This window comes from Pseudoalteromonas ostreae (assembly GCF_018069805.1).
GTDB classification, from domain to species: Bacteria; Pseudomonadota; Gammaproteobacteria; order Enterobacterales; family Alteromonadaceae; genus Pseudoalteromonas; species Pseudoalteromonas ostreae.
The window spans coordinates 115,343-230,685 of record NZ_JAGPYN010000004.1; the positions used below are offsets into that span (position 1 = coordinate 115,343).

The window sequence follows — 115,343 nt, forward strand, 5'->3', positions numbered from 1 at the left end:
GAAGCAGGCCAAAGCTATCTATTTTCAAGCTGGATTTATCACACCGAAGGCGGTGTTAAAGCCCGTCTAATTGCCGACGGCTACCAAGGCTACTCAAACCCTGCGCTATTAAATCAATGGCAACAGATCAGTCATGATTATACTGCAACCAGCAATACTACGATTAGCGTTGGCCTGCGCTTTTATGATGTTAGTGGCTTTGATGGCAGTGAAACTGTGTATGTGGATAGTTTCATGCCAAGCTCTGGTAGCAGCACACCGCCGCCATCAGGTTGTGCCAATAATACGGTTAGTTTAGCGCTAACAACTGATAATTATGGCGAAGAAACTAGTTGGCAAATAATTAATGCTCAAGGTACAACCGTTGCATCTGGTGGCGGTTATAGTGGTAACAACAGCTACACAGAGCAAGCTTGCTTAGTTGATGGCGATTACACGTTTAGTATTTTTGATAGTTACGGCGACGGTATCTGCTGTTCATTTGGTAATGGCAGCTACGCGCTAACATCCGCCCAAACAACATTGGCTAGCGGCAGTAGCTTTCAAAGCAGTGAAGCAACTCTCTTTATACTTGGTGATAATACCAATCCAGAAACGCCGCCCAGCGAGCCAACTGACTACTATGTTACAGCACAAGGTTTAACAGACTACGCTCTAAAAACAGCGCTATATAACATTGTTAAAGGCCACAACTCACAAGGTTATTCAGCTATTTGGCGTTTTTACGATATTGCTTCACGGGATAAGTACTTTGAAAATGACAATTCAATACTCGATCGCTATTCAGAAAATCCCACCGACCAAGACAGCTATAACTATGCCGCTGTAAGTGATCAATGCGGCAGTTACAATAGTGAAGCAGATTGTTATAACCGCGAACATTCATTTCCGAAAAGTTGGTTTGGCGGCAAGAATGAACCGATGAACTCAGACGTTCACCATATTTTTGCAAGCGATGGTTATGTTAATTCAAAACGTAGCAACTACCCGTTTGGTGAAGTGGGCAGCGCCAGTTTCACCTCAAGCAATGGCAGTAAACTTGGCAGTGCAGCAAGCTCGATTAATTACTCAGGCACGGTATTTGAGCCAATCGATGAATTTAAAGGTGACTTTGCTCGCGCCTACTTCTATATGGCAACCCGCTACGAAAACGTCATTGGTACTTGGCAAAACAACACCACCGCAAGTAACGCAGTACTTAATGGCACATCAAACCAAGTATTTGAGAATTGGGCAGTAACTATGCTAGTTAATTGGCATAACGACGATCCCGTCAGTCAACTTGAACTAGATAGAAACCAAGCCGCTTATGAGCATCAAGGTAATCGTAACCCATTTGTCGATCACCCTGAGTTTGTAGAGATGATTTGGTAAAAAGGTCAGCGGTCAGCGGTCAGCGGTCAGCGGTCAGCGGTCAGCGGTCAGCGGTCAGCGGTCAGCGGTCAGCGGTCAGCGGTCAGCGCAGAAAAACATCAGCCTTTGCATTTGCAAAGGCTTTTTATTATCTCAATCGGCACATTCTTTTTATTATAATAGATTAGAGACTTATGATTTAACAAAACCTTCCTACCTATTAAATAGGTGGATAGTTGATAATTGATAGATTCTCTACAGAAAATTGGCTTATAAGAAAACTAACTATATGAGGATATACATTTGAGCCGAACCATGAGCTAAACAATTGCTCAATAAAAAAACAACATAGTAAGACTAAGCCCCCCACCAATCTCCTAAGGAAATAATTTGGATGAGAGTCTTCTTCTTTTATCTGTGGCTTTTCTTTGTGGATATTAAATGTGATGATATTGCAGTTATTATAAATATGAACATTGTTATTTTCTTCCATTCTTTTTCCTTGTTTTATGCAGGCACAACTAAACCCACATCAAGGTTATCTTGATGTGTATTGTTAATTTTTGTTTGAAAGAAAGTTGTGCTTATGATTATCGTTGAGTGGTATTTGATCTGTACAGAGTTCTATGTTAGTTCGCACCTCCTTTGTTGATTAGTTTGATATCTATCACTTAACTGGTTACTTATTTTTCCTAATTAACCACCGATAGAGCTATTATAAACCTAAAAGAAGAACATGTCAAATAACACAAAACTCCACCCAAAGTCAAATTTAAATTACAATTAAAATCAAATACTTACAAATAAACTACAATCTACATATCAATAATATTGCTTTGTGGTGATAAAAGTATAATGCCAACGTATTCGTGACGCTCTTTTCTTCTCGGCCCTCAATAGACTCTGGCGTTCAACTTCACTCCGAGCTGCTGACGGCTGACGGCTGACGGCTGACGGCTTAAAACTTACCGCTTATAGCTCTTTATAAACAAAAAGCCCCAGCTAATGCCGGGGCTTTTTATAAAACAGACTTAATTAAAAATTAAGCTTGTTTTGGACTAGAAATAACATCTACTAATGTCCAAGACTTAGTCTTAGAGATTGGAGCGCATTCACGGATAGTAACAACGTCACCCGCTTTTGCTGTGTTATTTTCGTCATGTACGTGTAACTTAGTCGTACGTTTGATGAATTTCCCATAGATTGGGTGCTTCACGTAACGTGCGATAGCGATAGTGAAAGATTTTTCCATCTTGTCGCTAGTTACAGTGCCTTGAAGAGTACGAATTTTATCACTCATTATTGACCTGCCTTCTGGTTAATAACTGTTTTTACACGTGCGATATCGCGACGTACTGTTCTTAGCGTGTGAGTTTGAGCTAACTGACCAGTGCTTGCTTGCATGCGCAGGTTAAACTGCTCACGAAGAAGACCTAGAAGTTCAGCATTAAGCTCTTCTACGCTTTTATCTTTTAGTTCGCTTGCTTTCATCACATTACCGTCCGAGTTACGAAAGTTGTTTTGAATGGCAGTTTACGAGCAGCAAGGTCGAATGCTTCACGAGCAAGCTCTTCAGAAACACCTTCCATTTCGTAAAGTACTTTACCAGGCTGAATTTCAGCAACCCAATATTCAACAGAACCTTTACCTTTACCCATACGAACTTCAAGAGGCTTTTCTGTGATCGGTTTGTCAGGGAAGACACGGATCCAGATTTTACCTTGACGTTTCACGTGACGTGTCATGGCACGACGAGCTGCTTCGATTTGACGAGCAGTCATGCGGCCACGGCCAGTAGCTTTCAAACCGAAAGTACCGAAGCTTACTTTGTTACCGTTTTGCGCTAAGCCACGGTTGCGGCCTTTGTGCATTTTACGGAATTTTGTACGTTTTGGCTGTAACATTACTCGCTACCTCTACTTAGCACTTTTTTTGGCTTTCTTTGGTGCGCGTTTAGCTGGCTTCTCTTGCTCTTGTACTAGTGGTAAACCACCAATAACTTCGCCTTTGAAGATCCAAACTTTAACACCAATGATACCATAAGTGGTTAAGGCTTCAGAAGTTGCGTAGTCGATATCAGCACGAAGAGTATGTAGAGGTACACGACCTTCACGATACCATTCTGAACGTGCGATTTCTGCGCCGCCAAGACGACCGCTAACTTCAACTTTGATCCCTTTAGAACCGATGCGCATTGCATTTTGTACCGAACGCTTCATAGCGCGACGGAACATAACACGACGCTCTAGCTGAGAGGCAATGCCGTCTGCTACTAGTTGTGCATCTAGTTCTGGTTTACGTACTTCAGAAATATTGATCTGAGCAGGTACACCAGCAATCTTAGTTACCGCTTGACGTAATTTTTCTACGTCTTCGCCTTTTTTACCGATAACAACACCCGGACGAGCCGTGTGAATTGTTACGCGGATTGATTTTGCTGGACGCTCAATAACGATTTTAGACACAGAAGCCGCTTTCAATTCCTTAGTAAGGAATGTACGTACTTTGTGATCGCCAAAAAGCTGTGCAGAGAAATCTTTTGAACTCGCGTACCAGGTAGAAACCCAAGGTTTAGATATACCTAGGCGAATACCAGTAGGATGAACTTTTTGTCCCATTACTTATACTCCTAGCTATCTGAAACCACAACAGTGATGTGGCTTGTACGCTTAAGGATGCGGTCTGCGCGTCCTTTAGCACGTGGCATAATACGTTTCATTGTTGGACCATCGTCCACAAAGATCGTTGTTACACGTAGCTCATCAATGTCAGCACCTTCGTTATGCTCTGCGTTAGCAATAGCAGACTCAAGTACTTTCTTAACTAATACAGCCGCTTTCTTAGGGCTGTACGCCAGGATTTCTAGTGCGCGATCGACAGGTAACCCGCGGATCTGATCTGCAACTAGACGTGCTTTTTGCGCCGAACCAGAGGCGAATTTATGTTTAGCTAATGCTTGCATTTATCATTCCCCTCTTAACGTTTCTTCGCTTTCTTATCCGCAGCGTGGCCACGGTAAGTGCGAGTTGGTGCAAATTCACCTAGTTTGTGACCGATCATTTCGTCAGAAACGAAAACTGGTACATGCTGGCGACCATTATGGACAGCAATGGTCAATCCGATCATGTTAGGTATGATCATTGAACGACGGCTCCAAGTTTTAATTGGCTTCTTGTCACCGCTTTCCAAAGCTTTCTCTACCTTCTTCAGCAAGTGTAGGTCTATAAAAGGACCCTTCTTGAGAGAGCGTGGCATGGCTATTCCTCAATATTACTTAGTACGACGACGTACTATAAATTTATCCGTACGCTTGTTCTTACGCGTCTTAGCACCTTTAGTCGGCTTACCCCATGGAGACACAGGATGACGACCACCAGATGTACGACCTTCACCACCACCGTGTGGGTGATCAACCGGGTTCATGGCAACACCACGAACTGTCGGACGAATACCACGCCAGCGGTTTGCACCTGCTTTACCAAGTGAACGAAGCATATGCTCAGCATTGCCTACTTCACCTAGCGTTGCACGACAATCAGATTCAACTTTACGAACTTCGCCTGAACGAAGACGTAATGTTACATACTGACCATCACGCGCAAGGATTTGAACGTATGCACCAGCAGAACGTGCGATTTGAGCACCTTTACCTGGTTTTAATTCTACGTTGTGAACAGTCGAACCTACAGGCATATTGCGCATAGGTAATGCATTACCAGGCTTGATTGGTGCATCAACACCAGACTGGATTGCATCACCAGCTTTTAAGCCTTTTGGTGCGATAATGTAACGACGCTCACCGTCTGCATATAATACAAGTGCGATGTTTGCGCTACGATTTGGATCATATTCTAAACGCTCAACAGTGGCTGGAATGCCATCTTTAGTACGTTTAAAATCGATTAAACGGTAATGCTGCTTATGACCACCACCGATATGACGAACCGTAATACGACCATTGTTATTACGACCACCTGATTTAGAGTTTTTCTCTAATAGTGGTGCGTATGGCTTGCCCTTATGTAGATCTGGGTTTACCACTTTAACTAGGTGACGACGACCCGCAGAAGTTGGCTTACACTTTTGAAGTGCCATAATTCTAACTCCCCTTATTACTCGGCGCCGCCGACAAAGTCTAGTTCGCTGCCTTCTTTAAGAGTAACGTAAGCTTTTTTCCAGTCGCTACGACGACCGAAACGTGCGCCAGTACGTTTTGTTTTACCCTTAACATTAAGTGTGCGAACACCAGTTACTTCCACTTCAAAAAGCTTCTCTACAGCTGCTTTAACTTCAGCTTTAGTTGCGTCATTTACTACTTTGAAAACGATTGTGTTGTTTTCTTCAGCAGCAATAGTGCTTTTTTCAGAGATATGTGGAGCAAGGATCACTTTTAAAAGACGTTCTTCACGAATCATGCTAGCGTCTCCTCAAGTTGCTTAACAGCAGCTGCTGTAATAAGTACCTTATCGAAAGCGATTAAGCTTACAGGGTCGATACCAGCTACATCACGCGTGTCAACCTTGTACAGGTTACGTGCCGATAAAAATAGATTCTCATCTACTTCTTCAGTTACGATTAGAACATCTTTAAGCTCAAGTTCTTTAAGCTTAGCAACTAGTTCTTTAGTTTTTGGTGCTGCTAGAGCAAAACTTTCAACAACGATTAAACGCTCTTGACGAACTAATTCAGATAAAATGCTTTTGATCGCACCGCGGTACATTTTACGGTTTACTTTTTGGCTGTGGTCTTGTGGTTTAGCTGCGAAGCTAACGCCACCTGAACGCCAAATTGGACTACGGATTGTACCAGCACGTGCACGGCCAGTACCTTTTTGAGCCCATGGTTTTTTACCACCACCGCTTACTTCAGAACGTGTCTTCTGAGCACGAGTACCTTGACGAGCACCTGCTGCGTATGCAACAACTACTTGATGTACTAATGCTTCGTTAAACTCACGTCCAAAAGTAGCTTCAGAAACTTCAAGACCGCCAGAAGCGTCTTTAATTGCTAATTCCATCACTAAATCTCCAGGACTTATGCTTTAACAGCAGGTTTAACGATAACGTCACCGCCGATAGCGCCAGGTACTGCACCTTTAACTAAAAGCAAGTTACGCTCAGCGTCAACGCGTACTAGTTCTAAGTTTTGAGTCGTTACACGCTCAGCACCCATATGACCGGCCATTTTCTTACCTTTAAACACCTTACCAGGTGATTGGTTTTGACCGATTGAACCAGGAGCACGGTGAGATAGAGAGTTACCATGTGTAGCGTCTTGCATGCTGAAATTCCAGCGCTTAACACCACCTTGGAAACCTTTACCTTTAGAAGTACCGGTTACGTCAACTTTGTTGATTTCGTTGAATAATTCAACAGTAAGCTCAGCGCCTACTTCAAAATCGCCTTCACCACCATTTAGGCGGAATTCCCACAGACCGCGACCCGCTTCAACACCAGCTTTAGCGAAGTGACCCGCTGTTGCTTTGTTTACACGGCTTGCTTTTTTAGTGCCTGCGGTTACTTGAAGCGCGTTATAACCGTCTGTTGCGTCAGATTTGATCTGAGCAATGCGGTTAGGAGTCGCTTCAATAACTGTCACAGGGATAGATACACCATCTTCAGTGAAGATACGTGTCATACCCACTTTACGACCGACTAGACCTAATGCCATTTTCCTAAAACCTCTCTAATCTTCCGATTAACCCAGGCTGATTTGAACATCAACACCAGCAGCAAGGTCTAAACGCATAAGTGCGTCTACAGTCTTGTCAGTTGGTTCTACGATGTCGATCAGACGTTTATGGGTGCGGATCTCGTACTGATCACGCGCGTCTTTATTAACGTGCGGTGATGTAAGTACAGTAAAACGTTCAAAGCGTGTAGGTAGTGGAATTGGACCACGTACTTGTGCGCCAGTGCGTTTCGCAGTTTCCACGATTTCCGCCGTTGATTGGTCAATCAAACGGTGGTCAAAAGCTTTTAGGCGAATACGAATGCGTTGATTTGACATTCTTAAACCTCAATATAAAGAGCATTTAAAAGAGCATAAAAAAACGACCGAAACAATCTTAAAAACATAAGATGCCGGTTGTTGATTTATATCTACGTTGAGTTCCAAATCGGAACTCCTGTTTTATTAGCTTGAAATCCAAGCTTAATGTTCCTTCCAAGTTCCCAGGGGAATTTTGAAAGCCTGCGTATTATAGTGACATTGGTGATAAATGCAACAACTATTTCAAACTGCCGATATGACTGTTATTTATACCGCAGAAAAGGGCGGTCGTTACAGAAGGTCATCTACAGCGATAGGTGAGATGGGAGTGCTTGCTATTAATGATAATGGTCAGTCCAGTTATTACTTGGTATTATCTGCGCTTATTTTGCTTTTTACCCTCTAACGTTGGTGAGTTGATGCGTATTTTTAATTATTGTTTGAATGTTTTCTCTAAGGTAATAAATAGCCTGTTCGTTAAAAGCAAGGTGCTGCCTGAAAACCCAATCGAACAATACGGCCTTAATCCGGCATATCCAACCTTTTATATTGTTAAACTTAATGCACGCTCAGATTTAGCGGCGCTAGATAAAGTCTGCAAAACGTTTGGCTTACCTTCCCCTATGCAGTCACAACTGCTCGGCGGCCAAGAACTAGAGCGCTTTATTGGTTTACAAAATCCGCCACCATTGTTTGGTAACACAGCTAAACCAACCGATGCTCTAAATCAAGGTAAACAAATTATTGAGCAATTACTGGCCAACGGTGAGCAAAATGTGCAAGTGCTGCCAGTAACTATTCTATGGGGCCGTAATCCAGGTAAAGAGAAGCCAGGATTAGGCACGCTAGTGTCACATTCACTGACCCCAAGCTGGTTTCGTAAGTTTTTTGTTTTACTATTCTCTGGTCGAGACAACTTTATTCGCTTTAGTCAGCCGCTGGACTTATCACTACTGATTAACGAAAAGGCCGATGTTGATGAGTTACCACATAAACTACTGCGCGTGGCACGGGTGCATTTTCGTCGTCAAAAACTAGCAGCGACGGGGCCTAAAATGCCCTCACGAGAACAGCTGTTTAATTCGTTATTAGCCTCACCCACCATTAAAAAAGCGGTACAAACTGAAGCCAAAGAAAAAAACATCAGTCAACAACAGGCACAGCAAAATGCGTTAAAGCTGCTTGATGAAATAGCGGCCAATTACAGTGACGCGACCATTCGAGTTGCCGATCGCGCGCTCACTTGGCTATGGAATAAACTGTATAACGGCATTGAAGTTAAATATACCGAACAGTTACATGACTTAACCAATAAAGGTCATGAGATCATCTATATGCCATGCCATCGCTCGCACATGGATTACTTACTACTTACCTACTCTATTTATCATTTAGGTTTAGTGCCACCACATATTGCAGCGGGTATTAACTTAAACTTTTTCCCTGCCGGTGGTATCTTCCGCCGCTCAGGGGCATTTTTTATTCGCCGTTCATTCGCGGGCAACAAGCTCTATTCAGCCGTGTTTAAAGAGTATTTAAGCCAACTGTTTATTAAAGGTTATTCTGTCAAGTTTTACACAGAAGGTGGTCGCAGTCGCACTGGCCGTTTACTACCACCAAAAACCGGCATGTTAGCAATGACTCTACAAGCTATGCTGCGCGGCATTGATCGGCCAATTTCGATTGTGCCTGTATATATTGGTTACGAGCACGTGATGGAAATTAATACTTACCTGAAGGAACTTGCGGGCAACGATAAAAAAGGCGAGTCTATTTTTGGTATTTTTAAAGCGATTAAAAATTTAAAGAACTATGGTCGTGGTTATTTAAACTTTGGCGATCCAATCTCAATCAATCAATATTTAAATGAGCAGCAACCTGATTGGCGTGAATCTATTCACCCTACTGATGTGCAAAAACCGCAGTGGCTTGGGCCTCAAGTCGCAACACTTACCGCTAAAGTCATGGTTAATATCAACAGTGCCGCAGCCCTTAACTCCGTTAACTTACTGGCAATGATATTGCTAGTAAATGATAAACAAGCGCTGAGTAAACCTAAGTTGTTAGCACAGCTAGATTTTTACTTACACCTGCAACGCTGTGCTAGTTACAGTGAAAAAATCACCATCCCAGATGAAAGCCCAGAGCAACTATTAGCGCATGCGTTAAAACTGAATAAATTTGATGTGATCAGTGATGAATTTGGCGAAATTATTGCTATTAGCGATAAAGAAAAAACCCTGTTTAACTATTATCGCAATAATATTCTGCATGTTTTTGCAGTGCCAAGCTTACTAGCACTGCATATATTTAAAAGCCATAAAACCACCATTGTACAATGCCAAGCATTGATTAACTGTTTTTACCCATTATTTGCTAAGGAATGGTTTTTACACGAACTCGATGAAAATTATATTACCCGTATTTTAGCCAGCTTTGTTGATCAAGATTTAATTGAAATTGATGGTGATAATATCAAAATTACCAATAGTAATGATTGCTTAGCCAAACTTGAAATTCTCGGTCGGGCATTAAGTTTAACCTTACAACGCTATGCGATTGTGACGGGTTTTATTCAAACAAGCCTAAGTATTGAGCGCGAAGAATTAGAACGTGAAAGCCAAGTACTGGCTGAGCGCTTAGGCACTTTGCACGGCATTAAAACCCCTGAGTTTTTTGACAAAAAAGTATTGGTAGGTTTTATTAGCAACTTACGCGAGCAAGGTTTAATTAGCGAAACCGATAATAGCTTGCGAGGCAGTACAGAGCTGTGCGAAGTGTATATGCATCTTAAAGCATTATTGCCAGCACGGGTCTGGCAGTCGATTAGTGATATTGTGCAAGGGCAATGTAACAAAAAGTAGCTGAAAGCCGTCTATCAGCGCTGACGCATTACACCTTCTTGGATCGTTGAGGCCACTAAATTGCCTTGACGATCAAAGAACTGGCCGCGCACTAAGCCGCGCCCTGAACTCGCACTTGGGCTGTCAATGGTATATAAAATCCAATCATCTAGACGAAACGGACGATGAAACCACATCGCATGGTCAATGGTTGCGACCTGCATATTGGGCTGCATAAATGACACACCGTGCGGCTGTAATGCGGTTGGTAAAAACTCAAAGTCCGACGCATACGCTAATAAGTAATTATGAATACGTTGATCATCAGGCATCTCGCCATTGGCTTTGAACCAAATATGCTTAACCGGCTCCATTACCTCAGGCTTAAACGGGTTATGAAAAGTGACCGGACGCATATCAATCGGCACTTCACGAATAAACTTATTACGGATCACCTCAGGAATATGCTCAGCATTTGCTTGGTAAAACTCAAGCGATGAGCGCAGCTCTTCAGGTGCAGGTACATCTGGCATTGTGGCTTGATGCGACAAGCCTTCTTCAGCACCTTGGAATGATGCCGTCATATAAAAAATAGGTTTGCCATATTGAATCGCACTAACACGACGCGTACTAAAGCTCTTACCATCACGGATTGTTTCAACATCATATACTATTGGTTTGGCAGCATCGCCTGGGCGTAAAAAGTAAGAATGCAGTGAATGAACAATACGGCCTTCCGGTAAGGTTTCTTTAGCAGCAGATAGTGCTTGACCCATTACTTGACCGCCAAATACCGCACGAAATCCCAGATCTTGGCTTTGCCCGCGATACAAGCCTTGCTCTATTTCTTCTAATGTTAATAACGATAGTAAATCATCTAAAACTTGGCTCATTTTCTTACTCTTCAATCCCAGATAAGTTAATAATACTATACACTAGAGGGAAGTAAATCTTTGTTAGGAAACCTAGTATGGCATATTGGCTATTTAAGACTGAACCCGATGCTTTTTCAATAGATGATTTAAAACATGCGCCAAATCAAACTACAGTTTGGGAAGGTGTGCGTAATTATCAAGCCCGCAACTTTATGCGTGATGGCGTAAGACACGGTGATTTAGTGATGATTTATCATTCAAGCTGTAAACACGTAGGTGTTGCAGGTATCGCAATAGTGACTGCTGAGGCCTACCCAGATCCTTGTCAATTTGATTTAAGCAGTGATTATTATGACCCTAAATCAACCAGTAATAAACCGAGATGGGTTGTCGTTGATGTGACTTATCAGCAGCATTTAAATAAATTAGTCAGCCTAAAGGCGATTAAAGAAAATTGTGCCATCACCGAAATAGCGCTTAAAAAAGGTGGCCGCTTATCAGTAATGCCAGTGACTAAAGCAGATTGGCAAGCAATTATTAAAATGGCAGAGTAACAACAATGGGTTGCTGCTAATACATCACGTTTTCCTTCTTTATTCAAATTTGTTAAAATAGGCGGCTTGTTTTAGTTAGGGGGTTAGATGAAATTACTGTATTGGTTAGATGAGTGGTTAACTCTACCTCAAGATGAACAGCAAACCAGATTACCTATCTCTGGGGGGGATTTACTTGGCGATGTTTTTGTTAAGTATCACTTTACTGATATAAATAGGCCTTTATTGTTCACCTTTTCTCCTGCAGGTACTAATTACCAAGAGCATGATCTCAATGATGATTTTAGCCCTTGGGGATTTCAACTAGCGCAAAAACAACATGTTAATGTTATTTCTTTTCAGCACTTAGGAATAAGTAATTGGTTTAGACACCGTAATTTACTGTTTTTCCTCGAACAACTCGCTCCCTTGCTAACACCCTTTACCCAGCGATTAGGTTACGGCTTAAGCCGAGGTGGCTTTGCTGTGGGTGCATTTGCTAATTTACTAAAGCTAGATAAGGTACTGTTATTTCACCCTGTTAGCACCAAAAATAAAGCACTTGCTCCTTGGGATGACCGCTCAAGCACCGATATAGCACAACAATTCGATTGGGAGCAAGATTACCACGATCTCGATTTAGGCAATGCTAAAGGCTATATAATTTACGACCCAACCAATCGTATTGACCGTGCCCATGCTAAGCGCTATTCGCAACTAACCCACTTACGCGTATTCGGTATGGGTCACAGTACTCATGCCACATACCTAAATAAATTTGGCTTTTATAAACAAGTGGCCGTCGACTTTATTAGCCATCAACAAGTCGATATTGCGCAGTTTCGTCTGCAAACCAAAACCCTGCGCTTTAAAGAAGACTATTATAGAAGGCTCAACAAGGCGAATGCTAAATCAGCACACCGCCAAGCATTATTAAGCAAAGCACACAACATCCTTATTGATGAAAAAGCAGCGCATGTGCAAGAACATCAAGCAACAATTAATATTCAACCCTTAATTGATATTGCTCTAAAACATCAAGATGAGCACCCTAAGGATGCCATTCAACTGCTCAAGGTTGCTCAGCAACTCGCCCCTGATGATCTTTTAGTAGAGCACAAACTAAAACAGTTAAAATAAAAAACCGTGTTTGTTAAATCAAGCACGGTTGGCAAATTTATATAAACAGGCCCTAGCGAGCTTTAACCTTGCTTTTTCTTAATGCTTTTCTTTTTGTGTCCGTGCTTAGGCACTATCGTAAAATACATGAACAGTGCAAGCCATGAGAAGAGGATAATGCTGATTAGCCAGCCATTTTTTTCATGTCCTTGGGTGCGCTTACTGTTGAGCACAATTACCACAGGTAAGATATAAGCACTCAAGAGCAGAATTAAAAACGCCACTTCATTCATTACTTAGCAAGCCTCAGCCAATCGACTTCACTGCTTAAAACACGTTCAATTGCGATGTAATGTAAAATATCACCACTGTTAACCGGATAATCTAATGGTGGATTTAAATCCATATTTTGTGCACTTAAATTATGCGCCACACCAAGTAAAATGGCATCATGATCGTGTTTAAAATGATGAAATAATTTACCAAACTCCATAACCGCTAAATCAGCTGGAATAGCTAGACTAAACTGAGTATCACCGTGTAAAGTCGATAGCAGCTCTTCTTGCACCCGACTAGAGCCTGGGTCTTGCATTGAACGAACTAAAATTTCAGCTGATTTAGCACTTGAACATTCCACATTGTGGCAATGCTCTAGCAGCATTTCGACTTTGCTCTCATCATTAAAGTGCGCACTAATATGGCAGTCATCTTTAACTAATTTACTAATGCGCAACGCAGTGGTAAAAGTTTGATCGTCATCTTGACCATCAATAATAATTTTATCGGCCTGCTTAATCGCCACACGTTCAAGCTCCTCACAGTCGGTAAAGCTCGATAAGCGAACAAAATCAACATGCGCGTTCGTTAAAAATGGATGATCCATTGGCTCTGTCACCGCAAGCAAAATTCGTCGATCCAAACGCTTTTGGTCAGCGAGAATATAATCAATCATTTTTTTTGTACGAATTTGATGCCAGCCAAAAATAATAATGTGATTGTGAAAATGTGCAAAACTCTTATCACCCGTCATAGCGCGCCTAATTAAATAAGTAACTGTTTGCCCTGTTTTACCCAACAAGACACCAAATAAAGCTAAACCAAATGGAATTTGCAGTATCGCTACAACCCATCTACCCAGATCCGTACTTGCACTAAAATCACCATAGCCTACCGTTGAGGTAGTTACGATATAGTAATAAACAAAGGTGCTAACGGGCCTTAGCGCGGCTTCTTCCGCGAAGATTAACAACAACCAGATCAAGACCATATGTAATAAAGTGGCAATAGCGACAGCTTGCCAACTAACCTGATCAATATGATTTCGGACTAGTAAAAATAATCGTTTAAATATAAAAGGCATGCCCACACTTGGTTATTCAGCTATCAATTATCCGATAAGTTACTGTAACGCTTAAATGAAGGCAATGGTTGAAATACCTTTCAGGCTCAAGATTATTTTCTAAACTGCTTTTTTAAAGTAGAACAGTGTAAGCTATACTTGAATTATTAATTATAAAGTCGAGCGTGTTATGTCAGGTGTATTAGCCTCTGTTGATCAACGAACTCAACTCGTTGGTGAGAATCGCTTAGAGTTATTATTGTTTTATTTGCACAGTCGCCACTTGTTTGCTCTTAATGTCTTTAAAGTTAAAGAAGTAGTAAAACTGCCGCGTCTTAATATCATTCCACACGCCCATCCAAAAATATCAGGCGTGGCCAATATTCGTGGTGAATCAATCCCTGTTATTGATTTACGCCAAGCGATTTGCATGCCTGCGACCAAGAGCACTGAGGATAGTAACTTAGTGATCACCGAATACAATCGCACGGTACAAGGGTTTTTAATTGGTAAGGTTGATCAAATCGTTAATATGACATGGTCAGATATAATGCCACCGCCTTCCTCTATTGGTAAAAATCATTACCTAACTGCGCTTACTAAAATTCAACGTGATGGTCAAGAGCAGTTAGTAGAGATCATTGACGTGGAAAAAGTATTAGCAGAAATTGTTGAGTACGAAGTGCAAATCTCTGATGAGGTACTTGATAAAAGTATCGTGAACGAATTTGCTGGCCGAAAAATACTCCATGCAGACGACTCACGCACTGCACGAAAGCAAGTGAGCGATACATTAACGCAGCTGGGTATTGAGATTATCCCAGCCAGCAATGGCCTTGAAGCACTCAATATGCTTAAAGCTTGGGCTGATAAAGGCATGGACGTAGAGAAAGAGTTACTGATGGTGATCACCGATGCGGAAATGCCAGCAATGGATGGCTATCGTTTAACCCATGAGATCCGCAACGATAACCGCTTGAAAAATCTTCATGTTGTACTTAACACATCTCTCAGCGGCAGCTTTAACCAAGCCATGGTCGAGAAAGTGGGTTGTAATGCGTTTTTGTCTAAGTTTCAGCCAGATTTACTGGTAGGAGAGGTACAAACACGTTTAAAAGCACTCCTCGACTCACAAAAATAGCCTATACAAAAGCGTGGAATGCCACGCTAATACTTGAATTAACGCTTTGTTGTAATGACGTAGAAATACACAATATAAAACCACCACTACAACTCTATTTGCCAATTAAACGCTTTCGTGGTTAATTAGCAATATGTAGCAATAATAAAAATACACAATCATTATGCTAAATCATGTTGCCAAGCCGTTCACTAAATTAGTAGAACGTTACCTGCCCGATCCATTCATTTTTGTTATTTTACTCACACTGCTTACCTTTATAATTGCGTGTGTAGTGACACCTTCAAACCCACAACAAGTACTGAGCGCGTGGGGCAGCGGTTTTTGGAACTTACTAAGTTTTGCCATGCAGATGCTGTTGGTATTACTCACCGGATATATGCTGGCAAGTACACCTATGATGAGCCGACTGCTCACCCAATTAGCAAAACTTGCTAATACTGCGCCAAAAGCTATTTTATTAGTGACTTTTGTATCATTACTCGCCAGTTGGATTAACTGGGGATTTGGCTTAGTTATTGGTGCTTTATTTGCCAAAGCCATTGCCCGCCACACACTCGTTGATTATCGCCTATTGGTTGCCAGTGCGTATTCTGGTTTTATTGTTTGGCATGGAGGCTTAGCGGGCTCAATTCCATTAACTATCGCAACACCAGGGCATTTTTCACAACAAAGCATTGGTGTGATCAATACCAGTGACACGCTATTTTCAGGCTTTAATATCGCCATATTGGTGGGCTTATTTATTATTATGCCATTGGTCAATCGCTATATGTTACCGAGTGCTAAAGACAGTATCTATGTCGATAAAAGTCTACTAGCAGAACCGATGCCTAAACCCAACAATGTTACTCGCCCGGCCGATAAAATTGAACACAGTAAGTTATTAGGGCTAAGCGTTGGTTTACTAGGGCTGATGTATTTAGCTAACTATTTTATCTTTAGCGGCGGCTCACTTAATTTAAATAGTGTGATTGCGTTGTTTTTATTTTCTGCCATTTTACTGCATCAAACACCGTACAATTTACTTAATAGCTTGCAGCAAGCAGTCCCCAGCGGAGCAGGCATTATTATCCAGTTCCCATTTTATGCTGGGATCATGGCGATTATGGTTGATACCGGCTTAGCACAACAAATTTCGCAAGGCTTTATCGCCATAGCCAGTGCTGAATCATTGCCATTTTGGAGTTTTTTAAGTGCCGGCTTAGTGAATATATTTGTGCCGTCAGGTGGCGGCCAATGGGCGGTACAAGCGCCTATAGTGATACCCGCAGCACAAGCTCTGGGTGCAGATATGCCGCGCGTCGCGATGGCAGTCGCGTGGGGGGATGCGTGGACTAACCTAATTCAACCATTCTGGGCTTTACCGGTATTGGCAATTGCCGGCCTAAAAGCCAAAGACATTATGGGCTTTTGTTTAGTGCAGCTAATTATAACCGGCGTATTTATATCATTGATGTTGAGTTTTTATTAGCTGCAAGCATTATGCAAAGGCGTGCAATATATGCACGCCTTGATCACTTTAAGCACTCTCACTTTGCTGGTCTAAACCCACTAATTCACCCGCTTTTAAATGATAGACTTTGCTAGCCATATTGATGGTTTCTTGGCGATGGGCAATCATAATACGTGTGATGGGTAAATGCTGAATTTGCTCACTCATTTTAGCTTCGTTTTCTTTATCTAAATGGCTAGTTGCTTCATCCATAAATAACACACTAGGCGATTGATACAACGCTCGCGCTAATAATAACCGCTGTACTTGCCCACCGGATAAATTTGACCCCATGTCACCCACCAAGGAGTTGTAACCCATCGTCATTTTAGTAATATCATCATGAATAGCGGCATGATGGGCACACTGCTCTATTTTTAAATAATTGGGCTGTGGGTCAAAAAAGCTAATGTTATCGGCGATTGAGCCAGCTAATAATGTGTCATCTTGCATCACCGCGACTATTTGTTTGCGGTAATTTTTAAGACCAAGCTGGGTGATGTCTTTACCATCAAGGAGCACTTTACCTGAGGTTGGCTGTAACAACCCTAGCATGATTTTCATTAGCGTGGTTTTACCCGCACCTGATGGGCCAGTGATCGCAATGGAGTCACCCGCATTCAATATTAAGTTAACATTATTTAAAATGGGGATTTGGTCATCACCGTAACTAAAGCAAATATTCTCAAGGGTAAGCTGGCCTGTTACTTTACCCTCGTTACTGCCTGTATAAACCATTTCACCGTCACGATTAGCTTCTTGTTTAGTCAGTGCAATATCAGCGATACGGTCAAGGTGCAGGCGCATCATTTTAAATTGAATTATTTGCTCTATTAAATTAGCAAAGCGGCTAGTCAGCTGGTTTTTATAAGGCAATAAACGCCAATACCATACCCACTGACAAACTATTGCTCATCACCAGTAGTGCTGCAAAATAAATCACCAATACATTTTCAAGGCCAAATAACAGTTTATTAAATGAATCAAAACTTATATTTAATCGCCCTAAGCGGATTTCACTGTTTATTACCTCAGCATAACGGTTTTGCCAAATACCTTGACGCTGCGATTCATTACCAAACAATTTTATGGTTTGCATGCCGCGAATGTTTTCTAAAAAGTTCGATTGTTCTTTAGCTGAATTTTGAATCATTTCTTCAGTGGCTTGATGCAGTGGCCTGTAAAGTGCCAAACGCACTAAGGTATAAAGCGCAATCGCGCCAACAACTACTGCGGTGAGTTTTAGCGAATAGATAAGCATCATAATCAATACGGTAATCGCCATGACGCCATCGACTAAGGTTTCTACAAACCCAGTAGTAATACGCTCTCGTATTTGCGCCAAAGAGCCAAAGCGCGACACAATATCGCCAACATGGCGCGACTCAAAATAGTTCATTGGTAGCCGTAATAAGTGCCTGAGTAAATTAACCCCCATTTGCATATTGAGTAAACTGGAGAGCCGTAAAATCAGCCAGCTTCGTACTGCATTGGTCACCACTGAGATAATCGCAATCAGCGCAAAACCCATAGCAAGTACCGTTAATAACGATTCGTCAAAACTAATTAGTACCTCATCCACCACCCACTGCATATAATAAGGAGTCATCAAGGCAAATAGCTGCAATACCAGTGACAACGCAATTAGTTTTATTAACCCTGCTTTTAAGCCCTTCATGGTGCTCCAAAGCTGGGTAAACTTCATTCGTGCTTGCTCTTGTTTTGCTTCGAACTTACTAGTTGGTGTCAGCTCTAAACAAATACCGGTAAAGTGTTTACTGAATTCTTCGGCACTTAAACTGCGCTTACCAACAGCTGGGTCGTTAATAGCAAACTTAGCCGCGGCACCTTTACCTGATACCTTGGTCAGCACTACAAAGTGATTCATATCCCAATGTAAAATACATGGCGTTTGTAGCTTATGTACTTCATCAAGTGGGCATTGTAGCGCACGACTGGCTAGCCCTAAGCCATCACCCAACTCAATCAGCTGCTGTAAATTCATCCCCTTTAGATTCGCCGAAAAGCGCTTACGCATAGCCGGCATATCCAGCTTATGGCCGTGATAAAAGGCAACCATAGCCATAGACGCAAGGCCGCACTCAGCTATTTCGGATTGGAGAATGAGAGGGATAGGCAAACATACAGAAAAGTAGAGGTTTTTGGTCATTCTATTTTCTTTTTTTAAGATACGTCATTAAGCAGAGTATAAGCAAAAATAATAAACTAATTATTTTAAACTCTCCATGATCCACAAAGTATGCAATATTAACCATAAATATAAATAAGATGAATATTTTCATGAAACTCCTTTATTACTTGTAAAATAAAAGAGGGGACTTCCCCCCCCCTAAAAATAAACAGTTTAAGGATTACTAGAATCCCCTGTAGCCCCTTCAGTCAAAGGAGCAGCTGCAATAGCTTTTCTTGATCTCCAGGCAGCTCTTATAAGCCCCAAAAAACCACCATTTACTTCTTTAATTTCTTTTACGTTTAATTCACGCATAATGTTATACTCCATAAATCCGATGCTTTTAGTTAAGTCATCGGTTTGTTAATATGCTCAACCTTTACTATAAAGGTGAGCGGTTAATAGGCTGGCTTTAGCTGCTCGCTAAAGTTAACTAAAGCTGGCCGTCTTTTTTGTTGTTTGCATTTAGCAAACCACCAAAACCTTCAAATTACTTTTCTTTAACTCACACATGCTTCAATTAACTTACCCGCCCTTTTAGGCTATGCAGTGGTTCAAGTAACCATTCAATCAGTGTGCGTTGCTCGAGCATAATATCGGCCTCAAACAACATACCGCTTTTAAGTTCAAACGCTTTACCATAAGCCTGCATTTGCTGCTGACTGAGTGTTGCACGCAGGCGATATACTGGCTCTTGCAGTGCGATAGGCAAGAGTATTTCATTTGGGGTAATGAGTGCCTTATCAATCCGGCTAATTTTGCTGTTAATAAAACCAAAGCGTTGATAAGGAAAGGCATCAAAGCGCAAACGCGTATCGTTACCGAGCCGTATAAACCCTGCTGAGCGGGTAGGCAGTAGTAACTCTGCCACCAACTCGGAACCTTCAGGGATAATATGCAGTAACGGTTTAGCTTGGGTGAGTGTTTCACCCTCAACCACTTGAATACCAGTAACCGTACCGCTATTACTTGCTGTTATCGTGTATTGATAATTGCTTTTTACTTGCGAAAGTTGATTATATATTTCGGCCTGCTGACGCTTGAGATTATTAATACGTAACCGATATTGCTGCGGCACATTGGCAATATTAAAGTTAATTTGGCTTAACTGGTTTTGTTGCTGCATGAGTATTCGTGCAAGATTTTGTTTTTCTTGCTTAGCGTCTAACAATGCTTGCTGTTGCTGCTCGCGCTCAACATTGGACAAAAAACCATTTTTATTAAGCTGATTAAGGTTACTTTGTTGGCGGTTAAGTAGTGCTAACTTTTCATCGGTCAGTTTAAGTTGGCTTTTTAATGCCGCAAGCTCGTTGCCCAGCGCCTGTTTTTGCGCTTGTAAGTTGAGTAATTCTTGCTGTTGCAGGGTATGGTTTTGGTGTATTTCATCGTTTAATAACTGAACCTGCGCTTCTAGCTGCTCTATTAATTGCGTACTTAAGTCAATACCTTGGCTATTACTTTGCTGCACAATAACTGTTGCCAGTGGCTGGCCTTTGGTGACCATATCCCCTTCTTGCACCATTAAACGCTCTATCATGCCACCTTGGCTGGCAAAACTTTTAACTACGCCGGTATTAGGCATTAAAAAACCGCGCACGGTTTCTTTGCGTGAGTATTCAGCGGTAAACAAGAAGGTAATAACTGCGATAGCCACACAGGCCAAAATAGTTACAGTTAATTTTATCGATAGCGGTTGTGCGAGGGTAATCGCCCCTGTTAAACGCTCACTTTGCTGAGCGACAGCTTCCTTTCTAAATAACATCCCTGAACAGTTCCTGAATAAATACCGATATCAGGACACTACATCTTCAATTACAAAAAAACAACAAAAAACACAAAAAAACCTTAAAAAACAACAACAATAGCACAAAAAAAACAGCATTACGGGCAATCTTTGAGCTGCCATACTGTTATTATTGTCAACTCGATAGAATTTTCATTGGCAGGCTTAAAATCGGATTTTCAGAATCAGCAAAATGCATCATTACAGCCACATGGCCTGCAACTACCAACGCGTACATCACAGCCGAAAAACCTTGCCCGTATTTATCTAGTGGCAGTAAATGCGAATAGTGGCGGCCGCGCCATTCAAAGGCGATTTCCAGTGCACCGATAAATAAGAAAAACACTAATAGCATTAAGCCAAAGGTGTAGCTTAGCCATAAGCCAAATAACACGCCTAAAATACACATGCTTAAACCAATCCATGAACGCATTGAAAAGCTTATGCTCTTTAGAACATGGCCACCGTCGAGTGGTAAAATAGGTAATAAATTAAACAAATTTAATAACGCACTGAGAACCGCCACACCTGCAAATATTTCCATTTCGGTGGCGTAATATAAAACTACACCCAACATCGAGGTTATTAAACCAAACGCAGGCCCCATTAGCGATATAACTACATCTTGCCAACGAGTCGTTATTTTCTCGTCACTTACTGCCAGCCCACCAACAAATGGGATTAAATAAATACCTTTGGTTTTTATGCCAAAGTATTTCATAGCTCGCACATGACCATATTCGTGGATCACCAAACAAGCAATTAACATAAGTGCAAACTCAAAGGTAAATAACCAAGCATAACCGGCTACAGAGGCGCCAGCTAAAACAACTTTCACTACTTTGGCACTTTTAAAAATTTTAAAACCGAGCGCAAATAATCCGAGCACCCCCTGCTTAGGCTTAGTTTTTTCAATAGGCGGCAATGTCAGCTGTTGGACAAATTGATTATTAATATGCAGTGATAAGCTTTGTTCAACCACGGTACTGGTGTCTAAGCCAATCACTTGATCGTCAAGCTTAAATTCAAAATAGTTAATGCGCGGGTTATCAAAGCCAATCGCTTGTTGTTGCTGAAAAATTTTTACAATTTGTTGCCCCGCAAGCACTAAACTAAATTGTTGATCGGCGAGGGTCAGCTGTATTTGCATGATGTCACTTTAAAGCTTAAAAATTATATCGTTAGTATACCCATTTTTTTAGCAAAATTATGGAATATATTTTCAACCATAAAGCTGACATCTCCACTATTATCTACTACTTTTAGTTAACCAGTAGATTTTATCTCAGGGAAGAAAATGACAAAGTTAGCACGTAGTATTCTGATCGTTGATGATTCAAAAGCTATTTTAGTCGTGATGCAGGCTATCTTAAGCGAGCTTAACGTAACCGAAGTAACAACCTGTTTAGATGCCCAAGACGCCCTCAATAAAGTAACAGCCACTCCATATGCTTATGATGCCGTGTTCACGGACCTTAATATGCCAGATATGGATGGTATGGAACTTATTCGCCACCTTGGTGAGATCCAATACCCTGGCGCTATCGTCATCATTTCTGAAATGAACTCTAAAATCATTGATTTAGCAGCTGATTTAGCCCGTAAAAACAACGTACATTTAATTGGTAATATCTCCAAACCCGTGCAACTCAGCCAAGTTTATACATTACTACAAAAACTAGAGTATTTAGCGTGCCATACTGAAAAACCCACGGAACCAATTTCTGAAACGCAATTACTGCATGCGATAAGTCATAATGAGATAACCCCATTTTATCAACCAAAAGTTAACCGTACTAATAATAAAGTTGAAAGCGTAGAAGTATTAGCCAGAATAGTGACCGCAGAACAAGGCGCTATACTTTTACCTGAGCGGTTTATTTGTGTGGCTGAAGATTTAGATTTAATCAATCTAATTACATTTCAGTTGTTTGAAAAAGCTACGGGCGATTTTTCAGAAATAAAAGCTCGTTTAGGCTACAAACTTAAACTAGCCTTTAATCTATCGCCCTGTCAGCTAGAAGATTTAAGCTGCCCAGATAAGCTCGCTTTAATTTTACATCTTAATCAACTAACTCCGAGTGAGATTATCTTAGAGATCACCGAACAGCATGCGTTATCCAGTTCTGCACAGCTAGAAACTCTAAACCGTTTACGAATGCGCGGTTTTGGCATTTCTCTTGATGATTTTGGCACCGGCTTTACCAATGTACAGCAATTAAAAACATTGCCTTTTACTGAAGTGAAAATAGATCGTACCTTGATCAGTAATATTGAAAGTGATTTATTTTCTCAGGTCATTGTTAGTAGCTTAGTAAATATAGCCATTCAAGATGACTTAACAATTGTCGCTGAAGGCATTGAGCGCGTTGAGGAGCTTGAATATTTAGATCGTTTTAAAGAGCATATATTAATGCAAGGCTTCTTGATCAGTCGCCCAAAAGGTAAAACTGAATTTATTCGTTGGGCGCAATCATGGCTACATATGGTGTCATTAAATAGCCATAGCCGACGTTAATGCTTGCCTTTCGGTAAGCTTTTTTCATCACTTAATAGTGTATTACTATTTGCTAAGCGCTGACGCCACCGCTGCTTTGCAACCGCTTGCATATTGGCAGATTGATCATGCTCATCAACAATTTCAAAGCCCATTAACGCCTCAATCATATCTTCGAGTGTTACGATCCCTTGCACATCACCATACTCATCTATCACTAAACAAATATGCGTGCGCTCAGCCAATAATGTATGCAGCAAAGTAGGAACGTACAAGGTCTCTGGCACAGTATAAATAGGTTTGATCAACTTGCTGATTTTATAGTTCTCACCCAACCGATGATACGCCAACATAATATCGTTTTTATGTACAAAACCGATAATATCATCGCCATTTTTGTCATACACTAACACCCGAGAAAAAGCCACTGAGCCATGTTCCGCTAAATATTGATCAACAGTTAAATCTTTGTGCACTTTAAACAAGACGGTACGCGGGGTTAGTAATGAATCTAATTTAGCATGACGAAAATGCAATAAACTACGGATGATTTCAGATTCTTCCTGATGCAGCGCACCTGACTCTGATCCCATATCAGCCATCGCTTCTATTTCTTGGCGAATGTAATAAGCTTCATTGTAATTACGACCTAGTATACTGGTAAGCTTTTCAGCAAACCATACAAATGGTTTGAGCGCGATAACTAAGTAGCGTAGCGTTTGAGTGACTATCGGCGCAAGCGCTCGCCAGTGCTTTGCACCAAGCGTTTTAGGAATAATTTCTGAGAGCACTAACACCAATAAGGTCATTATTGCTGAGGCAATACCTACTGCGGCATCTGAAAATACCACAGCAGCTTGTGCACCTACACCAGCTGCACCGGCTGTATGAGCAATGGTATTTAACGTTAAAATAGCCGCTAACGGCTGATCAATGTTGGTTTTTAAGTGTTCAAACCGCTTTGCTAACTTTGGCTTTTTTTTACGCAGCACTGCGACATAACTGGGCGTGATGCTCAACAACACAGCTTCCATAATAGAGCATAAAAAAGAAATCGTGATCGCTACGACCATGTAAACGATTAATAATGTCACTGTAACCTCTACGCTATTCAAAAATATACATTAGCAAGTGTCGAAGCCAACCTCAAACTCCGATGATAGATAAACTGAAATCCATCGCAGAGCGCTTTTTGCCACCACAACCACATGCTATATTCAATTAAATTCCCTGCATCAGGCTCAACGATGAATTATAGATCTGCATGGCGTGGTAAAGGCCCTCGCCTAACCACCGCATTGACAATATTAACTTTAAGTACACTAAGTAATGTGGTACTTGCCGCACCAATAAATAAAAGCGATATTAAGTTTATTGGCCCAATTGCCGCTGATATGCAACTAAAGCCCTACCAAACTGAACATCAAGACGCGATTATTCAAGCCCTTTTACCTAGTATCCAACAACCAACAACAAGCATCACGGTATTTGGCAAAAAATTAAAATGGCAAAAATTAGCTAAAGTACATGCATTAACCCAGGGCGGTCTACAAGCATTAAAGTTTACCACTCATGCTGAGCGCTTTAGCCAAGGCACATTGACACTTGAAGGTATCGAAAAAGCGCAGTTGTTTATCAATGGTGAAAAACAAACAGCCACAAAACAAAGCTATGAACTGGCACTACCCCAAGGCGATCACCAAATAGTGATTATTGCTGAACAAGTTGCTAATTGGCACGATGTTGAGGTTGATTTCGAGCCTAAAGCAGTCATTGATAGATTAACTTTTAGCAATAAAGAGCAACATGGTTTATCTGCCAAGCAACTGTTTGATGCCACTACGGTCAGTTCACTATCTTTAGCACCTGATGCCAAACAATATTTAGTGGCAAAACGCCATTATCAAGATAGCACGGGTAATCAAGCAAATGTGACCACTGAGCTAAAAAATGATGATAATCAAACAGTTTACCGTTTTGAGTCGGGTCAACCGAGTAACATTATTTGGAGCCCTGATAACAATTACTTAGTGTATTTATTAGATGGGAAATTAACTCAGTTAAATCGTAAAACACTAAACCTCAATGTCATCGCCACCAATCTAGATGGCGCAAGCAATTTTGCTTATTACGATAACAACAGCTTAATCTTTAGCTGGTCAAAGTCACCGACTGCAAATAGCAGCCTGACCAAGCATTATCGTGGCCTACAAGATCGTTGGTCATACGCCCGCACCACTTCTCAAGCTTATTTATTAGATATCAACACTGGCCTTAGTAAAGCATTAAGCCAAGGGCCGCTTAGCCACAGCATTGAAGATTTTAATAGCACTCGCGGAACTGTTTTATTAAGTCGTGGTACTGAAGCAATGCAAGCTGCAACTCACCCTACTACAGAGTTAATTGAGCTGAATATTGCCAATGCAAGCAACACAGTTATTGGTCAGTTTGCTACGTTTAATCAAGCTAAATACACAGAGGATGACATTTATGTCACTGCGGGTCCTGACTTTAAAGAGGGCTTAGGCAGGAACTTGCCTGAGAATATGCTGGCAAATAACTACGATGGGCAGCTTTATCTATTAACCAACAATGGCAAAAATTCAGCACCATTAAGCCGTGAGTTTAACCCAGCCATTGGCCAACTTGAAGTCTTACCTAATGGCGATGCCATTGTTAAAGTAACCGAACAAGATACCATCGCTTTGTATCTATACGATAAAAGCAAACAGCGCTTTAGCAAACTGAATACTGGGTTTGATGTGGTTGAGCAATTTAGTTACTCAAGCACTCGCAGCCCTGCTATTTTAGTCAGTGGCTCTAATGCATCATCACCACAACAATTAAAACTGTTGACTCTTAGCAAAAACAAAGCAACAACACTTTGGGATTCACAACCGCAACAATACGCTAATACAAATATAGCCAACTTAGAAGAGTTTAACTTTACCAATACCGCTGGTACTGAAATTAAAGGTCGTGTTTACTTACCAAGCAATCTTGATAAGAGCAAACACTATCCAGCGCTAGTTTATTACTATGGCGGCGCCTCACCCGTTACGCGTGGCTTTACTGGCCGTTATCCTTTCAATTTATGGGCTGAGCATGGCTATGTGGTTTATGTAGTACAACCGACTGGTGCAACGGGTTTTGGCCAACAATTTTCTGCAAAACACGTCAATGCATGGGGGCAATATACTGCTGGCGATATTATGCAGGGCACGCAAGCACTGCTAAAACAGTACCCATTCATTGATAAGCAACGCTTAGGTAATCTAGGTGCGTCTTACGGTGGTTTTATGACGATGCTACTGACTACCAAAACCGATATGTTTAGTGCCTCAATTGCGCACGCAGGTATTTCTAATATTACCTCATACTGGGGACAAGGTTGGTGGGGCTATTTATATTCAGGCGAAGCGTCTAAAAACAGCTATCCTTGGAATAACAGCACACTCTATAGCCAACATAGTCCGGTATTTCACGCTAACAAGGTCACCACACCGCTACTGCTATTACATGGTGATGCTGACACCAATGTTCCAGTGGGTGAAAGTCATAATATGTATACCGCGCTTAAACTACTTGGCAAAGATGTTGAGCTGATTGAATACAAAGGAGCTGATCATCAAATATTTTCCCGAGATCAACGTTTTAACTGGTGGGATACTATGCTTGCCTACTTTGATAAACACTTAAAAGAGCAACCACAGTGGTGGCAGTACTTATACCCTGAAAAGTAGTTTTACAACGGAACAATAGGCAAATCAGCTAGGTTTACCTATTGTTAATTATCAAATAATCGCCTAAATAGAGCATAAATACTAAAAATCGCCCTTCTCACCATTTACGAATGAGTGATAACATAGCGGCATCATTAAAGATAATTAAGATACTATGACTATTCATGTTTTATTGGTTGAAGATGACGAGCTATTAGTTAAACGTATAATCAATCATTTTACGCAAACTGAATTTTGCATTGCAAACGACGCCACTGGCGCTGATGCCTTGGCCATCGTGCAATCTCGTGCTAATAATCATGATGCAATTTCATTAGCGATTGTTGATATAGTATTACCTAAACGGGATGGTCTTCACTTAGCAAAAGAGCTCAATACGCTTACCGATATCGGTGTGATCATGCTTTCAAGCCGTGATTCTCAAGCAGATCGTATTGCCGGACTAGCCCAAGGCGCTGATGATTACATTTGTAAACCAGTTGATTTATTAGAGCTCGAACTGCGTATGCGAGCACTTTATAAACGCTTAAAAAGCAATAATAACCATGATGAAAGTGAAGAATTTATTGAATACGCTGACTTCAAACTGCACCCTGATAACCGTACGCTAATTACGGCCGCAGGAGTGGAATCACGTTTGACCGAAGCAGAGCATAAAGTGCTTATTTGCTTAATTTCGAATGCAGGCAAAGCGACCCCAAGAGAAAAGATCTCTGAAGAAATTGGCCAACCAGACTGGAGCCCTAATGACCGTACTGTAGATGTGTTGATTGGGCGTTTACGCAAAAAGCTGAATGATGAAAAAGACCAAAAACGCATCGTTACCGTGCGAGGTAAAGGCTATATGTTATCAATTTAACCACTAATACTGGGTTAATTGTGATAACAAACGTTCAAATGCACGATAATTGAGTGCCTCTTTTAGCTCATCTAAGCTAATATTTTCTTGCCCTTTTAAATCACTAATTGTTCGCGCTACTTTGATCACTCGATGATAAGAGCGTGGTGATAAGGCTAGCTTCTCACTGGCTTTCGCTAAAAACTGCAATTCGGCTGTTGCCAGTGCACAATGTACACTCATTTCTTTATTATTAAGGCGCGCATTCACTTTGCCTTGCCGATTGAGTTGTAAATTATAGGCCGCTTCAACCCGAGCTCGTACTGTAGCACTCGTTTCTTCCGCTTCGGTACTTTGCAGCTGTGTGCTATTTAACCGTGGCAGTTCTATTTGTAAATCAATGCGATCAATAAAAGGCCCAGATACCCGCGATAAATAACGCATAACTTGATCCGGAGTCGCACGCTTATCATTATGACAACCCGTAGGGCTGGGATTAAGTGCCGCTATAAGTTGGAATTGCGCAGGAAACTCCATTTGCCGCGCCGCTCTTGAGATTGTCACTGTGCCCGTTTCCATTGGCTCACGCAATGAATCAAGCACCTTACGCTCAAACTCCGGTAGTTCGTCAAGAAATAATACGCCATTATGCGCCAGTGAAATCTCCCCTGGTTTTGGTGTCAATTACATCGTTAAAGTGTAATGCATAAGGCTTTCTTGTAATTACATCGAAATAGTGTAATGAAGTTATTAGTATACAACTGTGACCAAAACTAGTTTATTACTCTATTGTTTATACCTTTTTGAGGAACTACCAACGATTAAACCCAACTTTAATCAGTAACATGCTTGTTGATCCATTCCCATGTAGCTTTATCTAACCACCCTGCGTAATCGCGAGTTACTTTTATTACTAACAAGTCATCATTATCATCTATCTTTTTTCTGAGCCTGTCCGATAGTTGCTTCGCATTTTCTGTAGTAGATATTAACCAAGTCGAATCGAGTGCATGACACCAGCCAGATGATAACTTTATCTCATCGTACAGGGCATCGTAGTTTTGCCCAGATTTATTTAAATCATAAGTTACACAAAAAACTGCCATAGAAACTCCTCAATATGAAATACATTAAAAACATTTAATTATTTGTAAGCTATTATTTATCTAAAATAACAACTTCTGTTGGTGCCTTCTTTATTGCTTGAAATAGCAATATTTCATCTAAACATTCTACTCCGATTTTATCCTTTCAAGGATACTTACAGTGACACTTATAAGATTCTCTGCTTTGGAACTACGACACACTTACCGACTGATCTAACCATCCATTCACGAGCTTCATTCGCTGCATAATTTTGCGACGATTGAGTTACTATACCCTTGAGATTTTTTTATCCGCACGTTTCGCTTACATTCCCATTCATCGACAGGATCACTTTCATTCCACTCCTGTATCATTTGCGTAACATCATCATCCAACGATACACCATACATCTGAACCATATACAAATAAACGCGAGCTATGTCTCCTCGCACCTTCTCTGCTGGTTCCGCTGTATCAGAGTTAAAATCCACTTCAAAGTCACATTGGCCATAATTACGAGTCTCACCGGTAATTGTAGAAAACTGAAAGTTTGAGCGATCTGCATTTAATTCTCCAACGGCTGGCGCCAAATTAACCAAGTCATCATGAGCACGACGAAATGTAGGCACGGTTTCATATGCGCAATCACGACCTGTTAGGTATTTACCATTAGGTTTTTGACATTCTGAGTAGGTTTCTTGGTTCTTCCATTGATCTAACTCGCCACCAATTATATAAGCCGGCATAATATGCTCCCACTCTATTCTTGATACACGGGCATTCGGTTTACCAGAGCTAGTAATTGGATTGCGGGGAGTATAGCCACACGACAAGTCATCAACCATTGTTTCATGGGTGTTACCATCATTATCAGCATCATTTATGTCGTCAAAAACAAAGTCACACTGACAATAGAAAGTCGTATTATAGTCGTAATAAATGTCTCTTTCGGCTTTGGATTTTGCGTTACTAAAACTAGTCGCATAGTTTTCAGGTAAAGGGGGGAGCTGTATTCTGGTAGTAACGCTATCATTTAGTTCATTATGACAATGATAATCATTATTTATTTTATCAGTGTGACAACCTTCGGCGTTTGTTCCGCCACTATGAGATTGAACTGAAAAAGTTGCTAAGAGTAAAGTAAATAGTACAGATTTATATATCACAATGACTTCCCTGAAAGTTAACGAAGTAGTTCCTAAAACATTTTCAATCATTAAGTTAGTATAAGTTAAATATAAAAGCCAGCTGATAGAATGAAAGTTCGCTGGTCATATTACTAAGTATACTGCGGGATGCCTTTGTTTGCTTGAGGTGGCATTAACGTGTACTTGTGTGATGGTTATTCAGGGGATTTTGTAGGTCTAATTCATCAGCGACTTTACCCCTATTACACAGGTTATAAATTATTTTGCAGTGCATCAATACGCTTCGCTACTTCGTTAAGTTCTAGGAATTCTCCATGCTCAATCACTTCTAGTGGCGAACGACCTGCAAAAAAGTCATTATGGTTTTTCATTTTCATAAACTTCCTGACATTTTCGGGGTTGCTAAACATGCAACGTAATGCGTGGTGAATATTGAGCAGACAACTAATACGTTCTAATTGCTCGTTGTTGAGCTTCACAGTCTCAGGAGCAGCCTTAAATTTATCATAAGAAGTTTTTGAGAGCTTAAGTATACGTTGAGCTTGCTCAGAACTGCATTCCCACAATGATAAAATGTTGCATGCTGTTTTAAAGCCTGTACTGGTGAATGATGTTGAATCACTATCTGTGTGCATACGTAATCTCCTTTTGTGAGCCGATACGCCAAAATATTTCAATAAAGGATAGTTGTAAAGTTGAAATCCTTCATAACCCTAACCGTGTAGTATGACTTATAAAGTATAATAATAAGTAACGGCAACAGATGCTTTAAAGCCGAATTTCTTGCATTTGCCATGAGTATGCACTAATTTGGGGTCACATTAATAAAGGAATATATTAAGTAATGACTACATTAAGGGAATACCCAAAACCAGATAGGCCTGCAAATCCAACTCCGCTAGATATGGCAATTTATAACTTTGAACTCAAAGCTAAAAGTTATCACGATGAAAGCATCAAAAAAAATCCAAGCGCCGAAAAATTAAAAAAGCTAGCTTTAGATTATGACCATTTACAAATAGAAAAAAAGAGAATTGAATCTGTATCGATTGCTCAGTCTGCTCTTGAGTCGTATCGCGCTAGTAGCAGCCATTCGACACGCAAAGCTTTACTTGAAGAAACTCATCATTCAAGCAATACCACCAATAATTTAGCCCGATTTCTTTTTGCTGTTAGTGAACCAAAACCGACGAAATATCATGAAGCACACCATATTATTCCTGGTACAGGGCGTGATAACAAACAGGCTGTATTACGAGCAAGATTAAATTTGCATATGGTCGGTATTGGTATTAACGACCCTCATAATGGTATTTGGTTAATTAATTTTGTGAGACATAAAGAGCATGACTGGGCCACTAAAGAATCACCTCCACACCGAAAGTTGCATAGGTATAATTACGAAACATGGATTGGTGAAAGCTTAGGTGGAAGCATGACAAAAGACAAAGGGTTGTTTGTTAATAAACTACGCAATGTGAAGACAATGATTAAAACAGGGACGTTACCTAGCAAAATTTTCGAAGAGAAAGATGAACTATGGAAAGGTATATGAATACATACTTACTGAGAAAACCCACAGAAACATGTGATGTAATTGACCTAGATATTGTCGAGATGACAAATCAAATTATTGATAAGACTGGCCAGTCGTTTGATGAAATACTTGAAGTCGTTATGGATGATATTCCAAGAGGGAAAAAAACGTTACTTGAACTCTCTGAGCATGGGTTTGAATGCAAGCATGAGCCACGAGCAAAAAAACAAAATTATGATGTAAATCTATATGGCTGTTTCTTAGTGCTTAATCGACGGGCGTATAACTGCCTTACTGAAGCTATCATAAATTGTGGCGAGTTCGTTCCATTAAAAACTGATAGTGAAGAAATGTTCTTATTTAACACACTCAATTTTGCATCTGAAGATTTAACATTGACAGAAAAAGCATACCTTGATGGTTATGAGGATGGTCTCAAAACGTTAGTATTTGATACTAATGATATACAAGATAAGTTGCTTTTTAAGTCAAAATTGCAAGGTGGTCTTTCTGTTTATTGTACTGATGACTTTAAAAAGTTAATTACAGATAACAATCTAAGTGGCATTAACTTTAATAAAGACTTATTAAGCTACTTTTAACTTTAATTGGAGCTCGTCATCTTTCTTGAAGTCAGGTTTCTTATGCAATAAGCTCAAATTATATAAAAATACAAGGGTAAGCTTAATGGAGCCAACATGTCATTATTAAGGGATACAAAATTAAGCTGTAGATGCGAACGAACCTATTTCGCACTACTTAGGAAGTGCAAAAATTAGCAGCAAGGCTTAGTGCTTGGATGGAATTTGAGCTAGTACACTTAATGGCTTTTACTCTTTAATTGTCATACTGCTAAACCAAGGCTCTTCAAGTTACACTTCCTTAATTAATATTACATTCGTTTCTGAGCGAGAGGGCGTCTTAACTGATATGCTTACTTCCCCTTCAGCAACAATCAAAACAACAGCGGGAAGCCCTTCAGTATCGTGTATTTCGCCTAGATGCTCCAGCTGTAATAAATCCAAAGGGCTAGGTGCTGATGACGAGCCATTAGGATGTGTGTGCCATTCACCTATGTAACGTACAATATTTGCAGTACGTTTAGAGCTTTCCTCTAAAGTGGTTAACACCCCCTCAGTCCCTCTGGAAAATTCAAATGGAGAAGATATGCTATCACTTGGTTCTGTGCCTGCTGATACCAGAGAAATTAATTTAAGCTTAAGATCTATAAAACCAAGAAGAATTCCGCCCGTTTCATTTGGGAGGCTATTTTTTCTTTTTTCTATTAAGTTACTCTCAAAGTCCTCATCCCATAAAACTTCCCAATCGCCTACTTGCAAAGTTCTTGAAGGAGCCACAGTGATTTTATCGCAACTTAAGCAGGCAGACTCATCATTGCAAGTCCAGACTAATATTTGAGGTTTTTCATTTGCTAAAGCCAACCGCAGTTGACGCCCAATCATAGAAGAGTGAAGTTTAACTAATTCATTAGACAGAGATACCGATATGTCTCTGCATCCGGCTCCAACCCAAAATTGCTTGTAACTTCCATCTAGATGCTCTTTACCCCAAGAGGCACTCTGTAAGATAGCTCTATAATATTGGGCTTCTAGTGAAATAGTTCTAGTATTTCTTTCTTGATCCTCTAGCAATAAGACCGATGACATTCCGTTGGGGGTTAAAAATACACTCGCAACTCTAGCTTTACATCCAGAACGATAAAGCTCTCTAGGTACTTCCAAAGTAGTTGTAGCGTCCACAATTAAATCTTTACTTTCAATCATTTTTTTTATTTTTGGAAGGGCTACATCAAACTTACAAACATGTCCAAAGGAAGCTTTCATTTGAGATATATCGAATATTTGAGAAAGATAGCCACTCAATACTTTTACTTTAGAGAACCCTACACCCCAAGCGCTAGACAAATGACGAACTAAGTTATGTGGCTTCACAATATCATCGTCGACAAATTCCCAACTTCCCCACTTTTCTCTAGACCAAGTTTCTGCTAGAGAACTACCTAAAGCTCCCACGCCAGCAAGCACTCCCTCAAACTCACAATCTGTTTCGCTGAGCCCCGAAAATTTTCGTACTTCTTTCGCTGAGGGCATAAACTTGACTTCAACAGGGAATATCGGTAATTTTTCCCAGCTCTCAGTGGGGGTAGGTTGACAAAACGTATCTAGAAACCATTTTTTTCTATCTGCTGGGTTCCTCAATAGAACGGCTAAACTTTCACCAAAGAGCCCAATATTAGCTTTAAGCAAAAACCCTTGTACGTCCATCCTCTCAATATGATCATTTCTCTTTCTTGGAATCCCCATGATGAGTAAAATTTTACTTTCTGAGTCTGCGTCAATGCTTAAGCCTCCCTCTTCTGGCACAATCCTGCGGATTGCACTCTGCAAGTTTTCTAAAAGATCAACCCCCCTTAGCTCTAGCCTCTTTTTCAGATCACCAAGTTTAAACGGATAGTCTTCTACAGGGCCGTTTTCAATAGCTGATATTACCATTGTGATTGGAATAATACTTGGCTGCTCACCGTGACTCGTTGAATGCCTTACGTTTTTGTTCTCATATCTGGCTACTATTGTTTCTATAAGCGTTTCACTTTCATCTATTGTTTCAAAGATAAGCTCTAAGCTTTCTTGGTTGAATTGGTCAAAGTGAGTATCAGGAAGTACAAACTGATATTTACTTTTAAAGAATAATTGTTCAATAGGTTGGTCAGTAGGGTGTATGGTTTCTTCCGCTGTTGTGCGCAACCACCAAAAAATCTTATTAATAAAACTCTGTGCAGTCCATGTACGCTCTACAGAAGGCCAAGGTTCAAAATAAAGACATAGTGATCTGGGCTCTCCATCGACTGTATGATTTTGATGTATTGAAAGTGGAAAGTCTTTCCTTAACGCTCTAACATCCCAATAGAACTCTGCCTTTGAATTATAACAAAGTGCTAAGCGCTCAACTCGCTGTATTCCAATTGAATTATCTGTTGCAAATGTTCCATCGCCAAAATCAACGACTAAAGCTTCAAAGTTTTTTGAAATTCTAATTGCTTTAACAAACTCACAATCATTATGTCCTTCGACTACATCAAGCAAAGACTGAAGCGGCTTTGGTAGATCATCCTTGCAAATGGCTTCGCCCCAATCAATAAACTCACTTTTTGTCATTTGAACCTGCTCGAGGAGGAGTTGTCGCCGCAGTCGCCAATGAAGCTGAAACAGCTGCAATACATAATTTAAAGCCAGTATTTGTTGCCTCAACAACTAACGGTTTTGGTTTCGTCCTAGTCGGCTCTTCTCCAGTACACTTAAATATACCTTTAACATCCCTCAGAATATCTTTGTATTCTCTCTTTGCTCTGATACAAGGTGGATCATTATCATCATCTTCGATGGGTTTACTACTTGAGACTATAATCGCATCATCAAGACACTGGCTAAGGGCAGCTTTTGCTTCAGGCGAAACCTTCGCCGTTTCCTTTTTCTTCGACCAGCTATCGTGTGATAAAGATCTCCATGAACAGTGATGTGGAGCGAGTAATAAGTCATACTCTAAATCAGTGCTACCATATTCAGCCCAAATTTTCTCCCAAATAACCACACCAGCATCGCCTCCAGCTAAAAACCGACTCAACTTAGAACTATATTCAGATGACCTAATATGAAAATTAATAATTACACTGGAGTTATTTTTTGATAACTTCTCTTCAGTTTCTTCATCTTGCAAACTCAAAGGTCCAAGTAATTTTGAAGAAAGATAATTAGTTGCAGTGCCATTAATCCCATAAATAAAACTCCCGACCTTTTTTAAAATTGGCCCAAGATCGTCTGTTTTACCATTTTCGTCTTCCCCAAGAATTAAGATCTGATCTCCCTGTGGAACTTGGAAATTGTTGTTCCGATTTTCTTTTACCCGCCTTCGAGCTTCCTGATTAAATGCTTTTGCATCGCTACAAAGTGGTTCATTTTTAGAGGCCCGTCTAAATACCATAGGGGAAGACCATAGCTGCCGTATTACAATCCGCTTTTCTTCTTGTGGTTTACTATCGTCAGAGTACTTATCCAGAGAATCAAGCCAAAAGTGCTTTTCTAAGCCTAAACAATGATCTTTATCTGGATGGCTCAATAGCATAGCGTCCACATATGGACGATTATCGCTGTCTACTTGTATATTCTCTCTAAGCTTTTTAGCAACATCTGGGGTCTTTTCATTAGGGTCATCAGCAGAAGCCCTAATGTTACAGTCAATTAATAACGACGTTTTTTCGTTATTTGCTAACTGGATCAGCGTCATGTCACCATTATCGACTGGAAATAACGTTATTTTTGCACCCATTAGGTAATTCCTTACTTATTTTATAAAGCTGCCGCAACAGCATTGACCACAAACCTGTTACCACTATTTCGAGCAGCAATTAGAGTGACAAGCGATGAGATAATTAAGATGTAATACACAGCTGTATTGATTTTACCTGCAAACTCCACCTCTCCCCATACACCCCAAGCAATAGCCACCATAAGCAAGACTAGAAGAGCAGAAAAAACATCTCGATATAAAAGGAAATCTCGATGCGCCTGAGTAACAGATTCTTTACTGGAAACGGGCTTATAAATTTCTTTATACCAACAACTATTTCGCTCAGAAGGGCATAGTGACTCATCGAATACGTTTGGCCACCTTGCGCGCGCATCTTCGAATGAAACTCTCATATCTTTCTTACACAGTCTATCAATTCGGCATGCTGGCATCTCATTCGATAAACGGGTAAAAACCATTTTATGCTTAACGTTGTGCGGAGTAAGGTTCGTTAGCAGCACTAAAACAGCTGAAAAGCCCACACTCAATGCGCCAGTTACAGCTACTTCCTCCCATGCGGGTATTACATCAGAACCGTATTGGAACACCGCACATATAAAAATCACCACAGTTAACAGTGCTGTTATCTTTGGGTTATTCGCTGATTTTAAGTCTGAAGCCACTTTATTTCTCAAATATTAAACAAATCATATTTAGTACTATGATCCTATGCCCATAACAACCTTAATAAAGGCACATTGTCTACTTTTCAACCTTTTTTCAAATAAATAATAAATTTACTGCTAAGCACTGAATCTAACGCTGCTTTATGCCACTTTCTGACTTGCGTGTTCTGGTTTAAAGTTACCTGCTTTCAATTTGATCACTACGTATCGGTTTAAGGTGATGTGGAAAAACAGTAGGTCGATATAGAATTCGTCACCACCTACATCCAGCCTAACTTGTCGTCCAACAAAGGCAAGGCCAGAGCCTAATTCAAGAAGAAGCTTTTTGATCTGTTCGGCCAATGCGTCCTCTATATTTCGCTCAAGTGACTCGTCACCGATTTTTAAGAAGTCAAAGATATATGATGGTTTAAATGTGTCTTGTGCTAACTCAGAGGTTGGCTTTGGTATTGTGCAGTCAAAGTTTGTGATAGCTGCGCCTTGTCGGGCGATAAGGTTGCTCTTTATTTGAATAACAAGCACGTTTCGTGACCAGCCATTTTCAATGGTTTTGCTAGCATACCAGAGCCTTGAATCCCTGCATTTAACCTTTTGAAGTAATTCAATATTGTGACCCCAAGGGATTTACCCAACAGCCTGTTGGACAATTGGGTAGTCAATGAAATAAGGCCATTTAATAGCAAAAGAGCGCATATACATTAAGTTAGAGCGAGATAACCCTTTCATGTCAGGGAATTCAGCCTTTAAGTCTTTTGCGAATGACTTCAGCTTCATTTCTATCAACGCTTAGCCTGTACTTAGTTTTAACCTGAAGTACTCTATTAGCAAACCAACACTGTTTTTTTCTGGCACACACTCACAAGCATCATAGCCACACTTACCACCAATATTGCACCTATTCACTATCGGTGCCGCCAATATCAAATTGAGCAAGTCTGTCGCAAATTGTACGCGTATTAAATCTGACGCTGCGCATTACCTGCTCTCATGCCCTTCACTCGCTACGACTATATACTCTAAGTCCGTATCAGTATCCCAGTCAAAATAGGAGCCAGTATATGGGTACGGAGCTTTTTTGTCATATAATGAACACCTATTTTCCGGCTCAATAATTACTCCGCGCCAAGTTTCTGCTGCAATAGGGGTATAGCTAATGGTCGACAACACCAATAATATCAGTAATTTTTTAAACATCCTGTTATTCTCAACTTTTAGTTCAATTCATGTAAGCCTAACTCATTGCTCAAACCGCCTAACTTTGCCAATTGATCGAAGTCAGGCGTATTTTTTAGGCCGCTACTTAATGAGCAAAAAAACCAAGCAGTACCATATTTATCGTCTATAAAAACTTCAAAGCCGCATCTTTCGTAGAATCGGTGTACTCGATAGTCATCTTTTTGAGTATGCCCAAAGATATAATCAATGCATTTTTCTTTGGCGTATTCAAATGCATAATTGATTAAAATTGAGCCGAACCCCTTACCTCTAAAGTCTTCAGGTTCTTTATTAATCCAGAGATCACACACCTCTAGTCGTCCTTCCTTTACATACATCTGCAAATAACCTACGTACCCTCTAGGAGAAAGTCTTTCAATCTTAATGTGGTCAGACTCAGAGCAAATCAACAATCGATAGTTGCGCTCCTTGTATTCTTGTACTTGCATTTTTTCCTCATGAATTTGCTTTAGAGTTTGATCAACGGCCTGCTGACTAACTTCCAACTACGTTAAGCTCTTGAAGGCTTAAGCTCGCTAATTACTTTATCGTTAAGTTCGAGCTATTATTACCAACTTATCTATAGCTTACTTACTCAAATACTGTACTAGTTAGCTGATTTATATCGATGATAGCTCTATGGTATCAATCATCATAATCTCTAATCCGAAGGTATTGTCAATACGTTTAATTAACGTCTCAGACCTACACCGAATAAAACCAAACCTTTTTCATTACAAACAAGAAATTAACTAGCAATTAATGTAGAACTACATCACTATAGTGTTCCAGTTAGGTTTGCATTAGTTTAAGTTTGTGTAAATAAGGGTGTTATGGTTTCTGGTTTTAATATTAATGAATTAACGAATTACGATAGCCAATACTGGCGAGTGGATTGGTTTGGTTATCTAAGTTATGAAGACAGCTCTGGGCAACGCAGAAGCGAACCTCTTGTAGATATTTACTTATCTCCATTTTTTTATCGCCCAACCCCTAACAAATTAAACTATAAGCTTTCGACAAATAAACACAAAGTCAATAGAGTCCAAGTCCCAATAAGCTATTTAAGGGTTATTAGGTTGGGTGATGTATGGCACCAAGGGAAACGTTTCCCATTACCATATTCAAGTAAAATGCGGGAGAAGTTTAGATCTGTTGTGATTAGCCCTGAGTTTACGTACACAGCAACGGCAGAAGCTAAAGGGAAATTAGGTGACCATTTACTTCCGTCCACTCACCACCCTTATCACAAGCTAGCAAGCAACGTGCACTGCGAATTCGTGAAAGTAGACGAAGATAACTTGCTTATCTTTCCTCACTATGTCCTTCTACAAGCCTATTTTTCTAGCTCTCAGTATGTTTTTCAGCAATTATTCAAATTTGGCTTACAGTTCAACTCATTATACGACCCCACGCAGTCATATATAAGAAATGATGGACACGCGTTCATTTTATTAAAAAAGTGGACACATGACTCCGCAGCTCCGGAAGTTGCTAGGCTCGCTTTTGATGAGGTCGCAGCAAAAGCCATTAGAAGACTAAGTGAAGGTTTATCACTTCAAAATATAAACAAAAGTCCAATTAGCCCAAAATTAACATTTCCCTTCCAAGGTAAGACAACACTAGATGTATATGGAAAGTGGTGCCCACTTTCTTCAAAAAGGCGTGTATTCATTGTTTATGATATTTTAAGCTGCAACGCCAACTATCCATTTGCATCACTTACATATTTCAGAAATAACCCTGGTGATAAAAAACCGGTCAAAACCCCACCTCCTAGTGGCAAAGGTAAAGGTACTCCACCTAGAGGTAGGCCTAAGCCACCTCCCAAGGAAAAGGATATTGATTTGCACCCTGATAGTGAGCCTAGAAGTAACGTCGATGATCTTCTCGTGGAAGGGCGAGCTATTACTCAATTCCCTGACTTGATGGATAAAAGTATCGAGAAAAAAAGGCAAAAAGACCATTTAGACGAAAATTCAACCGTAGGACCGGTGTCTAGTGATGATGATCTTACTGGCGGTAATATAGGAGATGGTGACACTCATGGGACAGCCGTACCAATTTGCTTTATCCCTCCCTTTCTAGACCAAGAGCATAAAAATAAGTATAAGTTCAGTGAAAAACTTTGTCGCCTTGATTTATTCTCACAACTGCTTAACGAACTATCCAATTGTGCCAGAATCACAAATACTGAAATCATCAGCATCTACAACAACCTTGGCAAAGAAGACGGTAACCACTCCTACTTTCCAACAACATATTTAGAATCAGGTAAAACTTCTACATGGCAATATATCCACTACATCAAAGAACTTGGTTTTATAGCTAATGGCGACGAGAAGTATCGTCATCGAAGAGCTATTATTGCCAAATTGACCGTTGCGAATTCAATAACCGTTTTTTTAGCCGAAGCAGAAAGAAGAATAGTCAAAGTTACAGAAGGATGGATAGAGCTAGATAAAACAGCAATATTTTTAGCGCTTGATCGAAATGAAGACAGCATTTCAAAATTTCATCTACAAAACTTATTGAGTCAATCAGCTGAAGAAAGAGGGAAGTGGGATCACACTCAGTTGCCTTCTAATGTCGAAAGTTGGTCATTAAGGCATGCAGCTAACGATTCTATTGAATCGGGTGATTATGTTCACCGACAAAAGAACCTCATTGAGAAACGCTTAGGGTTTAAATTAACCTAAATTTCAAGAGGCCACTCACACCTGAAGGCAGTCACACAATGGCAAAAAAGAAAACCCAAAGAAGAAAAACTAACTCTTTGCTAAGTTCGTTTAGCCCAAGCAATCTCATCTACTTAAAAGAAACGTTAGATGATCATAGATCCCGATTTACTATAAAACGTAGAGAGTTTAAAGAACTAGCAACACAGTTTAAAAACGAAAAAGATATTCATAATCATATGCTTATCGAAGAAAAACGTAGACGCCAAACTGTTAGAAGCACTTACAAGCAAAGGTTTTCGGATTTAAAGGAACATATTTGGGAAGTTCATGGTATACCAGAGTTTGCTCCAAAAGAGGTGAAGCTGCTGAAAAATAAAGCCATAGTTCCTAGCGAAAAAATAAATAGAATGGAGGCAATCAAAGAAAAATTTACTGAAGAAGTCCGCTTAATAAATGAGGTTGAAGCAACGAAGCAAAAACCTAACTTTATTCACATCAGCAAAGAACAAGAAAAAATGCTCTTTTCTACAAATACAGCAACCAACGTTATAGCTGGTGCTGGTAGCGGTAAATCAACCACATTGATCCTCAGAGTCATTCTGTTGCACAAACACATGGATATACCATTCGACAAAATTACAGTGTGTACTTTCACCGTAGAATCCAAACGCGAGTTCATTGATAGCCTAATAACTAGATTAAGACAATTTGGTCAAGAACTATCCTATAACGACGCCCGTGCGGTCGTGAGAACATTTCATTCGCTTGCCTATGAAATTCACAATAAGCTGGGCAATAAGTCCAAATCTTTACTTTACGACTTTAAGTCACAAAAACCTGCAGATGATGACTCATATGGAGTAAATATTGAAAACCTTATGCAGCCTCAAGAAGATAATTCAGAAGAGGTTTCAGAGAAATTAGAGCTGATGGTCAGGCTCTACAAAGAGTTATACACAGAAAAAGGCCTTTTTCGTCAAGCTATTAATAAACTCTTCAAATCCTCGTTAGAAGTTGAGCGTCAGCTAGCATTAGATAATAAAGAGTGCGTAGGTAAAATCTGCGGCTGGATCCGCGACTATGAAAATACTTACATTGAGTTTTGTTCTAACTACTGGCAACAGAGGCACCCTGAAATACTGAACAGAATGTCAAAATATCTTGTTACCTCAAACCAGACTGAAATAGTAAAAATTTCTGAAAAAACGTTTCAGTTTCAATATCATTACTATCTACCTAAATCTAACGCTAAAATCTGCCTTAGCGTCAAAAATAACACTCTTCGGAAAAGCGAGTATACATTTGGCGAGAAGAAGCAAGCAGTCAGTAAAGTCGAATACTACAGACGAATTGTATTGTTGGATGGAAGTGCCAACTATTACCTTGTTGACGACATAAATAAACTACTTTGCTTTTTATCGGATGAAGAATTCGAGCTAGAACGCTATGTGGATACAATTCCTGTTCCTGACTTTTCTTATGTATGTGAAGGGGATTTTCCTGCAAAAAGCGATAATAGAATTGATAGTTTACTTGTTTCTGAATTTAGTAAGCTTATCGATTTCTCTTACTCTATTGGTAAACCTCTATACACTTTATCTGCAAAGCAATTAAATTTATTCTGCAATAAAGGAAGTAAAGTTACAGAGTCAGATCAACTTTTCCTTAAACTTGCATATTTTTTCCATAAATCATGGATAAGTAGGTTGGAAAGTAAACAACTAACGACATTTGACGATGTATTCCATCGCTTTGGCACTCCAAGCGATATTGAATATAACAAATTAGATATTCGCTTATTGGGAAAACTTCAACACTTACTAATAGATGAATTTCAAGATATCTCTCCCATAATAGCTAAGTTTTTAAATGAATTAAAAAAGCAATTACACCAAAACCAATTAATTAAAGATGGCACGTTAATGAGTGTTGGTGATGATAACCAGTCTATATATGGATGGCGAGGTAGCTCCCCACAGTACATATTAAATTACAAGTCATGCTTTGATTTATCTCACGACGAGCAAGCCGTCAAATTAGAGAGTAATTACAGGTGCTCAAGTAAAGTACTCAATTTAGGGGCTAAAATACTTGATAAGTTACCAAAGAGTGCTAAAAGTGATAAGAAGATCAAACATGCAAGGCCAGATGCTGACACCCCTTTATCATGTGTTGAACTTCATCCCCCTATACTTAAAAAAAAGAACAAATCAGCAATAAATTTCGAATTGGCAACACAGTTATTGCAAAACGAAGCAAACAAACCTGAGATAACACCTAACAACCCAATTTATCTTCTCTGTATATCTAGGAGACTGACAAAGAAAAAAAGCAGTCCAACATGGTATGCAGCAATAGAGCGATTAAAGAAACAAAAAAAAGTTAAAGTTTTAACTGTTCATGCCAGTAAGGGTCTAGAAGCACAGACCGTTTTTTTTGTTGGTGATGCAGTGCCACCCAACAGTCACCCAATACGTGATGTTCTGTGCCAGATAGCTAATATAAAAGGTGGCTACACACGTATGCAAACAGAAGAAAAATACCGAGTTGCATATGTTGGAGTAACCCGAGCAAAAAACAGACTTTTCTGGTTTGCTGAGTCTCTAGAATCAAAGAGTAACCTTTTGGCGTCACTTTTCCCCAAAAACGTCAACTAAATCCTCCTTACCGAATAAGCTAATTGGGCAGTACTGACGAATTGCTCTTGGTGCCCATTTAGCCCTACTGGCAATCAATGCTGAATAGGCTGGCGAGTTTTCGCTTTCCAGATCAGCTAATACCCATGAGTCAAGTTGAGCAAGATCCGATGAACGCTCTACCAACTCAATAAACATATCTAGCCACTCGTTCGCATTTTGGCTATTCCAATCGTGGTTTATGCCAAGGTACTCCGTGTACCACATCGGTATTTTATACTTCCAACTCGATAGGTTGTCATAAAGGTCAGCTTCTTGGCTGTAGAATTTAAGTAACATAGAAATTAGCTCATCTTTATCTAAAGATCTTAAGTAATACTCCATACCTTTTTGGCAAAAATTTCGTTTAAGGTAAAAATCAAATACGCTGTTTTGGGTCATTCTGATACTCCTAAAAATTCCTGTTGTATTTTGCTATTTGCTGCTTAAAAACATTTTTTACTGACATTGAGTCCGCATATCCCATGAACTTGTTTAGCTGAAGAATGCTTAGCTTCTTCCCACTAGCTTGCATACACATTATCGCTGTCGCCACACTTTCCTCTGAAGGGCCACTGTTTGGGCTAAATATCAAAGGTTTTATTTCTTTATCAAGCCAAAAAGGAAGGGGATTCTTTTGCTTAGTTATCGAGGTTAGCTCTGAGTACTTTATCTCGAGACTTTGAAGTATATCTAAGAAATTTAATGGCCAATCACGAAACAAACCCGCGAGCTTACACATACATCTGTATCGAACCTGATGATCCATAATGTCAGGATCTATAGAACTGGTTGTAATTTCCGATTTATAGTTTTTCTGTGCGACAACACGGAGCAAATGCCTTAGCACTAAAAATATTGAAAATGAATATATCCATTCAAGACTGAAGGCTAATTGCAAATAGCCAGCGCTTAGAATTGCGGTATAAAAAAGAGTATCAATTACCACATCTTTTTTGGCTTTTATAATAGGGGCCTCTGTTAATTGGCAACCACAGTGATAACACTGTGTGATATCCCCCAAAAAAGGCATTTTATGTGGTTGTCCAATATCGTTTAATAGTGGTTTTACAGGCTTAAGGCATTGAGGACATCTATCATGGAGTTTACATGCATGTTTAGTACACACTGTAATGAAGGATATTCGCCAAGTTTTCTTATAGTAGGGCTCTTGCTCAGCCAAGCAAATCGGACAATATTGTAAACAAAACCGTTTATCGGAATTCTTTGTAACCCCTGTTTGCAGTATGCACGTTTTTCTTTTTGCTTTAGGGGTTGGCGCAGAATAAAGTAGCCCCGCATAACTATCTAATGATGTATTCCAAGCTCTTTGATATGGCGTCCTGAGTAATAGAGACAACGTTCTAATCGCCTCACTATTAACCGAGTTATCAATATCGTAGTAACGCCCATTTAACTCTGGTAGAAGTAAATGACAAAACGAAAAAACGTTTTGTCCATTAGATCTGGCAACACGATAAACCCATGACGAAAATAGCTCGTCGGGCAACGGCTGTGGATGCACTGGTAAAGGGGAGCTCATCAACGATTACTCTTCTTACGCTCTTTAGGAGATTCGTAATCGATTTTTTCAAGTAATTCTAGGGTTATACTTTCAAGCCCACTTCTAATTGCAAAAATCGCCGCTTGAGTAAGTATGTCTGAAACCTCTCCAAGCAAGCCTTCACTCATAAAATACACTTTCTGAGCAATAGCTTTACTCTTTAAATTTGACGAATTAGCTAAAGGTAGCATACGTTCAAAGCTTGCCAGTAAACGACGAAAATCGGTATCCATTTCCCATCTTGGTAATAATGAAGGTTTAAACCTGTTATCAAGCTGAGGGTCTGTTTTAATAGCTCTTAAAGCATCCTTAGTTCCTAGGCCAACTATGGGTATCTTTAATTCATTACTTAAATTACGAATAACACTGAGGAAGACACGTTGTTTATCTAAAGGGCCAGCAAGTAAAGAATGAATTTCGTCTATAACGAGCATTTTCACATTACAGGCAGCCATTATCGTTTTCACTTGATGGTGCTTTTTTTCTGCTGAGTCAGAAGGTCTAAAAGGAGCAAAGAGCTTAGATAAAATATTACTATACAGTCGTGACTCGCTTGGCGTAGGCGGGGACTGAATAAACAATGCAGGTATAACAATACCTTCATTATCTTCACGCTCGTATGCTGGGTGCAAGTCAATAAAGCGTTCCGCAATCATTGTCTTACCGCTGTTACTATCCCCTACTATCAACATACATGGCATTCGATGCTTCTTAGGGTAAACGAGTAAATCTTCAAGTTTACCCAATATATCAATCGCCTTAGAATAACCAATCCATCTTGATGACAAAATATATTCAATACGTTCTTCATTACTCTTATCAAGTAAGCTTCGAACATCTTCGTTCAAGTGATCAAACGAATTATTGCTAGTATGCTCAATCACGACGTACCTCTAACATTTCATCAAAAGGCTGTATATCATCGTCATCTTCATCATTTATAAATTCTGTTTTAGTTACGGAAGCTTTTTCATAAACTTCAGGTGAAGATATCGCGGTTTTCTCAGCATTTTTTCTTCGTTGAACAGCTTTTCTACTTTTTTTAGTTTTAATAACAGCTTCCTGCTCGATTTCCCTCATAGTCTCTAATGCGCTAAAAATCATTTCTTCATTTACATGAACAGCCCCATCATCTTTTAATTTTTTCTGTACTTTCCTTAGCTCCCAGATGGTCATAGATGGATGCGCTGTGTTTCTGTATGGAATAGGAAAATAGCATTTTAACTGAGGGTCAAAAAACCATATTGTACTGATATCTCGAGGGTCTCGACGGCAAATGAATTTTCGTTTTAACTTACTTCGTCCTTCAACAGTTGCATTGATCCAAACTCGAAGGACATCACTGTAATAGCAAATATCATCAATACGAATGCCGTAATCTTGTACCGTTCTTTCAACATAAGGAAGTAGATTGGTCTTAAGTGTTTCTTCATCATCTATCTTTCTTGGCATACCAACACCTTTCGTGTTTTTAGTACCTAAAACCCCTTCTTCAAATTTTTGATATGGAGTAGTATTAATTCCTGAATGCAATTTGTGATGATAAGATTTTGTAATTAAAACAGTGAGCCAATGTTCAAACTCTTTCAACGTCAAGGCTGATTGCTTATCTGAGTCATACCCTCTTCTCTGCTGTGTGTTGGAAAATGTTGTTCCTGGTAAGGTGTGTATCTCCTTAGCAAATGTACCAAGGAGACGCTCAATGTGCCCACCAAAATGAGGCCTACCAACAGGGCGCCATTCAATAGAAAAAGCATATTCTTGGCATGCTTTTTTCAGCATGTTCCCACGAAACTCTTTTGCATTATCGGCATGTACTGTTCTTGGTACCCCCCAACAAGGCCAAGACGCATCTATATCATATTCCGCAAGAAGCTTATCCTTCGGCAAGATCACATTTGAAAGACACATACCAACAGCCAAGGCACTTGGTTTTTCAAATGAGATGTAAAAACCTGCTACCATCCTACTGTATACATCTATTGCCATTGTTACCCAAGGACGTTCAAGAGGTAATCGATAAACATCATCTACCAATATTATATCTAAAGGTGTATGGTCAATTTGAATTACAGCATAAGGATAATCAGCATGCGGGAACTCCCCCATACTCATATGAAGCGCATCATGAATTTGGTCTTTACTACAGCGCTGACGTATTTTCAAATCCTCAGATAAGCTTTTAATACGATTTCTTACCGTATTAACGTGAGGAATAGTCAATGTAGCTTTTCTACACTCTAGCTTAACTAAGCGGTGTACAGCCGCAACCGACTTTCTCTGCTTATTTAAATATTCGCTTTCAATACATTCATCAATGACTTTCTCTACTTCACTTGATAGTTTTTTACTACCGGAGTCACTCCTTGCTTTCGGGGACAGTATCATCAACGATGAATCGGCTTCGTATAATCGAAGCCACTTATAAATTGTATTGATATGATAGCCGTGCTCTGTAGCTACACTTTTTACGTCTTCAACAGTTCGATCATGTTTATGTACCAAAGGTTGAATAATTTCCAATCGTTGCTGAGCTACTTTCCAGTCATCATCTTCGATAGCATCAATAACACTTACGCGTCTATCTTCTGGCGAAGGGGGCGATAAAGACAGTTCTGATATTCTTAGCTTGTCAATTTGCTTTGTATGGAAATTTTCTGCTAATACATAATCTAAATTCGTAATTTGCAGTACGATATAGTGTGCATCATTATGATAAACGGAGCTTCCTTGCTGCAAGGTAAATTCTTTTCTCGCTTTTCTAGGCATATTTATCTCCCTATCCAAATACGAGAAGACATGGTGATAGGTAAATTTAAATCCAAGTTCACTCTTTTTGCCGCAATGAGCCACCATAAAGAAGGTAAAATCTCAGCTTGTGCCCATTTATCGTTAAATAAAGACTTAATCAATTGTTCAACACTGCATTCTCTCATTGAATGAAGTGCACCAAATATTAACTCCTCGTGAGATTCATTGAGTGCATCACGTAAATATGGTTGTAAAAATCGAGCATTTTCCATATAAGTTGTGCGTATCTCATTCTCAGTAAACAGCTTGAAGCGCCAACCTTGCTCTTTTGCATAACGAATTGCGGCCTTAAATTTTGGTTTAAGATCTTCCCAATTTTTTTGAATATCACTACGGTATTTAATTTCGCAAAGTACTATATTGCTATTGGAGAAAGATGAACGACCCGATATGTAACTAAGCAATACATCTGGGGTGTATTTTCTTTTTCTACCATTTGAATCCACCCATGAAATACAAACCGGTTGAACATCGTAGCTTTCTATACAGCTATCAAACTCAATCATTGTTAAAAAGTCGCGCTCAAGGGAAGATTCAAAAAATGCATCATTGGCTTTTTGTGAATTTGCCAATCCTGTCAGATTTCTATAATTTTTTGGTATTGTACGTACAGACATAAAATTAAATATCACCCATTAAAGATGTAGAACACGATTCAATACATCATATCGATGTAATTAGTAACTGCAAGCTATGTACTTTTTAAGCAAGATCTTTAATTATTACTTTATAGTGATGTAATTGTCATTTGGATTTGAAGAGCCTCCTACTAGCGCCACTGCAGAACAAGTATGATGAGGATTACGAAATGGTCGTTTGCGCCAGTTAGTTAGATCGACACTTTGGCCAATAATTGAATACAATGCTGCAGTGGAAAGTGCTTCATCATCGGACATGCCTGGCATAATAGTCGGCATACGTTGCGCGAGCATTGACTTACCCGTACCAGGTGGCCCCAAAAAAAGTAAATTATGGCCACCCGCCGCAGCGATTTCTAACACTCTTTTCGCGCCGGGCTGGCCTTTTACGTCACTCAAATCAATTAAGAATTCAACACCGCTATGTTGCTGTTCTGGATAGCTAATATTAAGAGGTAAAGGCTGCTGATTGAGTAAATCACTCCATACTTCTTGGATAGAAGAGACCGCTTTGCGCTCAACGCCATTTACTAAACTCGCTAAACTATCATTTACTAAAGGTAAAAAACAGCAACGCCCTTGTGCTTTAGCGGCTAAAACGGACGGAAGTATTGCACTCACACCACGCACTTCGCCATTAAGTGCCAGCTCTCCATAAAATTCATAGCGTTCAATATCAGTGCAAACAATTTGATCTGAAGCGATGAGAATACCAACTGCAATCGCTAAATCAAAACGCCCCCCTTCTTTGGGTAAATCAGCAGGTGCTAAATTGACTGTAATACGTTGGTCTGGAAAACCAAATTTAGAGTTTTCTAATGCGTTGCGCACACGGTCTTTGGCTTCTTTTACTGAAGCTTCGGGCAAACCTACAATATGAAATGCTGGTAAACCATTACCTAAATGTACTTCTACAATCACTTCGGGTGCTTGAATGCCCACTTGGGCACGCGAATAAATCCGAGCTAATGACATCCTTTGTCCCTGTAATGTTATGTTATTTACAGTCTAGTCAGGATATTTAAAAATATGTAGTGTTAGTTGCCATTTCATTGCCGCAAGGCGTAACAACAAAGTGATTAGCATTGCTGAAATCATCGCTATTTCTGTTGCCACATTAAAGGCAATACCTTGGGTGTAAATAATACCACCAGCAATACAGGTAATAGCATACAGCTCACCTTTTAAGAGCATGGGAATATTACCAGCGAGTACATCACGGGTAACGCCACCAAAGCAACCGGTGATCACCCCCATAATAATTGCAGTTGTTGCAGGCATCCCCGCAAGCAATGCTTTTTGCGCGCCCATCACCGCAAAAAATGCTAAACCAAACGCATCAGCTACTTGAAAATGATATAACAGAATTGATTTTTGTTTATTGATCAAACGAGTGGTAACAAATACAGAAGCAAGAATAGCAATAAAATAACTTTGGTCATGTAACCAAAATACCGGAACATCCAAAATTAAATCTCGAATTGTGCCACCGCCTATCGCGGTGACTGTCGCCAGTACCACGACCCCAAAGCCATCCATTTTTTTATCATAGGCAATTAAAGTGCCTGACATGGCAAATACCGCGATGCCAATTAAATCAAACCAATGATAAAATTCAGTCATATATCCAAGCCATCCCAAGATGCGAATCGAAGTTAAAATAAACAGTACTTAACGACGCCGTTTAAGCACAATAAATCCAAAGTTTTAAGTGCACTTTAGATTTATTAATACTTTTATTAATTCAGTAACTGCTGCGTTGTTTGCAACTGCTTATAACGTACGACCAATGTAACGCCACGCAGTAGCATAAAGCTGGTCATTGCTAACCAAAGCGCATGATTTTGCCAAGCATTAAATACCCAAAACACGCCAAAGAATCCAACTAATGCTGAAATTAGCATGGTATTCCGCATATCTTGAGCTCTGGTTAGGCCAACAAAAATACCATCAAACAAAAAGCAACTCATTGCCGCTAATGGCATAAAAATCAACCATGGTAAGTATTCATTGGCGGCTTTGATCACTTCAGGAATATCTGTTAATAAGGTAATAATTTGCGAACCAAACAATGCAAAAAACACGCTATAACAAAAAGCAAATAGCATTCCCCAAAATACGCTTATTTTTACCCATAAGTTTATACGCCGTACGCTATGTTGACCTTTTGCTTGGCCAACTTTTGCTTCACTTGCATAGGCAATACCATCAAGAGCAAAGCTCACTAGCATTAAAAAGTTCAGTAATACAGCATTTACCGCAAGCGTTACTTCGCCAATGCGTGCACCATAGAAAGTCATAAAACTAAAACACAGTTGTAAAATTAAAGAGCGAATAAAAATATCACGGTTAAGACTCAATAACGCCCACATTTTATCTCGGCTAAACCACCCACCTAAAAATAACGGTACAGCCATTTTTTTCGCCAACCTAAAAACCAAGAATAACGCAAATAATAACGCGGTATAATCGGCAATCAACGATGCCCAAGCCGCTCCGGCAACTTGCCAATCTAAGTACACAACAAAATAAATATCTAAAACAATATTGGTGATATTAGTAACTAGTAATAAATAAAAAGGCCCTTTACCGTAATGAACCCCTAACATCCAAGCTAATAATACCAAGTTACATAATGCCGCTGGCGCACTAAAAATACGAATTTCAAAGTAACTATAAGCTTGTGCGAGCACCGGCGCACTGGAACCAGAAAGGTAAGCTATGGCATTTTTAATAAGTGGCGATAAAGCAATTAAAGAAAATGCCACGATAAGCGCTAATACTAAACTGCGCTTTAATAATCCGGCTAATTGAGGATAATCTTTTTCGCCATAAGCTTGCGCAACCAGCCCTGTGGTACTCATGCGTAAAAAGCCTGCCAACCAAAACAGTAATGAAATCACCGTGGCACCCAAGGCAATTGCGGCAAGAAAATGCGCACTCCCAAGATGTCCGATCACTGCAGTATCAACTATTCCTAACAGTGGCACGGTTATATTTGATAATATCATTGGACCAGCTAACAACAGCAAGCTTTTATGGTGTGCTTTATGACGATTAAGAAATTTTTTCACAGTCTGCTATCGATCCTCTTTTGTCTATCTTTACCTGCTCACAGCGCAGTTATTTTACAGTATCACCATGTCAGTGAAACCCTGCCAGCAGTAACCAGTGTCAGTGCTAAAACCTTCACGGAGCATTTAAACTATTTAAAACAGCATGACTTTAACGTAGTGCCGCTAAATGAATTACTATCTGCTTTACAACAAGGACAAAGTTTACCAGATAAAACCGTCGCTATTACCTTTGATGATGGTTACAACAATAATTATGAACAAGCAGCGCCGATATTAGAAAAGTTTGCTTACCCCTATACTATTTTCGTTAATCCAAAGTTGATTGATGAAGGTAAAGGCTATGTAATGGGCTGGGATAAACTCAGAGAACTTGCCAAAAAAGGTGCTCTGATCAGCAATCACAGCGCACAACATGATTACCTACATCGTAAATTAGCCGATGAAACAACCCAACAATGGCAAGCGCGTATTAAGCAAGATATTTTGTCATCACAACAACGGATCAAAGAAGAAATTGGCCATGACTATAAATACTTAGCATATCCATATGGCGAGTTTAATAACCAATTACAAAGTTTAGTGAAAGAGTTGGGCTTTATTGGTATTGGCCAACACTCTGGTGCCATCAACAAAGACTCTGATTTTAGCCGTTTACCACGCTTTCCAGCTTCTGGGTTTTATAGCAAGCTTGATACGCTAGTGACCAAACTAAACTCTCGCGCATTTTCAATCCAAGAGCTTACTTATATTGATAGCGTGACCAGCCAAAATCCACCTCAGATCAGCATTAAATTTAATATGGGAGACTTTCATAAAAGTCAGCTAGCTTGTTATGTATCGGGCATCGGTCAGGCAAAACTAGACTGGTCAGCAGCTGATACTGTGACCATAAATTCACCGAAAAACTTAGCTCAAGGGCGATCACGATTTAACTGCACAGCACCATCAATTGCTCATAAAAATAGCTATTACTGGTTTTCACAACCTTGGGTAATTGTGCAGTAGAAATATAACTCCAGATAGTTATCAACCTAAACTCTGGATAATAAATCTCTCTCCAGTGGCTATTTGCAAGGCTAACTACGTTGAATTTACTGGCAATAGGCCAGCAAAAATTATGGGGACTACTTTTTCATGGCTTGGTTTAATAGATGCTGCGTCACCTTATCAAGCGAGACAACCGCTAAAGCTGCTCCGATCTCTACGGCGGCTTTAGGCATACCCCATACCACTGATGATAGTTCATCTTGCGCAACGGTATAAGCACCATGCTGTTTTAGCGCCAGTAAACCTTGTGCGCCATCACTCCCCATACCCGTTAATAAAGCTGCGATGGTATTTTTAGGGCACACTTTAACTAGAGAGTTAAACAATACATCAACCGCAGGACGATGACGATTAACTGGCTCGCTCTCATCAAGCTGACAATATAAGCAGCCTCCTTGCTGTATAACGCTTAAGTGTTGACCACCTGGGGCGATAAACGCCCAGCCAGCTTTTAACTTATCGCCGTGCTGCGCCTCTTTTACATGGATAGTACATGTTCTATCCATACGCAAAGCAAATGAACTACTAAACACAGGTGGAATATGTTGCGTGATAACGATCGGTGGACAATTTTCTGGCATTCTTATTAGTACCTCTTTAATCGCCTCGGTTCCTCCTGTTGAAGCTCCAATCGCCAACACCTTATTGATACTAAACTGTGCATTACTTAACGTTTCGATAGGTTGTACTTGGCTTAATTTAAAAGGACGTACTCGTGCTGCGGCTGCCGTCCGCACCTTTTGTTGAACTAATTTAGCATACTGGCTTAATTGCTCAGATACATTGACTGTCGGCTTAGCTATAAAATCAACTGCTCCTAATTCCAGCGCCTCCAAAGTCATGGGTGAACCTTTTTGGGTGAGCGTTGATATCATTACCACAGGCATAGGCCGTAGACGCATTAGGTTTTTCAAAAAGCTAATGCCATCCATTTTCGGCATTTCAATATCTAAAGTCAGCACATCGGGATTAAGCTGCTTAATCATTTCTCGTGCTTGATAAGGGTCTTCTGCACACCCTACGACCTGAATATCATAAGCTTGGTGTAGTACCTCCGTCAATACTCGTCGTATCAATGGCGAGTCATCAATTACTAACACCTTGACCATTTTTTACCCCTTAAAATAACTCAATATCGGTTTTAGAATCTTGTTCTTCGATATCATGTAAATAACGGACTTCGCGTTTTTCAATCACATCCGTGTGCATGTCGCGCAATTTTTTAACCTGTGCTTTGCCTGTTTGTGGGTTAAAGTTGACCTTGCGCGGCCAAGGCCCTCCCACATCATGAGACACCAAATCTAACCCTTCTTCTTGCACATAAGAGTAAGCAAAGCGAATATTACCAAGACCAATATCCGTCATCGAGCGAATAATTTTACCACCGCCAAACAGTTTTATTTTTAGATTTTGTCTAGACGCGCCATTTTTAAGTACTTCATTAATTAAAAACTCCATTGCCCAGTTACCATAACGACAATTTAAGTTATGCGCACTAGTTGGCTCCGCGCCTTTTTCAATCGGTAACATAAAGTGATTCATCCCACCCACACCAAGCTTGTCATCATAAATACAAGCAGCTATACATGAACCTAGTACAGTGGAAATCATTTCATCATTTTTTGACACATAAAATTCACCGGGTAATACTTTAGCAATAACTTGCCTCTGCCCTGAGTCCCAAAACCGCTTAATATGCTCAAAGCCATGCAACACTGGCTTAAAATTATTATCCATAAATCACCTTCTGATACATAGTTTTACCTAAGTTCTTAAACTCACTATGTTCCTTTCCCATGGTTTCAGAATGACCTAATAATAGGTATCCTTGCTCAGCTAAAATATGACAATAGCGGTTGAATAACTGAGCTTTTGTCTCTTTATCAAAATAAATCACCACATTACGACAAAAAATCACATCGAAAGGCCCTTTCATTGGCCAATCCTGTAATAAATTCAAACGCTTAAAATGAATTTTTTGTTGCAATTCAGGTTTAACTTTAAATAATCCACCATCTTTAGTTTTTAAAAACCAACGCTGTAATTGATGTTGTTCAAGTCCATTCACATTAGCCGCAGTATAGGTCCCTGATTGTGCTTTAGCTAAGACGTTTGAATCCAAATCGGTGGCTAAAATTTTCACATCCCAGTCTGTTGGAAATAGTCCATGCAAGCTCATAGCCAAAGAATAGGGTTCTTCCCCTGTTGAGCACCCTGCAGACCATATCCGTACTCGCCGAGTACTTTTATTTGTCACTAACAGCTTAGGAATTATATGCGATTGCAAATAATCAAAATGATGTGATTCGCGAAAAAAAGAAGTCAGATTGGTTGTTATTGCATTAATAAAATCACTAAACTCTTGCTCTTTATGTGCCTCTAAATAAGCTAAATACTGTTTAAAATTTTCCAACTGCAATGTTCTGATCCGACGAGCAAGACGTGAATAGACCATTTCTCGTTTATGATCACCCAATACAATGCCACACGCGTCATAAACTATTGCAGCTATTTGCTTGAAATCATGGTCGGTTAGTAAAAACTCTTTCATTACAGTTACTCGCAATAGGCGTGACTGAGCTGCGATTGAATATTAACAAAATTGCTAAAAGTTAAGACTCTGGATTCGTTCAAGTTCAGAGGCTTAACTAGTAATACAGTTGCAAAAAACGTTAAAATTCCTCCCATTCATCAGCTGAATCAGCAAAGTTATTACCTCGCGCTTTACTACTAATGTTGCTGCTGTGTGATGGCGTTGCGGTGGGGGTCGGAGTTACAGACACCGTATTAATCGCCGCTTCTTGCTGACTTAAAGTGAAAAAGTTCAGTAACTTGGTCATGTCATTCGCTTGCTCTGACATTGACTCGCTGGCCGCTGATGCTTGCTCAACTAAGGCTGCATTTTGCTGAGTCATTTCATCCATTTGCGAAATAGCTTTGTTGACTTGCTCAATACCTGAGCTTTGCTCTTCGGATGCTGCTGCAATATCAGATATCATTTCCGTTACTTTTTGTACTGCAATAACAATTTCTTTTAAAGTGGCCCCTGATTCATTAACTAATAAAGTGCCATCTTCAACTTTACCAACGCTATCTCTGATCAACTCTTTAATTTCTTTTGCAGCACCCGCTGAACGCTGCGCCAAATTACGTACTTCGCCAGCAACGACCGCAAAGCCACGACCTTGCTCACCAGCTCTAGCGGCTTCAACGGCTGCATTAAGAGCTAATAAATTGGTTTGAAAGGCAATTTCGTCAATTACGCTAATAATATCGGCAATTTTCTTACTCGATTCATTAATTGCTGACATGCTGATCACTGCGCGGTTAACAACTTCTCCCCCTTGCAGCGCTTTATCGCGTGTTTCTCCAGCTAATTCATTAACTACTTTTGCATTATCAGCATTTTGACGTACTGTGCTGGTCATTTCCTCCATGCTTGATGCTGTTTCTTCAAGTGATGATGCCTGCTCTTCAGTACGCTGGCTTAGATCAGCGTTGCCTTGAGATATTTCCTCGGCTCCACTTGCCACTAAAGTTGCCGAGGTATTAATACGATTAATCACTTCAGTTAATTTATCAGCCGTTGCGTTAGCATCACGCTTAAGTCGTTCAAACGACCCTTGGTACTCTTGCTCAATGCGTTTTGATAAGTCACCATTGGCCATGGCATCAAGCATATCACCAGTGCCTGAAACGGCACCTTCAACAACAGCAACTAAACCATTTAGCCCCTTAGCTAAACGTAAAAAGAAACCGCCTTTACCTTGCTCTACAACACGAGCTTCTAGATTACCTTTCCCAGCAGAGCTGACTAAATCAGCAATTTCTTTTTCTATTGCTACTTCAGCAGTTCGATCATCCCATTCCACCACAGTGCCGATTCGTTCATTTTCTGAAGTAAAAATAGGGTTAGCAACTAAACCAAAAGTACGCCCGCCAACAAGTATCTCGGTACTGTAAGTATTGGTTAGCTTGCTTAACATATTACGTTGATGCGCTGGATTTTTATGAAATGCATCAATGTTTTGCCCTAATAACTGGCTACTGTCAAAATTAGGTAAATCGCGACGTAAATCTTGCTCAGCATTGCGCATCATATTTTGCACCGCTTCATTCATATAAATAATATCGTTTTTAGTATTTGCAATCATAGTATTTGTTGCAACTCGATCCAGCGCTTGACGCACCCTAAGGTTTTCTTCTGCTTCTTGTTTTTCTTGTTCTGCTTTATTAACGCTTTCAGTGGTATCTTGCCACTCAACAATTGTACCAAGTCGCTTCCCATTTTCATCAATCCAAGGAGTCGCAATTAGACTAAATATTAAACCAGCCAATCTTAAAGTGGCTTTGTATGGCTTTTCAAGTGCCGCTAATAACTGACGTTGATGAGAAGGTTTTTTATGAAAGTCATCAACACAGGTTCCTATTAAGTTTGCAACGGAAAAGCTAGGTAATACCGTTTGTAATGCGCTCTCACGAGCTTGCAGCATTTTCTTTACTTGCTCATTAACAAAAATAATTTTCAAATCGTTATCTGCAATCATTACATTTGCTTGGCAAACTCTTAAAGCATTTACGAAATCAGCAGTTTTACGTGCTTCATTAGACGCTTTTTTCTGTTTGCTGATATCTGTGGCGTACTTGATGACTTTAAATGGTCGGCCATTTTGATCAAAAATGGGGTTATAAGATGCTTGAATCCAAACTTCTTTTCCGCCTTTACCTATGCGCAAATACTCACCTGAGTCAAACTCGCCTCTACCTAGTTTTTGCCAAAACTCAGCATAATCAACACTTTTTGCATATTCTTCATCAACAAATAACCGATGATGTTTACCTTGAATGTCAGCTAAGTTATAGCCAAGTGTTGATAAAAAATTATCATTTGCAGTGATGATTGTGCCGTCTAAATTAAATTCGATCACCGCTTGTGATTTATTAATCGCACTAACTTGCCCTGCAGCTTCTGCTAGCGCATGTTTTTGACTAGTAATATCAGTAGCAAACTTGACCACTTTAATTACCCTGCCTTGCTTATCGATAACTGGGTTATATGTTGCTTGAATCCATATTTCTTTACCATGTTTGCCTAATCGCTTGAATTCATCAGAAATAAACTCACCACTTTCTAGACGCTGCCAAAATTGCTGATATTCCTGACTAGCAGCTTCTTGCGACTCAACAAACATTGCATGATGTTGACCTTGAATTTCAGCTAAAGAATAATCCATAACATTTAAAAAATTGACATTCGCAGTGAGTATTTTACCGTTTGGTTCAAACTCAATCACCGCAAGTGACTTATTTAATGCCGTAACGATTAAATCATTATTTGATTTTTTAGAATTACTAAACCACCCCATGCCCATCACCTTCTTGTTGATCACCATTTGCTATATTTAGTATTTAGCTAAATATCCATTGTTTTTTGCAGGTCCAATAACGCGACCATCTTCTCACCGACATTCACTAACCCTGCGATAAATTCAGCATTCTCTGAACCGCTAAAGTTAGGCACCGTCTTTGCCTCTTGCTCTACAATACTGTAAACATCAGATACGGCATCAACGACCATGCCCATAATCTTGCTATTTTGCTCAAAAATTACTTTCACCACGATCACCACAGTTAACGCTCCATAGTCAATCGTCGCTAAGCCAAATCGTAATCTAAGATCTAAAATAGGTACTATGGTGCCACGTAGATTAATCACCCCTTTTACATAATCTGGGGCATTCGGGATCTCGGTGATCTCCTCCCAACTGCGAATTTCTTGAACAGTTAAAATATCAACACCGTATTCTTCATCAGCCATAATAAAGGTTAAAAACTGCTTAACCCCTTGGCCCTGTTCAAGCATTATTTTGTTATTTAATTCGCTGTGCGCAGAGATCATGAAGCCTCCAAGTTAGCTTGCGATTCAATAATCAATTCTTGGCTACCGGGTTTTCTTAATCCTGATAATTTAATTAAGCCGCTGATATCGACAATCAACGAAACCCGACCATCCCCTAATATAGTGGCACCTGACACGCCATCTACTTTTTGGTAATTAGCTTCTAAACTTTTAATCACTACTTGTTGCTGTGACAATAAATCATCAACTAACAAACCAATTTTTTGATTATCGCTTTCAACTACCACTAACAAGGTTTTATCAAGTGTTTCTATCGCACCTTGATGATTGAAAATACTGTATAAACGCAAGATAGGAATGTATTCATCACGCAGTCTAAGTACGTCTAAGTCTTTACCCACTCGACTCACTTTACTGATATCAATTTGTAATGATTCAACAATAGAAATTAATGGAATAATATAGGTGTGCTTTGCGACCCTCACTAACTGACCATCTAAAATAGCCAGAGTAAGTGGCAAGCGAATGGTGAAAGTAGACCCAACACCTGCCGCAGATGACACTTCAACCGAGCCATTGAGTGATTGGATATTACGCCTGACTACATCCATACCGACACCACGTCCGGATATATCACTTACCTCATCCGCAGTTGAAAAACCGGGCATAAAAATGAGCTCATTAATTTCATCATCATCCAACTCATCAGCTTCGCTTACTAGCCCATTAGCAACCGCTTTTTGTTTAATCTTTGCAGTATTAAGACCTTGTCCATCATCCATGATTTCTATAACAATATTACCACCTTGGTGAAATGCATTAAGTGTGACAGTACCGACGGGCTCTTTACCTGCACTAAGGCGCTGCTCAACTGTTTCTAAACCATGATCCAAGGAGTTTCGCACTAAGTGCACCATAGGATCTGATATTTTTTCCATTACGGTTTTATCGAGCTCGGTCTGTTCACCTAACAATTTAAGCTCAACCTGCTTATTCAGCTTTTGCGAGATATCTCGTACTAAACGTGGAAAACGACTAAATACAAAGCTTATTGGCAGCATTCGAATACGCATTACATTTTCTTGTAAATCACGAGTATTATGGGCCAATTGCGCTAAACCTTCCTGCAAAGAGGCAATAGTCGCTTCGGTGATCTCTTGTTGACCAATTTGGCTTAGCATCGCTTGAGTGATAACCAACTCGCCTACCATATTGATCAATGAATCAACTTTATCTATGCCGACTCTAATTGAAGTTGATTCTGCAGCTGGAGTGCTTGCTTTGACCGCAGTGCTTTTTTTTATTGGCTTAACCGCAGCAACATTGACAACTGCAGGGGCTGAAGTTGAATTAGGGTTTTCCTCAATCACATCAGGCGCTTTAATTTGCATATCATCTTCAGCAAATAAACCGCCACATAGCGCGATGGTAATATCGGCATCATCTTCAACCCACTCAAATATTTCTCGAATCGCACTCTCATCTTTTGCTGTGTTTAAAAAAAATCGCCAAGATAAAAAACAATCATCGGCGCTTAAATCAGCAATGTCAGGGAGCTCATTATTGAAAACTTGCGTCTCCAAATCTCCCAGCTCTGCCAATTCACAGATCATGTACAGTGGCTCATTGCCCGTTTTAAATAGATGATGATGTGGTTTAAAATCAATCTGATAAGTGTTAAGTTCAAGTTGAGCAGGACTAGCAGCGGCTTCAGTTTTATTTTTATCGGCTTGGTTTACTCCTAAAATCTGTTCAAACTTAATTCTCAGTGCAATTGCTTCTTCTAAATTAGGTTCTTGCTCTGCTTGTAAGCCACGAAGTAACTCCCGCAAGCAATCAACAGATTTAAGTAATAGGTTAACATGCTCTGCTATAAGCTCTCGTTTTCCCTCACGTATTTGATCTAATAGGGTTTCTAGCACATGAGTAAAGTCAGACACAGAGTTAAAACCAAATGTACCACTGCCGCCTTTAATAGAATGCGCAGCACGAAAAATGGTATTAATTGTTTCTAAATCTTCTTCGCCAGGCACCAAGTTTAATAACTCAGCTTCCATCACATCTAAGCCCTCAAAACTTTCTTCAAAGAAGACTTCAAAAAATTGACTTAAATCTATACTCATACCCCGTCCCCTAGATCAGCGAATCACTTTTTTTAAAACCGCTAATAACTGTTCAGGATTAAAGGGTTTAACTATCCAGCCAGTTGCACCAGCAGCTTTCCCTTCTACTTTTTTGTCCATACCTGATTCTGTTGTTAGCATTAGCAATGGCGTAAATTTATAGTTTGGTAAAGTGCGTAACTCCCTGATCAAAGTAATACCATCCATCACTGGCATGTTTACATCTGAAATCACAGCATCAAAACCTTGTTGTTTTGCGATGCTAAGTGCTTCACTGCCGTCCTTTGCCTCAGTGACATCAAAACCTGCTTTTTTCAGTGTAAAACTCACCATCTGACGCATTGATGCCGAATCATCCACGGCTAAAATTCTTTTCATATGAACCTCTTAATCAACATTTTCAAGTATTAGATATTCACTTAGGCCTAAGCAATCAATGGCATCTTTTAAAGGCTCACTTTGCCCAACCCAAATAATTTTGTGATGTACGCACAGCAAGTGCTTTTGCAAAGCACACAATAGTTGAATCGAAGCAGTATCTACGCGCACAACTTCACTAATGTCTAAGCAAACATCATCATTGCTGTGTAATTCTTGTAGCAAGTCTTGGTGTAAATTTTCAACTTGGGTGATTGCTAATTCAGCGGGAAGCTTCATCATATTGTTCGCACTTTCCATGTTTAACTAATTCATAACAAAAGCTTAGACTGAGTTAGTAAAAATGCCATAAATGCGTTGAAAAAAGAGTGAAATTATTTACCGAAGAGAAAAGTAAAAAGGAGCCAAACGCCCCTCGAAAAGAATTAAAATATACTTATTTTATTAATAATGATCCGCAATCTGCTTAAATTCAGTTATTAATAATTTAGCATTAATTAACGGCACACTGCCTTGTTTAAATTCAGGTTTAAATATAGCTCGTACCGCTCCTTGAGGGTCAACCATAGCAACTGAAGCACTATGGTCAACGGCATATTCTTGCTCATCACTATTACTAATTGCGTAAATTAAACCTAACTCTCTAACTAGTGGAAATAAATCTTTATGCTCTCCTGAAACCGCTAAAAAATTAGGGTTAAAATAATCAATGTAGGCTTTGCGTTTAGCAACTGTATCACGTTTTGGATCAACCGCTAAAAACCAAATTTGCAGCGGGTATTCATCTTTCAACGCTTTATAAGCACCATTGAGCTTAGCTAATGTCAGTGGGCAAATATCTGGGCAACTAGTATAACCTAAGAACACTAAGTTCCATTGGCCTTGCAATGTTTGCTTAGTTACTGACTGGGCATTTTGGTCTTGTAAAGTAAAATCACTCAAAGGTTTCGCTTGTTCATATACCAAGGCTTCAACATCAGGCATAGTGCTGTCACTACAAGCTGTTAACAATAATAAACTTAATGCCAACCACATACTCGTCCCAAATTTAATTACTAAGCTTTTCATATAAAAAACCACTTATCTATAAATAATGCGATAAAGAGTATCATTAAATGAATAATTGAAAAACGAAATAAATCCATTGCCTTTTCGTCATTTCCCGCTGTTTTTAGTTTCACAGCTTTGTAGATGAAAATTCCATTAAGCAGTGTCGCAGAAACTAAATAAATGCTCCCCGACATACCGATTAAATAAGGTAATACACATACCAAAGCTAATAAAATAGAGTATGCAACTACGCAGGTTTTACAAAAATCAATGCCATGAGTGACTGGCAGCATGGGGATTTTAGCGCGTTCGTAATCACTTTTTCGAGCGATTGCCAACGCCCAAAAATGTGGCGGAGTCCAAGTAAATATAATCATCACCAACAACCAAGGAGCCGCTGCCATATGACCAGTTTCAGATACCCACCCTAACAGCGGCGGCATAGCACCGGCCAACCCTCCTATAACAATATTTTGTGGCGTTGCACGCTTTAAAAATGAGGTATAAATAAACGCATAACCAACTAACGCAAATAAGGTTAATACCGCTGTTAAAGTATTAGCCCAAACCATCAACATAATGAAACCACTCACGCCAATAACAGCTGCAAAACTTAATGCATGCCGTTTAGATAGCCGTCCCTTCGCCACTGGTCGATGGCGAGTACGTGCCATTTTGCTATCGATCTCGCTATCAACCACATGATTGATCACCGCAGCCGCTGCGGATAACAAGCCAATCCCCAGTAAACTAATAAACTGTACGCCAATACCACGACCAACATCGGGGGCCAGCGCTAAACCAACCCATGCTGTTAATACCAACATCGCGACTACTTTAAATTTACTGATCGCTAAATAATCATTTATTAAGCCGCTAATTTGGCTAGGTGCTAACTTTGTTATTGCTATTAATGGTGTCATAACTGCCCCTATGTACGTGCTTTTAAGTAAAAACATAAACGAACGACTGTTAACAATAGTATGGCAGCCATTAAATTATGTGCCAGTGTAACGCCGAGCGGGAAATGCCAATGCACAACCGCCAAGCCCAAACAAATTTGACACAGCAACGCGACCAATACGGAGACTGTACAATGCTTTATTTTTCTTGACACAGCACGGCTATAAATGCGCCACATGATCAGCGCTAATACTACACAGGTAACTAACGCCCACATTCGATGTAATAAATGGATCGACATTCTAGCCTGCTGTGAAAGTACACCATATTCATAAGTACTTTGCTCTAATGGCAACTGAAATACACTACTCAATGAAAACGGCTGCCCGTAACTACACAACGGCAAGCCATTGCAGTGCGGCGCCGCATAATTAGCAGCAAGCCAACCGCCTAGCGCTATTTGCAATACCAACACCACTAATGCGACTAGACTAAGTTTAAAGTAATGCCGAGCGGGTGCGTCGCCGCCAAAAATTGGTTTTGCCGTTAACCGGAAATACAATAATGCAACTAATGATAAAATACTAAACCCACCCAATAAGTGCCCTAATACAATCAGCGGCTGCAAATTCATGGTAACAGTCCACATCCCTAAAGCCGCTTGAAACACCACCAGTATTAGTAATAGTAAGGGTAATTTAATTGGCGTGGTTGGATATTGACGTTTTAATAAAGCCAATATAAATAACGCTAAAATAAGTAAACCTAACGTGCCTGCAAAATAGCGATGGATCATTTCTTTCCACGCTTTAGCGGTTTCGAACATCATATCTGGGTAGGTTTGCTCGACATAGGCTAAATCAGCCTCATGCTTAGGCACCGTCAAAAAGCCATAGCAACCGGGCCAATCCGGACAACCCAATCCGGCATCACTCAAGCGCGTGTAAGCCCCTAAGCCAACAACTAAGATCGATAATATAAAAGTGGCTAATACCAAATGTTTATAGTTTTTATACATAATTGGCACTCCTTAATTTAGCTTGAACGCGAATAGTTAAGTAATTTTTTTAAATCTTTTAACAGTCCTTTTTGAGTCAAACGGTTTTGCTGTGGCTCACTATGGTAAGGATACTGCAAGACCACTAAGCCCATATGATCAATTAGATATAAACTAGCGGGTTGCAGTACATCAACCTCAGGTAGTTGCCGCCATGGCAGATCTTTTTGTTGTGTCTGCCCAAGGATGGCTACATCGACCTTGTCTTGATTTTTAGCAAGGGCGACATAGAGGTTATCTAGCGCTTGTAACTGCTGTGCACAAGCTTGCTGGCATTGTGCTGGGTGATTTAAAGCAATAGTCCATTGTTTATGCTCCGTTTTTTGCCAATCTTGTAGTTTTATTTCCTGTGTTAAAAATTCCCCTTGATTACTCGATGCACTAGGTATCCACTCAAGCTTTAACGTCAAATACGCCAGTATTAAAGGCACTAAACAACAGCCAATAAATATTAATAACGGATTGTTTTTCATTATAATTCCTTCTTTTTACAAGCAAATACAGCAATAACAAGGCAGGCAATCGCAATCAATAACCACTGCACTGCATAGGCTTGATGTTTTTCGGGGCTCATCACCACAGCTTGGTAATGCGGCGCAGCAATCTCATCCGCGATACCTTGCCGATAACCAATAAAGTCAATCATGTCGCGACCTGTTTGCTGTGAAAACAATGCTAAATCGATAATTTGTACACGCTTTGGCCATGCTGCCGTATTGTGTTGTGCATCTTGCAAAGTAAAGCCACTGAGCTTTCCTTGCTTTAATTGCACGGTCATTGCCAAAGGAGTCGATGGGAGGTTTATATTGGGGAGTTGCTGGCGAGTCAGTGGTGCTTTAACCCAACCCAAATTTACCAACAGAGTTTGCTTACTTTGCTGTAAACGCAGCAAGGTAAGTACATCGTAGCCAACCTGACCTTGGTAAACTTGATTATCTAACAACCAATATTGCTGCGTATCTAGCACTCCAGAGATACTTATCTGTAAGCCCGTTTTATTCCAATCACTAGGCAGTTGCTGCATTTGCTGCCAGCTCATTACTCCCTGACTTTGCAGGGCTGCTATTTGTGTTAATTGCTCAGTTTTACTTTCAGCTCGCTGTAGTTGCCAATACCCTAGGCGTAAACACACCAATACCACAATGGTTACCACGCAAATGGTAATAATTGAGCTAAGCTTTTGTTTACGCCATAAAATTAACTGCATAAAGGTGACCCAGTGATTATTAAAATTATTATCGTACTGTTGCTACTATTTATACTTTTTAACTTGTTCCGTGCCTTATTTATTATGGTATCGGGTAAAACAAATGGACGGCCTATGTCTCACTATTTAGGCCGTCGTGTGCTGTTTTCTGTTATCGTTTTAGTGATTGTTATTGCGGCCCTTAAACTAGGTTTCATTCACAGTAACTCCTCACCAATTGATAAAGTTACAGCACATATACAAACACAAATAAACACAACCACACCACATCAACAAAATGCCAATACCAAGCTGCGGCTTGAAACGCAAAATGTTTATCTGGGCTAAAGTGGCCTTTTAGAATCCGGATCAGGATAACTAATAATAAAATAGTTCCTAAGGTCACATGCATACCATGAAAGCCGGTTAGTAAAAAGAAAGTATTACCATATACGCCAGCATCTAAGGTCAGCCCTAAATCCTGATAAGCATGCATATACTCTACGACTTGCAGCACTAAAAAACAGACCCCTAATGCGATTGTCAGTGCCATAAATACTTTTAATGGCCCACGCTTATTGTTCTCCATGCCTATATGAGCAAAATGTAAGGTAACTGACGAGGTCAGTAATATTAATGTGTTGATCAGTGGTAAACCTTGCCACCCCATAGCTTGTGTTGTGCCACCGCCTGGGGTTGTCACTAACGGCCAGATTGCTTCAAAAGTAGGCCACAGTACCTCATTGGTCATGGCATTGTTGCCGGCGCCGCCAAGCCAAGGCACAGAGATCATCCGGGCATAAAAAAGGGCACCGAAAAAAGCCATAAAAAACATTACTTCAGAGAAAATAAACCAGCTCATACCTTGACGAAACGAGCGATCCATTTGCGCTGAATATAAGCCTTGATCAGATTCTTCAATGACATTTTTAAACCACCGAAATAGCATAAACACTAACACAGCAATTCCTGCGTAAAGCACATAATGGCCTGCACCACCGCCACTGCTTGCTTGCATTACAGTAAGACCTGCACCAACAGCAATAAAAAACATTGCAAGTGCGCCAACTATTGGCCATGGGCTTTGTGCAGGAACATAATATTTTTCGTAATTTTTATCCATTTTGTTTGCTCCTAATTAACTATTAGCTTGGCTAACCTAGTTACTAGCTACTATTTGCCCACTAATATCAAACACGGTATAAGACAAAGTTAACTCTTCAACATCTTCAGGTAATTGCGTATCGACATAAAAAAGCAGTTTAAATTCCACTTCTTCACCCGCTTTCAAAGGTTGTTGATCGAAACAAAAGCAAGCCATTTTATGTAAATATTTAGCTGCTTTACCTGGAGACACAGACGGCACAGCTTGCATAACTTTATCTTCATTACTGGTATTTTTCGCTCTAAACAGCACTTCGCGCATTGCTCCAGGCTTTACTACTACACTATACTCATGTGATTGCACCTCAAATGGCGCTCCACTTTGCGCATGAGTTGTAAAGCTAATGTCGATTTCTCGTGCCTCATTAACTATGCTACTTTGCTTTGCTTGCTCTAACGAAGGCTTACCATTGAGGCCTGTTACATCACAAAAAACGTCATACAACGGCACCAAAGCAAACGCAAAAGCAAACATACCTAGGCATATCAACACTAAGCGCTTAAATAATGGTGCGTGGCTCATTACTTGATCTCCGGCGGTGTTTCAAAGGTATGATAAGGCGCAGGTGAATCTACTTCCCACTCTAAACCTTCAGCTCCATCCCAAACCTTCGCGGGCACTTTATCGCCGCCACGCGCACACTTAAATACTACAACCACAAATAACAATTGTGATAAACCAAAGGCAAACCCGCCAAGACTAATAATCGCATTAAAGTCTGCAAATTGGAGTGCGTAATCAGGAATTCGCCGTGGCATACCAGCAAGACCAACAAAATGCATAGGAAAAAACAGCACATTCACGCTCACTAACGACAACCAAAAATGCCATTTAGCCAAGGTAATATTGAACATATTTCCCGTCCATTTTGGCAGCCAATAATACGCCCCGGCCATAATTGAGAATATCGCTCCAGTCACGAGCACATAATGAAAATGAGCAACTACAAAGTACGTATCGTGGTATTGAAAATCAGCGGGAGTAATCGCTAGCATCAACCCTGAGAAACCACCCACAGTGAATAACACAATAAAGGCAATACTAAATAACATAGGCACTTCAAAGCTGATTGAACCACGCCACATAGTGGCTACCCAGTTAAATACTTTGACCCCTGTGGGCACCGATATCAGCATAGTTGCATACATAAAAAATAATTCTCCAGCGACTGGCATACCAGTGGTAAACATGTGATGTGCCCAAACTATAAAGCTCAGTAAAGCAATTGACGATGTGGCATATACCATAGAGGCATAACCAAATAATTTTTTACGCGAAAAAGTTGGCACTATGGTCGAGATAATGCCAAAGGCTGGTAATATCATAATGTATACTTCAGGGTGACCAAAAAACCAAAATATGTGCTGGAACATCACCGGGTCGCCTCCCCCTGCGGCATCAAAAAAGCTGGTAGCAAAATACTTATCGGTCAATACCATAGTAACGGCGCCAGCCAATACTGGCATCACAGCAATTAATAAAAAAGCGGTGATTAACCATGTCCAGGCAAACAATGGCAGTTTCATCCAAGTCATACCCGGCGCTCGAAGATTAACGATGGTCACAATGACATTAATTGCCCCCATAATTGAGCTGATACCCATAATATGCACCGAAAACACAAATAATGCAGTGTTATCATTGCTGTATGTGGTGGAAAGCGGCGCATAGAATGTCCAGCCAAATGCAGGTCCGCCACCAGGCATAAACAATGACGCTAATAGAATCAAGAATGCGAACGGTAGAATCCAAAAACTCCAATTGTTCATCCGTGGTAATGCCATATCTGGCGCGCCAATCATCAAAGGCACCATCCAGTTCGCAAGCCCCGTAAAGGCTGGCATAACGGCACCAAATACCATGATCAAGCCATGTACTGTGGTCATTTGATTGAAAAAGTGCGGGTCGACTAACTGTAGTCCAGGTTGAAATAACTCTGCACGGATCACCATTGCCATAGCGCCACCAATTAGAAACATGGTGAGCGAAAAGATTAAATATAAGCTACCGATATCTTTATGGTTAGTAGTATAAAGCCAGCGCTTAAACCCTTTTGCGGCGTGATGATGCCCATCATGATGTGCGACTTGATCGTGTTGTTGCTCTGTTACACTGCTCATTATTTAGCCTCCGAAGTTGCATCAATCGCGGCTTGTATCTGACTCGGTTGAATTACATCCCCAGTGTCATTGCCCCATGCATTACGCTTATAGGTGATCACAGCTGCCAGCTGCTTGATTGATAACTGCTTGTCAAATGCTTGCATCGCAGTACCTGGGCGACCATGAAGCACTACATCAATATGATCTTTAATATCTCCTAATACTACCGGGCTGCCTTTGAGCGCAGGGAAAACACCCGGTAAGCCCATGCCAGTAGGTTGGTGGCATGCAGCGCAACTGGCCATATAGACTTGCTCACCGAGTGTCATTAATTCTTCTTTTGGTAATGTCTGATCTAACAAAGCAGCATCAGCGATTGCAGCTTTTTCTTTTGCCTGCTTAGCTTCGCTCAACCAGTTTGCAAAAGCTTGCTCAGATCTAGCTTCCACAACCACTGGCATAAAACCGTGGTCTTTGCCACACAATTCAGCGCATTGCCCGCGATAAATACCCTCTTCATTTATTTTCGTCCACGTTTCATTAATAAACCCTGGATTAGCATCTTTTTTAACTGCAAAATCTGGCACCCACCAAGAGTGGATCACATCATCTGAAGTCATTAAAAAGCGTACTTTTTTATTGATCGGTAAGACTAAAGGTTTGTCTACTTCAAGTAGGTAAGTATTCGTTTTATCCGCTTGATTAGTTATTTGTTGTTGCGGGGTCGATAAAATAGAGTAAAAAGCAACATCTTCGCCCATATACTCATAGTGCCATTTCCATTGCGATCCGGTAATTTTAATAGTGAGATCAGCTTTACTTGCATCCTCCATCGCAATCAGTGTTTTGGTAGCAGGCACTGCCATAGCAATGAGAATAACAAATGGAATAGCTGTCCAAAGTATTTCAACTTTAGTGCTTTCGTGGAACTGAGCTGGAATAGCCCCTTTTGATTTACGGTGATGGATCAGCGCCCAAAACATCACGGCGAACACGATAATCCCAATCACACAACATATAATAAATATTGTCATGTGCAGTTGATAAACATTATTACTTATATCTGTTACACCTTCGCGCATATTAAATTGGCTATTAGCCAACAATTGCTGCGGAAGCATAAGTAATATAAGCCACAAGGTAGAGCTCAATTTACCCATGTGACGGCTCCTTTTGATGCTATTGCAAGACGCAAAGCGAAAAGGCGGCACTGCTTTTTCACGCCAATTCGTTATTTTTTATTGTTACTGGGTATTAACCAATTAGTTAAAAAATGAACAATTAGCAAGTTTTAAGAGTAATTAAATTCTGTTTTCCTGTACAAATAACAGCTAAAAATCAGCGCGTTATTTTGTAATAAGAGATAATATTAAGGTGATAAAATCAGCTGGTAAGAAGAGTTGATAAGGCTTTAAGCGCTATAATTACGTATATATAAAGCCTAACCATTAAAGCAGTCAAAATAAAATGCACCAAATTTTACCAGTTTAGTGCAATATATAGATCAAAAAATTTACATCCAATCAGCGTTGCGGATCACACCAACAGCTAATCCTTCAATATTGAAAGATTCATGTTCAAGGTCCACTTCAATCGGTGAAAATTCATCATTTTCAGCATGTAAAAAAACTTTTTTACCTGCTTTTTCAAGGCGTTTTACTGTTACATCGTCATCAACACGGGCAACCACTACCTGGCCATTTTCAGCCACTTGAGTGCTGTGTACTGCCAATAAGTCGCCATCCATAATACCAATGTCTTTCATACTCATACCTTGCACACGCAGTAAAAAATCAGCAGCTGGTTTAAACAATAGCGGATCAACTTTGCAGTGACTTTCAACATGCTGCTCAGCCAAAATAGGTTCACCAGCGGCAACTCTACCTATCAGAGGTAAACCAAGTTGTTCCGGCTCATCCTCTTCAACTAACTGAATACCTCGGCTAGCACCAGGCTTCATTTTAATAACGCCCTTTTTCGCTAATGCCTTTAAATGTTCTTCCGCAGCATTAGCACTTTTAAAACCTAACGTTTGCGCAATCTCAGCACGGGTTGGCGGCATACCGGTATCTTTAATAAACACTTTAATAAGTTCGAGAATTTGAGCTTGGCGATTCGTTAATGGGCGCATACAACTGGTTTTCCATACAGTACATTTAACTGTGAGTATATACAGTTATCTGAAAATCGCAAATATAAATTGGTTTAAAATCGCGCCGTTAATAACAAGCTCATGCTATTTAAATCCCTTCCAGAATCAAGCGCAGGTCCAAGCTCAAACTTTCGACATGCTGACTAAACCAATATCGAGTTGATGTTTTGTACTAACAACTACCGTGGACTGAACAACAAGACTTATAAATACCTTTTCTATCATTCTTAGAACTATTAACAGTTAAATAATAAAGGTACATTTTATTTTTATGATCTTAACTGTAGGAAAATATTTAAAAGTGTAGACTGACTTAGTAAATAACTTACTGAGGTAGACTGATGAGTATTTGGTATCAACCGATCACCCTAGCACAATGTAAACAACTTGATGACGGCATTAGTGATCAAGGCACATTGATGAAAACCATGGGCATTGAAATAAGTGAAATTGGCGATGATTATTTAGTAGCAACTATGCCCGCGATCCCAGCTCACCACAATCCTTTGGGCATGGTGCATGGCGGTGCAAATGTGGTACTTGCAGAAACCGTAGCTAGCTATGCAGCAAACTTTGTAGTCGATTTTACAAAGTTTTATTGTGTTGGCCAAGAGATCAACGCCAATCATTTAAAAGCGTCACGTAACGGCACCTTGACGGCAATTGCAAAGCCACTGCATTTAGGCAAGCGCACATCCGTATGGGAAGTAAAAATTACTAATAGTCGTGGAGAACTATGCTGCGTATCAAGAATGACCGCAGCAGTTGTCGAGCGTAAAAGCTAACTTGCAACTGGGTAAATTGTAATTTCAATACCCGCACCAATCGCAGAAATGCGCAATAAAGTATCGGCACTGAGCGCTTGATTAAAGCATTTTGGCGAAGTGCCCGATTCAAAGCCAATATCAAAAGTACGCCTTGAGCATGATAACCACTGTTTTAATGCATTTCGCGAACAAGATTCTATCAGTTCACATAAATAATTTATGGCTTTATCTGGCGAGGTAACGTCTTCTTTAGACTCAATACGTGCAAGTTGACGGTACTCATCTTTATCATAATGCAAAACCACAGCACTCTTTTTTAAGTCCGCAACTAGCAAACTAATATCTTGCTTTGATTCCAGCTCTAGATCTACATTTAAAAATTGAATTTCCGACATTGTTTCATTTTTATCCTGCGTTAATAACAACGCAAACTTTAACCTAATTTTACATTTATACCAAATCAACTGTGGATTTTATTATCTGCGACAATTTGCATTGGCAAACACCATATAATTTATAAAATAACCCCCTAACGATAACAAGCAGGCAGTAGCGTATTATTTTGCTTAACAACTGGCTTTATTTTATTACTACAGAATATCCGTTTTAGAAAACGTCCTTCCCGTCGCCCAAGTAGCTAACCTTACCTTATAGATGAGTTAAAATTCCCACTACATCACACAGTGAAGCGATTTACTTTTTGAATAATCAATCTAAAATAGCGCTTCCTGTAGTTCACTAAAGTGATTGGATATGCCGCATTTTATTCTTGCGCTGGTATTGTGTTGTGTGAGTTTTAATCTTTATGCAGAACAGTTCACCAGCTTTTACAGCGCAAAAAAACACCTCATCAAAACCCTTCCTGATAACGCCACCAGCCTCTATTGTGGCTGTAACATTGAACGCCAAGGTAAAAAACTAGTGCCCGACCCAAATACATGTGGTTATGTGCCTCGTAATGCGGTTACTCGTTCAGGCAAACCAAATGCGCGCGCAACTCGGATTGAGTGGGAACATATTGTGTCTGCATGGGAATTTGGTCACCAGCTACAATGCTGGCAAGATGGCGGCCGAAAAAATTGCATTAAAGTCAGTGCGCAATTTCGGAAAATGGAAGCTGATATAAACAATCTCGCTCCGGCAATTGGTGAAATAAACGCAGACCGCTCTAATTATAGCTTTGGTATGATTGCAGGTAATGCAAGCCAATATGGTCGCTGCCAAGTAAAGGTAGATTTTAAACAACGTGTGGTAGAGCCGCCCTTTTATGCACGAAAACGCATTGCCGATGCTTATTTTTATATGCAAAAAACCTATGGTTTAAAAATTTCCGACAAGCAACAAAAATTATTTACCGCATGGCAAAACCAAGCTTTGGCAGCGAAAAATAGCAATGCTGTACTTTAAATAGCCAAAACCATAAAAAAGGCGCATTTCGCGCCTTTTCACTTAAAACCTACATTGAGTTTTGTGATTAAATATCTTGATGTGGGCCAAACACCTCGTAGTGAATACGCTCAGCAGCGACTCCTAATACGAGTAATTGCTGTTTAATTGCAGCCATAAACCCCGTTGGGCCACAGATGTAGAAATCACCTTCTTCAAGCGGTAGCTGCTCAGCAACAGCGCTGACATTCATCAATCCAGTAAACTCAGCTCCCTCGCCACCTTGATTAAACCAAGTGTAGTAATTTAATCGAGTATGCACCGCGGCTTGCTCCGCCAAAAACTGACTAAATGAATGCTGCAGGATATTTTCACAGGCGTGTAAATAGGTGACCGCTTGATTCGATGTATCACATAATAATGTTTGTAGCATTGCCAGCATCGGTGTTTGACCAACGCCCGCAGAAATTAATACCACAGGTTTTTTATTTGCGCGTAAAAAGAAGTCTCCAGCCGGTGGATAAAGCTCCACAACGCAGCCCTCATCAAGTGAGTGCAAATAATTAGATACAATCCCCGCTGCTGGCAATAACTCTTTTTTCACGCTAATGCGGTAGTTCTCACCATTGCTTTGTTGGGAAATTGAATACTGACGAATTTCACTGTATTGCGCATCATCGGGTTTCACTTTAATGCCTAAATACTGCCCTGGTTTATGAGTCATTACCGCTTTACCATCGACTGGCACTAAAGTAAAACTGGTTACTAACTCTGATTCAGGCTGTTTTTTAGCAATAACAAATGCTCTAGTACCCGACCAGCCACCGTGGTTATTTTTACTGTGCTCGTATAGCGCCGCTTCTTCGGTAATACAAATATCAGCAAGTAGTGCGTAAGCCTCACGCCATGCATATTCAACTTCAGCTGTAAATTGCTCAGGGATCAATTCTTTTAAAGTGCCAATCAGGTGTCCGCCAACTATTGGATAATGCTCAGGTAAAATATGCATGCTGGTATGCTTATGATTAATGCGTGCCAGCGCCTCTTTTAATACGGCTAAATTATCAATATTTTGAGCATACGCAGCCAAGGCATTAAATAATGCAAATTGCTGACGGCCACTACGTTGATTGGCCATATTAAAAATATCCTGCAGCTCAGGGTTATGACTAAACAGCCGGTTATAAAAATGCTCCGTGACAACGGTGCCCGCCTGCGCCAATAAAGGCGCTGTGCTTTTTACTATTTCAATGGTTTTATCAGATAACATACAACTTCCTTTAACCACGACGCCCATCAACACGACGCCGCGTTAAAATAGGAATACAGTGGAGTAAGAACAATAAAAATGCCACGATCCACAGTACAGCACTCAGCTGCCATGCGATGTGTGGCCCAATAACAACAGGTAATAACGAACGAATAATTGCTGCAACAAGCACTAAAGCAAATGCCACTGCCATAAAATGAGGAATAGTTAAAGGACGCCCTGTATGACCATGAGACACCCGCGTCATCATCGCTAAGATCATCATGCCAATCGTACCTATAGTGATCATATGCAGCGCGTCTTTAAACAAAATAACCGAGCTGTAAAAACTCAGCGCAAGCAATGCTAAACCAAGTCCAAGAGCTAGATAGGAGAAGTGCAACGACCATAACAGTGGCACTTTGAGTATTTGGTTATTCCACCACAACAATGAGCGAATTAAATGCACTACAGCAACAACAGCCAATGCCCAACTAGGATTAACGCTTGCTATAAATAATTGGCTGATAAAATAAAGCGCGACAGCAAACAACGAGCTGTAAAGCAACACTTTATCTAAACGAGGAGTACGTACTTGCTCCGCTAAACCAAGACCACGAGCAGTAAAAAAAGGTAATACCCGCCCAGCCACCACACCGACAAGTAAAGTCATTACTAGTACTGCTGTATCGACGACTGCCAATGCAAGTAGCATGTTTTGTTCTATTGCTAAGCATAAATAAATAATATTGAGCACACACAATGCGCTTAGCATCGGTAAAAATTGGTAGTTATTTTTATTGCCAGCTTTAAGTAGCATATTAGCCAGCGCCATAATTGCCCCTAACCACCAAAGCAATTGGAACAATAACACCGCATATAAACTAAAGTTTTCAATACCTGCACTGATAATAAAAAACGCAACACGAGCTGCTAGCCACGCTAGGGTTAGCAACATCAATTTACGACCATTAATACTCGCAACCCCGGTCCAAGTTTGTGCTGCGGTTAATAAAAACCCCACAGCTACAGCGCCTGCAAAGCCAAACATCATTTCATGGGCATGCCAAAGCGTTGCTGGCATAGTCAATTGCCATCTGGCATGGCCTGTTAAAATGAGTAACCAATAACTAATCGACAAAACGGCCAACAAGCCAGCTCCTAAAAAGTAGGGCCGAAATGCCAACATCCATATAGGCCATTGACTGATTTGATAAAAACGCACTTTTTTGGGCATTGGTTCGGTTAAATTGATTGCTCGCATCAGCGTATTAAACTCATCTATCTAGGTATTTATAACATGCTATTGCACAAGCCGAGCCAAGATTAAAACTACTTACTATTCAATGCATTAAATATTTTACTATTGACAAAAAAGTCTTTATGACTCACCTTTAAATAAGATAAAAACACATTTGAGTCGTTTTGACATGATAGATAAACAAAGCTTACTTAATGTCGCCCTTGTGCTTGCTAAAGTGAGCGACCAAAAGCAGCCTTTTCAGCAGTTAATTCAGTCTATCAAGCAAGTAATACCCAGTGACGCTATTGCACTGCTTACCTTGCAAGGCGATGTGTTAAAACCACAAGCTATTCATGGACTGACGCCTGACACCCTAGGACGACGCTTTGTAATAAACGAGCATCCACGTTTACATGCCATTTGCAACGCTAAGCAACCATTACAGTTTGCCCATGATTGCCCAATTCCTGATCCGTACGACGGTTTACTATCGAGCAAAACTGGCGATATTCTTGTTCATGCTTGCTTAGGCATCCCCCTACTTGATAGCGAAGATAACTTACTCGGTGTGATCACCCTCGACAGTCTCGATGCAAATGCATTCGACAGTTTTGACCTTGAGCTACTAACTCAGCTAGGTACGCTTTGCACCGCGCATTTGCAAACTGTATTAAAACTGCAGCAATATCAAAACCACGCGCAACATAGTAGCGCTTTAGTGCAAGAGCTAAACCGCGAAGCACTAACTCGTGATGGGGTTGAAATAATCGGTCAAAGCCCAGCTATTCAAACTCTTAAAAATGATATAAAACTGGTGGCGGCTTCTGAATTTAGCGTGTTAATTCAAGGCAACACTGGAGTCGGGAAAGAGCTGGTTGCACGCAATATCCATCTTCATTCAAAGCGTAGCGAAATGCCGTTAATTCACTTGAATTGTGCATCATTACCAGAGAACCTCGCCGAAAGTGAATTTTTTGGCCACGCCAAAGGCGCATTTACCGGCGCCCATAATGCACGTCAAGGCAAGTTTCAGCTGGCTGATGGTGGCACCTTATTTTTAGATGAAATTGGTGAACTGCCACTTGCCATGCAAAGTAAACTATTGCGCGTCTTACAAAGTGGTGAAATCCAAACGGTTGGCGAAGATGAAGTAAAATACGTCGATGTAAGGGTTATTGCGGCTACAAACAGGCATTTAAAAAACGAAGTCGCTCAAGGGCGTTTTCGAGCCGATTTATATCATCGGTTAAGTGTTTACCCGCTCAACGTTGCGCCACTTAAACAGCGCGAAAACGATGTAATTTTACTTGCAGGTTACTTTGTTGAAAGAACAGCCCGTAAGCTAGCTATCAAACAACTCAAACTCAGCGTCGAAACGCAACTACTACTCACTCAATATGACTGGCCGGGAAATGTGCGAGAACTTGAGCATGTGATCAGCCGTGCAGCATTAAAAGCCAAACAAAGCCAGTGGCAGCAAGCAATAATTACTATTGAACCTGCTCATTGTGAACTTATCCTAAGTACAAATAATCCAGCGCCTGTCGCATTAACAACTGCCGATCACAATAACATAAATAACCCAAATTTCTCGCTCAAACAAGCAACGGATACATTTACTCAGCATTTAATCACCCAACAGCTAGAACAACATAATTACAACTGGGCCAGTGCAGCACGAACATTAAAAGTTGATCGCGCTAACTTAGTACGATTAGCCAAACGTCTCGGTATTACAGTAAAAAAATCTATTTAATGTGTATTTTATTCACCCAAACTTGGCTATAGTGCCAACTGGTGTAAAACCACAATAAACATCTAAACAGGAGATATTTGATGATTGTATTAACCCCCCTTGCTGGGCAAGTAAGTGCTTAATTTTATTTTTTAATATTAAGTTTTGCCCGGCCATTAGCCGGGGCGCTGTTAATAGCTAAAATTTAACAGCAAACCCCTTTGTTATTTTTACTCTTTGCAGTAATGGGGTTATATGAATACTAATTTAAGTTTAAGCCAACTGGGTTGGCGCGCATTTTTTCAACAACAACTTACGCTCAATGATTTAGAGCACACACTGATTGCACGGATCATTACCTACCACCGCGATCACTTTGTTGTACAGAGTGAGCAGGGTTGCCACAAGGTATTGGTAAATTCAGATCATCCCCCCTTAACTGTGGGTGACTGGATATTAGTTACGCAACACAACGAACACTGGCTGTTTACCCGATTACTTGAGCGCTTAACATTGCTCAGTCGCAAAAGTGCGGGAAGTAAGTTAAGTGAACAGCTTATTGGCGCTAATATTGATACTTTGTTTATTGTCAGCTCGCATAATCAAGATTTCAATCTAAGCCGCTTTGAGCGCTACTTAGCGTTAGCATATCAAAGTGAGTGTTTACCCGTTGTTGTACTGACCAAACGCGATCAATGTGCAGAACCAGAGCAACATATAGCACAACTAACAGCGCTTGATAATCATTTAACCGTGCTGTCTGTTAATGCATTAGAGCGTGGCAGTGTTGAGCAATTAATGCCATGGTGCGGCAAAGGTCAAACATTAGCTTTTGTTGGGTCTTCGGGTGTAGGTAAATCCAGCTTAGTTAATAGCTTATGTGAACAGCAGCTAAGTGACACTGGTGCAATTCGTGAGGACGACAGCAAAGGTCGCCACACCACGACTCATCGAGCATTGCATGTTCTTAACGTAGGAGCGCTGTTACTCGATACTCCCGGCATACGCGAGCTGCAACTAAGTGACTGTCAACAAGGTGTAGAGCTTACTTTTAACGATATAAGTGAACTGGCGCAGCAGTGTCGATTTGCCGATTGTAGTCATCAGCTAGAACCCGGTTGTCAGGTGCTAGCTGCGTTACAAAAAGGCTTATTAACGCAGCGGCGTATCACTAATTATCAAAAACTGTTAAAAGAGCAGCAACGCAATACTCAGAGCCTTGCGCAATTACGTAGCCAAGATAGAAGCTTAGGTCGGTTTTATCGTAACGTACAAGCAGACATGCGTAATTTAAAAGGACGTTAATTAATTTTTCTCAGTCGTTAAACAAAACGTGGCTAAATACTGTTTAGCCACGTTTTTGCTAATAGAAAGATTAACCCAGCTAAATTACGCGAGCTTATGCTCCTTAAAATACGCTTTTAAAAGCTGACTGAACGCCTGTACCTTAGCTGTTCGGTGCACTAAGTGATGGGTTACTAGCCATAAATCCGTTGGCCAACTCAGTTCATCCGCTAGTATTGGTACTAAATCAGCATACTGCGCCGCCACGTCATGCTGCATCCCGCCAATTCCCAAGCCTTTAACAATTGCACGGGTTGCCTCTGAGGTTTCAGACACCCGTAATTTCACTTGTGAAGTTGGTATATTTTCATCAACCCAAACAAAATAAGGCACTTTGCCATTATAGCCGGCCACCCCCGAAACAAAATTATGCAACGGCAATTGCTTAATACTTTTTGGCACGCCATGCTTATCAATATAACGCTTTGATGCATAAAATCCTGACGACAAATGCGCTAAATGTTGGGCGATATAATCACCTTCATCAGGACGAGGACCTGCGCGAACCGCTATATGTGCTTGGCCGTGATCAAGACGTAAACGCTTTTGATCTAATATAACTTCCAGCTGTACCTGTGGATGCAGACTTTGAAATTGTTCACACACATCACTTAGTACATCAATAAAGCCACTGACGGTGGTCAGCAATAAACTACCACGCAAAGTACTATCTGCGGCAATAATATCATTGTGTAAGCGTTCAAGTTCACTATTAATAGACTGCGCTGCTGTAAAGAGTTTAGCGCCAATCTCAGTTACTTTATAACCCCGGGCATGACGATGAAATAAACGTGCATTTAAACTTTGCTCTAGGTTATTAATGCGCCTAAGTACCGTACTGTGATGAACGTTGAGCTTTTCAGCCGCCGCTGTTAACGTTCCTAACCGCGCAACTTCATAGGCTACTTTTACATCTTGCCAGTCATCAAATTGAATCGCCATACCTGCCCTTAACCTTAAGTGTGCGTATATGCACATAAGTTTTGCGTTTATTTGGCTTTTCTGCAAGTAAATATTTGCTAAAGTAGTTAACAGACAAACCCAACTACGTTATTGAAGGCGACCACCATGACAGCACCAAAAATTATTGCCTTAGCAGGCAGCTTACGTAAAGACAGCTTTAACCAAAAATTGATCAATGAAGCAGCCCGCTTTGCATTAGAAAGCGGTGCAGAAGTTGAAGTAATTAAACTGGCAGATCTAAACTTACCCATGTTTGACGAAGACGTTGAAGCGCAAGGCACACCAGTAGGCGCTCAGTTATTAAAAGACAAACTACGCGCTGCAGATGGCATCTTACTTGCGAGCCCTGAATATAACGGTTCAATTACCGCGGTACTAAAAAATGCCATTGATTGGGCATCGCGTACTGAGCAAGGCGCAGTTCCAGCATTTCGTAACAAGGTAACGGCTTTATACGCCTCATCACCAGGAGGCTTAGGTGGCTTGCGTGGTCTAAATCACGTTCGCGATATTTTATCGGGTATCGGCAGCTTGGTATTGGCAGATCAACTTGCCGTACCTGCAATTCACACTTTGCTTGATGAAAGTGGCCGCATTAGTGACCCTGTGACTGCAGAACGAATTGCAGGCCTTGCTCAGCAGCTCGTCAGCGTAGCCAGCAAATTAAATAAATAAACCGCTTAAGAAAGCTTTGTCGCTGCTAACTTTGCAGCGATAAAATCCTCATGCGCGACATACAACAAGTTGGAAACACGGCGAATTACATACTCTTCTTGCGGATCTAACTCACCATCGGCATACGCTAAGCGCCATAGCAGCTCTATAATTTCAATGCGTTGCTCTGCGCTGCATTGATCATTAATTTGTTTAGAAAACTGAAAGTAATCAATCGCGTCATCCAAACTTTTTCCTGCGCTTTGCATTAGCTCACTAACGTCTTCATCACTCAAATTAAAATACTTTTTTAAAGTCAGAGATAACGTTTTCAATTCATCGTCTTGCTGCTCGCGATCAGCACGCATTACTTCAATCAATAATGCCGCTACAGCCGTTTTCAAATCATGCTCTTGCAGCTGAGCTGGTTGCTCATCAAAAGCTGAAAATAGTTGTTTTATTTGTTTGAACATCACATTTTCCCTTTTTGGGTGTTAGACTTACAGCATAACTCGTTGCATCACTGTAATTAAATAGTGCGCTCAATACAATAATGGAGTTAAAGGTTTATGAAAGGAAAAACAGCAAATAGGCTAGTAATTATCAGTGCGCTGGCACTATTAATAGGCAGTAATGCGGTATTAGCAGAAAAAGGTGAAACCGAAAAACTCTATGACTTCGATGAAAAAGTCCATTATTACCAAACAAAATTAGACGCAAATAACTATCATCTAGAAATTCAATCTGACGACTATCAGCACTTTAAAAATCAAAGTGTATTTTTATTGCGCCATGCTGATCGTTTATGCCGTGGTAATCCATTTATGCTAAAAGTGACTGATGGTGTACAAGAGTATGATCGTTTCCCAACCCAACCCCGCGCCTATCAGCCGCCTTTAACGGTATTACTACAATGTGAGACAAAGCCCAGCAAAGACTAATCTTTAGTCTTTATAACCCCAAGGCGCTGGCGGTGGTGTAACTGGTTTCGTTAAATCAAAATCAACGCGAAACTCGCGGCCTTGGCGAATTAACCGATAAGTAAACTTTTCAGGGTAAATATACATCTGCCATGTATTACCGATAGATTGTGGAATACTTTGGCTAACAAACAATTCTTTTGAATACTGATCCGCAGGGAACGACTGCACGTTAGCAAATCCCGCATCAACCGTATGACCACCATACATAGTTGATACATCATCAGTGCCATCTTGATGGCGATGATCGTGTTTTAAACTCAAACCACTGCCTGTTTTTGTGATGATCCACGTACGTGACGCATCATCACCCACATGAAATGGTACTTGGAGCTCACTATCAGTGCATTTACGAACATGCATGACTAATTTTTTACCCGCAAACGAGCTAGGACCAGTGGCATTATCAACCGTTACTTTACCCTCAAAAGCTTTACCACAATAGGCGGCAATATTATCAAAAAAGCCATCATGAGTTGGGATAGATACCAAAGGCGCAGGGCGAGCAAACGCCGCCGTAGACGCCAGCAATAAAGTCGCCGCAGTTAATAATTTCATAGCATGTTCCTAAAAATATAAAGTTGCAGCTTAGCGTGTTAATAAATACAAAGGAAGTAATCGCGTTGAATGGGAATTCAGTTATAAGTTAGCGAGATGAAAGTTAGCAAGTTAGCAAGTTACCTAATTAAAACTCAGTGTTAGTATTAAAACTAGAAGAAATAATGCTTATTATTTTTTGTAAACCTACAAATCTATGTCTGAGATTAAAAAATGAATCAAAAAAATATTAAATGCCATAATATGGGGTCTACACAAGCTAGGAAGCATGAATATCAGCCGAAAAAATATAGTTATAAGAAATGGTGTAGGCCACTTCAAGCGAGGCCCTTACAAAGGAGCCACTCTTTGATTGAGCCCAGATGAAGTGACAACGCTCTGGCATCCAGAGGAACAAGCAAAGTATGCCCTTTTAAAAAGCCATTGACTAAAACAGCTTGCGGCAAACCTCTTTATTATCGTGAAAGAACTTTAGATCAAAATGGTAAAACAATTGAAATATTTACCTGTGATGCTGGTCATGAATGCAAACAGCCGATTATATCGGCTGTAAAATGAAGTCATAAAAAACGTGGCCTTAGCCACGTTTCATGATTAAATAACTTTTAAACCTTTACTGCCAAGGTCGCTCAGCGTTAAGCTTTGCTTCAAAGGCGTCAATTTGTGGGTTGAGGGTTTCGGTCACACCGATAAAATCTAAGCCGCTTAATAAACGCTCTTTTACATCTTTGCGGATATCAAAGCTGATTGGCGCAAATTTATTACTGCGTAATTGCTGGTTTTCAAGATCCACATCAATGTGAATATCTTCATGCTGCTCACTTAATACAAATAAGTCATCTAATATTTGCGCTGGCAGTGCAATAGCAAGCATTTGGTTATTACCACAGTTATTAAAGAAAATATCAGCAAAGCTTTCAGCCAAAATCACTTCAAATCCATATTGTTTAAGCGCCCATGGTGCGTGCTCACGTGATGAACCACAACCAAAATTATCGCGGGTTAGTAATATTTGCGCACCTTGGTAACAGGTACGATTTAATATAAACTCAGGGTTAGGCTCGTCGTTATCTAAATAGCGCCAATCATAAAACAACGCCGCATCAAAACCATCACGGCTGGTTGAGGTTAAAAACTGCTTGGGAATGATTTGGTCGGTATCGACGTTGTTTTTATCAAGTGGGGCCATTAAGCCACTAAAAAAAATGCTCATTAGGCTTCTCCTCTAATATCAACAAAGCGACCATGAATTGCTGCCGCAGCGGCCATTGCTGGGCTTACTAAGTGTGTACGACCACCACGGCCTTGGCGACCTTCAAAGTTACGGTTTGAGGTGGATGCACAGCGCTTGCCTGCACCTAAGCGATCATCGTTCATGGCTAAGCACATTGAGCAACCCGGTTCACGCCACTCAAAACCTGCAGCTTTGAAAATATCAGCTAAGCCTTCATCTTCAGCTTGTTTTTTCACCAAGCCTGAGCCTGGTACAATTAACGCTTCAACGCCAGCAGCAACTTGCTTACCTTGCACGATATGAGCAGCAGCACGTAAATCTTCAATACGGCTGTTAGTACATGAGCCTATAAATACGGTATCAACGCGTGCTGATGACAGTTTTTCTCCCGCTTTTAAGTCCATGTATTTAAGGGCACTGCGGATCGCATCAGCTTTAATTAAATCAGGCTCTTGTTCTGGATCTGGAATGCATTCATCAACACCAATAACTTGCTCAGGGCTAGTGCCCCAAGTAATTTGCGGCTGAATGCTGCTCGCTTCAAGTTCCACCTCTAAATCAAACTGCGCGCCTTCGTCAGTTTTTAGCGTTTCCCAGTAAGCAACTGCAGCTTCAAAATCATCGCCTTGTGGAGCAAATGGGCGGCCTTTTAAGTAATCATAAGTGATTTGGTCTGAAGCGATTAAACCCGCTTTCGCGCCCATTTCAATACTCATGTTACACAATGTCATGCGTGCTTCCATTGACAGTGCTGCAATGCCTTCACCACAAAATTCTGCCACATAACCTGTACCACCGGCTGTACCTAGTTTACCAATCACCGCCATAATTAAATCTTTGGCTGTAACCGTTGGACGTAGTACACCATTAATTTGAATTTTTAATGACTTGGCTTTTTTCTGTTGTAGCGTTTGCGTTGCTAGTACATGCTCAACCTCTGACGTGCCAATACCATGGGCAAGTGCACCAAATGCACCGTGAGTTGAGGTATGGCTATCGCCACAAACAATGGTAGTGCCAGGTAAAGTGATTCCTTGCTCAGGGCCCATTACATGCACAATGCCTTGGTTAATTGAATTTAAATCGTAAAGCACAATACCAAACTCTTTACAGTTGGCATCAAGCGCCATTAACTGGTTTTTTGATACTTCACTGGCGGCATCAAGTGATCGACTTTTAGTCGATACATTGTGATCCATGGTCGCGATGGTTTTTTCAGGACAACGTACTGTACGGTTTTTTTCACGTAGGCCTGCAAACGCTTGCGGCGATGTCACTTCGTGTACTAAATGACGGTCAATATAAAGTAAATCGGTTTGCTCATTAATACTAGCAACGACATGCGCTTGCCAGATTTTGTCGTATAAGGTTTGGGCCACTTGCGGATCCCCTAATTTGTTTGGCTCGCCGCGTGACGGTGCAGCGAGTGAATAATTGTTTAAATATCTGCTGTTTTATATTCTAGCGACAATCGCAGCAGCTACATCTTGGGTGGTATAACCCGCATTTGGGTAGATATCTGGTGTACCAACACCCGCTTCGACCGCTTCAGCAACGGCTTTTTCAATGCTACGTGCGGCTTCATCTTGGCCAAGTGAATAACGTAGCATTAACGCAGCACTTAAAATTTGTGCGATTGGGTTTGCCACCCCTTTACCAGCAATATCAGGTGCCGAACCACCAGCAGGTTCATACATACCAAAACCTGACTGATTTAAACTCGCCGATGGTAATAAGCCCATAGATCCGGTGATCATTGCGCATTCATCTGACAAAATGTCACCAAATAAGTTATCACACAGTAATACATCAAACTGGCTTGGTTGCTTAACTAACTGCATTGCCGCGTTATCTACGTAAATATAATCAAGGCTTACTTCTGGGAAGTCTTTGCTTACTTCGGTTACTACTTCGCGCCATAATACACTTGATGCTAATACGTTGGCTTTATCAACCGACGTTACATGGTTATTACGTAATTTTGCTGCTTCAAAGGCAAAACGTGCAATGCGTTCAATTTCTTTGCGTGAATAGGTTTGTGTATCAAACGCCACTTCTTCAGCCCCTTCGCCACTGCGGCCTTTGTCACCAAAGTAAATGCCGCCTGTTAGTTCACGTACGCATAAAATATCAAAACCTTTTTCGCTTATATCGGCACGTAATGGCGATGCAGCGCTCAGTGCTGATAATAGTTGCGCTGGGCGTAAGTTACAAAACAAACCAAAGTGTTTACGTAGTGGCAAAAGTGATGCGCGCTCTGGTTGCTCATCGGCAGGAAGGTGCTCCCACTTTGGACCGCCCACTGAACCAAACAAAATTGCATCGGCACTTTCACACGCTGCAAGGGTTTGATCGGGTAACGCTTTACCAAATTGATCAATAGCAGCGCCGCCAATGGCATGATGATGACGAGTTAAAGTAAAACCAAATTTACTGCTCACAGCATCCAATACTTGCTCTGCTGCTGCCATTACTTCTGGGCCGATACCGTCGCCTGCTAATACTGCAACGCTATAATTTGATTGACTCATCCTGCTTTCCTTTGTTGTTTTAAATCAGACACTTTTTGTGCGCGATAAATTAAGTTATAAACGCGGATCATGGCGCGTACTGACGCCTCAACCACATCCACTGCAATGCCCGCGCCGTGATAAGGGCGGCCATCGTATTTAGCTATTATATTTACTTCACCTAATGAGCTGGCACCTTCACCGGTAGCTTCTAAATTAAATTCAATCATTTCAACAGCCATACCCGTTAAACGTTCAATCGCTAAGAATGATGCCTCTACAGGACCATTACCAGTAGCTGCTTCTTGTTTAGACTCACCATTAATCGTCATACCAATAGTAGAACTTGCTACTGATTGCGAGTTAGACGTTGAATTTACAAACTCCAATTGGTAATTTTCATCTTTATCATTAATTTGGTTAAAATAAATCATTGCTTCAAGATCATAGTTGTAGACTGTACCTTTTTGGTCTGCAAGCGCTAAAAAGCTTTCATATAGGCTATCCATATCATAATCAGATTTTTGATAGCCTAATTCTTCAAGGCGGTGCTCAATAACATGGCGTCCTGAACGAGAGGTCATATTTAATTGGTTATTTGGCACACCGACGCTTTCTGGCGACATAATCTCATAGGTATTTTGCGCTTTTAATACACCGTCTTGGTGAATCCCTGAACTATGAGCAAACGCATTCTCACCAACAATGGCCTTATTGGGCTGTACTGGCATATTACAAATTTTTGCCACTTGGCGTGAAGCACGGTAAATCTCTTCACTACGAATATCAGTGAACACATTTAAATGGTCTTTACGCATCTTCATGATCATCGCCACTTCTTCAAGTGAACAGTTACCCGCACGCTCACCAATGCCGTTAATCGTACATTCGATTTGCCGTGCACCGGCTTGCACCGCTGCAACAGAGTTGGCAACGGCCAAACCTAAGTCGTTATGGCAATGTACACTTAATCGCGCTTTATCAATATTTGGCACATTATTCATCAAATGGCGGATCATCGCCGCATACTCGTCTGGCGTAACAAAACCAACCGTATCTGGTAAGTTGATGGTTGACGCACCAGCGTTAATCGCCTGCTCAACAATTCTGCATAAATCCCAATGCGGTGTACGGCCTGCGTCTTCACATGAAAACTCCACATCATCAGTATAATTACGGGCAAGCTTAATTGATTTAACCGCCATGGCTGTCGCATCATCTAAGCTCATACGTAGCTTGTGTTCTAAATGCAAAGGGCTGGTAGCAATAAAAGTATGAATTCGACTTTGTTGTGCTGTGCGAAGCGCTTCGCCACAAGCTTCAATATCTTTAGCAACAGCGCGTGCTAAACCACAAATAATCGGGCCTTTCACTTCTGTGGCTATACGTTGCACTGAACGAAAATCGGCAGGGCTCGAAACCGGAAAACCTACTTCCATCACATCCACATTTAGGCGGCTAATAGTATGCGCCAGCTGGATTTTATCTTCTTCAGTCAGGCTCGCTTTCAGCGCTTGCTCACCATCACGTAAAGTGGTGTCGAAAATCCATACTTTATCTTGTTCTTGCATAATCTACCCTTAATTCTCTGCTGCCCTAGATGCGAGATAAAAAAAACCCCGCAATATGCGGGGTTCTTTGTGTTTACTTAATGCAAATACACTAATCCCCGCTCACGAAAGCTTGCAGTAAGAGGTTCAGTTTCAATGTAATAAAATGAGTGTTTTGCATCGTCTTTACTAAATATGCGTGTTCAGTGAAGCCTATTTTTAACACTTCAAAATTGCGCATGCAAGCATAATATTTCCACAAAAAGGAATTCTTCATGGCATAAAAGGAATTAAAAATCCAAAAAATCAAATTTAAGGTATAAATTAATACTAAAAACTGAAAATACAAGCCGATTAAACTAATCAGCTTCCAGCCTACGCTTAGATTAACTTTTTGCTATTTTTTACTCTTTATTACCATCACGTACATATTTACTAGCACCACGCGTTATATAACGTAATTGCCAAATAACGCGCTCTACTAGCTCATCACGTTGTTGGCCCTCAATATCTAGAGCCTCGGCACCAGCATTAAACACTAGCGTGACCATGGCCTCTGCTTGAATATATGCATGAGTGGCGTCACACGGGGTTTCGCTTTCAAGATAGTGCGCAAGCTCTAAAATAAAGTGTTTAATTTCACGGGCTACAGCAGCACGAAATGCTTTAGAGGTGCCGGATCGCTCCCGTAGTAGTAGCCTAAATTGATTACTGGAGTTATCAATAAACTCCATAAATGTAACTACTGAGGTGGTAATAATGCTACCGCCACTGGCGATGCGACGACGTGCCTGGCGCATTAGCTGGCGCAGCGTTAAACCAGCTTCATCAACCATAGTTAAACCCAGTTCATTCATGTCTTTAAAGTGGCGGTAAAATGAGGTTGGTGCTATACCTGCTTCACGAGCTACTTCACGTAAACTTAAATTAGAAAAACTATGATCGGCGCTTAATTGGTTAAATGCCGCCTCAATTAAAGCTTGTCGTGTTTTTTGTTTCTGTTGTGCACGAACACCCGACATGAACTACTCCTGATTTAATTTAAATCAATTTATGATGATTTTTATCTTAATTCTCCAGTCTAATACTTGACGGCAAGAGAATGAAATATTATTTTAGCTTACAAGTGTACGCCCAGATTTTTAAAGATGAAAAAACCACCAGTTATTTGGACCAATGTCCTATTTTTTAGTATTACGTTTTTGGCTGCTGCCACATTAGTTCCTTGGTATGGGTTTGCCCATGGCTTTACTAGTGGCCATTGGCTAGCATTTGTTGTTTGTATGTTTTATGCGGGTATGTCAATTACCGCAGGCTACCATCGCTTATGGGCCCATAAAACTTACGATGCCCATCCCCTTATTGAAGTTTTTTTTGCTCTAGGCGGTGCTTTTGCACTGCAAAATAGTGCGCTGCACTGGAGTTGTGATCATCGCGTTCATCATGGCCAAGTTGATGACCCCGTAAAAGACCCTTATGCAGCAACCAATGGTTTTTGGTATAGCCACATCGGTTGGATGCTTCGCGATTACCAAGGCGACAGTTATAGTGATTACAGTAATTGCCGTGATTTACAGCGCAACAGAATAGTGATGTGGCAACACCGTCATTATATGAAATTAGCATTAGCAACTAATATTGGTATTCCTGCTCTGCTGGGTCTAATGATTGGCGATGTAATTGGCATGCTGTTATTAGCCGGATTGTTACGTCTGGTATTGAGCCAACATTTCACCTTTTTTATCAATTCAGTAGCGCATATTTGGGGCTCTCGACCTTATACTGAAAAAAATACAGCTCGCGATAATGGCGTGTTAGCACTATTTACTTATGGCGAGGGTTACCATAACTTTCATCATATTTTTGCCAGCGATTATCGTAATGGCATAAGATGGTTTCACTATGATCCCACAAAATGGATGATCCGCGCTTTTGCAGTTGTTGGCCTTGCTAAAAAATTAAAACGTACGCCGATTGAGCGTATCGAAAAAGCCAAAGCCGAAACGTTAATGAACAAAACGCAAAACCGTTTAGCTAAATTGCCTTTAGCGCAAGATAAGCTTACATTATTGCAGCAAGAGTACGATTTATTGTTGAAAAAGCTACAACACTATTGCGCACTAAAAAAGCAGGTATTAGAAGTTAAAAAGAATAACATGCTGCAACAATGTGAAAAATCAGCTTTAATAACACAATATCATGAGTTGGAAGCTGCCTGGGAAAACCAAAAACAGGCATGGCTTGCACTAAATGCGAGGTTATTAAAAGCCTCTTTTAGTTAATGTAGGAGTGGCTGTGGCCAAACAACAAGTAAAGAAAGAACAACAACTATCATTTCAATATGATGCGATTATTATAGGCACAGGTCCTGGCGGTGAAGGTACCGCCATGAACTTGTCTAAAAGCAACAAAAAAGTAGCCGTTATTGAACGCCAAGCAGGCGTTGGTGGCGGTTGCGTTCATTGGGGCACCATTCCTTCAAAGGCATTGCGTCATTCTGTTAGCCGCTATATCGAATACAAAGCCAACCCATTATTTAATGTGGGTGAGCGCCCTAGCAGGTTAACGTTTCCTGATATTTTGCGCCACGCCAGCTCGGTTATTTCTAAACAATCAAATTTACGCAGCAGCTTTTACGATCGTAATCGCATTCATATGTTTCAAGGTGATGCCAGCTTTGTTGATCAGCACACAATTGAAATTACGCGTAATGATGGCTCAACTGAACGTTTAACGGCTAAAACCATTGTGATTGCTACAGGCTCACGTCCGTACCGCCCACCTGAGGTTGATTTTACCCATTCACGTATTTACGACAGCGATACTATTTTAGCCCTAGAGCATGACCCTCACCGGGTACTTATTTACGGCGCTGGTGTGATCGGCTGTGAGTATGCGTCTATTTTTAAAGGCTTAGGTGCTAAAGTTGATTTGGTTAATACCCGCGACCGCTTACTCGCTTTTATGGATGCTGAAATCTCAGATGCTTTAAGCTATCACTTTTGGAATAGCGGTATTGTGATCCGCCATAACGAAGAGTTTGACCGTATTGAAACCCGTGATGATTGCGTTGTTATGCATTTAAAATCAGGAAAACGCGTTAAAGCTGACTGTATTTTATTTGCCAATGGTCGCACCGGCAACACTGACGGACTTAACCTTGAAGCGGTTGGCTTGAAAGCCGACGGCCGCGGGCAGTTAAAAGTTAATGAAACTTACCAAACTGAAGTGGATAATATTTATGCGGTGGGCGATGTCATAGGCTACCCAAGTCTTGCTAGTGCAGCGTTTGATCAGGGCCGAATTGCTGCCGATGCAATTGCCTGTGGTAATTGCGATGAAAAACTAATTATTGATATTCCTGCAGGTATTTATACCATTCCTGAAATGAGCTCTGTGGGTAAAACCGAACAACAGCTTACTGCAGCTAAAATCCCCTATGAAGTCGGTCGTGCGCAGTTTAAACATTTAGCACGGGCACAAATTGCCGGTACTGAAGTAGGCAGTTTAAAAATATTATTTCACACCGAGACTAAAGAAGTACTTGGCGTACATTGTTTTGGTGAGCGTGCCTCTGAAATAGTGCATATTGGCCAAGCCATTATGGAACAAAAAAATGGCGGCAATAATATCGATTACTTTGTTAATACCACCTTTAACTACCCAACCATGGCTGAAGCCTACCGCGTTGCGGCGTTAAATGGTTTGAATCGACTGTTTAAATAAACGTTGAGACAGCTAATAAAAAGCCCGCTTACTGATAAGCGGGCTTTTTTTGATTATAAATGACAGTGCTTGTTACAGCTGCAGTTACTTATGATATTGCGCACTAAACTCATGTACGGCATTAATAAATACACCCGCGTTTTCAGGATCAACATCAGGCGTAATACCATGGCCTAAGTTAAATACATGACCTTCACCTGTGCCAAAATCTTCAAGGATAGTCGCTACTTCTTGGCGAATACGATCTGGTGTGCCATGTAACATTGATGGATCCATATTACCTTGCAGAGCTACTTTGTCGCCGACACGGCGCTTAGCATCGCTAATATTAATTGTCCAATCAAGACCAATTGCATCACACCCCGTTGCTGCTATCGCTTCAATCCATTGACCACCATTTTTAGTAAATAACGTAACGGGCACTTTGCGACCATCATATTCACGAATTAAACCATCAACGATTTTGTGCATGTACTGCAATGAGAACTCTTTATAATCACGCGGGCTCAATACACCGCCCCATGAGTCAAACACCATTAGAGACTGCGCACCGGCTTTAATTTGTGCATTTAAGTAATCGATCACTGAATCAGCAAGCTTATCAAGTAACAAATGCAGTGTTTTTGGCTCAGCAAACGCCATTTTTTTGATTTTGCCAAAGGTCTTACTGCTCCCGCCTTCAACCATATAAGTAGCAAGTGTCCAAGGTGAACCCGAGAAACCAATTAGTGGTACTTCGCCTTTTAGTTCACGACGGATCGTGCTTACGGCATTCATAACATAACCAAGCTCATCTGTTGGATCGAGCCTTGGAATTTTTTGTACATCAGCAAGTGATGAAATTGGACGCTCAAATTTAGGACCTTCACCGGTTTCAAAATACAAACCTAAGCCCATCGCATCTGGAATAGTTAAAATATCACTAAATAAAATAGCGGCATCTAATGGGTAACGACGCAGCGGCTGTAATGTTACTTCACAAGCGAGCTCAGCATTTTTACACAGGCTCATAAAATCGCCCGCTTGTGCACGAGTTGCGCGGTATTCTGGTAAGTAACGCCCTGCTTGGCGCATCATCCATACCGGAGTCACATCAACTGGCTGTTTTTGTAGTGCACGTAAATAACGGTCGTTTTTTAATTCGCTCATAGCGTAAAGGATCCTAAAGCTGATAGATATTGTGCAGATTGTATCACCATATCGCACACCTCTCTATCGCTATGGCATTAATTAACCTTAGTATTGATACAGATTAGGAATCTATTTAAGATGCTTACTTAGTAAAAAATTAACACAACAAACAATAACATTTGAAATTTTTTATTAATATGTTTGCAACACAGCACAAACCTTGGTATAACTTGTTCCGCGTTAACAATAAAAACAATAAAAATTACATAACAATAAAAATAAAAATCTTCTAATAACAATAAAAAAGCTTGTTGAAACAAGTCATGGAAAAAGAAATTAACCACCTTTATGGTGGTTTTTTCTTGCCTGAAACAATATAAACGATTTGTATTTTAGCAAAAAAAACTGTTTATATATCATATGGTTCTTGTTTTATTACAAAATTATAAAAAAAATGTGTTGATCTTTTCGGCATATTTCATTGTTATAGAAGAAACCAACCCAGCTAAGGAGAATGATAATGCTGACGCGTTTGGAAAAAGCTCAACAAAAATGGGGTGGTAGCCACACCGTGATCGACAAATGGCTCTCAGAACGCCAAGAGCTATTAGTTTTATATTGTCGTATTGCTGGCTTTTCACCGTATGATAAAAAAGACCACGCCTTACCAGATCAATTACAGATCCAAAATTTCTGTCAACTATTGATGGATTATTTATCTGCTGGTCACTTTGAAGTGTATGACGACATTGCTAAGGCATGCGAACAAAAGGGCCCTCACAGCCAGCAACTTGCCAATGAACTTTATCCACGAATTTCGCAAACTACTGACATTGCGCTTGATTTTAATGATAAATATGCAGAGGTGGATAAAGAAGATCTACTCAATGATTTTGATGACGATTTATCAAAACTTGGTGAAACACTTGAGCTGCGTTTTGAGTTGGAAGATGAATTAATCGATAATTTATATTCAAACCATACCTAAATATACCTATTAGCAGGGAGTCACGCTCCTTGCTTATCTGTACTTATTCCTCTTCTCACTTTAAAATTAAATATTCCTAAAAAATATAAAAGTTTAAACTTTATATTTTAATGATGTAATTATTACCCGCAGTGTCTTAAAACAACAAGCGCGTATACATTTAACAAAAAAGGGGCTAACCAGCCCCTTTTCGATACAAAATAACTAATTACTCTGCAGCGGCTGCCTGCTCTTCATCTTGAATTTCAAGTAATTCTACTTCAAAAACAAGTGTTGAGTTAGCTGGGATCTTACCTAAGTCACGATCACCGTATGCTAGTTCTGCTGGAATAGTAAACTTATACTTAGAACCTACAGGCATAAGTTGTAAACCTTCAGTCCAACCCGCAATTACGCGGTTAAGTGGGAAAGTCGTTGGTTCGTCACGAGCATACGAACTATCAAATTCAGTACCGTCTAGTAGTGTGCCTTTGTAGTGCACTTTAACTACGTCAGTTGCTACTGGCATTTCACCATCACCTTGAGTGATCACTTCGTACTGTAGACCAGATTCAGTTACTGTTACGCCTTCTTTCTTAGCGTTATCAGCTAGGTATTTTTCACCTTCAGCTTGGCTTTTTTCAGCTTCTACTTTGGCATGTTGCTCTTGCTTAGTACGTACTGACGTATCAAGTGCAGTTAATACTTCACGAATTTTCTCTTCGTCAATTTTTGCGTCGCCAGCAAGGGCATCTTCAAAACCACGAATTAATAGTGCTTGGTCAAGCTCAATGCCTAACTCTTTTTTATCAGCTAAATCTTTATTTAAGAAGTTACCAACAGATGCACCAATACCGTATGCTTGTTGTTGTACTTCAGTTTCAAGTTTAACTGGTGCTTGTTCTTGTTTTGCTTCTTGATTACAAGCTGTTAGCGCTAAAACTGACGCTGCAATCAATGACAATTTAATCGTCTTTTTCATTTTAAATCTCCGACACACTTTGCAGATGTCATTTATTGTATTATTACTAGTTAAAGGTTAACGGCCCATGGTAGGCTACTTATCTAATTTCTGATTGTAGGCTATACGCTCACTTTCACGTTAATTAGATAAACAACCTAGGCCTTCACGAGCCCTAGTCTAACCTCTCAATCACTAAGAGTTAAGGGGAAATAGCTGTAATATGTCGATATTTCGTACTTTTTTGTATCTTCTGTGCTGCACCTTGCTAATTGCCTGCTCAGAACAAAAAGACCAAGCCACAGCAAGCTATGAGCATGCCGCCAGAGGCGCGTTCGCCTCCGCAATATCTCATGATGGCAAATACAGCCTGATCTCATCTATACACCATGGGGTCGCCCTATGGGATAATCAACAGCAAGTACTAAAATACCAATGGTTTCAGCAACAAGACGCAGATAGCCTAGTACATACCGTGGCTATCGCTTATGACAACAGCCACGCTGTTACCGCTGAAAAAACCACTTTTGCAGTATGGGATATTGCCACTGGCAAAAATACCGGCTACTACAAAATAAAAACCGCTACTATTCGTGATATCGCCATTAGTAACCAAGGCCGCAGTGTTTTGTACGGTCGTAGCGATGGCGTTGTTGTTTACCTCGACTTAGAGACCGGTAGACGCATTGAGTTCCTTGCTCACCAAGAAAAAATTAACGCAGTTGCTTTATCGCCCAACGGAAATTTTGCTCTCAGTGGCTCCAACGATTATGCGGCGTACTTTTGGGATACTCGTACCGGACAAGTGATCCATCGCTTTAACCATCCAAGTCGTGTCACCCAAGTGACCTTAGATCCGCAAGGTCGCTATGCATTTACCGCAGACAGTATGACACAAGCACATGTATGGCAGCTGACAACAGGTGATCTTGTTAGTAAACTGACGTATATTGCCCGCCAGAGAATTTTCACTGCGGTACGCTTTAATGAAGCAGGCACATTACTGGCAACAGGCTCACCTAACCGCTTAGTGGACCTATGGCAATTATCCAGTGGTGAACAAATTCAAAGTTGGCATGTAACACCGCGAGAAGGCAGTAGACCAAAATCGGCAGTGGTACTTGATGTCGCTTTTACTGACAACGATACTGCGTTGTTAACCGAAAGCTCCAGTGGGATCGCTGAGCGCTTTACTAGACGAGAAAAAAATGAACACAATTGAACATCGCTTAACAGAACTTGAAGCCAAAGTGGCTTTTCAAGACGAAACGATTGAAATTTTAAATGATGAAATAAAAGTGCACCAGCAGCTGTTGGCAAAAATGAAGCGCCAAACCGAGCTACTGGCTGAAAAAATTAAAGAGTCGCAATCACCATCTATGATGATGTCAGACACGCCAGAGCCTCCGCCGCCGCACTATTGATGGTTGCGGGCGCTTAATCGCCCGGTTTAAACACGCCAATGACTTGTTCAAATTGGCGTGTTGATGCCTGAACAGCCTGCTCTGGCTGTGCCATTTTATGGCCACACTGCATGCATTCGACTTTCTCTACATCGTGCTCTTTGTAAAGCATCATCATATCCATGGTTTTACACTCTGGACAGGTTGCCCCAGCAATAAATCGTTTTTTCTGTTTCACTACGTTTTCCCACAGTTTGAAAAGAAACTTGCTACATTTTAACCCAATAACTACCCAGTTGATACGCTGACGATTGAAATATAGCCCAGCTTCCGTGCTATGATAGCGCCAAGTTCACAAAGGCACAGTAAAGCGCAGACTACATGATCCAGATCTCAGAAATTGAATTACTTCGCGGCGGTAAAGCACTCCTTAAAGATGCCTCAGCTACATTATTTCCAGAACACAAAGTTGGCCTAGTTGGCGCCAATGGCTGCGGTAAATCAACACTCTTTAGTTTATTGAAATCTGAGCTACAGCTAGATGCTGGTAATTGCAGTATCCCTAAAGACTGGTCTATCGCCTCGGTAAAACAAGAAACGCCAGCGCTAGATATCAGCGCAATTGATTATGTATTACAAGGCCATCCAGAGTATTACGCCATGCGTATTGCGCTGCGCGAAGCCGAACAAAATGATGATGGCGATACCCAAGCCAAAGTGCACATACAGCTTGAGCACATTAAAGGCTACAACATAGAAGCCAAAGCCGGCGAGTTACTTCACGGGTTAGGGTTTGCAAATAACCAAATTGAAAACCCCGTTAGTGATTTTTCCGGTGGTTGGCGAATGCGCTTAAACCTTGCCCAAGCGCTGATCCGTGATGCCGACTTGCTGCTACTGGATGAGCCAACTAACCACTTGGATTTAGATGCGGTGTACTGGCTGGAGCGTTTTTTACGCGCTTACACCGGTACTTTAGTGTTGATATCGCATGACCGTGAATTCCTCGATGCTGTAGTTGACCAAATTTGGCATATCGACAAACAAAAGATCAATGTTTACAAAGGCAACTACTCGCAATTTGAACGCCAAAAAGCAGAGCGTTTATTACAACAACAAGCGATGTTTGAAAAACAACAAGATCAAATTGCCCACCTTGAGCAATTTATTACCCGCTTTAAAGCCAAAGCCAGTAAAGCCAAACAAGCACAAAGCCGCGTTAAAGCGCTTGAACGTATGGAAAAGCTCGCACCAGCTCATGCTGACTCGCCCTTTGACTTTGAATTTGCAGAGCCGACCGCACTACCAAACCCATTGATGACACTCGATAAAGCTCAAGCCGGCTATGGCGATGTCACAATCTTAAATAGTATTAAACTTAACTTAGTCCCTGGTAGTCGCATTGCCCTGCTTGGCCGTAACGGCGCAGGTAAATCAACCTTAATAAAATTATTGTCTGGCGACTTACCACCGCAAGCAGGCGAAGTATTCCAACATCAAGGCTTAAACATAGGCTACTTTGCTCAGCATCAATTGGAATCGCTAGATTTAAAAGCCAGCGCGATTACCCATTTGCAGCGTTTAAATCCTAAAGCCACCGAGCAATCACTGCGTGACTTTTTAGGTGGTTTTGCCTTTATTGGTGATAAAGCCCTTGAGCCCGTAGCACCGTTTTCAGGGGGTGAAAAAGCCCGCTTAGTACTTGCTATGCTGGTCTATCAAAAACCTAACCTATTACTACTGGATGAGCCAACAAACCACCTTGATTTAGAAATGCGTCATGCTTTAGTAATGGCGTTGCAAGGGTTTGAAGGCGCGATGGTTACCGTTTCCCATGACCGTCACATGCTAAAAAATACCGCCGACGAATATTACTTAGTGGATAACGGTGAAGTAACCCAGTTTGGCTACGACTTAGACGAATACTATCAATGGCTACTTAATGCTAATAAAGAAGCAGCAAAAACCACTCAAGATGACAATGAACCAAAAGCAAACTCAAGCGTTAACCGTAAAGAGCAAAAACGCCTAGAAGCAGAGTTTAGAAAAGCCACACAACCACTTAAAAAGCACATCGAAAAGCTTGAAAAGCAACTTGATAAACACTCAGCCGAATTAGCTGAAATCGAACAAGCACTTGGCGATAACGAGCTTTATAACGATGACAACAAAGCGAAATTAAAAGAACTTATTGCAAAGCAAGCGACATTGACACCGAAAGTAAATGACATCGAAGAAGAACTATTAATGGCCCTTGAAGAGATGGAAGAAAAAGAGCAGGCGTTTGCCAATGAACTTGCTTAACAGCGATGACTTTTGGCAATTTGCATGTCGCCTTTACAGTGAAGGAGACATGCAAGCACGCCTATTAGATTACCAAAACCAGCAAGGTAAAAACGTTAACCTGTGCTTGTTGCTGTACTATTTAGATTCTCTCAATCTAGAAATTAGTCAAACTCAGTTAAACAAACTTGCGCAATGTATTAGTGAGTTTGATCAGCAGGTATTAACGCCCTTGCGTGCCACACGCGCCTACCTAAAAGCCAACCACACCGAGATTGCAGATTACGCCGCAATTCGTAAAGAACTACTCAGCGCCGAGTTAAAACTAGAACAACAACAACAACGAATGCTAATTGACGCTGTTAATGAGTTTGAGTTGCTAAAATGTTCAACGCCACATAATACTGCCTTGTATTTAAAAGACTAGACCTATGGGTTAACTATCAGGAAAAGGTTAGATTGTATATATCCCAACACTCAAGGCTATTTTCCTCGTTTATTGCTCATTCTCTTCTGTTTGTGCAACCGATCTTGAAGTAAATTATTCACAATGACACTAAGAGACATTGTGCTTAGCGCGTTAATTCCAACAAGTACTTCGATTTTACGTAAAATATGAAAAGAGAAGTTCGTGTTGTTTTAATTGGTTTTTGGAAGGTGTTACAAGCAACTTAAAACAACTTGTTGAATTTTTTAGTGTAAAAATACATTTAATACGGTCCAGCATCTAATTTATGTAACCTTAGGTGGAGGTTTGTGTGAGATTTTCACTTTTAGAAATAGCTTACCCTTGACCCTTGACCCTTGAGCTTAATAAAAATAAGCCACAATGGTGTAATTGTTGGCTCAATCTTTGATTCGGTCCCGGCTATAGCTCTTTTTTCTTACTCGAAAAAATTGGAGACGCATTACTTATACTCCATAACGCGCTGACTCGTCACGATAGGAATTATGGCGTAATCACCTAGGCTACATTGCACAAATTTGGGGGCTAGAACTTATTCGCCATATAAAGCCTAAGATCAATATTTTTAATATCGGTAAAGTACATACGGGCAATACTTCCCAATTTATCCATTCTCACCCTGACTGATTCACATCCTGCTGCAATTGGATAATTTTCAATACGAAATTGGGGCTTAACAACATAACTTGCTCTGTCATAACGCACACCATATGCCGTATCAGAGTCCACCTCAACGTCATTACAGTATACAGTTACGGTCATACCAAAGTTTGATGAATACCATGCCGAAGTTATTTCACCCGTTAGTTGAACATCTAATTCTGTAAGTCCCCGAGTCCCATATAGGGGATACTCAACTTCATAGGCAATTTCTGCATACTTATCAACACCGTTTTCCTGTTTATAAAACTGTGTTATAACCTCAACATCATCTTTGGTGATCCTAGCGGTTTCACCAACAAACAAAGTTGGTAAAGCTGATAAGCTAAATGATATTAGAGACAAGTTTAATAAGAATATATATTTCACAAGCAGCTCCTTATTGAAAAGGCAATGAGTGTATTTTTCATTATTAATGATATACATTTTCGAGAATCTGAACGCTAAATTGTAGGTCAGTAACTCGTGTATAAAACTGCCGGCTCAGGTGTCCCTCTTTATCGATTCTAACGGTTAATTTTTGACAATTACCACCTGTATTAATCATCTTAGAAATTTTAGGCTTTGCTAAATATGAAACACCATTATACCTAACACCAAAATCCATATCTTCACCAATAAAAATGACTTTATCTGTGTATAGTGAGCTGCAGGTAACAGAAAGCGAAGCTGCCATGTTTCCTGCAAACCAACGAGTATACACTTTTCCACCAACCCGATAGTTCAGATCTTGGCTAGGATCGCCATCCACATCCAACTTAGCTTGGTAGGCTACTATCGCTTCAGTCCCAGAATAAGGTTTTGTAATCGCTTCAAAATCACTAAATTTAAGTTCATATACAGCACCGCCAACATCCACACTCTTAGCACTAACATGGAAAGTAATTATTAAGCTAATTATCGTCAATAGCCTTTTCATTGAATTACCTCATAACTTAATGAACTTGTTCCTGATGTACTATTTCCTAATCGAAAAGAACCTCTGATCATATCAGTTTCACCAGAGCCTAACGTCGCTATGTTTAGTCTTACTGATTGACATTCAACTGAAGATAATTTAACTAGAGAAATATCGAATAATAGCGAACTATCTGCTGCAATTAGCTGTTCATTAATAAATTCGCTGTAATTTTTTCGCTCTTTATAGAGAAGATCTTCATCACAATTAATCGATATACTAACTTCATATAAAAGCTCACTAGAAAAAATATTTTCATAAGATCCACTACAGTCAGCCCCCAGCCACTGTGTACAGACAGAATCGTCAGCAGTTCTCAAGTCACCAAATCCTGATACTGCCAATTGCAATTCTATTACTGAGGCGCTCGCTACACTCGATGTGTCGATCATTAACTCGTAATTTTTTTCTTGCTGTAACATGTCTGCTTTGCTAAATGCCGTATTAACCTCTGCAGCGCTGCTAATAGCGCTAAATACAAGAATACTGCTGCTCATTGCAATCGCTTTTAACATTTCATTGTGCTCCTTGCTGTGAATTAATTCCTTTGACGGAGATGGCAAAGGAAATATTTTGAATACGAGTATAAAATTGTTGACTAAGCGATCCCTCTTTGAATAACTCAACCTTTATCTGAGAGCAGCCAGCCAAACCTTTTCTAAGCTCAGTGATCATTGGCTTTGCTGGTGTTGAACTTGCATTAATACGTTTACCATAAGCCTTGCTCATACCAATAGGGATACCATTACAGCTAGCTTTTGTAACTAAGCCAAAATTCGATGCAAACCAGCGTGCTGAAATCTCTCCACTGACATCAAAAAACATAGTTTGCTCTGCATCGACTACATTTAATAGCACTTGGTATCCAGTAACAACACTTCGGCCAGCCCATAGTGTCTTAACTGGTGTAAAATCATCTGTACTTAATATCAGAGTTTCTTGATTTACAGTTAGTGTTTTACTATCTTCCAATGCATATACACTAAAAGGAGAGGTAAATATAACCCCCAACAATAATAGTTTTTTCATTTTATACGTCCTTATTTAAAAACCTAGTGAAGTACACAAAGTAGCTCCTAAGTTAATCGCTATTTCAGTTAATCCAAAGCCTCTGAGATAGTAACAGATAAATCTAAATAACTTGGTTGGTTCGGGGTTACATTAAATTTAAGCTTTAAATTCAACTGAGTACAGCTACCATCGGTAATAGCTGAACGAGAAATATAAAACTTATTACCTGAGTCAGAAGCTCTAAAAGAGCCACACGATACGTCCAATGTCATATACTTAGATGTACGACCTGACACGTCGAAGTGTATTTTTTGACCAAAATCATTATAAACAGGTAAAGAGAGCGCATAGCCCGTATATTTTGTAACTACTAAAGGCTCTAGACCAGGGCAGGTGTATGTCACTTTTTCAACTATAGGAGTAAAGTCGTTTTTACTGAGCGAATAGCGCTTTCCACCAATATAGATAGGTGCTACTGCCTGTTTATTAAACACTTTGATATCAGCGCCTAGGCTCTTGATTTCTGGCTCCATGCTGTACGCGCACGGTTCTGGTGGTGGCCAAATTCCGTCATCACCACCGATCTTGGCTTCAACGGCTGAAGTAACGTCCACTGTCAGAGCGATTAATACACTGCTCAATATACTAATTTGTTTCACTGCGAATCCCTTATGAGAAAAATAGTTTAATACAGTGTTTCAGAAATAGTGACATTCAGGTCAATATAAGAAGGTGCTGTTGAATTTGAGTTTGAGAACGAATACTTGACCTTCATTGCCTTACAGCTACCCCCCGTATTCTGATTTTTTGAAATCACCCATTTAGTACCTGAATCACTTGCATTGAGTGAGCCACATGATAACGCAAGGCGCATTGATTTATTTGAACGCCCACTGATGTCAAAGTACAGGTCTTGGCCAAAGTCACCATCAACAGCAAATGTTGCTTCATAACCAGCTAATACACTTATAATCGTAGGTTGTTCCCAAGGACAAGGGTTTTCTATAACACGCGTGTTATAGAAAGGAGTAAAGTTAGACTTATTAAGCGTATAGCGTGCTCCACCGATATAAATTGGCGAAGCCATCGTAACTGCTTTAGCTGCTTCAATCATTTGCTGATTTGAAACTGAGTTCTGGGTAAGTGACTCAAAAGGTTCTATCTCACAACGTCTTTTGCTGTATGGATCACAGCAAGGATATCTAGATATTTGCTCTTCCCTCGAAGTCTGTTGAGAAAGCGCGTCCACGCCTTGTTCGTCTGTGCTTGCGGCGGCACGAAATGAGAGTGTGGTTAGTACCGAAAAAATTAGTATTATAAGTTTAGTTTTCATAACAATTCCTTCTTTAGTTAATATATTAAAATTCAAGGTTTAAAAAGACAATCAGGTCTACGTTCAGCACATCAATGATTGCTGATGGATTAGTCGCTGATGAACCTGTTTTATTGACTCTAAGCTTTAACTCTTTACATTCACCATTCGTTTTCTTGCGGTTATATATCGAAAAACGAGCTGGTAATAAGCGGCCTCTGCGATTAATAATCACGTCGGCGTCGTAACCGATATCGATGCCAGAACATACTAACGACATTTCCATCAGCATCGGTGAACCATCCGTTGTACCAATAGCCCCACCACTGATATCAAAAATAAGCTCAGGATAGTCTTGAATGAAATCATCATAGGTGTCCACTTCAACCGGAATTTCGACGTCATAACCAACAATCTGGCCATTTGTATAGACTGGGGTAAAATCACTGATTGAGTAACTATGTTGTTCCCCCCCCACATAAATTGGCTCTACAGCTAGCGTACTAAAGGGTAGTAAAAACATCAGCGCAATTGCTAAGCTTTTCATTTTCAATTTCCTTTTCTAAGTTATTTGTTACAAATGCGTAAATCGCGTAAAACTGGTTTATCATCTGAATAAAGGATGCTCATTGATTGACTACTTGGGCTGACTATTTTCAAATCGTCATTCACAAAAATTTCATAAGTAGCTATAGCTGGCAGGCTAGCTAACTTTGTTGCTCTTCCTGAATCAGCAAAAGTGAAACTGATTTTTTGCTCAGACTCCGTTTTAAATAAATTCATATCACGAAATGTTGAGATCAAGCGGAACCCAACTTCAACCGTCTCTGGGCCACTATAACGAGGACATTTAAGAACCAACCAATCCACAGGCTGCATATATGGAATAAATTCATCACCAAAATTAATGATAAACCCATCTTGAGTCACGCTAGGCGCAGTATAAACCGAAGTCGCTAAACGTTCATCGTCGGTCTCTATCACCAAAGCTGCGCCCTCTTCAATTTCTACCTGGGCATCAAACACGCCTTGTGAATCACTTACATACTCCTGCCCGTTAATTTTTAACTTTGCGTTTGGAAAGGGAGCAAAATAAGGGTCAATAATTTTCCCTTTCACAGAGCCTGATAGCATAATGATGAGGTCAGATACATCGAAACGTACTGACTTAGTAACAATGTTATCTGCCTCATCACTAACACGTAAGTTAACTGAATATATGCCTGCTACATCTGCAATCAAACTTGTGGTGGCTAACGTGTTAGTTACTAATTGCGCTGACGAATTTTCAGGCTTATCCAAAGACCATTGATAAGTGAGTGGCTCACCGTCTGGGTCGTAACTGCCCGATGCATCAAACATTACTTGCTGACCTACTTCAGCCTCTCTAGATGAATCGTTTTGTAACACAATAACAGGTGGTAAATTAGACTTTACTTGCACAGTATGGGTAAGCGGATCAGAATAATACTGACCATCATACACTCGCAGCGAAACAATATAGTCGCCAAGCTGTGTTGGTGTGAAAAATGCTTTACCATCGCCTGTGGTATTGAACTGAATATCTTCAGGTGCCTCTATAACTTGCCACTGATACGTTAAGGTATCATTATTAGGATCTGAGCTTTGGCTCGCATCAAGTTCAACATTGTTACCACTATACACAACATCTGGTGCTACAAGCTGCGCTACAGGCTTTTGGTTACCATCAATATAATAGGTTTGTGTATTAGATGTCACCGCTGTTTGACCATCAGATACACTAACAGTAACAGCATATTCCCCAGCAACATCGGGATATAACATCGCAACGGCATCGGTCGATGCTTGCAATTCAGTCATACTTGTTTCTGGACGGCTAACTAATTGCCATTGATATGTCAGTGGCTCACCTTCGGGGTCAAAACAGGATTTACAAATCAGCTCTAGCGGTTTGATGGGGGCACTAACATCTTCACCAAGTTCAGCAACTGGGGGTAAGTTGCCAGTAGTAACTAACAATTTATATAAAGCTTTTACAAAGGCACCTTGTGCATCAGTAACGGTAATAGCCACTTCATAATCGCCAAGTACCTCAGCTGAAAAACTTGTTTGCGCGTCAAAGAGTGTACTTAAACTTGCATTAGCACCCTCTGGCTGCGATACCACTTCCCACGCGAATGATAATCTATCCAACCTGTCAGGATCATAACTTTCACTGGCATCAAGAAGGATAACTTCATTCGGTTTAACCTGATTTTTTACATCTTTAATTACAACAACAGGCGCAGAGTTAACGCCTAAGGGCTCACTCGTAACCGTTAATGTATCGGTGGCAATATCACCTTGATCATTTTGCACACTTAGCTCGACACTATATTGCCCAACCTGATCAGCCACAAAGGTAGTTTTTACGTTTTTATATTTAAATATTTTTGCTTGGCTATTTTCTGGTTTTTCGATGATGCGCCAATGAAAACTTGTAATGACTGTATCTGAAGAGCGGCTTTCACTGCCATCAAGTGAAATAACCTGCCCTTTTTTTACAGTAATGTCTTGCCCCGCTGCTGCAACTAATGTCGCTTCACTATTTAGATCAATTTCTAATTGAGATGGTTTGCTATCTAATTTACCATCACTAACTGTTAGAGTGAGTACATACTTACCTAAATTAGTCAGTTTAACAGCTATCTCTTCTTTATTGTGCTGCTCTATTTCAACAGGTGTTTGCTCAACACCTTTGCTCAAAACCCACTCATAACTCAGAGTACCGCCATCAGGATCGTAACTTTTTGAGGCGTTGAAGTGTACCAGCTTATTTTTAGTTATATTGATGTCACTTGAGGTAATCACCGCAATAGGCGCTTGATTTTTAGCCGTTTTATTTATGTCTGCTGGTGTCTCATTACTGCCTGAACCTCCGCAAGCAGAGATAAGTATGCACAGTGAAACGGGGAAGCTATTTTTCCATATCATGTTGGTATTCCTTTTAGCTATTAATTAGTTGAATGCAACTTGCCTGATTGCTTCGTTTAGCACCATAGCTTGTTTACCCAGTAATCGCGCATTTTCAACTAATTGTTTTTGTTCGTATAAAATATCGTCATCTAAACTTTGCGAAGCAGAACCCGATGCAATAGCATCTTTGTTTCGTTCTTTAACTCTATTCGTCAAAGTATCTAAACGCTCTTTATGTATACGCGTTGCTTCTCGATATTCGTTGACTTGCCCTTTCAGTTCAGGGAAATTGCTAATAATGAATTCGTAATACTCATTTTTTTTGATAGAATCAAACTGACTGACTTTTTCGATGATAGCTGACGGTTCACTATACAAATTTGCTTCTTCAATAATCTCATCAACACTTTTTTTCACAGTGGCAACCTCTTGCTGCGAGTGCTTTGGCTCTTTATTTTCTTTCGTCGATACGACTACTTTTGACGTTTCAGCTTGGGGCTGTACTTCATCTGTTGAACCAAATAAGCTCCAGCCCAAATAACTAATAACAACAGTACCGAACACTGCAACTACTATTTTTGCTTTCATAAAAATTCCTAATTGAAGTATGAATATGAGGGGGGGAGCCCCCCTCAATAATCAGTTATTAATTACAGCGACGTGAATCAACGCAAACTTTAGCTTTAATCCTTGCGCTACCTTGATATACACTAAATGAATCTTTGTTGTATCTTTTCCAGATTTTTCCGTACTCACGAGCACTATACGATGTTGTTCCTTTCGCTTTAGAGCCACCAATCGCATCTAATGCACGTAAAACCACATTAGCAAATTGACAGTACATGTTGGCTGGGCAAACTTTCATTAAACCGTCACCAATCTGGCCGCCAACTTCACTTTTACCAGGATCTATTACATTTGGATCCTTAACAATCAAGTCATACGACTCAGCATAAACGGCTAAAAACATTTGCCACATATCGCTGTACATTTCTGATTCAAACTTCTCTGCGATTCTTGCTGCTTCTTCAGGGTCATTAGATTGCGGAACTACACTTAAATTACACTCCATTCCTAGATTTTCTCTTGCTGTTTTAACGATATCATCCCAGCTTGTCGTTTTAGTTCTAAACCAACTCCAACTCTTAGAGCTACCCGCACTTCTAAAATAAGAGTTTGCACGATCAACATTAATTGAACATTCACCCTCCATCTTGCCAGGGTAAGCATAGTAGCTATATGAAAGTGCTATGTCTGTTGAAAACACTGGACTATTAAGAACTGGTTTATACTCGTCACGAATCACTTTCCAAGAAGCTGTTTCACCATCATTTATAGCAGTATAGTTGTGTTCTACATTCCGCTCATAATCACCACAGCGAGCATCTTTAGTGACGTGAAAATCAATCCCACCTGAACCTAACGAGTCCCAAGTGGTCGTATCAAAATGAATTTGTTCTCCAAGAGTTTCACGTTCAAACGGCATTGCTTTATCACCAATTTGGCCGAAGTTAATAATAGTATTTGATGGGTAGGTCCATACATTTTTACGATAGATTGGTTGATTATTATCTAAAAGAGTATTGGCATTGTCGCGGGTAACCCCGGAATTCAGACGAATATCAAATACATTAAGCTGCTGAACCTCATAACCCCTACCTCTTAAGGTGTTTGAAAGAATTGAAGCTTCATTGCCCCACAAGTTATACCCAGCCGATGCTATCCCAGCAATAAGGTTTCCAGATTCAGCAACTGTTTTTCTTTCAAGTTCATATGCATCCTCTACGATCATCGTTTGGAAGTCATACAATTTTCGTATAAAATCTATTTCATCATTTATATCATCTTTTTTCCTCTCATATGCACTATTAAGACCTCTTAATTCTAAATACTCATCACGAATTTCGTCTTGACGATTCTGTTGTTCTCGAACATTTTGCGTTGCTTCTGTAAGCAATTGTGTATATTTATCGGCAACTTCTCCTATACACTGAACTAATTTTGGTTGGTCCGTCATGAATCGGTTAACACAATCCAAACTTGCGCTTTGTTGTTCGTTTCTAAGAAGATTTAGTTCCCTTTCAGATCTTTCTAATTGCAAGTTAATATCATCCCACTGGGGTTCTACTATTTCATAACGTTCGATAATACCTCCATTTTCTCGTGCAAGTTCTCTAATTCTATGTGAGAACTCACTAATATCATTAACTACAGCCGTATTTTTAGCTGATAGTGCATAAGTTAATTGAAAGAGATTACTGACAAAGTCTCCATTGTCAATCGCTTGCTGGCGTAACTCAGGTGTCTCAGGTATATAGTTCGCTTGCTGTTTCAGTGCAACATATGAAGAGCAGCTTGGACCCCCACCCATATCAAAATAGGTGCCGATAATTTCCTTATCGTTAGCAGGACCAACATACAGCGTTCTAGGGTTTTTATGGTCTTTTACTACATCACCAACCCCAGCAGGCGTAGTAATTCCTAGCTTACTAAGTGGATTGCCTGATGTGTTATCAGGTAGTGCATATGCCGTGGCACTGTGTACCAACCCGAGAGCAACAGATGTTGCAATGAGTTTTCCATTCATCGTAAAGTTTCCTTTGTAGTGTTGATAAATTTTTTTGCGATTGGGATTAGTTTTAAAAAACACTTATAGTCTCGTTTTTAATTTCTTTACTGCGTTTTGAAGAATCGTTTGATCTCTGCCAATATATTTACTCGCTAACCACGTAGTCTGCGCATTTAAAAAGTTGTACAGTTGAGCAATATTATCTTCATTTATAGTAAGAGCACTTGTTAGAGAGCTTCGTAAGTTAGCAAGTTGAGCCGTACATAAATGTGAGTAACTACCTGAGCCACAATTGCTTTCTAAATACGTTTTAGTGCTGCTTAAATCATCAAGTACATACCGTAGTTCTTCAGCTAATATGTCGTCTTCAATATCAAATTGCATGTATTCCAAGGTTGCAATAGTGTTATTGATAGCGTATAGCAAATTTGTGTGGCCTGTAGAGGGTATGGCCTGGCTAAATAACAACTCTAAATGCGTATTAAAAGATACTAGTTGCTGGGCTATTTGATTGAAATACCTCGGTTCTGGATAGGTAACCAGTTGATCTACTGTTAACTTACAGCCAGGCTTCATTGCCTGAAAGCCAGTTGCTCCTGACAATTCCTCAAGGTATAAAACTGAATCGTTGTTCCCATGTGTTAGCTCGACCGAACTTGGTTCATATATACGAGAGCCTGCTATGCGATTTGATACCGACGAGCCATCTGCATTTGATAAGCTAAAGCGAATCGAGAGCGGCCGTAATGATTCACATGTAAATGTGTAGTTAAGTATAGTTTTAAACAGCCCCCCCTCAATAAGATCCCCCTGTAAATAATTATTATTTTTCTCTGCATATACGGTAGTGCCTAAAAATTGACAAGGGGGAACATAACGCGCACCTTGTGACGTAGTGCGCAATTGACATTGCTGTTCGGCATCAAAAACATCTAGCGGCAAAGCATTAGCCGTTCCAACTGTGATCAATAACATGATCATTAATAAAGTTTTCATTATGTATGTCCTTTTACTAAAACTTATAGTTGCTCGAGGGTTGCAGTAAGGACCTGACGGCTTACTATCGCATTTTCATCAGTAATTTTAACGACCATGTTAATTTGCTTATTATTTTCAGAGCATCCATGAAATGCAGACTGCCTGATTTTTAGCTGCAGGTTATTCAATGGGGAATTAATACCAACAGCTGTAGGCAATAGTGAATTTGTTGATGTACTTAGGCTCTCGATTGAAGGAAATAGCTCTAGCAAACCATCCGACATTCTTGGGATCCAAAACATCCCGTTATAATCAAAATACTCTACCTCTATTAACAACTCATCATTGCTCATTTCAGCCAAATCAAACAGTTGCCAATTGATGGTCACAATACGATCTTCTTTAAATTGTTCGACATTTTTAATTCTGTTACTTTGGCTTGCTAGTGCTTGCATTCTTGAGATTATATTTGTTAATTGAAATAGCAATTCTTGGTAATCGTCACTGTTATGCATGATAGCGATTATTCTGTTGGCTTCCTTTCCTAGCTCAAAACTCTCGCTTACTATTCGAGCCATCTCTGGGCTAATTTCGTTAAATTCCTCACATAACAGAATAGGTTGACCTGCCAAAGTCTCTAATGTCACAAGCCCTTGATTATTAATAATATTGGCTAGCTGAGATAGTTTAGCTAGTGTTTGCTGTCCAGTTGCGTTTTTAGCTAAATAAGCAATATTGATGGCTGTACCAAGGCGATCGAGATTTACATTTGTGCGTTCGTTTTGATAATCAGATAATTTATCGCTGACAAAACCAGCTAAATCTGGAAACCTAAGTTGCTGTGGCGGAATTAGCTGGTAGTTTCCATCATATACATAACCCAATGCTGACGCTTCATTGGCTAACGCTATCAATGATTGTTCAAAATAAGATAAGCGATTATCGAAGTTAGGATAAAATGGCGTGCCCTGTGGAGCTATAACTTCGTTAAAGCAAATGCCTTGCTCGCAGCTAGATAATGCTATATTTATATACTTATCAAGTATGCTCGATTTTTCAAGCATGCTATTTTGAAGATCTGTTGGTAAGTTCTGAACAAGTGATGCGTAGGTATTCAGACGTCGATTTAAATGTTTCACTCGATTTTTAGCTATCGTTGCTAAACTATATTTTTTTAATCTATCCCATAGACTAACTTGTCTTGACAGGCTCTGGTTAAGTTCATTTTTCAAATGCTGTTTATCAGCCGCTGAAAAGTATGGAAACTCATCGATATCAGACATCATCTTCACAAAGGTCTCATTTAACCTAGTTTCCACTTCAATACCAAATGAATAACGTCGATAAACCGCAGCATACCTTAATGCCGTTGCCGCTCTTTCGAGGCTATCTAACAAATTTAACCTAAAGTTTTGCCTGCGGAGTTCGTCACTTGCTGGCGTAAAACTATATGCTGTTGGTGTGTTTATATAATCTTGGTAGAGTTCGTGATGAAGAGATGCTTGGAATACATATAGCTCGGTATAAAGTGGTGCATAGGAGAGTATATCACTCACGTGAAACCACGCTTGCTCGCCTTCTTGCTGATAACCCTTTGCTGTCGAACGAATATCAGCAACTATATCACAAGGCAAAGTTATCTCTTTAAAACAAGCTGGTTGACTAGCTGGAGTTGCTGCTGCACATATATCATTACAGCTATTCTGATTGTATTCAGAGTAACAGATCTGTGGCTGAAAATGTCTTACTTGAAATTTTGCAGAGCAATTTTCATTAGAAGCCAATGCTGAGTTAGCGTTAACAGTGGTTGCCAGTAAAAAGGCGACATACAACCCAACATATTTATACGTAATCCTTCGCATCATTATAAATTCCTTTTATAAATCACACCTGCTTTTATGCTTCCAACTTATCAAGCAAGCCATTCAAATTTTGAACCCACTTTAGAACCAAATGTTAACAAAGTCAACAGGAGTTAAATTAAAATGGGTACATGTTACAATCCAAGCAAGAACAGTGATTATTTAACCTAGAACCACTGCTTCGTGGAACACAAAAAGGACCGAACAAATATTTTGTTAAAAAATTTAGTGCTTCTTTGGTAGCTCGTAGCTTTATCAGTATTTTTTCACGCTGTTGGTCGCGTACTTAGAGTTTACGTATTAGTATGAACTTAGCCGCCTAATTTTTAAACTACATGCTGCTCTAGGCGATAACGAGCTTTATAACGATGACAACAAAGCGAAATTAAAAGAACTTATTGCAAAGCAAGCGACATTGACACCGAAAGTAAATGACATCGAAGAAGAACTATTAATGGCCCTTGAAGAGATGGAAGAAAAAGAGCAGGCGTTTGTCAATGAACTTGCTTAACAGCGATGACTTTTGGCAATTTGCATGTCGCCTTTACAGTGAAGGAGACATGCAAGCACGCCTATTAGATTACCAAAACCAGCAAGGTAAAAACGTTAACCTGTGCTTGTTGCTGTACTATTTAGATTCTATCAATCTAGAAATTAGTCAAACTCAGTTAAACAAACTTGCGCAATGTATTAGTGAGTTTGATCAGCAGGTATTAACGCCCTTGCGTGCCACACGCGCCTACCTAAAAGCCAACCACACCGAGATTGCAGATTACGCCGCAATTCGTAAAGAACTACTCAGCGCCGAGTTAAAACTAGAAAAGCAGCAGCAAGAGATGTTGATAGATGCGGTTAATAAATTTAGATTAGCTACGCATCCGGAGCCGAATAATATTAGGTTGTATTTGCTTAAGCTGTAAGCAGCTCGGTGCGAACTTGTGTTTGGGATATAGTTAGGGCAATCATGGCTAAAACCATTGCCCACGGATATTCATACCTGTAGGAGCCAGCTTTAGCTGCGAATATATTTTTATCTGTCTCACTGTCTTTTTTTGTACAAAATTTTAAAGTGATTTATCCACAATGAGGGTTTCGAGGCGCTACGCTTTAAAGAAAAGCCAGTAAAATATACTAGCGCTTGTGTAGGTCGTGCTTTAGCGCTTGAATTCCGCGGCTGTAGGCTTGTTGTTATTTTTGGTTCTCAACCTGATACCTATTAATGTTCCTATAACTGTACTTAAAAGTAAAATAGGTAGCTCAAAAGCTAAAGTTGGCGGGATAAACAACTCTTGCAAAATAAACGAAGTGATCGCAGTGCTAAATAAAAACCCCAACACATAAACTGCACATGCATATTGCCAATTATGGCTTGAACTTCTGTAAGCCATAACCCCATACATGAATATGGATAAGAAAGCTGAGGGGATTAACTGGATTACGAAAAAGTCTTCAAAGGTTAGTCTCGCAATCATATTGATAACTTGTGATGTTAAGAAACCTAAACTTACATAAAAAAATGCCATCACTAAAGTGTATTTAACTATCCGTGTAACCCTCAAGATCTCCCCCTGTATTACAGTTTTTATAACCAATACAGTTTAAAATAAAAATGCAAAGACTGTTAGCTTTCCAGTTTTTTCATTAATAATGGCCCACAAACTCCCTAGAGCTTTGCCACTTTAACCTTTCTCCTTGCAAACTCGCTAACTGATTTGATCCAAATCAACTTCTGTATCACTGCTAATCAACTTAGGAAAATAGCTTGATCTGGATCATAACAACCTAGTCAAACTGTCTCTATCATTAATCCATCAACATTAGGAGGCATTTATGGACGTATTCTTCAGAGACTTTTTTAGTGACCCAGTACTATTTTTATCATTTGGTTTTCTGGGAATCGTGATCGGATTATGCCTTTTCTTTGTGTACTTTTTTATTAAGAAAGTACATGACGACAAAACACCCAATTAAAATTAAGCACGACGCACAAAGCCCCTATCAAGTTATTTGATTAGGGGCTTTTTATTATTAAAAGTTTGTTACACTAGCGATTCTATTAGCTAAACATGTTTTAACTTATGTCTACAGATTTCAAGCCAGCTTGGTGGATGACTAATCGCCATGTGCAAACCATTATGCCACGGTTTTTTCGGCCTTTTCATAATACTCGCTACCAGTTAGAGCAGCTTGATACTCCCGACGGCGATTTTTTAGAGCTCGCTTGGTCACAACCCAAAAACGATAACGCGCCGCTGGCAATTGTATTGCATGGCCTGGAAGGTAATATCAATAGCTTTTACGCCAAAGGCATGATGAAAGCCCTAAAAAAACAGGGTTTTAGTGTTGTTTTAATGCATTTTCGTAACTGTTCTACTGAAGTTAACCGCCTACCCCGTGCATATCACAGTGGCGAAACTGGCGATCTCGATTTTTTTATAAAACAACTTAAGCAGCAGTTTCCAGGTCGCTTGATGGTTGCAGTTGGGTTTTCACTCGGCGGTAACGTACTGGCCAAATACTTAGGTGAACAAGGCGAACAATGTTTACTTGATGGCGCGGCGGTTGTTTCGGCCCCTTATGATTTGTCGCCATCATGCCAAGTTATTCGTAAAAGTTTGGCTAAGATTTATCAAAAATATTTACTCGATCGGATGAAAAAATCGATGCAGCGTAAATTACCGCAAATCACAAAACAGATTGATTTAACGCCAGTTCAGCTAATGGAAATTGATGATTTATGGCAGTTTGACGATAAACTCACAGCTCCTTTACATGGTTTTATTGGTGCTGAAGATTACTATCAACAAGCCAGCGCTAAGCCTTATTTAAAACACATTACAACACCCACATTAATTGTTCATGCGAAAGACGACCCAATGCTGTCAATTAAAGCTGTACCCAGTAGGCAAGATGTTAGTGAGCATGTTACGCTGCAAATCTCCGAAAAAGGCGGCCATGTTGGCTTTATAAGTGGAAAAAATCCATTTAAACCGATTTATTGGTTAGAGTATGTAGTGCCAGATTTCTTCACCCAAATCGTCAAAAAAGAGCAGTTATGATCATTCCCCATGAGCAACTAGATAAAGACACTTTATACAATTTAATTGAAAGTTATGTGCTACGTGAAGGCACCGATTACGGTGAGCAAGAATTCAGTATTGAAAGTAAAGTGGCGCAGGTAAAACAACAACTACACAATGGCGAGGCCATGGTGTTTTTTTCAGAACTGCATGAATCTGTAACTATTATTTCTAAAGGTGAATTTAAAGCACTGCAAAGTGACACACCATTTAACGAGTAAACTTGTAACCCTAGTTGTAAAAATAGACAATGGCTTTTTTACTCAAAGAGCCATTAAAAATGATAAAACTAAGCTCAGTAGTTATTGCCGTTGCACTTGCTTTATCAAGCCAAGTGCAAGGTGCAGACATTAGCGCATCAGCTAAAGCAATTAAACTCACCAAAGACACTATTTTAATCGATACTCATATCGATGTGCCGTACCGTATTCATGCTAAATGGGCTGATGTTACTAAAGCCACTGATGACGGTGATTTTGACTACCCACGCGCAGTTAAAGGTGGCTTGAATGCGCCATTTATGTCGATTTATATTCCTGCGCATTTGGAGTTTGAAGGGAAAGGTAAAAGCTTTCAGCTAGCAAATCAACTCATTGATAGTATGGAAGAGATTGCCCAGCGCGCCCCTGACAAATTTGCTATTGCCGATTCAACGAACGATATTAAAAAGCAGTTTAAACAAGGCAAAATGTCGATTGCAATGGGGATGGAAAACGGCTCACCAATTGAAGGTGACATGGCAAACCTACAGCACTTTTTTGATCGTGGTGTACGCTATATCACCCTTGCTCATTCACAAAGCAACCATATTTCAGATTCATCTTATGATATTCGCCGTAAATGGAAAGGTCTAAGCCCATTTGGTAAAAAACTGGTTACTGAGATGAACAGTATCGGCATGCTGATTGATGTTTCACATATTTCAGATGATGCGTTTTATCAAGTAATGGAGCTATCTAAAACACCGGTTATTGCCTCACACTCATCACTGCGCAAATATACGCCTGGTTTTGAGCGTAATATGGATGACGATATGCTACTAGCGCTGAAAAAGAACGGCGGGGTTATTCAAATAAACTTTGGTTCAAGCTTTGTAACCGCTAAAGCAGGTGATTGGGGCAAGCAGTTAAAGAGTAAAAAAGAGTCGGCCAAAAAAGAAGGCACTAAATTAAGTCAAGATTTTGATGCCGCGTATCGTGCTAAAAACCCATATCCATTTGCGAGTCTTGAGCAAGTACTTGAGCATATCGATCATGTTGTTGAGCTAATTGGTGTCGATTATGTTGGCATCGGCTCTGATTACGATGGTGTTGGTGATTCACTGCCAGTAGGCTTAAAAGATGTATCTAGCTACCCGAATCTAGTGCAAGGATTAATGGATCGTGGTTACAGTGACAAAGATATCAAAAAAATCCTCAGTGGCAATGTGCTGCGCGTATGGCAACAAGCCGAACAGTATGCAAAAAACTAAGCATAAGAATGAAGCGCACTTTCATCGTTGCAATAATCTTCGCTACCTATCATATTTATTTAGCGAATAAATTTTTACTACGCTGAAGTGCGCTTAGCTTTCTACATCTTTTAACAGACTTAAAGCCCCAAAAGCGGTAAATTAAGCCTTTTCAGATATGGAGCTTACAACCACATGCCTATTAGTAAAGGATCAGTCGCAATAACCCTTGCCTCAGTTGCACTTGCAATCTCGTGTTACGGCACATTTTTCAAACCAGTAAGCTCACCTAGCGACAAAAGCAGCGCTGAACAGTCATCGCTCATTGTTACGAATATGCCACTGAATAATAACAATAACGAACTTTCAGTTACCCAATTGCATAACAAGATAATATCTTTACAGCGACAAGTTGCCGCCCTAAAAATAAAAAATACTTCTATAGATCAAGAATATAATAACGATGATTTTAAGGAATTAGTGCTTGCTATACTGACGGAAAAAGAGCAGCAAGAAATTGATGAAATGCGTGAAAGCAACCCACTTTACGGTTTTTATGCCGACTTACCGCAAGACTATGAACTACGCATCAAGTCAGACTCTGATTATGCGAAAAAAATAACCACGCAATTACGAGAGCAAATACTCAACCCAAATGCCACAGATATCGATAGGCTAGCAGCCTTAACTCAACTACAAATGAATATGTATATTTTGAATAAATCAAAAATACCTGAGTATGACTTTGCGGTAGTCGATAATATTTTGGAGCTGGCCGCGAATAGTGATGATGAGAAATTCAAAATTCAAGCCATTGAAGTCATTACTCAAGCACCCGTGCTCGATCAACGCCTGACTGAGCGCTTTACTTCACTACTGCAGCATGAGCCTAACGATTATATTCGCCGTTTAGCGGGGCAAGGCTTGATATCGCTATACTATCAATCACAAAACTCTGAAGATGGCAATAGCCAACAAATTGCCCAACATATTTTATCACTTTACCAACACTCTACTAATGATAATGTTCACTCTGTACTTGATGAAATGATTGGAAATTCGAGCATGCTAGAAGAACTGCGAAAACATGCTGAAGGTTAGTTATCAAATAAAGAAAAAACAAGCGCCTGCCATCATTCACTATAATTATGGGCCCAGGAGGAATGCAGCTAACAGTGTGGCCTTTGTTAAAGTTTTTTGACAATAAAAGTCTATGATAGGCAATTACA

The 115,343-nt window shown here is 40.3% G+C and carries 112 protein-coding genes and 4 pseudogenes (1 of these 116 cut by a window edge); 35 read left to right on the forward strand and 81 right to left on the reverse strand.

What is annotated here, in order from left to right; all coding sequences use genetic code 11:
- On the forward strand, positions 1-1,374 hold the 3' portion of the coding sequence (locus tag J7338_RS04450) for an endonuclease (protein ID WP_210795941.1). 255 nt of this gene lie to the left of the window's left edge; the window shows 1,374 of its 1,629 coding nt (coding positions 256-1,629); the start codon falls outside the window, past its left edge; the stop codon is at positions 1,372-1,374.
- Between the two features lie 1,021 nt (positions 1,375-2,395).
- On the opposite strand, the gene rpsQ is transcribed toward J7338_RS04450, so the two are convergent.
- Genes rpsQ through rpsJ form a run of 11 tightly spaced genes read right to left on the reverse strand, consistent with a single transcriptional unit; the run spans position 2,396 to position 7,362 of the window.
- Positions 2,396-2,653, reverse strand: a complete 258-nt coding sequence (gene rpsQ / locus J7338_RS04455; protein WP_210795942.1) for a 30S ribosomal protein S17 — start codon at positions 2,651-2,653, stop codon at positions 2,396-2,398.
- The gene (rpmC, locus tag J7338_RS04460; protein WP_054552371.1) at positions 2,653-2,844 is read right to left on the reverse strand and encodes a 50S ribosomal protein L29; all 192 of its coding nucleotides are present in this window, start codon (positions 2,842-2,844) and stop codon (positions 2,653-2,655) included. The genes rpsQ and rpmC overlap by 1 nt, the downstream gene beginning before the upstream one ends.
- Positions 2,844-3,257, reverse strand: coding sequence for a 50S ribosomal protein L16 (gene rplP / locus J7338_RS04465; RefSeq protein WP_002957890.1), 414 nt, complete (start codon positions 3,255-3,257; stop codon positions 2,844-2,846). Before rplP ends, rpmC begins: the two co-directional genes overlap by 1 nt.
- Positions 3,258-3,269: 12 nt before the next feature.
- On the reverse strand, positions 3,270-3,971 hold the full coding sequence (rpsC, locus tag J7338_RS04470; RefSeq protein WP_054206128.1) for a 30S ribosomal protein S3: 702 nt from the start codon (positions 3,969-3,971) through the stop codon (positions 3,270-3,272).
- A gap of 11 nt (positions 3,972-3,982) precedes the next feature.
- Positions 3,983-4,315, reverse strand: a complete 333-nt coding sequence (gene rplV / locus J7338_RS04475) for a 50S ribosomal protein L22 (RefSeq protein ID WP_004588690.1) — start codon at positions 4,313-4,315, stop codon at positions 3,983-3,985.
- A 14-nt stretch (positions 4,316-4,329) separates the two neighbouring features.
- Positions 4,330-4,608: a 30S ribosomal protein S19 gene (gene rpsS, locus J7338_RS04480; RefSeq protein WP_010561269.1), complete on the reverse strand. Its 279-nt coding sequence runs from the start codon at positions 4,606-4,608 to the stop codon at positions 4,330-4,332.
- 15 nt (positions 4,609-4,623) lie between these two features.
- On the reverse strand, positions 4,624-5,448 hold the full coding sequence (gene rplB / locus J7338_RS04485) for a 50S ribosomal protein L2 (RefSeq protein ID WP_007376192.1): 825 nt from the start codon (positions 5,446-5,448) through the stop codon (positions 4,624-4,626).
- 17 nt (positions 5,449-5,465) lie between these two features.
- On the reverse strand, positions 5,466-5,768 hold the full coding sequence (gene rplW, locus J7338_RS04490; protein WP_054206127.1) for a 50S ribosomal protein L23: 303 nt from the start codon (positions 5,766-5,768) through the stop codon (positions 5,466-5,468).
- Positions 5,765-6,370 (reverse strand): 50S ribosomal protein L4, encoded by a 606-nt coding sequence (gene rplD / locus J7338_RS04495; RefSeq protein ID WP_054206126.1) that lies wholly within the window; start codon positions 6,368-6,370, stop codon positions 5,765-5,767. Before rplD ends, rplW begins: the two co-directional genes overlap by 4 nt.
- Before the next feature lie 17 nt (positions 6,371-6,387).
- Positions 6,388-7,023: a 50S ribosomal protein L3 gene (gene rplC / locus J7338_RS04500; protein ID WP_054206125.1), complete on the reverse strand. Its 636-nt coding sequence runs from the start codon at positions 7,021-7,023 to the stop codon at positions 6,388-6,390.
- A gap of 27 nt (positions 7,024-7,050) precedes the next feature.
- Positions 7,051-7,362 (reverse strand): 30S ribosomal protein S10, encoded by a 312-nt coding sequence (gene rpsJ / locus J7338_RS04505; RefSeq protein WP_002957900.1) that lies wholly within the window; start codon positions 7,360-7,362, stop codon positions 7,051-7,053.
- A 211-nt stretch (positions 7,363-7,573) separates the two neighbouring features.
- Between rpsJ and J7338_RS04510 the strand changes: the two genes are divergently transcribed.
- Positions 7,574-7,750, forward strand: a complete 177-nt coding sequence (locus J7338_RS04510) for a hypothetical protein (protein WP_210795943.1) — start codon at positions 7,574-7,576, stop codon at positions 7,748-7,750.
- Positions 7,751-7,763: 13 nt separating this feature from the next.
- A complete protein-coding gene (plsB, locus tag J7338_RS04515) occupies positions 7,764-10,208 on the forward strand; it encodes a glycerol-3-phosphate 1-O-acyltransferase PlsB (RefSeq protein WP_210795944.1) in 2,445 nt (814 codons plus the stop codon).
- A 14-nt stretch (positions 10,209-10,222) separates the two neighbouring features.
- On the opposite strand, the gene tesB is transcribed toward plsB, so the two are convergent.
- Positions 10,223-11,080, reverse strand: a complete 858-nt coding sequence (tesB, locus tag J7338_RS04520; protein WP_210795945.1) for an acyl-CoA thioesterase II — start codon at positions 11,078-11,080, stop codon at positions 10,223-10,225.
- Between the two features lie 77 nt (positions 11,081-11,157).
- On the opposite strand from tesB, the gene J7338_RS04525 reads away from it, so the two are divergent.
- Both J7338_RS04525 and J7338_RS04530 read left to right on the forward strand, forming a co-directional pair.
- Positions 11,158-11,616 (forward strand): EVE domain-containing protein, encoded by a 459-nt coding sequence (locus tag J7338_RS04525; RefSeq protein ID WP_210795946.1) that lies wholly within the window; start codon positions 11,158-11,160, stop codon positions 11,614-11,616.
- Positions 11,617-11,703: 87 nt separating this feature from the next.
- The gene (locus J7338_RS04530) at positions 11,704-12,735 is read left to right on the forward strand and encodes a cytosolic protein (protein ID WP_210795947.1); all 1,032 of its coding nucleotides are present in this window, start codon (positions 11,704-11,706) and stop codon (positions 12,733-12,735) included.
- A gap of 62 nt (positions 12,736-12,797) precedes the next feature.
- On the opposite strand, the gene J7338_RS04535 is transcribed toward J7338_RS04530, so the two are convergent.
- Positions 12,798-13,007, reverse strand: a complete 210-nt coding sequence (locus tag J7338_RS04535) for a hypothetical protein (protein WP_210795948.1) — start codon at positions 13,005-13,007, stop codon at positions 12,798-12,800.
- Positions 13,007-14,074 (reverse strand): potassium channel family protein, encoded by a 1,068-nt coding sequence (locus J7338_RS04540; RefSeq protein ID WP_210795949.1) that lies wholly within the window; start codon positions 14,072-14,074, stop codon positions 13,007-13,009. Before J7338_RS04540 ends, J7338_RS04535 begins: the two co-directional genes overlap by 1 nt.
- A 169-nt stretch (positions 14,075-14,243) precedes the next feature.
- On the opposite strand from J7338_RS04540, the gene J7338_RS04545 reads away from it, so the two are divergent.
- Together J7338_RS04545 and J7338_RS04550 are read left to right on the forward strand one after the other, a co-directional pair.
- On the forward strand, positions 14,244-15,194 hold the full coding sequence (locus tag J7338_RS04545) for a chemotaxis protein CheV (RefSeq protein ID WP_210795950.1): 951 nt from the start codon (positions 14,244-14,246) through the stop codon (positions 15,192-15,194).
- Positions 15,195-15,357: 163 nt separating this feature from the next.
- Positions 15,358-16,668: a short-chain fatty acid transporter gene (locus J7338_RS04550; RefSeq protein WP_210795951.1), complete on the forward strand. Its 1,311-nt coding sequence runs from the start codon at positions 15,358-15,360 to the stop codon at positions 16,666-16,668.
- Positions 16,669-16,716: 48 nt separating this feature from the next.
- Here J7338_RS04550 and J7338_RS21090 read toward each other — a convergent pair.
- The 4 genes and pseudogenes from J7338_RS21090 to J7338_RS04570 all read right to left on the reverse strand — a co-directional run bounded on the left by J7338_RS21090 (position 16,717) and on the right by J7338_RS04570 (position 21,816).
- Positions 16,717-18,859: pseudogene (locus J7338_RS21090) on the reverse strand (peptidase domain-containing ABC transporter).
- A 195-nt stretch (positions 18,860-19,054) separates the two neighbouring features.
- Positions 19,055-19,195 (reverse strand): hypothetical protein, encoded by a 141-nt coding sequence (locus tag J7338_RS04560; protein WP_210795952.1) that lies wholly within the window; start codon positions 19,193-19,195, stop codon positions 19,055-19,057.
- Between the two features lie 205 nt (positions 19,196-19,400).
- A complete protein-coding gene (locus J7338_RS04565) occupies positions 19,401-20,642 on the reverse strand; it encodes an HlyD family secretion protein (protein ID WP_210795953.1) in 1,242 nt (413 codons plus the stop codon).
- Positions 20,643-20,799: 157 nt separating this feature from the next.
- Positions 20,800-21,816, reverse strand: a complete 1,017-nt coding sequence (locus J7338_RS04570; protein WP_210796059.1) for a metalloprotease — start codon at positions 21,814-21,816, stop codon at positions 20,800-20,802.
- A gap of 144 nt (positions 21,817-21,960) precedes the next feature.
- On the opposite strand from J7338_RS04570, the gene J7338_RS04575 reads away from it, so the two are divergent.
- On the forward strand, positions 21,961-23,181 hold the full coding sequence (locus tag J7338_RS04575; protein WP_210795954.1) for an EAL domain-containing response regulator: 1,221 nt from the start codon (positions 21,961-21,963) through the stop codon (positions 23,179-23,181).
- Here J7338_RS04575 and J7338_RS04580 read toward each other — a convergent pair.
- A complete protein-coding gene (locus J7338_RS04580) occupies positions 23,178-24,254 on the reverse strand; it encodes a CNNM domain-containing protein (protein WP_210795955.1) in 1,077 nt (358 codons plus the stop codon). The two genes, J7338_RS04575 and J7338_RS04580, sit on opposite strands and share 4 nt — an antisense overlap.
- Before the next feature lie 153 nt (positions 24,255-24,407).
- On the opposite strand from J7338_RS04580, the gene J7338_RS04585 reads away from it, so the two are divergent.
- Together J7338_RS04585 and J7338_RS04590 are read left to right on the forward strand one after the other, a co-directional pair.
- Positions 24,408-26,903 carry an alpha/beta hydrolase family protein gene (locus tag J7338_RS04585; RefSeq protein WP_210795956.1) on the forward strand — a complete coding sequence of 832 codons (2,496 nt, stop codon included), beginning with the start codon at positions 24,408-24,410 and terminating at the stop codon, positions 26,901-26,903.
- Positions 26,904-27,057: 154 nt separating this feature from the next.
- Positions 27,058-27,762 (forward strand): response regulator transcription factor, encoded by a 705-nt coding sequence (locus J7338_RS04590; RefSeq protein WP_210795957.1) that lies wholly within the window; start codon positions 27,058-27,060, stop codon positions 27,760-27,762.
- 3 nt (positions 27,763-27,765) lie between these two features.
- Here J7338_RS04590 and J7338_RS04595 read toward each other — a convergent pair.
- The 4 genes and pseudogenes from J7338_RS04595 to J7338_RS04610 all read right to left on the reverse strand — a co-directional run.
- Positions 27,766-28,419: pseudogene (locus J7338_RS04595) on the reverse strand (ATP-binding protein); the annotation flags it as partial.
- Positions 28,420-28,574: 155 nt separating this feature from the next.
- Complete coding sequence (locus J7338_RS04600) at positions 28,575-28,847, reverse strand: hypothetical protein (RefSeq protein ID WP_210795959.1); 273 nt, start codon at positions 28,845-28,847, stop codon at positions 28,575-28,577.
- A 234-nt stretch (positions 28,848-29,081) separates the two neighbouring features.
- Positions 29,082-29,993, reverse strand: coding sequence for an endonuclease (locus tag J7338_RS04605; RefSeq protein WP_210795960.1), 912 nt, complete (start codon positions 29,991-29,993; stop codon positions 29,082-29,084).
- A 233-nt stretch (positions 29,994-30,226) separates the two neighbouring features.
- Positions 30,227-30,610, reverse strand: coding sequence for an antitoxin Xre/MbcA/ParS toxin-binding domain-containing protein (locus J7338_RS04610; protein WP_064668636.1), 384 nt, complete (start codon positions 30,608-30,610; stop codon positions 30,227-30,229).
- A gap of 209 nt (positions 30,611-30,819) precedes the next feature.
- Here J7338_RS04610 and J7338_RS04615 point away from each other — a divergent pair, with 209 nt between their 5' ends.
- Together J7338_RS04615 and J7338_RS04620 are read left to right on the forward strand one after the other, a co-directional pair.
- Complete coding sequence (locus J7338_RS04615; RefSeq protein ID WP_064668635.1) at positions 30,820-31,530, forward strand: AHH domain-containing protein; 711 nt, start codon at positions 30,820-30,822, stop codon at positions 31,528-31,530.
- Positions 31,527-32,114: a hypothetical protein gene (locus J7338_RS04620; protein WP_210795961.1), complete on the forward strand. Its 588-nt coding sequence runs from the start codon at positions 31,527-31,529 to the stop codon at positions 32,112-32,114. The genes J7338_RS04615 and J7338_RS04620 overlap by 4 nt, the downstream gene beginning before the upstream one ends.
- Positions 32,115-32,384: 270 nt before the next feature.
- Here J7338_RS04620 and J7338_RS04625 read toward each other — a convergent pair whose 3' ends face one another.
- From J7338_RS04625 to J7338_RS04650, 6 genes are all read right to left on the reverse strand, one after another.
- On the reverse strand, positions 32,385-34,688 hold the full coding sequence (locus J7338_RS04625; protein ID WP_210795962.1) for a ThiF family adenylyltransferase: 2,304 nt from the start codon (positions 34,686-34,688) through the stop codon (positions 32,385-32,387).
- A complete protein-coding gene (locus J7338_RS04630) occupies positions 34,675-35,856 on the reverse strand; it encodes a ComEC/Rec2 family competence protein (protein ID WP_210795963.1) in 1,182 nt (393 codons plus the stop codon). Before J7338_RS04630 ends, J7338_RS04625 begins: the two co-directional genes overlap by 14 nt.
- A 20-nt stretch (positions 35,857-35,876) precedes the next feature.
- Positions 35,877-36,500, reverse strand: a complete 624-nt coding sequence (locus J7338_RS04635) for a hypothetical protein (protein WP_210795964.1) — start codon at positions 36,498-36,500, stop codon at positions 35,877-35,879.
- A gap of 144 nt (positions 36,501-36,644) precedes the next feature.
- On the reverse strand, positions 36,645-37,127 hold the full coding sequence (locus J7338_RS21025) for a PDDEXK nuclease domain-containing protein (protein ID WP_415837793.1): 483 nt from the start codon (positions 37,125-37,127) through the stop codon (positions 36,645-36,647).
- On the reverse strand, positions 37,128-37,277 hold the full coding sequence (locus tag J7338_RS21095; RefSeq protein ID WP_210795966.1) for a DUF1016 N-terminal domain-containing protein: 150 nt from the start codon (positions 37,275-37,277) through the stop codon (positions 37,128-37,130). It lies immediately after the preceding gene.
- Positions 37,278-37,714: 437 nt separating this feature from the next.
- A complete protein-coding gene (locus J7338_RS04650; RefSeq protein ID WP_210795967.1) occupies positions 37,715-38,224 on the reverse strand; it encodes a GNAT family N-acetyltransferase in 510 nt (169 codons plus the stop codon).
- Between the two features lie 327 nt (positions 38,225-38,551).
- Between J7338_RS04650 and J7338_RS04655 the strand changes: the two genes are divergently transcribed.
- Together J7338_RS04655 and J7338_RS04660 are read left to right on the forward strand one after the other, a co-directional pair.
- On the forward strand, positions 38,552-40,417 hold the full coding sequence (locus J7338_RS04655) for a hypothetical protein (protein ID WP_210795968.1): 1,866 nt from the start codon (positions 38,552-38,554) through the stop codon (positions 40,415-40,417).
- A 38-nt stretch (positions 40,418-40,455) separates the two neighbouring features.
- Positions 40,456-43,056: a UvrD-helicase domain-containing protein gene (locus J7338_RS04660; protein ID WP_210795969.1), complete on the forward strand. Its 2,601-nt coding sequence runs from the start codon at positions 40,456-40,458 to the stop codon at positions 43,054-43,056.
- Here J7338_RS04660 and J7338_RS04665 read toward each other — a convergent pair.
- The 8 genes and pseudogenes from J7338_RS04665 to dinF all read right to left on the reverse strand — a co-directional run bounded on the left by J7338_RS04665 (position 43,030) and on the right by dinF (position 51,161).
- The gene (locus J7338_RS04665) at positions 43,030-43,476 is read right to left on the reverse strand and encodes a hypothetical protein (RefSeq protein WP_210795970.1); all 447 of its coding nucleotides are present in this window, start codon (positions 43,474-43,476) and stop codon (positions 43,030-43,032) included. The genes J7338_RS04660 and J7338_RS04665 overlap by 27 nt on opposite strands.
- A gap of 10 nt (positions 43,477-43,486) precedes the next feature.
- Positions 43,487-44,617 carry a TniQ family protein gene (locus J7338_RS04670; protein WP_210795971.1) on the reverse strand — a complete coding sequence of 377 codons (1,131 nt, stop codon included), beginning with the start codon at positions 44,615-44,617 and terminating at the stop codon, positions 43,487-43,489.
- Positions 44,617-45,522 carry a TniB family NTP-binding protein gene (locus J7338_RS04675; RefSeq protein ID WP_275074509.1) on the reverse strand — a complete coding sequence of 302 codons (906 nt, stop codon included), beginning with the start codon at positions 45,520-45,522 and terminating at the stop codon, positions 44,617-44,619. Before J7338_RS04675 ends, J7338_RS04670 begins: the two co-directional genes overlap by 1 nt.
- Positions 45,515-47,407 (reverse strand): Mu transposase C-terminal domain-containing protein, encoded by a 1,893-nt coding sequence (locus J7338_RS04680; protein ID WP_210795972.1) that lies wholly within the window; start codon positions 47,405-47,407, stop codon positions 45,515-45,517. Before J7338_RS04680 ends, J7338_RS04675 begins: the two co-directional genes overlap by 8 nt.
- 2 nt (positions 47,408-47,409) lie before the next feature.
- Entirely contained in the window at positions 47,410-48,066 is a 657-nt protein-coding gene (locus tag J7338_RS04685; protein ID WP_210795973.1) for a TnsA endonuclease N-terminal domain-containing protein, read from the reverse strand.
- Positions 48,067-48,177: 111 nt separating this feature from the next.
- Positions 48,178-49,062, reverse strand: a pseudogene (locus J7338_RS04690) (YifB family Mg chelatase-like AAA ATPase); the annotation flags it as partial.
- Positions 49,063-49,095: 33 nt separating this feature from the next.
- The gene (locus J7338_RS04695) at positions 49,096-49,710 is read right to left on the reverse strand and encodes a trimeric intracellular cation channel family protein (protein ID WP_210795974.1); all 615 of its coding nucleotides are present in this window, start codon (positions 49,708-49,710) and stop codon (positions 49,096-49,098) included.
- 116 nt (positions 49,711-49,826) lie between these two features.
- Entirely contained in the window at positions 49,827-51,161 is a 1,335-nt protein-coding gene (gene dinF / locus J7338_RS04700) for an MATE family efflux transporter DinF (RefSeq protein ID WP_210795975.1), read from the reverse strand.
- On the opposite strand from dinF, the gene J7338_RS04705 reads away from it, so the two are divergent.
- A complete protein-coding gene (locus tag J7338_RS04705) occupies positions 51,138-52,169 on the forward strand; it encodes a polysaccharide deacetylase family protein (protein WP_210795976.1) in 1,032 nt (343 codons plus the stop codon). The genes dinF and J7338_RS04705 overlap by 24 nt on opposite strands.
- 119 nt (positions 52,170-52,288) lie before the next feature.
- Here the strand turns inward: J7338_RS04705 and J7338_RS04710 are convergent, their stop codons facing one another.
- The 13 genes from J7338_RS04710 to J7338_RS04770 all read right to left on the reverse strand — a co-directional run bounded on the left by J7338_RS04710 (position 52,289) and on the right by J7338_RS04770 (position 64,789).
- Positions 52,289-53,320: a protein-glutamate methylesterase/protein-glutamine glutaminase gene (locus J7338_RS04710; protein ID WP_210795977.1), complete on the reverse strand. Its 1,032-nt coding sequence runs from the start codon at positions 53,318-53,320 to the stop codon at positions 52,289-52,291.
- Between the two features lie 10 nt (positions 53,321-53,330).
- On the reverse strand, positions 53,331-53,948 hold the full coding sequence (gene cheD, locus J7338_RS04715; RefSeq protein ID WP_210795978.1) for a chemoreceptor glutamine deamidase CheD: 618 nt from the start codon (positions 53,946-53,948) through the stop codon (positions 53,331-53,333).
- Entirely contained in the window at positions 53,941-54,762 is an 822-nt protein-coding gene (locus tag J7338_RS04720; protein ID WP_210795979.1) for a CheR family methyltransferase, read from the reverse strand. Before J7338_RS04720 ends, cheD begins: the two co-directional genes overlap by 8 nt.
- A gap of 121 nt (positions 54,763-54,883) precedes the next feature.
- Positions 54,884-57,577, reverse strand: coding sequence for a methyl-accepting chemotaxis protein (locus J7338_RS04725; RefSeq protein ID WP_210795980.1), 2,694 nt, complete (start codon positions 57,575-57,577; stop codon positions 54,884-54,886).
- Between the two features lie 47 nt (positions 57,578-57,624).
- The gene (locus J7338_RS04730) at positions 57,625-58,110 is read right to left on the reverse strand and encodes a chemotaxis protein CheW (protein WP_210795981.1); all 486 of its coding nucleotides are present in this window, start codon (positions 58,108-58,110) and stop codon (positions 57,625-57,627) included.
- Positions 58,107-60,194 (reverse strand): chemotaxis protein CheA, encoded by a 2,088-nt coding sequence (locus J7338_RS04735; RefSeq protein WP_210795982.1) that lies wholly within the window; start codon positions 60,192-60,194, stop codon positions 58,107-58,109. The genes J7338_RS04730 and J7338_RS04735 overlap by 4 nt, the downstream gene beginning before the upstream one ends.
- Before the next feature lie 15 nt (positions 60,195-60,209).
- Positions 60,210-60,572 (reverse strand): response regulator, encoded by a 363-nt coding sequence (locus tag J7338_RS04740; RefSeq protein WP_145237813.1) that lies wholly within the window; start codon positions 60,570-60,572, stop codon positions 60,210-60,212.
- Between the two features lie 9 nt (positions 60,573-60,581).
- Positions 60,582-60,854: an STAS domain-containing protein gene (locus J7338_RS04745; protein ID WP_210795983.1), complete on the reverse strand. Its 273-nt coding sequence runs from the start codon at positions 60,852-60,854 to the stop codon at positions 60,582-60,584.
- A 162-nt stretch (positions 60,855-61,016) separates the two neighbouring features.
- On the reverse strand, positions 61,017-61,640 hold the full coding sequence (locus tag J7338_RS04750) for an SCO family protein (protein WP_210795984.1): 624 nt from the start codon (positions 61,638-61,640) through the stop codon (positions 61,017-61,019).
- Positions 61,637-62,545 (reverse strand): heme o synthase, encoded by a 909-nt coding sequence (gene cyoE / locus J7338_RS04755; RefSeq protein ID WP_210795985.1) that lies wholly within the window; start codon positions 62,543-62,545, stop codon positions 61,637-61,639. Before cyoE ends, J7338_RS04750 begins: the two co-directional genes overlap by 4 nt.
- 8 nt (positions 62,546-62,553) lie before the next feature.
- Positions 62,554-63,543, reverse strand: a complete 990-nt coding sequence (locus tag J7338_RS04760; RefSeq protein ID WP_210795986.1) for a COX15/CtaA family protein — start codon at positions 63,541-63,543, stop codon at positions 62,554-62,556.
- A gap of 17 nt (positions 63,544-63,560) precedes the next feature.
- Positions 63,561-64,055: a transmembrane cytochrome oxidase associated protein gene (locus tag J7338_RS04765; RefSeq protein ID WP_210795987.1), complete on the reverse strand. Its 495-nt coding sequence runs from the start codon at positions 64,053-64,055 to the stop codon at positions 63,561-63,563.
- Positions 64,055-64,789 (reverse strand): SURF1 family protein, encoded by a 735-nt coding sequence (locus J7338_RS04770; protein WP_210795988.1) that lies wholly within the window; start codon positions 64,787-64,789, stop codon positions 64,055-64,057. Before J7338_RS04770 ends, J7338_RS04765 begins: the two co-directional genes overlap by 1 nt.
- A gap of 12 nt (positions 64,790-64,801) precedes the next feature.
- Between J7338_RS04770 and J7338_RS21035 the strand changes: the two genes are divergently transcribed.
- Complete coding sequence (locus tag J7338_RS21035; RefSeq protein ID WP_210795989.1) at positions 64,802-65,116, forward strand: DUF2909 family protein; 315 nt, start codon at positions 64,802-64,804, stop codon at positions 65,114-65,116.
- Here J7338_RS21035 and J7338_RS04780 read toward each other — a convergent pair.
- The 5 genes from J7338_RS04780 to lexA all read right to left on the reverse strand — a co-directional run bounded on the left by J7338_RS04780 (position 65,016) and on the right by lexA (position 70,166).
- Positions 65,016-65,891, reverse strand: a complete 876-nt coding sequence (locus J7338_RS04780) for a cytochrome c oxidase subunit 3 (protein WP_210795990.1) — start codon at positions 65,889-65,891, stop codon at positions 65,016-65,018. The genes J7338_RS21035 and J7338_RS04780 overlap by 101 nt on opposite strands.
- A gap of 36 nt (positions 65,892-65,927) precedes the next feature.
- Positions 65,928-66,455 carry a cytochrome c oxidase assembly protein gene (locus tag J7338_RS04785; protein ID WP_210795991.1) on the reverse strand — a complete coding sequence of 176 codons (528 nt, stop codon included), beginning with the start codon at positions 66,453-66,455 and terminating at the stop codon, positions 65,928-65,930.
- Positions 66,455-68,053 carry a cytochrome c oxidase subunit I gene (gene ctaD / locus J7338_RS04790; RefSeq protein WP_210795992.1) on the reverse strand — a complete coding sequence of 533 codons (1,599 nt, stop codon included), beginning with the start codon at positions 68,051-68,053 and terminating at the stop codon, positions 66,455-66,457. The genes J7338_RS04785 and ctaD overlap by 1 nt, the downstream gene beginning before the upstream one ends.
- Positions 68,053-69,195 (reverse strand): cytochrome c oxidase subunit II, encoded by a 1,143-nt coding sequence (coxB, locus tag J7338_RS04795; protein ID WP_210795993.1) that lies wholly within the window; start codon positions 69,193-69,195, stop codon positions 68,053-68,055. The genes ctaD and coxB overlap by 1 nt, the downstream gene beginning before the upstream one ends.
- Positions 69,196-69,548: 353 nt before the next feature.
- Complete coding sequence (lexA, locus tag J7338_RS04800) at positions 69,549-70,166, reverse strand: transcriptional repressor LexA (protein WP_210795994.1); 618 nt, start codon at positions 70,164-70,166, stop codon at positions 69,549-69,551.
- Between the two features lie 362 nt (positions 70,167-70,528).
- Between lexA and J7338_RS04805 the strand changes: the two genes are divergently transcribed.
- Positions 70,529-70,972 (forward strand): PaaI family thioesterase, encoded by a 444-nt coding sequence (locus J7338_RS04805; protein ID WP_210795995.1) that lies wholly within the window; start codon positions 70,529-70,531, stop codon positions 70,970-70,972.
- Here the strand turns inward: J7338_RS04805 and J7338_RS04810 are convergent.
- Complete coding sequence (locus J7338_RS04810; RefSeq protein ID WP_210795996.1) at positions 70,969-71,349, reverse strand: hypothetical protein; 381 nt, start codon at positions 71,347-71,349, stop codon at positions 70,969-70,971. The genes J7338_RS04805 and J7338_RS04810 overlap by 4 nt on opposite strands.
- Before the next feature lie 358 nt (positions 71,350-71,707).
- Between J7338_RS04810 and J7338_RS04815 the strand changes: the two genes are divergently transcribed.
- Positions 71,708-72,361, forward strand: coding sequence for an endonuclease (locus J7338_RS04815; RefSeq protein WP_210795997.1), 654 nt, complete (start codon positions 71,708-71,710; stop codon positions 72,359-72,361).
- Between the two features lie 67 nt (positions 72,362-72,428).
- On the opposite strand, the gene hmpA is transcribed toward J7338_RS04815, so the two are convergent.
- Together hmpA and J7338_RS04825 are read right to left on the reverse strand one after the other, a co-directional pair.
- Positions 72,429-73,610 carry an NO-inducible flavohemoprotein gene (gene hmpA, locus J7338_RS04820; RefSeq protein WP_210795998.1) on the reverse strand — a complete coding sequence of 394 codons (1,182 nt, stop codon included), beginning with the start codon at positions 73,608-73,610 and terminating at the stop codon, positions 72,429-72,431.
- A 10-nt stretch (positions 73,611-73,620) separates the two neighbouring features.
- Complete coding sequence (locus J7338_RS04825) at positions 73,621-74,853, reverse strand: NnrS family protein (protein WP_210795999.1); 1,233 nt, start codon at positions 74,851-74,853, stop codon at positions 73,621-73,623.
- 166 nt (positions 74,854-75,019) lie between these two features.
- Here J7338_RS04825 and norR point away from each other — a divergent pair, with 166 nt between their 5' ends.
- Positions 75,020-76,588 carry a nitric oxide reductase transcriptional regulator NorR gene (gene norR / locus J7338_RS04830; RefSeq protein WP_210796000.1) on the forward strand — a complete coding sequence of 523 codons (1,569 nt, stop codon included), beginning with the start codon at positions 75,020-75,022 and terminating at the stop codon, positions 76,586-76,588.
- A gap of 234 nt (positions 76,589-76,822) precedes the next feature.
- Positions 76,823-77,872 (forward strand): ribosome small subunit-dependent GTPase A, encoded by a 1,050-nt coding sequence (gene rsgA / locus J7338_RS04835; RefSeq protein WP_210796001.1) that lies wholly within the window; start codon positions 76,823-76,825, stop codon positions 77,870-77,872.
- 84 nt (positions 77,873-77,956) lie between these two features.
- Here rsgA and J7338_RS04840 read toward each other — a convergent pair whose 3' ends face one another.
- A complete protein-coding gene (locus J7338_RS04840; protein ID WP_182783889.1) occupies positions 77,957-78,853 on the reverse strand; it encodes a LysR family transcriptional regulator in 897 nt (298 codons plus the stop codon).
- A gap of 126 nt (positions 78,854-78,979) precedes the next feature.
- Here J7338_RS04840 and J7338_RS04845 point away from each other — a divergent pair, with 126 nt between their 5' ends.
- Positions 78,980-79,549 carry an NADPH-dependent FMN reductase gene (locus tag J7338_RS04845; RefSeq protein ID WP_210796002.1) on the forward strand — a complete coding sequence of 190 codons (570 nt, stop codon included), beginning with the start codon at positions 78,980-78,982 and terminating at the stop codon, positions 79,547-79,549.
- Between the two features lie 5 nt (positions 79,550-79,554).
- On the opposite strand, the gene J7338_RS04850 is transcribed toward J7338_RS04845, so the two are convergent.
- Positions 79,555-80,001 (reverse strand): tellurite resistance TerB family protein, encoded by a 447-nt coding sequence (locus tag J7338_RS04850; RefSeq protein WP_145242439.1) that lies wholly within the window; start codon positions 79,999-80,001, stop codon positions 79,555-79,557.
- A gap of 96 nt (positions 80,002-80,097) precedes the next feature.
- Between J7338_RS04850 and J7338_RS04855 the strand changes: the two genes are divergently transcribed.
- Entirely contained in the window at positions 80,098-80,469 is a 372-nt protein-coding gene (locus tag J7338_RS04855) for a hypothetical protein (RefSeq protein ID WP_210796003.1), read from the forward strand.
- Positions 80,470-80,472: 3 nt separating this feature from the next.
- Here J7338_RS04855 and J7338_RS04860 read toward each other — a convergent pair whose 3' ends face one another.
- The 6 genes from J7338_RS04860 to fabR all read right to left on the reverse strand — a co-directional run bounded on the left by J7338_RS04860 (position 80,473) and on the right by fabR (position 87,382).
- The gene (locus J7338_RS04860; protein WP_210796004.1) at positions 80,473-81,066 is read right to left on the reverse strand and encodes a hypothetical protein; all 594 of its coding nucleotides are present in this window, start codon (positions 81,064-81,066) and stop codon (positions 80,473-80,475) included.
- A 613-nt stretch (positions 81,067-81,679) separates the two neighbouring features.
- Positions 81,680-82,279: a 3-isopropylmalate dehydratase small subunit gene (leuD, locus tag J7338_RS04865; RefSeq protein WP_210796005.1), complete on the reverse strand. Its 600-nt coding sequence runs from the start codon at positions 82,277-82,279 to the stop codon at positions 81,680-81,682.
- Positions 82,279-83,679, reverse strand: coding sequence for a 3-isopropylmalate dehydratase large subunit (leuC, locus tag J7338_RS04870; protein ID WP_210796006.1), 1,401 nt, complete (start codon positions 83,677-83,679; stop codon positions 82,279-82,281). Before leuC ends, leuD begins: the two co-directional genes overlap by 1 nt.
- A 75-nt stretch (positions 83,680-83,754) precedes the next feature.
- On the reverse strand, positions 83,755-84,831 hold the full coding sequence (leuB, locus tag J7338_RS04875) for a 3-isopropylmalate dehydrogenase (RefSeq protein ID WP_210796007.1): 1,077 nt from the start codon (positions 84,829-84,831) through the stop codon (positions 83,755-83,757).
- Positions 84,828-86,381, reverse strand: coding sequence for a 2-isopropylmalate synthase (gene leuA, locus J7338_RS04880; RefSeq protein WP_210796008.1), 1,554 nt, complete (start codon positions 86,379-86,381; stop codon positions 84,828-84,830). Before leuA ends, leuB begins: the two co-directional genes overlap by 4 nt.
- A 383-nt stretch (positions 86,382-86,764) precedes the next feature.
- Entirely contained in the window at positions 86,765-87,382 is a 618-nt protein-coding gene (gene fabR, locus J7338_RS04885) for an HTH-type transcriptional repressor FabR (protein WP_210796009.1), read from the reverse strand.
- Positions 87,383-87,508: 126 nt separating this feature from the next.
- Here fabR and J7338_RS04890 point away from each other — a divergent pair, with 126 nt between their 5' ends.
- Both J7338_RS04890 and sthA read left to right on the forward strand, forming a co-directional pair.
- Positions 87,509-88,642, forward strand: a complete 1,134-nt coding sequence (locus J7338_RS04890) for an acyl-CoA desaturase (protein ID WP_210796010.1) — start codon at positions 87,509-87,511, stop codon at positions 88,640-88,642.
- A 13-nt stretch (positions 88,643-88,655) separates the two neighbouring features.
- A complete protein-coding gene (gene sthA / locus J7338_RS04895) occupies positions 88,656-90,086 on the forward strand; it encodes a Si-specific NAD(P)(+) transhydrogenase (protein WP_210796011.1) in 1,431 nt (476 codons plus the stop codon).
- 84 nt (positions 90,087-90,170) lie between these two features.
- On the opposite strand, the gene hemE is transcribed toward sthA, so the two are convergent.
- Positions 90,171-91,235, reverse strand: coding sequence for a uroporphyrinogen decarboxylase (gene hemE, locus J7338_RS04900; RefSeq protein WP_210796012.1), 1,065 nt, complete (start codon positions 91,233-91,235; stop codon positions 90,171-90,173).
- 502 nt (positions 91,236-91,737) lie between these two features.
- On the opposite strand from hemE, the gene rsd reads away from it, so the two are divergent.
- The gene (gene rsd / locus J7338_RS04905) at positions 91,738-92,205 is read left to right on the forward strand and encodes a sigma D regulator (RefSeq protein ID WP_210796013.1); all 468 of its coding nucleotides are present in this window, start codon (positions 91,738-91,740) and stop codon (positions 92,203-92,205) included.
- Positions 92,206-92,413: 208 nt separating this feature from the next.
- Here the strand turns inward: rsd and fkpA are convergent, their stop codons facing one another.
- Positions 92,414-93,166, reverse strand: coding sequence for an FKBP-type peptidyl-prolyl cis-trans isomerase (gene fkpA / locus J7338_RS04910; protein ID WP_210796014.1), 753 nt, complete (start codon positions 93,164-93,166; stop codon positions 92,414-92,416).
- A gap of 202 nt (positions 93,167-93,368) precedes the next feature.
- Here fkpA and J7338_RS04915 point away from each other — a divergent pair, with 202 nt between their 5' ends.
- Both J7338_RS04915 and J7338_RS04920 read left to right on the forward strand, forming a co-directional pair.
- Entirely contained in the window at positions 93,369-94,367 is a 999-nt protein-coding gene (locus tag J7338_RS04915; RefSeq protein ID WP_210796015.1) for a WD40 repeat domain-containing protein, read from the forward strand.
- Positions 94,354-94,569, forward strand: a complete 216-nt coding sequence (locus J7338_RS04920) for a SlyX family protein (RefSeq protein WP_210796016.1) — start codon at positions 94,354-94,356, stop codon at positions 94,567-94,569. The genes J7338_RS04915 and J7338_RS04920 overlap by 14 nt, the downstream gene beginning before the upstream one ends.
- A gap of 13 nt (positions 94,570-94,582) precedes the next feature.
- On the opposite strand, the gene J7338_RS04925 is transcribed toward J7338_RS04920, so the two are convergent.
- A complete protein-coding gene (locus J7338_RS04925; RefSeq protein WP_029216159.1) occupies positions 94,583-94,786 on the reverse strand; it encodes a YheV family putative zinc ribbon protein in 204 nt (67 codons plus the stop codon).
- Between the two features lie 143 nt (positions 94,787-94,929).
- On the opposite strand from J7338_RS04925, the gene J7338_RS04930 reads away from it, so the two are divergent.
- Positions 94,930-96,852 carry an ATP-binding cassette domain-containing protein gene (locus tag J7338_RS04930; RefSeq protein ID WP_210796017.1) on the forward strand — a complete coding sequence of 641 codons (1,923 nt, stop codon included), beginning with the start codon at positions 94,930-94,932 and terminating at the stop codon, positions 96,850-96,852.
- Positions 96,839-97,258 carry a TIGR02444 family protein gene (locus J7338_RS04935; protein WP_210796018.1) on the forward strand — a complete coding sequence of 140 codons (420 nt, stop codon included), beginning with the start codon at positions 96,839-96,841 and terminating at the stop codon, positions 97,256-97,258. The genes J7338_RS04930 and J7338_RS04935 overlap by 14 nt, the downstream gene beginning before the upstream one ends.
- Positions 97,259-97,822: 564 nt before the next feature.
- On the opposite strand, the gene J7338_RS04940 is transcribed toward J7338_RS04935, so the two are convergent.
- The 12 genes from J7338_RS04940 to J7338_RS04995 all read right to left on the reverse strand — a co-directional run bounded on the left by J7338_RS04940 (position 97,823) and on the right by J7338_RS04995 (position 109,587).
- Positions 97,823-98,326 carry a hypothetical protein gene (locus J7338_RS04940; protein WP_210796019.1) on the reverse strand — a complete coding sequence of 168 codons (504 nt, stop codon included), beginning with the start codon at positions 98,324-98,326 and terminating at the stop codon, positions 97,823-97,825.
- A 43-nt stretch (positions 98,327-98,369) separates the two neighbouring features.
- Positions 98,370-98,876, reverse strand: coding sequence for a hypothetical protein (locus tag J7338_RS04945; RefSeq protein ID WP_210796020.1), 507 nt, complete (start codon positions 98,874-98,876; stop codon positions 98,370-98,372).
- Positions 98,873-99,430 (reverse strand): hypothetical protein, encoded by a 558-nt coding sequence (locus J7338_RS04950; protein WP_210796021.1) that lies wholly within the window; start codon positions 99,428-99,430, stop codon positions 98,873-98,875. The genes J7338_RS04945 and J7338_RS04950 overlap by 4 nt, the downstream gene beginning before the upstream one ends.
- A 1-nt stretch (position 99,431) precedes the next feature.
- Positions 99,432-99,944 carry a hypothetical protein gene (locus J7338_RS04955; protein WP_210796022.1) on the reverse strand — a complete coding sequence of 171 codons (513 nt, stop codon included), beginning with the start codon at positions 99,942-99,944 and terminating at the stop codon, positions 99,432-99,434.
- 68 nt (positions 99,945-100,012) lie between these two features.
- The gene (locus tag J7338_RS04960; RefSeq protein WP_210796023.1) at positions 100,013-100,585 is read right to left on the reverse strand and encodes a hypothetical protein; all 573 of its coding nucleotides are present in this window, start codon (positions 100,583-100,585) and stop codon (positions 100,013-100,015) included.
- A 26-nt stretch (positions 100,586-100,611) separates the two neighbouring features.
- The gene (locus J7338_RS04965; protein ID WP_210796024.1) at positions 100,612-101,259 is read right to left on the reverse strand and encodes a hypothetical protein; all 648 of its coding nucleotides are present in this window, start codon (positions 101,257-101,259) and stop codon (positions 100,612-100,614) included.
- A 25-nt stretch (positions 101,260-101,284) separates the two neighbouring features.
- Positions 101,285-101,785, reverse strand: coding sequence for a hypothetical protein (locus J7338_RS04970; protein ID WP_210796025.1), 501 nt, complete (start codon positions 101,783-101,785; stop codon positions 101,285-101,287).
- A 20-nt stretch (positions 101,786-101,805) separates the two neighbouring features.
- Complete coding sequence (locus J7338_RS04975) at positions 101,806-104,193, reverse strand: PKD domain-containing protein (protein WP_210796026.1); 2,388 nt, start codon at positions 104,191-104,193, stop codon at positions 101,806-101,808.
- A gap of 24 nt (positions 104,194-104,217) precedes the next feature.
- Positions 104,218-104,763 (reverse strand): hypothetical protein, encoded by a 546-nt coding sequence (locus tag J7338_RS04980; protein ID WP_210796027.1) that lies wholly within the window; start codon positions 104,761-104,763, stop codon positions 104,218-104,220.
- 58 nt (positions 104,764-104,821) lie between these two features.
- Positions 104,822-106,762, reverse strand: a complete 1,941-nt coding sequence (locus J7338_RS04985) for a hypothetical protein (protein WP_210796028.1) — start codon at positions 106,760-106,762, stop codon at positions 104,822-104,824.
- A gap of 63 nt (positions 106,763-106,825) precedes the next feature.
- Positions 106,826-107,740, reverse strand: a complete 915-nt coding sequence (locus tag J7338_RS04990; RefSeq protein ID WP_210796029.1) for a hypothetical protein — start codon at positions 107,738-107,740, stop codon at positions 106,826-106,828.
- Positions 107,741-107,763: 23 nt separating this feature from the next.
- Complete coding sequence (locus J7338_RS04995) at positions 107,764-109,587, reverse strand: hypothetical protein (protein ID WP_210796030.1); 1,824 nt, start codon at positions 109,585-109,587, stop codon at positions 107,764-107,766.
- A 325-nt stretch (positions 109,588-109,912) separates the two neighbouring features.
- On the opposite strand from J7338_RS04995, the pseudogene J7338_RS21100 reads away from it, so the two are divergent.
- The 6 genes and pseudogenes from J7338_RS21100 to J7338_RS05020 all read left to right on the forward strand — a co-directional run.
- A pseudogene (locus tag J7338_RS21100) lies at positions 109,913-110,095 on the forward strand (hypothetical protein); the annotation flags it as partial.
- On the forward strand, positions 110,082-110,504 hold the full coding sequence (locus tag J7338_RS05000) for a TIGR02444 family protein (RefSeq protein WP_210796031.1): 423 nt from the start codon (positions 110,082-110,084) through the stop codon (positions 110,502-110,504). The pseudogene J7338_RS21100 and the gene J7338_RS05000, both read left to right, overlap by 14 nt.
- 1,158 nt (positions 110,505-111,662) lie before the next feature.
- On the forward strand, positions 111,663-112,643 hold the full coding sequence (locus J7338_RS05005; protein ID WP_210796032.1) for a hydrolase: 981 nt from the start codon (positions 111,663-111,665) through the stop codon (positions 112,641-112,643).
- Positions 112,640-112,885, forward strand: a complete 246-nt coding sequence (locus tag J7338_RS05010; RefSeq protein WP_210796033.1) for a YheU family protein — start codon at positions 112,640-112,642, stop codon at positions 112,883-112,885. Before J7338_RS05005 ends, J7338_RS05010 begins: the two co-directional genes overlap by 4 nt.
- 59 nt (positions 112,886-112,944) lie before the next feature.
- Positions 112,945-114,135, forward strand: coding sequence for a dipeptidase (locus tag J7338_RS05015; protein ID WP_210796034.1), 1,191 nt, complete (start codon positions 112,945-112,947; stop codon positions 114,133-114,135).
- A 174-nt stretch (positions 114,136-114,309) separates the two neighbouring features.
- The gene (locus tag J7338_RS05020; RefSeq protein ID WP_210796035.1) at positions 114,310-115,215 is read left to right on the forward strand and encodes a hypothetical protein; all 906 of its coding nucleotides are present in this window, start codon (positions 114,310-114,312) and stop codon (positions 115,213-115,215) included.
- Positions 115,216-115,343 lie beyond the last annotated feature (128 nt).

Excerpts from the sequence above, each read along its gene's own strand:
- ctaD (WP_210795992.1), bottom strand. The coding sequence starts at position 68,053 with ATGAGCAGTGTAACAGAGCAACAACACGATCAAGTCGCACATCATGAT.
- J7338_RS04630 (WP_210795963.1), bottom strand. The coding sequence starts at position 35,856 with ATGGGTGCAAAAATAACGTTATTTCCAGTCGATAATGGTGACATGACG.
- J7338_RS04660 (WP_210795969.1), top strand. The coding sequence starts at position 40,456 with ATGGCAAAAAAGAAAACCCAAAGAAGAAAAACTAACTCTTTGCTAAGT.
- J7338_RS04825 (WP_210795999.1), bottom strand. The coding sequence starts at position 74,853 with ATGCGAGCAATCAATTTAACCGAACCAATGCCCAAAAAAGTGCGTTTT.
- J7338_RS04995 (WP_210796030.1), bottom strand. The coding sequence starts at position 109,587 with ATGATGCGAAGGATTACGTATAAATATGTTGGGTTGTATGTCGCCTTT.
- J7338_RS04765 (WP_210795987.1), bottom strand. The coding sequence starts at position 64,055 with ATGAAAAACAATCCGTTATTAATATTTATTGGCTGTTGTTTAGTGCCT.
- J7338_RS04535 (WP_210795948.1), bottom strand. The coding sequence starts at position 13,007 with ATGAATGAAGTGGCGTTTTTAATTCTGCTCTTGAGTGCTTATATCTTA.
- J7338_RS04615 (WP_064668635.1), top strand. The coding sequence starts at position 30,820 with ATGACTACATTAAGGGAATACCCAAAACCAGATAGGCCTGCAAATCCA.
- rsgA (WP_210796001.1), top strand. The coding sequence starts at position 76,823 with ATGAATACTAATTTAAGTTTAAGCCAACTGGGTTGGCGCGCATTTTTT.
- J7338_RS04975 (WP_210796026.1), bottom strand. The coding sequence starts at position 104,193 with ATGATATGGAAAAATAGCTTCCCCGTTTCACTGTGCATACTTATCTCT.
- J7338_RS04665 (WP_210795970.1), bottom strand. The coding sequence starts at position 43,476 with ATGACCCAAAACAGCGTATTTGATTTTTACCTTAAACGAAATTTTTGC.
- rplV (WP_004588690.1), bottom strand. The coding sequence starts at position 4,315 with ATGCAAGCATTAGCTAAACATAAATTCGCCTCTGGTTCGGCGCAAAAA.
- J7338_RS05010 (WP_210796033.1), top strand. The coding sequence starts at position 112,640 with ATGATCATTCCCCATGAGCAACTAGATAAAGACACTTTATACAATTTA.
- hemE (WP_210796012.1), bottom strand. The coding sequence starts at position 91,235 with ATGAGCGAATTAAAAAACGACCGTTATTTACGTGCACTACAAAAACAG.
- leuD (WP_210796005.1), bottom strand. The coding sequence starts at position 82,279 with ATGAGCATTTTTTTTAGTGGCTTAATGGCCCCACTTGATAAAAACAAC.
- cyoE (WP_210795985.1), bottom strand. The coding sequence starts at position 62,545 with ATGACACCATTAATAGCAATAACAAAGTTAGCACCTAGCCAAATTAGC.
- plsB (WP_210795944.1), top strand. The coding sequence starts at position 7,764 with ATGCGTATTTTTAATTATTGTTTGAATGTTTTCTCTAAGGTAATAAAT.
- J7338_RS04530 (WP_210795947.1), top strand. The coding sequence starts at position 11,704 with ATGAAATTACTGTATTGGTTAGATGAGTGGTTAACTCTACCTCAAGAT.
- hmpA (WP_210795998.1), bottom strand. The coding sequence starts at position 73,610 with ATGTTATCTGATAAAACCATTGAAATAGTAAAAAGCACAGCGCCTTTA.
- J7338_RS05000 (WP_210796031.1), top strand. The coding sequence starts at position 110,082 with ATGAACTTGCTTAACAGCGATGACTTTTGGCAATTTGCATGTCGCCTT.
- rplC (WP_054206125.1), bottom strand. The coding sequence starts at position 7,023 with ATGGCATTAGGTCTAGTCGGTCGTAAAGTGGGTATGACACGTATCTTC.
- J7338_RS04850 (WP_145242439.1), bottom strand. The coding sequence starts at position 80,001 with ATGTTCAAACAAATAAAACAACTATTTTCAGCTTTTGATGAGCAACCA.
- J7338_RS04780 (WP_210795990.1), bottom strand. The coding sequence starts at position 65,891 with ATGGATAAAAATTACGAAAAATATTATGTTCCTGCACAAAGCCCATGG.
- fabR (WP_210796009.1), bottom strand. The coding sequence starts at position 87,382 with ATGTCGGGTGTTCGTGCACAACAGAAACAAAAAACACGACAAGCTTTA.
- J7338_RS04985 (WP_210796028.1), bottom strand. The coding sequence starts at position 106,762 with ATGAATGGAAAACTCATTGCAACATCTGTTGCTCTCGGGTTGGTACAC.
- J7338_RS04770 (WP_210795988.1), bottom strand. The coding sequence starts at position 64,789 with ATGCAGTTAATTTTATGGCGTAAACAAAAGCTTAGCTCAATTATTACC.
- J7338_RS04950 (WP_210796021.1), bottom strand. The coding sequence starts at position 99,430 with ATGTTAAAAGCGATTGCAATGAGCAGCAGTATTCTTGTATTTAGCGCT.
- J7338_RS04955 (WP_210796022.1), bottom strand. The coding sequence starts at position 99,944 with ATGAAAAAACTATTATTGTTGGGGGTTATATTTACCTCTCCTTTTAGT.
- J7338_RS04845 (WP_210796002.1), top strand. The coding sequence starts at position 78,980 with ATGACAGCACCAAAAATTATTGCCTTAGCAGGCAGCTTACGTAAAGAC.
- J7338_RS04890 (WP_210796010.1), top strand. The coding sequence starts at position 87,509 with ATGAAAAAACCACCAGTTATTTGGACCAATGTCCTATTTTTTAGTATT.
- J7338_RS04945 (WP_210796020.1), bottom strand. The coding sequence starts at position 98,876 with ATGAAAAGGCTATTGACGATAATTAGCTTAATAATTACTTTCCATGTT.
- J7338_RS04620 (WP_210795961.1), top strand. The coding sequence starts at position 31,527 with ATGAATACATACTTACTGAGAAAACCCACAGAAACATGTGATGTAATT.
- rpsQ (WP_210795942.1), bottom strand. The coding sequence starts at position 2,653 with ATGAGTGATAAAATTCGTACTCTTCAAGGCACTGTAACTAGCGACAAG.
- J7338_RS04970 (WP_210796025.1), bottom strand. The coding sequence starts at position 101,785 with ATGAAAAGCTTAGCAATTGCGCTGATGTTTTTACTACCCTTTAGTACG.
- J7338_RS04720 (WP_210795979.1), bottom strand. The coding sequence starts at position 54,762 with ATGAAAGAGTTTTTACTAACCGACCATGATTTCAAGCAAATAGCTGCA.
- J7338_RS04600 (WP_210795959.1), bottom strand. The coding sequence starts at position 28,847 with ATGGCAGTTTTTTGTGTAACTTATGATTTAAATAAATCTGGGCAAAAC.
- J7338_RS04840 (WP_182783889.1), bottom strand. The coding sequence starts at position 78,853 with ATGGCGATTCAATTTGATGACTGGCAAGATGTAAAAGTAGCCTATGAA.
- J7338_RS04655 (WP_210795968.1), top strand. The coding sequence starts at position 38,552 with ATGGTTTCTGGTTTTAATATTAATGAATTAACGAATTACGATAGCCAA.
- J7338_RS21095 (WP_210795966.1), bottom strand. The coding sequence starts at position 37,277 with ATGAAGCTGAAGTCATTCGCAAAAGACTTAAAGGCTGAATTCCCTGAC.
- J7338_RS05020 (WP_210796035.1), top strand. The coding sequence starts at position 114,310 with ATGCCTATTAGTAAAGGATCAGTCGCAATAACCCTTGCCTCAGTTGCA.
- rsd (WP_210796013.1), top strand. The coding sequence starts at position 91,738 with ATGCTGACGCGTTTGGAAAAAGCTCAACAAAAATGGGGTGGTAGCCAC.
- J7338_RS04805 (WP_210795995.1), top strand. The coding sequence starts at position 70,529 with ATGAGTATTTGGTATCAACCGATCACCCTAGCACAATGTAAACAACTT.
- J7338_RS04585 (WP_210795956.1), top strand. The coding sequence starts at position 24,408 with ATGAATTATAGATCTGCATGGCGTGGTAAAGGCCCTCGCCTAACCACC.
- J7338_RS04705 (WP_210795976.1), top strand. The coding sequence starts at position 51,138 with ATGACGATTAAGAAATTTTTTCACAGTCTGCTATCGATCCTCTTTTGT.
- J7338_RS04930 (WP_210796017.1), top strand. The coding sequence starts at position 94,930 with ATGATCCAGATCTCAGAAATTGAATTACTTCGCGGCGGTAAAGCACTC.
- J7338_RS04680 (WP_210795972.1), bottom strand. The coding sequence starts at position 47,407 with ATGCCTAGAAAAGCGAGAAAAGAATTTACCTTGCAGCAAGGAAGCTCC.
- J7338_RS04550 (WP_210795951.1), top strand. The coding sequence starts at position 15,358 with ATGCTAAATCATGTTGCCAAGCCGTTCACTAAATTAGTAGAACGTTAC.
- J7338_RS04730 (WP_210795981.1), bottom strand. The coding sequence starts at position 58,110 with ATGATCTCTGCGCACAGCGAATTAAATAACAAAATAATGCTTGAACAG.
- J7338_RS04810 (WP_210795996.1), bottom strand. The coding sequence starts at position 71,349 with ATGTCGGAAATTCAATTTTTAAATGTAGATCTAGAGCTGGAATCAAAG.
- J7338_RS04560 (WP_210795952.1), bottom strand. The coding sequence starts at position 19,195 with ATGCGTGAATTAAACGTAAAAGAAATTAAAGAAGTAAATGGTGGTTTT.
- rplD (WP_054206126.1), bottom strand. The coding sequence starts at position 6,370 with ATGGAATTAGCAATTAAAGACGCTTCTGGCGGTCTTGAAGTTTCTGAA.
- rplB (WP_007376192.1), bottom strand. The coding sequence starts at position 5,448 with ATGGCACTTCAAAAGTGTAAGCCAACTTCTGCGGGTCGTCGTCACCTA.
- fkpA (WP_210796014.1), bottom strand. The coding sequence starts at position 93,166 with ATGAAAAAGACGATTAAATTGTCATTGATTGCAGCGTCAGTTTTAGCG.
- J7338_RS04915 (WP_210796015.1), top strand. The coding sequence starts at position 93,369 with ATGTCGATATTTCGTACTTTTTTGTATCTTCTGTGCTGCACCTTGCTA.
- J7338_RS04990 (WP_210796029.1), bottom strand. The coding sequence starts at position 107,740 with ATGAAAACTTTATTAATGATCATGTTATTGATCACAGTTGGAACGGCT.
- J7338_RS04610 (WP_064668636.1), bottom strand. The coding sequence starts at position 30,610 with ATGCACACAGATAGTGATTCAACATCATTCACCAGTACAGGCTTTAAA.
- J7338_RS04670 (WP_210795971.1), bottom strand. The coding sequence starts at position 44,617 with ATGAGCTCCCCTTTACCAGTGCATCCACAGCCGTTGCCCGACGAGCTA.
- J7338_RS04725 (WP_210795980.1), bottom strand. The coding sequence starts at position 57,577 with ATGGGGTGGTTTAGTAATTCTAAAAAATCAAATAATGATTTAATCGTT.
- J7338_RS04710 (WP_210795977.1), bottom strand. The coding sequence starts at position 53,320 with ATGGTCAAGGTGTTAGTAATTGATGACTCGCCATTGATACGACGAGTA.
- J7338_RS04860 (WP_210796004.1), bottom strand. The coding sequence starts at position 81,066 with ATGAAATTATTAACTGCGGCGACTTTATTGCTGGCGTCTACGGCGGCG.
- J7338_RS05005 (WP_210796032.1), top strand. The coding sequence starts at position 111,663 with ATGTCTACAGATTTCAAGCCAGCTTGGTGGATGACTAATCGCCATGTG.
- leuA (WP_210796008.1), bottom strand. The coding sequence starts at position 86,381 with ATGCAAGAACAAGATAAAGTATGGATTTTCGACACCACTTTACGTGAT.
- J7338_RS04590 (WP_210795957.1), top strand. The coding sequence starts at position 27,058 with ATGACTATTCATGTTTTATTGGTTGAAGATGACGAGCTATTAGTTAAA.
- J7338_RS04525 (WP_210795946.1), top strand. The coding sequence starts at position 11,158 with ATGGCATATTGGCTATTTAAGACTGAACCCGATGCTTTTTCAATAGAT.
- J7338_RS04745 (WP_210795983.1), bottom strand. The coding sequence starts at position 60,854 with ATGATGAAGCTTCCCGCTGAATTAGCAATCACCCAAGTTGAAAATTTA.
- J7338_RS04545 (WP_210795950.1), top strand. The coding sequence starts at position 14,244 with ATGTCAGGTGTATTAGCCTCTGTTGATCAACGAACTCAACTCGTTGGT.
- coxB (WP_210795993.1), bottom strand. The coding sequence starts at position 69,195 with ATGGGTAAATTGAGCTCTACCTTGTGGCTTATATTACTTATGCTTCCG.
- J7338_RS04565 (WP_210795953.1), bottom strand. The coding sequence starts at position 20,642 with ATGTTATTTAGAAAGGAAGCTGTCGCTCAGCAAAGTGAGCGTTTAACA.
- J7338_RS04510 (WP_210795943.1), top strand. The coding sequence starts at position 7,574 with ATGCAACAACTATTTCAAACTGCCGATATGACTGTTATTTATACCGCA.
- J7338_RS04815 (WP_210795997.1), top strand. The coding sequence starts at position 71,708 with ATGCCGCATTTTATTCTTGCGCTGGTATTGTGTTGTGTGAGTTTTAAT.
- cheD (WP_210795978.1), bottom strand. The coding sequence starts at position 53,948 with ATGGATAATAATTTTAAGCCAGTGTTGCATGGCTTTGAGCATATTAAG.
- J7338_RS04540 (WP_210795949.1), bottom strand. The coding sequence starts at position 14,074 with ATGCCTTTTATATTTAAACGATTATTTTTACTAGTCCGAAATCATATT.
- J7338_RS04750 (WP_210795984.1), bottom strand. The coding sequence starts at position 61,640 with ATGAAAAGCTTAGTAATTAAATTTGGGACGAGTATGTGGTTGGCATTA.
- leuB (WP_210796007.1), bottom strand. The coding sequence starts at position 84,831 with ATGAGTCAATCAAATTATAGCGTTGCAGTATTAGCAGGCGACGGTATC.
- rplP (WP_002957890.1), bottom strand. The coding sequence starts at position 3,257 with ATGTTACAGCCAAAACGTACAAAATTCCGTAAAATGCACAAAGGCCGC.
- J7338_RS04625 (WP_210795962.1), bottom strand. The coding sequence starts at position 34,688 with ATGACAAAAAGTGAGTTTATTGATTGGGGCGAAGCCATTTGCAAGGAT.
- J7338_RS04695 (WP_210795974.1), bottom strand. The coding sequence starts at position 49,710 with ATGACTGAATTTTATCATTGGTTTGATTTAATTGGCATCGCGGTATTT.
- J7338_RS04855 (WP_210796003.1), top strand. The coding sequence starts at position 80,098 with ATGAAAGGAAAAACAGCAAATAGGCTAGTAATTATCAGTGCGCTGGCA.
- J7338_RS04920 (WP_210796016.1), top strand. The coding sequence starts at position 94,354 with ATGAACACAATTGAACATCGCTTAACAGAACTTGAAGCCAAAGTGGCT.
- J7338_RS04760 (WP_210795986.1), bottom strand. The coding sequence starts at position 63,543 with ATGTATAAAAACTATAAACATTTGGTATTAGCCACTTTTATATTATCG.
- rplW (WP_054206127.1), bottom strand. The coding sequence starts at position 5,768 with ATGATTCGTGAAGAACGTCTTTTAAAAGTGATCCTTGCTCCACATATC.
- lexA (WP_210795994.1), bottom strand. The coding sequence starts at position 70,166 with ATGCGCCCATTAACGAATCGCCAAGCTCAAATTCTCGAACTTATTAAA.
- tesB (WP_210795945.1), bottom strand. The coding sequence starts at position 11,080 with ATGAGCCAAGTTTTAGATGATTTACTATCGTTATTAACATTAGAAGAA.
- J7338_RS04575 (WP_210795954.1), top strand. The coding sequence starts at position 21,961 with ATGACAAAGTTAGCACGTAGTATTCTGATCGTTGATGATTCAAAAGCT.
- J7338_RS05015 (WP_210796034.1), top strand. The coding sequence starts at position 112,945 with ATGATAAAACTAAGCTCAGTAGTTATTGCCGTTGCACTTGCTTTATCA.
- J7338_RS04735 (WP_210795982.1), bottom strand. The coding sequence starts at position 60,194 with ATGAGTATAGATTTAAGTCAATTTTTTGAAGTCTTCTTTGAAGAAAGT.
- J7338_RS04965 (WP_210796024.1), bottom strand. The coding sequence starts at position 101,259 with ATGAAAACTAAACTTATAATACTAATTTTTTCGGTACTAACCACACTC.
- rpsC (WP_054206128.1), bottom strand. The coding sequence starts at position 3,971 with ATGGGACAAAAAGTTCATCCTACTGGTATTCGCCTAGGTATATCTAAA.
- J7338_RS04685 (WP_210795973.1), bottom strand. The coding sequence starts at position 48,066 with ATGTCTGTACGTACAATACCAAAAAATTATAGAAATCTGACAGGATTG.
- norR (WP_210796000.1), top strand. The coding sequence starts at position 75,020 with ATGATAGATAAACAAAGCTTACTTAATGTCGCCCTTGTGCTTGCTAAA.
- rpmC (WP_054552371.1), bottom strand. The coding sequence starts at position 2,844 with ATGAAAGCAAGCGAACTAAAAGATAAAAGCGTAGAAGAGCTTAATGCT.
- J7338_RS04980 (WP_210796027.1), bottom strand. The coding sequence starts at position 104,763 with ATGAAAGCAAAAATAGTAGTTGCAGTGTTCGGTACTGTTGTTATTAGT.
- rpsS (WP_010561269.1), bottom strand. The coding sequence starts at position 4,608 with ATGCCACGCTCTCTCAAGAAGGGTCCTTTTATAGACCTACACTTGCTG.
- J7338_RS04785 (WP_210795991.1), bottom strand. The coding sequence starts at position 66,455 with ATGAGCCACGCACCATTATTTAAGCGCTTAGTGTTGATATGCCTAGGT.
- rpsJ (WP_002957900.1), bottom strand. The coding sequence starts at position 7,362 with ATGTCAAATCAACGCATTCGTATTCGCCTAAAAGCTTTTGACCACCGT.
- J7338_RS04935 (WP_210796018.1), top strand. The coding sequence starts at position 96,839 with ATGAACTTGCTTAACAGCGATGACTTTTGGCAATTTGCATGTCGCCTT.
- J7338_RS04740 (WP_145237813.1), bottom strand. The coding sequence starts at position 60,572 with ATGAAAAGAATTTTAGCCGTGGATGATTCGGCATCAATGCGTCAGATG.